Annotated in this window: 105 protein-coding genes, 1 tRNA gene and 1 pseudogene (2 of these 107 cut by a window edge); 53 read left to right on the top strand and 54 right to left on the bottom strand. The window is 63.8% G+C overall.

Annotation, left to right across the window (positions count from 1 at the left end; translation table 11 throughout):
* The 3 genes from AC56QP_RS16075 to AC56QP_RS16085 all read left to right on the top strand — a co-directional run.
* On the top strand, positions 1–215 hold the end of the coding sequence (locus tag AC56QP_RS16075) for a glutamine synthetase family protein (protein ID WP_489859027.1). It extends 1192 nt beyond the left edge of the window; only the last 215 of its 1407 coding nucleotides appear in the window; the start codon falls outside the window, past its left edge; its stop codon occupies positions 213–215.
* A gap of 87 nt (positions 216–302) precedes the next feature.
* On the top strand, positions 303–1538 hold the full coding sequence (locus tag AC56QP_RS16080; protein WP_489859026.1) for a putative DNA modification/repair radical SAM protein: 1236 nt from the start codon (positions 303–305) through the stop codon (positions 1536–1538).
* Between the two features lie 2 nt (positions 1539–1540).
* Positions 1541–2998 (top strand): UdgX family uracil-DNA binding protein, encoded by a 1458-nt coding sequence (locus tag AC56QP_RS16085; protein WP_489863581.1) that lies wholly within the window; start codon positions 1541–1543, stop codon positions 2996–2998.
* Between the two features lie 24 nt (positions 2999–3022).
* On the opposite strand, the gene AC56QP_RS16090 is transcribed toward AC56QP_RS16085, so the two are convergent.
* The 6 genes from AC56QP_RS16090 to AC56QP_RS16115 form a co-directional block, all read right to left on the bottom strand.
* Positions 3023–3652 (bottom strand): hypothetical protein, encoded by a 630-nt coding sequence (locus AC56QP_RS16090; protein ID WP_489859025.1) that lies wholly within the window; start codon positions 3650–3652, stop codon positions 3023–3025.
* Positions 3649–4263, bottom strand: a complete 615-nt coding sequence (locus tag AC56QP_RS16095; protein ID WP_489859024.1) for a hypothetical protein — start codon at positions 4261–4263, stop codon at positions 3649–3651. The genes AC56QP_RS16090 and AC56QP_RS16095 overlap by 4 nt, the downstream gene beginning before the upstream one ends.
* A 122-nt stretch (positions 4264–4385) precedes the next feature.
* The gene (locus AC56QP_RS16100) at positions 4386–5651 is read right to left on the bottom strand and encodes a glycerate kinase type-2 family protein (RefSeq protein WP_489859023.1); all 1266 of its coding nucleotides are present in this window, start codon (positions 5649–5651) and stop codon (positions 4386–4388) included.
* Positions 5648–6151, bottom strand: coding sequence for a heme-degrading domain-containing protein (locus AC56QP_RS16105; protein ID WP_489859022.1), 504 nt, complete (start codon positions 6149–6151; stop codon positions 5648–5650). Before AC56QP_RS16105 ends, AC56QP_RS16100 begins: the two co-directional genes overlap by 4 nt.
* 78 nt (positions 6152–6229) lie before the next feature.
* Entirely contained in the window at positions 6230–7543 is a 1314-nt protein-coding gene (gene guaD, locus AC56QP_RS16110; protein ID WP_489859021.1) for a guanine deaminase, read from the bottom strand.
* A 2-nt stretch (positions 7544–7545) separates the two neighbouring features.
* Positions 7546–8763: a urate hydroxylase PuuD gene (locus tag AC56QP_RS16115; protein ID WP_489859020.1), complete on the bottom strand. Its 1218-nt coding sequence runs from the start codon at positions 8761–8763 to the stop codon at positions 7546–7548.
* A gap of 136 nt (positions 8764–8899) precedes the next feature.
* Between AC56QP_RS16115 and AC56QP_RS16120 the strand changes: the two genes are divergently transcribed.
* The 3 genes from AC56QP_RS16120 (at position 8900) to AC56QP_RS16130 (ending at position 12222) form a co-directional block, all read left to right on the top strand.
* Positions 8900–9820 (top strand): LysR family transcriptional regulator, encoded by a 921-nt coding sequence (locus AC56QP_RS16120; RefSeq protein ID WP_489859019.1) that lies wholly within the window; start codon positions 8900–8902, stop codon positions 9818–9820.
* A 120-nt stretch (positions 9821–9940) separates the two neighbouring features.
* Positions 9941–10954 carry an LLM class flavin-dependent oxidoreductase gene (locus tag AC56QP_RS16125; protein ID WP_489859018.1) on the top strand — a complete coding sequence of 338 codons (1014 nt, stop codon included), beginning with the start codon at positions 9941–9943 and terminating at the stop codon, positions 10952–10954.
* Entirely contained in the window at positions 10951–12222 is a 1272-nt protein-coding gene (locus AC56QP_RS16130; RefSeq protein ID WP_489859017.1) for an LLM class flavin-dependent oxidoreductase, read from the top strand. The genes AC56QP_RS16125 and AC56QP_RS16130 overlap by 4 nt, the downstream gene beginning before the upstream one ends.
* Before the next feature lie 12 nt (positions 12223–12234).
* On the opposite strand, the gene AC56QP_RS16135 is transcribed toward AC56QP_RS16130, so the two are convergent.
* From AC56QP_RS16135 to uraH, 9 genes are all read right to left on the bottom strand, one after another.
* Positions 12235–13422 (bottom strand): class I SAM-dependent methyltransferase, encoded by a 1188-nt coding sequence (locus AC56QP_RS16135; RefSeq protein WP_489859016.1) that lies wholly within the window; start codon positions 13420–13422, stop codon positions 12235–12237.
* A complete protein-coding gene (locus AC56QP_RS16140; RefSeq protein WP_489859015.1) occupies positions 13419–14060 on the bottom strand; it encodes a DUF3726 domain-containing protein in 642 nt (213 codons plus the stop codon). Before AC56QP_RS16140 ends, AC56QP_RS16135 begins: the two co-directional genes overlap by 4 nt.
* Positions 14057–15715, bottom strand: a complete 1659-nt coding sequence (locus AC56QP_RS16145; RefSeq protein ID WP_497100431.1) for a hypothetical protein — start codon at positions 15713–15715, stop codon at positions 14057–14059. Before AC56QP_RS16145 ends, AC56QP_RS16140 begins: the two co-directional genes overlap by 4 nt.
* A complete protein-coding gene (locus tag AC56QP_RS16150; protein ID WP_489859013.1) occupies positions 15712–16728 on the bottom strand; it encodes a membrane dipeptidase in 1017 nt (338 codons plus the stop codon). The genes AC56QP_RS16145 and AC56QP_RS16150 overlap by 4 nt, the downstream gene beginning before the upstream one ends.
* Positions 16729–16841: 113 nt before the next feature.
* Positions 16842–17675: a PhzF family phenazine biosynthesis protein gene (locus AC56QP_RS16155; RefSeq protein ID WP_489859012.1), complete on the bottom strand. Its 834-nt coding sequence runs from the start codon at positions 17673–17675 to the stop codon at positions 16842–16844.
* A gap of 99 nt (positions 17676–17774) precedes the next feature.
* Entirely contained in the window at positions 17775–18671 is an 897-nt protein-coding gene (gene xdhC, locus AC56QP_RS16160) for a xanthine dehydrogenase accessory protein XdhC (RefSeq protein WP_489863580.1), read from the bottom strand.
* Between the two features lie 62 nt (positions 18672–18733).
* Positions 18734–21079 (bottom strand): xanthine dehydrogenase molybdopterin binding subunit, encoded by a 2346-nt coding sequence (xdhB, locus tag AC56QP_RS16165; protein WP_489863579.1) that lies wholly within the window; start codon positions 21077–21079, stop codon positions 18734–18736.
* Positions 21079–22560 carry a xanthine dehydrogenase small subunit gene (gene xdhA, locus AC56QP_RS16170; RefSeq protein WP_489859011.1) on the bottom strand — a complete coding sequence of 494 codons (1482 nt, stop codon included), beginning with the start codon at positions 22558–22560 and terminating at the stop codon, positions 21079–21081. Before xdhA ends, xdhB begins: the two co-directional genes overlap by 1 nt.
* A gap of 3 nt (positions 22561–22563) precedes the next feature.
* Positions 22564–22938 (bottom strand): hydroxyisourate hydrolase, encoded by a 375-nt coding sequence (gene uraH, locus AC56QP_RS16175; RefSeq protein WP_489859010.1) that lies wholly within the window; start codon positions 22936–22938, stop codon positions 22564–22566.
* Between the two features lie 194 nt (positions 22939–23132).
* On the opposite strand from uraH, the gene puuE reads away from it, so the two are divergent.
* From puuE to AC56QP_RS16230, 11 genes are all read left to right on the top strand, one after another.
* Complete coding sequence (gene puuE, locus AC56QP_RS16180; protein ID WP_489859009.1) at positions 23133–24551, top strand: allantoinase PuuE; 1419 nt, start codon at positions 23133–23135, stop codon at positions 24549–24551.
* Between the two features lie 10 nt (positions 24552–24561).
* Positions 24562–25425 carry a bifunctional allantoicase/(S)-ureidoglycine aminohydrolase gene (locus AC56QP_RS16185; RefSeq protein ID WP_489859008.1) on the top strand — a complete coding sequence of 288 codons (864 nt, stop codon included), beginning with the start codon at positions 24562–24564 and terminating at the stop codon, positions 25423–25425.
* Positions 25422–25913, top strand: a complete 492-nt coding sequence (locus AC56QP_RS16190; protein ID WP_489859007.1) for an ureidoglycolate lyase — start codon at positions 25422–25424, stop codon at positions 25911–25913. The genes AC56QP_RS16185 and AC56QP_RS16190 overlap by 4 nt, the downstream gene beginning before the upstream one ends.
* A gap of 68 nt (positions 25914–25981) precedes the next feature.
* A complete protein-coding gene (locus tag AC56QP_RS16195; protein ID WP_489859006.1) occupies positions 25982–26575 on the top strand; it encodes a nucleoside deaminase in 594 nt (197 codons plus the stop codon).
* Positions 26576–26659: 84 nt separating this feature from the next.
* Positions 26660–28645, top strand: coding sequence for a CocE/NonD family hydrolase (locus AC56QP_RS16200; RefSeq protein ID WP_489859005.1), 1986 nt, complete (start codon positions 26660–26662; stop codon positions 28643–28645).
* A gap of 165 nt (positions 28646–28810) precedes the next feature.
* Complete coding sequence (locus AC56QP_RS16205; protein WP_489859004.1) at positions 28811–30397, top strand: ABC transporter substrate-binding protein; 1587 nt, start codon at positions 28811–28813, stop codon at positions 30395–30397.
* Between the two features lie 16 nt (positions 30398–30413).
* Complete coding sequence (locus tag AC56QP_RS16210) at positions 30414–31373, top strand: ABC transporter permease (protein WP_489859003.1); 960 nt, start codon at positions 30414–30416, stop codon at positions 31371–31373.
* A 10-nt stretch (positions 31374–31383) separates the two neighbouring features.
* Positions 31384–32208, top strand: a complete 825-nt coding sequence (locus AC56QP_RS16215; RefSeq protein WP_489859002.1) for an ABC transporter permease — start codon at positions 31384–31386, stop codon at positions 32206–32208.
* Positions 32208–33863: an ABC transporter ATP-binding protein gene (locus AC56QP_RS16220; protein WP_489859001.1), complete on the top strand. Its 1656-nt coding sequence runs from the start codon at positions 32208–32210 to the stop codon at positions 33861–33863. Before AC56QP_RS16215 ends, AC56QP_RS16220 begins: the two co-directional genes overlap by 1 nt.
* Before the next feature lie 203 nt (positions 33864–34066).
* A complete protein-coding gene (locus AC56QP_RS16225; protein WP_489859000.1) occupies positions 34067–35656 on the top strand; it encodes an ABC transporter substrate-binding protein in 1590 nt (529 codons plus the stop codon).
* Between the two features lie 83 nt (positions 35657–35739).
* Complete coding sequence (locus AC56QP_RS16230) at positions 35740–36579, top strand: alkaline phosphatase family protein (RefSeq protein WP_489858999.1); 840 nt, start codon at positions 35740–35742, stop codon at positions 36577–36579.
* Positions 36580–36672: 93 nt separating this feature from the next.
* On the opposite strand, the gene AC56QP_RS16235 is transcribed toward AC56QP_RS16230, so the two are convergent.
* The 5 genes from AC56QP_RS16235 to AC56QP_RS16255 form a co-directional block, all read right to left on the bottom strand.
* Positions 36673–37518 (bottom strand): fumarylacetoacetate hydrolase family protein, encoded by an 846-nt coding sequence (locus tag AC56QP_RS16235; protein ID WP_489858998.1) that lies wholly within the window; start codon positions 37516–37518, stop codon positions 36673–36675.
* Between the two features lie 26 nt (positions 37519–37544).
* Complete coding sequence (locus AC56QP_RS16240) at positions 37545–38276, bottom strand: SDR family oxidoreductase (protein ID WP_489858997.1); 732 nt, start codon at positions 38274–38276, stop codon at positions 37545–37547.
* Between the two features lie 190 nt (positions 38277–38466).
* Positions 38467–40839, bottom strand: coding sequence for an aldehyde dehydrogenase family protein (locus AC56QP_RS16245; RefSeq protein ID WP_489858996.1), 2373 nt, complete (start codon positions 40837–40839; stop codon positions 38467–38469).
* Between the two features lie 67 nt (positions 40840–40906).
* Positions 40907–41962 (bottom strand): deoxyribose-phosphate aldolase, encoded by a 1056-nt coding sequence (gene deoC, locus AC56QP_RS16250; protein ID WP_489858995.1) that lies wholly within the window; start codon positions 41960–41962, stop codon positions 40907–40909.
* 153 nt (positions 41963–42115) lie between these two features.
* The gene (locus AC56QP_RS16255) at positions 42116–42943 is read right to left on the bottom strand and encodes a ferredoxin--NADP reductase (protein ID WP_489858994.1); all 828 of its coding nucleotides are present in this window, start codon (positions 42941–42943) and stop codon (positions 42116–42118) included.
* Positions 42944–43163: 220 nt separating this feature from the next.
* On the opposite strand from AC56QP_RS16255, the gene AC56QP_RS16260 reads away from it, so the two are divergent.
* Both AC56QP_RS16260 and AC56QP_RS16265 read left to right on the top strand, forming a co-directional pair.
* Positions 43164–45248, top strand: a complete 2085-nt coding sequence (locus AC56QP_RS16260; RefSeq protein WP_489858993.1) for a hydantoinase/oxoprolinase family protein — start codon at positions 43164–43166, stop codon at positions 45246–45248.
* Position 45249: 1 nt separating this feature from the next.
* Positions 45250–46953: a hydantoinase B/oxoprolinase family protein gene (locus AC56QP_RS16265; protein ID WP_489858992.1), complete on the top strand. Its 1704-nt coding sequence runs from the start codon at positions 45250–45252 to the stop codon at positions 46951–46953.
* A gap of 97 nt (positions 46954–47050) precedes the next feature.
* Here AC56QP_RS16265 and AC56QP_RS16270 read toward each other — a convergent pair whose 3' ends face one another.
* From AC56QP_RS16270 to AC56QP_RS16280, 3 genes are all read right to left on the bottom strand, one after another.
* The gene (locus AC56QP_RS16270; RefSeq protein WP_489858991.1) at positions 47051–47707 is read right to left on the bottom strand and encodes a methionine ABC transporter permease; all 657 of its coding nucleotides are present in this window, start codon (positions 47705–47707) and stop codon (positions 47051–47053) included.
* Complete coding sequence (locus AC56QP_RS16275) at positions 47688–48785, bottom strand: methionine ABC transporter ATP-binding protein (RefSeq protein WP_489858990.1); 1098 nt, start codon at positions 48783–48785, stop codon at positions 47688–47690. Before AC56QP_RS16275 ends, AC56QP_RS16270 begins: the two co-directional genes overlap by 20 nt.
* Before the next feature lie 98 nt (positions 48786–48883).
* Positions 48884–49738 carry a MetQ/NlpA family lipoprotein gene (locus AC56QP_RS16280; RefSeq protein ID WP_489858989.1) on the bottom strand — a complete coding sequence of 285 codons (855 nt, stop codon included), beginning with the start codon at positions 49736–49738 and terminating at the stop codon, positions 48884–48886.
* A gap of 456 nt (positions 49739–50194) precedes the next feature.
* Here AC56QP_RS16280 and AC56QP_RS16285 point away from each other — a divergent pair, with 456 nt between their 5' ends.
* From AC56QP_RS16285 to AC56QP_RS16315, 7 genes and pseudogenes are all read left to right on the top strand, one after another.
* A complete protein-coding gene (locus tag AC56QP_RS16285) occupies positions 50195–51289 on the top strand; it encodes a transporter substrate-binding protein (protein ID WP_489858988.1) in 1095 nt (364 codons plus the stop codon).
* Positions 51286–51903, top strand: coding sequence for an ANTAR domain-containing response regulator (locus AC56QP_RS16290; protein ID WP_489858987.1), 618 nt, complete (start codon positions 51286–51288; stop codon positions 51901–51903). Before AC56QP_RS16285 ends, AC56QP_RS16290 begins: the two co-directional genes overlap by 4 nt.
* Positions 51904–51922: 19 nt before the next feature.
* Positions 51923–52789 (top strand): ABC transporter permease, encoded by an 867-nt coding sequence (locus tag AC56QP_RS16295; protein ID WP_489863578.1) that lies wholly within the window; start codon positions 51923–51925, stop codon positions 52787–52789.
* Positions 52786–53706, top strand: coding sequence for an ABC transporter permease (locus AC56QP_RS16300; RefSeq protein ID WP_489858986.1), 921 nt, complete (start codon positions 52786–52788; stop codon positions 53704–53706). The genes AC56QP_RS16295 and AC56QP_RS16300 overlap by 4 nt, the downstream gene beginning before the upstream one ends.
* A 51-nt stretch (positions 53707–53757) precedes the next feature.
* A pseudogene (locus tag AC56QP_RS16305) lies at positions 53758–55402 on the top strand (ABC transporter substrate-binding protein).
* On the top strand, positions 55392–56336 hold the full coding sequence (locus AC56QP_RS16310) for an acetamidase/formamidase family protein (RefSeq protein ID WP_497100430.1): 945 nt from the start codon (positions 55392–55394) through the stop codon (positions 56334–56336). Before AC56QP_RS16305 ends, AC56QP_RS16310 begins: the two are co-directional and overlap by 11 nt.
* A complete protein-coding gene (locus tag AC56QP_RS16315; protein ID WP_489858984.1) occupies positions 56333–58135 on the top strand; it encodes an ABC transporter ATP-binding protein in 1803 nt (600 codons plus the stop codon). The genes AC56QP_RS16310 and AC56QP_RS16315 overlap by 4 nt, the downstream gene beginning before the upstream one ends.
* Before the next feature lie 111 nt (positions 58136–58246).
* Here AC56QP_RS16315 and AC56QP_RS16320 read toward each other — a convergent pair whose 3' ends face one another.
* From AC56QP_RS16320 to AC56QP_RS16355, 8 genes are all read right to left on the bottom strand, one after another.
* A complete protein-coding gene (locus tag AC56QP_RS16320) occupies positions 58247–58885 on the bottom strand; it encodes a LuxR C-terminal-related transcriptional regulator (protein ID WP_497100429.1) in 639 nt (212 codons plus the stop codon).
* 351 nt (positions 58886–59236) lie between these two features.
* Positions 59237–60217, bottom strand: coding sequence for a 2-dehydropantoate 2-reductase (locus AC56QP_RS16325; RefSeq protein WP_489858982.1), 981 nt, complete (start codon positions 60215–60217; stop codon positions 59237–59239).
* A gap of 2 nt (positions 60218–60219) precedes the next feature.
* The gene (locus AC56QP_RS16330) at positions 60220–61746 is read right to left on the bottom strand and encodes an acyl--CoA ligase (protein ID WP_489858981.1); all 1527 of its coding nucleotides are present in this window, start codon (positions 61744–61746) and stop codon (positions 60220–60222) included.
* 87 nt (positions 61747–61833) lie between these two features.
* A complete protein-coding gene (ggt, locus tag AC56QP_RS16335; protein WP_489858980.1) occupies positions 61834–63420 on the bottom strand; it encodes a gamma-glutamyltransferase in 1587 nt (528 codons plus the stop codon).
* 130 nt (positions 63421–63550) lie between these two features.
* A complete protein-coding gene (locus tag AC56QP_RS16340; RefSeq protein ID WP_023777791.1) occupies positions 63551–64243 on the bottom strand; it encodes an ABC transporter permease in 693 nt (230 codons plus the stop codon).
* Complete coding sequence (locus AC56QP_RS16345) at positions 64240–64953, bottom strand: ABC transporter permease (protein WP_489858979.1); 714 nt, start codon at positions 64951–64953, stop codon at positions 64240–64242. Before AC56QP_RS16345 ends, AC56QP_RS16340 begins: the two co-directional genes overlap by 4 nt.
* Before the next feature lie 74 nt (positions 64954–65027).
* Positions 65028–65879 (bottom strand): transporter substrate-binding domain-containing protein, encoded by an 852-nt coding sequence (locus AC56QP_RS16350; protein ID WP_091575744.1) that lies wholly within the window; start codon positions 65877–65879, stop codon positions 65028–65030.
* A gap of 90 nt (positions 65880–65969) precedes the next feature.
* Entirely contained in the window at positions 65970–66611 is a 642-nt protein-coding gene (locus AC56QP_RS16355; RefSeq protein ID WP_489858978.1) for a GntR family transcriptional regulator, read from the bottom strand.
* Between the two features lie 420 nt (positions 66612–67031).
* Between AC56QP_RS16355 and AC56QP_RS16360 the strand changes: the two genes are divergently transcribed.
* On the top strand, positions 67032–67823 hold the full coding sequence (locus tag AC56QP_RS16360; protein ID WP_489858977.1) for a hypothetical protein: 792 nt from the start codon (positions 67032–67034) through the stop codon (positions 67821–67823).
* Between the two features lie 195 nt (positions 67824–68018).
* On the opposite strand, the gene AC56QP_RS16365 is transcribed toward AC56QP_RS16360, so the two are convergent.
* On the bottom strand, positions 68019–68567 hold the full coding sequence (locus AC56QP_RS16365; RefSeq protein WP_489858976.1) for a YybH family protein: 549 nt from the start codon (positions 68565–68567) through the stop codon (positions 68019–68021).
* Positions 68568–68671: 104 nt separating this feature from the next.
* Here AC56QP_RS16365 and AC56QP_RS16370 point away from each other — a divergent pair, with 104 nt between their 5' ends.
* Positions 68672–69646: a LysR family transcriptional regulator gene (locus AC56QP_RS16370; protein ID WP_489858975.1), complete on the top strand. Its 975-nt coding sequence runs from the start codon at positions 68672–68674 to the stop codon at positions 69644–69646.
* 305 nt (positions 69647–69951) lie between these two features.
* Positions 69952–71151, top strand: coding sequence for a M14 family metallopeptidase (locus tag AC56QP_RS16375; protein ID WP_489858974.1), 1200 nt, complete (start codon positions 69952–69954; stop codon positions 71149–71151).
* A gap of 168 nt (positions 71152–71319) precedes the next feature.
* Here AC56QP_RS16375 and AC56QP_RS16380 read toward each other — a convergent pair.
* Both AC56QP_RS16380 and AC56QP_RS16385 read right to left on the bottom strand, forming a co-directional pair.
* Positions 71320–71396: transfer RNA gene (locus AC56QP_RS16380), tRNA-Arg, on the bottom strand.
* Between the two features lie 233 nt (positions 71397–71629).
* On the bottom strand, positions 71630–73117 hold the full coding sequence (locus tag AC56QP_RS16385) for an ATP-binding protein (protein ID WP_489858973.1): 1488 nt from the start codon (positions 73115–73117) through the stop codon (positions 71630–71632).
* 278 nt (positions 73118–73395) lie between these two features.
* Here AC56QP_RS16385 and rpmH point away from each other — a divergent pair, with 278 nt between their 5' ends.
* From rpmH to yihA, 6 genes are all read left to right on the top strand, one after another.
* Positions 73396–73530, top strand: a complete 135-nt coding sequence (gene rpmH, locus AC56QP_RS16390) for a 50S ribosomal protein L34 (protein ID WP_008833937.1) — start codon at positions 73396–73398, stop codon at positions 73528–73530.
* Between the two features lie 16 nt (positions 73531–73546).
* Positions 73547–73900, top strand: coding sequence for a ribonuclease P protein component (rnpA, locus tag AC56QP_RS16395; RefSeq protein WP_489858972.1), 354 nt, complete (start codon positions 73547–73549; stop codon positions 73898–73900).
* A 14-nt stretch (positions 73901–73914) separates the two neighbouring features.
* Positions 73915–75726, top strand: a complete 1812-nt coding sequence (gene yidC, locus AC56QP_RS16400) for a membrane protein insertase YidC (protein WP_497100428.1) — start codon at positions 73915–73917, stop codon at positions 75724–75726.
* A 171-nt stretch (positions 75727–75897) separates the two neighbouring features.
* A complete protein-coding gene (locus tag AC56QP_RS16405; protein WP_489858971.1) occupies positions 75898–76458 on the top strand; it encodes a fasciclin domain-containing protein in 561 nt (186 codons plus the stop codon).
* A gap of 425 nt (positions 76459–76883) precedes the next feature.
* Positions 76884–77522: a CatB-related O-acetyltransferase gene (locus AC56QP_RS16410; RefSeq protein WP_489858970.1), complete on the top strand. Its 639-nt coding sequence runs from the start codon at positions 76884–76886 to the stop codon at positions 77520–77522.
* 74 nt (positions 77523–77596) lie between these two features.
* The gene (gene yihA, locus AC56QP_RS16415) at positions 77597–78178 is read left to right on the top strand and encodes a ribosome biogenesis GTP-binding protein YihA/YsxC (protein WP_489863577.1); all 582 of its coding nucleotides are present in this window, start codon (positions 77597–77599) and stop codon (positions 78176–78178) included.
* 55 nt (positions 78179–78233) lie between these two features.
* Here the strand turns inward: yihA and AC56QP_RS16420 are convergent, their stop codons facing one another.
* Positions 78234–78968, bottom strand: coding sequence for a TetR/AcrR family transcriptional regulator (locus tag AC56QP_RS16420; protein WP_489858969.1), 735 nt, complete (start codon positions 78966–78968; stop codon positions 78234–78236).
* Between the two features lie 128 nt (positions 78969–79096).
* On the opposite strand from AC56QP_RS16420, the gene AC56QP_RS16425 reads away from it, so the two are divergent.
* Positions 79097–80278, top strand: a complete 1182-nt coding sequence (locus AC56QP_RS16425; RefSeq protein ID WP_489858968.1) for an HlyD family secretion protein — start codon at positions 79097–79099, stop codon at positions 80276–80278.
* Positions 80279–80300: 22 nt separating this feature from the next.
* Complete coding sequence (locus AC56QP_RS16430) at positions 80301–81896, top strand: DHA2 family efflux MFS transporter permease subunit (protein ID WP_489858967.1); 1596 nt, start codon at positions 80301–80303, stop codon at positions 81894–81896.
* Positions 81897–82014: 118 nt separating this feature from the next.
* Here the strand turns inward: AC56QP_RS16430 and msrB are convergent, their stop codons facing one another.
* From msrB to AC56QP_RS16450, 4 genes are all read right to left on the bottom strand, one after another.
* On the bottom strand, positions 82015–82518 hold the full coding sequence (gene msrB / locus AC56QP_RS16435; protein ID WP_489858966.1) for a peptide-methionine (R)-S-oxide reductase MsrB: 504 nt from the start codon (positions 82516–82518) through the stop codon (positions 82015–82017).
* Positions 82519–82731: 213 nt separating this feature from the next.
* Positions 82732–83289 carry a fasciclin domain-containing protein gene (locus AC56QP_RS16440; RefSeq protein WP_489858965.1) on the bottom strand — a complete coding sequence of 186 codons (558 nt, stop codon included), beginning with the start codon at positions 83287–83289 and terminating at the stop codon, positions 82732–82734.
* 225 nt (positions 83290–83514) lie between these two features.
* Complete coding sequence (locus AC56QP_RS16445; RefSeq protein WP_489858964.1) at positions 83515–84237, bottom strand: anti-sigma factor; 723 nt, start codon at positions 84235–84237, stop codon at positions 83515–83517.
* Positions 84234–84773 carry a sigma-70 family RNA polymerase sigma factor gene (locus tag AC56QP_RS16450; protein WP_091575726.1) on the bottom strand — a complete coding sequence of 180 codons (540 nt, stop codon included), beginning with the start codon at positions 84771–84773 and terminating at the stop codon, positions 84234–84236. The genes AC56QP_RS16445 and AC56QP_RS16450 overlap by 4 nt, the downstream gene beginning before the upstream one ends.
* Before the next feature lie 150 nt (positions 84774–84923).
* Here AC56QP_RS16450 and AC56QP_RS16455 point away from each other — a divergent pair, with 150 nt between their 5' ends.
* On the top strand, positions 84924–86420 hold the full coding sequence (locus tag AC56QP_RS16455; RefSeq protein ID WP_497100426.1) for an amidase: 1497 nt from the start codon (positions 84924–84926) through the stop codon (positions 86418–86420).
* A gap of 162 nt (positions 86421–86582) precedes the next feature.
* A complete protein-coding gene (gene argB / locus AC56QP_RS16460) occupies positions 86583–87476 on the top strand; it encodes an acetylglutamate kinase (protein WP_269904356.1) in 894 nt (297 codons plus the stop codon).
* 17 nt (positions 87477–87493) lie between these two features.
* Here argB and bchE read toward each other — a convergent pair whose 3' ends face one another.
* Both bchE and AC56QP_RS16470 read right to left on the bottom strand, forming a co-directional pair.
* A complete protein-coding gene (bchE, locus tag AC56QP_RS16465; RefSeq protein ID WP_489858962.1) occupies positions 87494–89056 on the bottom strand; it encodes a magnesium-protoporphyrin IX monomethyl ester anaerobic oxidative cyclase in 1563 nt (520 codons plus the stop codon).
* A 110-nt stretch (positions 89057–89166) separates the two neighbouring features.
* On the bottom strand, positions 89167–89643 hold the full coding sequence (locus tag AC56QP_RS16470) for an Lrp/AsnC family transcriptional regulator (RefSeq protein ID WP_091575722.1): 477 nt from the start codon (positions 89641–89643) through the stop codon (positions 89167–89169).
* A 140-nt stretch (positions 89644–89783) separates the two neighbouring features.
* On the opposite strand from AC56QP_RS16470, the gene phhA reads away from it, so the two are divergent.
* Positions 89784–90620 carry a phenylalanine 4-monooxygenase gene (phhA, locus tag AC56QP_RS16475; RefSeq protein WP_489858961.1) on the top strand — a complete coding sequence of 279 codons (837 nt, stop codon included), beginning with the start codon at positions 89784–89786 and terminating at the stop codon, positions 90618–90620.
* A gap of 45 nt (positions 90621–90665) precedes the next feature.
* On the opposite strand, the gene AC56QP_RS16480 is transcribed toward phhA, so the two are convergent.
* Complete coding sequence (locus AC56QP_RS16480; protein WP_497100425.1) at positions 90666–91166, bottom strand: MarR family winged helix-turn-helix transcriptional regulator; 501 nt, start codon at positions 91164–91166, stop codon at positions 90666–90668.
* A gap of 94 nt (positions 91167–91260) precedes the next feature.
* On the opposite strand from AC56QP_RS16480, the gene AC56QP_RS16485 reads away from it, so the two are divergent.
* Positions 91261–91428: a hypothetical protein gene (locus AC56QP_RS16485; RefSeq protein WP_256752415.1), complete on the top strand. Its 168-nt coding sequence runs from the start codon at positions 91261–91263 to the stop codon at positions 91426–91428.
* 85 nt (positions 91429–91513) lie between these two features.
* On the opposite strand, the gene AC56QP_RS16490 is transcribed toward AC56QP_RS16485, so the two are convergent.
* The 3 genes from AC56QP_RS16490 to AC56QP_RS16500 form a co-directional block, all read right to left on the bottom strand.
* The gene (locus AC56QP_RS16490) at positions 91514–92953 is read right to left on the bottom strand and encodes a GMC oxidoreductase (protein ID WP_489858959.1); all 1440 of its coding nucleotides are present in this window, start codon (positions 92951–92953) and stop codon (positions 91514–91516) included.
* Entirely contained in the window at positions 92950–93132 is a 183-nt protein-coding gene (locus AC56QP_RS16495; protein ID WP_256752417.1) for a hypothetical protein, read from the bottom strand. The genes AC56QP_RS16490 and AC56QP_RS16495 overlap by 4 nt, the downstream gene beginning before the upstream one ends.
* A 181-nt stretch (positions 93133–93313) precedes the next feature.
* Positions 93314–94075: a GGDEF domain-containing protein gene (locus AC56QP_RS16500; RefSeq protein ID WP_489858958.1), complete on the bottom strand. Its 762-nt coding sequence runs from the start codon at positions 94073–94075 to the stop codon at positions 93314–93316.
* A gap of 161 nt (positions 94076–94236) precedes the next feature.
* Between AC56QP_RS16500 and AC56QP_RS16505 the strand changes: the two genes are divergently transcribed.
* A complete protein-coding gene (locus AC56QP_RS16505) occupies positions 94237–94944 on the top strand; it encodes a pyrimidine 5'-nucleotidase (protein WP_489858957.1) in 708 nt (235 codons plus the stop codon).
* A 54-nt stretch (positions 94945–94998) separates the two neighbouring features.
* Here AC56QP_RS16505 and AC56QP_RS16510 read toward each other — a convergent pair whose 3' ends face one another.
* Positions 94999–95838 (bottom strand): LOG family protein, encoded by an 840-nt coding sequence (locus AC56QP_RS16510; RefSeq protein ID WP_489858956.1) that lies wholly within the window; start codon positions 95836–95838, stop codon positions 94999–95001.
* 227 nt (positions 95839–96065) lie between these two features.
* On the opposite strand from AC56QP_RS16510, the gene dapD reads away from it, so the two are divergent.
* From dapD to AC56QP_RS16530, 4 genes are all read left to right on the top strand, one after another.
* On the top strand, positions 96066–96920 hold the full coding sequence (gene dapD / locus AC56QP_RS16515; protein ID WP_489858955.1) for a 2,3,4,5-tetrahydropyridine-2,6-dicarboxylate N-succinyltransferase: 855 nt from the start codon (positions 96066–96068) through the stop codon (positions 96918–96920).
* Positions 96921–96991: 71 nt separating this feature from the next.
* Positions 96992–97354 (top strand): DUF805 domain-containing protein, encoded by a 363-nt coding sequence (locus AC56QP_RS16520; protein ID WP_489858954.1) that lies wholly within the window; start codon positions 96992–96994, stop codon positions 97352–97354.
* Entirely contained in the window at positions 97347–97724 is a 378-nt protein-coding gene (locus AC56QP_RS16525) for a DUF805 domain-containing protein (RefSeq protein ID WP_489858953.1), read from the top strand. The genes AC56QP_RS16520 and AC56QP_RS16525 overlap by 8 nt, the downstream gene beginning before the upstream one ends.
* Positions 97725–97745: 21 nt before the next feature.
* Positions 97746–98456 carry a hypothetical protein gene (locus AC56QP_RS16530; protein ID WP_489858952.1) on the top strand — a complete coding sequence of 237 codons (711 nt, stop codon included), beginning with the start codon at positions 97746–97748 and terminating at the stop codon, positions 98454–98456.
* Here AC56QP_RS16530 and AC56QP_RS16535 read toward each other — a convergent pair.
* Complete coding sequence (locus AC56QP_RS16535; protein WP_489858951.1) at positions 98422–99465, bottom strand: 2-dehydropantoate 2-reductase; 1044 nt, start codon at positions 99463–99465, stop codon at positions 98422–98424. The genes AC56QP_RS16530 and AC56QP_RS16535 overlap by 35 nt on opposite strands.
* Positions 99466–99594: 129 nt before the next feature.
* Between AC56QP_RS16535 and dapE the strand changes: the two genes are divergently transcribed.
* From dapE to AC56QP_RS16555, 4 genes are all read left to right on the top strand, one after another.
* Positions 99595–100788, top strand: a complete 1194-nt coding sequence (gene dapE / locus AC56QP_RS16540) for a succinyl-diaminopimelate desuccinylase (RefSeq protein ID WP_497100424.1) — start codon at positions 99595–99597, stop codon at positions 100786–100788.
* Positions 100789–100793: 5 nt separating this feature from the next.
* Positions 100794–101393: a transporter gene (locus AC56QP_RS16545; RefSeq protein ID WP_497100423.1), complete on the top strand. Its 600-nt coding sequence runs from the start codon at positions 100794–100796 to the stop codon at positions 101391–101393.
* Between the two features lie 496 nt (positions 101394–101889).
* On the top strand, positions 101890–103851 hold the full coding sequence (locus AC56QP_RS16550; protein WP_489858949.1) for a DUF47 family protein: 1962 nt from the start codon (positions 101890–101892) through the stop codon (positions 103849–103851).
* 53 nt (positions 103852–103904) lie between these two features.
* Positions 103905–105458 (top strand): PEP/pyruvate-binding domain-containing protein, encoded by a 1554-nt coding sequence (locus AC56QP_RS16555; RefSeq protein ID WP_489858948.1) that lies wholly within the window; start codon positions 103905–103907, stop codon positions 105456–105458.
* Positions 105459–105699: 241 nt separating this feature from the next.
* On the opposite strand, the gene truA is transcribed toward AC56QP_RS16555, so the two are convergent.
* From truA to def, 4 genes are all read right to left on the bottom strand, one after another.
* Positions 105700–106461, bottom strand: coding sequence for a tRNA pseudouridine(38-40) synthase TruA (truA, locus tag AC56QP_RS16560; protein ID WP_489858947.1), 762 nt, complete (start codon positions 106459–106461; stop codon positions 105700–105702).
* Positions 106462–106592: 131 nt separating this feature from the next.
* Entirely contained in the window at positions 106593–107102 is a 510-nt protein-coding gene (locus AC56QP_RS16565) for a GNAT family N-acetyltransferase (RefSeq protein WP_489858946.1), read from the bottom strand.
* Entirely contained in the window at positions 107099–108034 is a 936-nt protein-coding gene (gene fmt, locus AC56QP_RS16570) for a methionyl-tRNA formyltransferase (protein WP_497100422.1), read from the bottom strand. The genes AC56QP_RS16565 and fmt overlap by 4 nt, the downstream gene beginning before the upstream one ends.
* A 4-nt stretch (positions 108035–108038) precedes the next feature.
* Positions 108039–108569, bottom strand: coding sequence for a peptide deformylase (gene def / locus AC56QP_RS16575; protein ID WP_489858945.1), 531 nt, complete (start codon positions 108567–108569; stop codon positions 108039–108041).
* 103 nt (positions 108570–108672) lie between these two features.
* Here def and AC56QP_RS16580 point away from each other — a divergent pair, with 103 nt between their 5' ends.
* The gene (locus tag AC56QP_RS16580; protein ID WP_489858944.1) at positions 108673–109941 is read left to right on the top strand and encodes a DNA recombination protein RmuC; all 1269 of its coding nucleotides are present in this window, start codon (positions 108673–108675) and stop codon (positions 109939–109941) included.
* A gap of 6 nt (positions 109942–109947) precedes the next feature.
* Here AC56QP_RS16580 and AC56QP_RS16585 read toward each other — a convergent pair whose 3' ends face one another.
* The 3 genes from AC56QP_RS16585 to AC56QP_RS16595 all read right to left on the bottom strand — a co-directional run bounded on the left by AC56QP_RS16585 (position 109948) and on the right by AC56QP_RS16595 (position 112291).
* Positions 109948–110352, bottom strand: coding sequence for a GFA family protein (locus AC56QP_RS16585; RefSeq protein ID WP_489858943.1), 405 nt, complete (start codon positions 110350–110352; stop codon positions 109948–109950).
* A gap of 65 nt (positions 110353–110417) precedes the next feature.
* A complete protein-coding gene (locus AC56QP_RS16590; protein WP_489858942.1) occupies positions 110418–111383 on the bottom strand; it encodes a cation diffusion facilitator family transporter in 966 nt (321 codons plus the stop codon).
* Positions 111384–111481: 98 nt separating this feature from the next.
* Entirely contained in the window at positions 111482–112291 is an 810-nt protein-coding gene (locus AC56QP_RS16595; RefSeq protein WP_489858941.1) for a transglutaminase-like domain-containing protein, read from the bottom strand.
* Between the two features lie 208 nt (positions 112292–112499).
* Between AC56QP_RS16595 and AC56QP_RS16600 the strand changes: the two genes are divergently transcribed.
* On the top strand, positions 112500–112625 hold the full coding sequence (locus AC56QP_RS16600; protein ID WP_013528464.1) for a hypothetical protein: 126 nt from the start codon (positions 112500–112502) through the stop codon (positions 112623–112625).
* A 188-nt stretch (positions 112626–112813) separates the two neighbouring features.
* Positions 112814–113038, top strand: the 5' portion of a protein-coding gene (gene sugE, locus AC56QP_RS16605) for a quaternary ammonium compound efflux SMR transporter SugE (RefSeq protein WP_256752438.1). The gene runs 90 nt beyond the window's last position; only the first 225 of its 315 coding nucleotides appear in the window; the start codon lies at positions 112814–112816; the stop codon falls past the right edge of the window.

A 113038-nucleotide genomic window follows, 5' to 3' on the forward strand; every position in this document is an offset into this window, starting at 1 on the left:
CAACCGGCAATGGCTATGAGGCCGCGGTCACGCGCACGACGATGCCTGTCGACTGGCGCGCCGCGATCGAAGCGGCCAGGGGATCGGCGTTCCTGAAAGAGGCGCTCGGCGAGGACCTGCACCGCACCTTCGTGGCGATCAAGCAGTCCGAATATCTGCGCGTAGCGCGCACGGTCAGCGAACTGGATTACCATCTCTATCTGCACGAAGTCTGATGGCTGAATGATCCGGTGGCGATCACTTTTTCGCCGCCGCCATCAAATGAGGTAGTGTTCCGGTCGCCTGGAACATATCATGAACACATGTCCGCACTCACTGTTCACGAAAAGCTGGCGATTCTCTCCGATGCCGCCAAATATGATGCATCGTGCGCGTCATCGGGTTCGGCCAAGCGCGATTCGCTGAAGTCCGGCGGCATCGGCTCCACCGAAGGCATGGGCATCTGCCATTCCTACGCGCCGGATGGCCGCTGCATTTCGCTCCTGAAAATCCTGCTCACCAATTTCTGCATCTACGATTGCAGCTATTGCATCAACCGCTCGTCGTCCAATGTACGGCGCGCCCGCTTTACCGTCGACGAAGTGGTGAAGCTGACCATGGATTTCTATCGGCGCAATTATATCGAAGGGCTGTTCCTGTCCTCGGGCGTCATCCGCTCGCCCGATGAAACCATGGGCGAGATGGTCGAGGTGGCGCGGCGGCTGCGGCTGGACGAGAAGTTCGGCGGCTACATTCATCTGAAAACCATTCCGGAAAGTTCGCAGGAACTGGTCGAGAAGGCAGGCCTCTATGCCGACAGGCTGTCGATCAATGTCGAGCTGCCGACCGACGAAGGCGTGAAGAGGCTGGCGCCGGAAAAGAAGCCGGAAACGATCCGCCTCTCGATGGCCAGGCTGCGCCGGAAGATGGAAGAAAAAGCCGAGCCGACGCTGCGGACCAAAATGCGCGAACGGTTTGCGCCGGGCGGGCAATCGACGCAGATGATCGTCGGTGCCGACAAGACATCCGACGACGGCATCCTGCACACCAGCGCGCGGCTCTATGGCAGCTACCATCTGCGACGCGTCTACTATTCCGCCTTCAGCCCGATCCCGGATTCGTCGTCGTCCTTGCCATTGCAGAAGCCGCCGCTGCTGCGCGAACACCGGCTCTATCAGGCCGACTGGCTGATGCGGTTCTACGGCTTTTCGCAGCCGGAAATCCTGGCCGGCAGCAGCGACGGCATGCTCGACCTCGCCATCGACCCAAAGCTGGCCTGGGCGCTGCGCAACCGGGAACAGTTCCCGGTCGACATCAACCGCGCCGACCGAGAAGCGCTGCTGCGCGTGCCGGGTCTCGGCACCAAGGTGGTGGCGAAAATCCTGGAGACCCGCCGCCATCGGCGCATGCGGCTCGAAGATCTCGGGCGCCTGTGTCAATCGGTCGCCAAATTGCGGCCGTTCATCATCGCCGAAGGGTGGTCTCCGGGCGCGCTCACCGACAAGGCGGGTCTGCGTGACAAGATCGTGCGGTCTTGCGAACAACTGTCGCTGTTTTGACCATGCAGCCGGCTGAGTTCGATCTTGCCAGTTACAATGTACGGCTCGACAGCGAGACCGATTTTCCCGGTTGGCGCGACGCGGCCCGACGACTGGCGCTGAACGAGGTCAGGCCCGAAGACATCAGCTGGCATGTCGCGGCCGGTTCAGAACGGCGGGCAAGCGATTTGCCGGGTGTGCCTGCCGGCATGCAACTTGTGGTGCCGCGCAACTTCATCGGGCATGCGGAGACCGCCTTCTGCCATTCCGATCCCACCCGGTTCGCCTTTCTCTACCAGTTGCTGTGGCGGCTGCGCACCGAGCCCAGACTGCTGGCCATCGCGTCGGATCCCGACACCAGGCGCCTCGAAACCATGGAAAAGGCGGTACGGCGTGACTGTCACAAGATGCATGCCTTCGTGCGCTTCCGGAAGATCGGTGACGGCGACGAGGAGCGCTATGTTGCCTGGTTCGAACCCGACCATTTCATCGTCGAGCGCAACGCGGATTTCTTCGTCAGGCGTTTCACCGGCATGCGCTGGACGATCCTGACACCGCACGCCTCCGCCGATTGGGATGGCGAAAGGCTGGCGATCGGACCGGGCGCCGCCAGGGGTGATGCCCCGGCGCAGGACGACACCGAGGCGCTGTGGCGGACCTATTTCGAGAACATCTTCAATCCGGCGCGGCTGAAGGTGAAGGCCATGCAGAAGGAGATGCCGAAGAAATATTGGCGGAACCTTCCCGAGGCCTCGCTCATTCCAGAGCTGATAGCAGGAGCGGACAAGGCCGCCACAGCCATGATTGCCAGAATGCCAACGACGCCAGCGCCGCATCACGCCAAGGTGCAGGCACGGCATTGGCCGAAGCGCGAGCCAACGGAGGCGCCGGGAGAGGATGATGCGAGCACCATTCCCGAGTTGCGGGAGGCGGCGAAGGGTTGCCGCCGCTGTCCGCTTTGGCGCGACGCGACTCAGACCGTGTTCGGCGACGGACCCGTTGACGCCCGGGTGGTCTTCGTCGGCGAACAGCCGGGCGATCAGGAGGATCTTGCCGGCAAACCTTTCGTCGGTCCAGCGGGCAAGGTGTTCGACGCCATACTGGATGACGCGGGCGTCGACCGCCAGAAAGTCTACGTCACCAATGCGGTCAAGCACTTCAAGTTCGAGCCGCGCGGCAAGCGCCGCATCCATTCCAAGCCGAATGCCGGCGAGGTTCAGGCCTGCCGCTGGTGGATCGACAGGGAATTCGCGCTGATCAAGCCGGATCTCGCCGTGGCGCTCGGCGCGACGGCTGCGCTGTCTCTGCTGGGCAAGGCGATCCCGGTGACAAAGATGCGTGGCCAGGTGATCGAGCGCGAGGACGGCTTGCGCGTGTTCGTCACCATCCATCCCTCCTTCATCCTGCGCATCCATGAGCCCGCGGACAAGGACGCCGAACGCGAGCGGTTCCTGCACGACATGAAGCAGGTGAAGCGCTGATGGCCGCGTGACTCCAGAGCCTTTTCAGGTTTCGTTGGAGCCTGTTAAGATTTCCATGCGATGGGCCGCTCCCCGAATTCGGGCGCCGGTTTCAATCGAGGACGACTGGCAAAACGCAAGGAAGCTGTCGATCAGGGCCCCGCAGTCGCGCTTGCCTATGCCGGCATATTCGAACTCGATTGCGTTGTATCCGGGAAACGTCCGTAGAAGTCTGCTCGCCGGCAGCGCGGCTGTCTCGCGAATATCGATAGATGCACGCGCAAAAGAACCGTAGTGCCGCCCGCCGAGGCGGGCGCCCAGCCTGTAGGTCCAGTCGTCTCGTTCCTTTCTGACATCGAGTACGGGCTTTTCCGCAGCCACCGTCAGTTCGGGCGTGTCCGGAGCGATCAGATATCGATTGGCGCCGCAGGGGGCGATAATGACCGCCTTCTGCCCATGGCCAGCCAATTCCACGCGCCTGCGCATGAGGACGGGGGTCTTGTCCTCCCGCTGCAGTTGAAAATACGCGTCGACAATTTCGTATCGCCGATAATGGTAGCGCTGGAGGCGCTGCTCGAGAAACGCATGGATCGCGGCGGTTGCCGGCTCGGGAAACAGGAACGAGACCTCTATGTTCCGGGCAATGATACAAGCTTCCGGTCTGAAGGAGATCATTTACGGGTCAACAGGATCGTTCCCTTCGACGAGTAGCCGGCACCCTGTTTCGAATTCGCATCCGTGTAGTACCATCCCTCGGCCCGGCCGCGATTCAGGAAGGTCAGAACCGCCGTTCCGTAGTGATCGTTCTTGCCGTCCTTCATGCACCGGTAGAGATACTTGATGCGGCTCTTGCCCGCGCTGTCCTGATCATATGCCATCAGCACAGCGTTGCTGGTGAAGTTACCGCCGGACACCGATTCCATGTCGACCTTGTTGAGCGTCTGGCGGATGTTCATGGTCATCGGGATCGGTTGCGGCAGTTGTTCGGCCGTTATCGTGCCTTCCCAGACGCCGTCGATGATCGGAAGGTCAAAAAGATTCAAGCGCGAAAAAAGACGCCAAATATAGGAGCTATACAGAAAATAGATAAGGCCAAAAACCGCGAAATATCCGATTGGGTCTATCGTCTGCGCTATCAGCTCGTAATTTCCCGTCAAATACTTCGAGTATACCTGGGTATCCGTGAAATTTCTGACCACAAGGAATGCAGGTACGCTCAGTATTGCGATGCAGACCACTTCCTTGACATTGGTCGCGTCGCGTCTTTCATTAATGAAGGGAACCATGCCTCAGGTCCATTCCAGGGCGAGAAGCTCACCCAAGCCTCTTTGATCCTGCCCCAGAGGACGGCGTAATTCAAGGGGCCAACAAAGGCGTCGAGTTGGTGCCATCCGCATCCGCGGTTTAGCTATCGGATCAGGATCGCCCTGAGGTCATTTACATTCGTCCCGGTCGGGCCGGGGACGAAAAGATCACTGATGGCGTCGAACGCTGTCCACGCATTGTTGCCGGCCAGCATCGCCTTGGCATCGACACCCGCTGCGCGCATGCGCGAAACAGTCGAGCCATCGGCGAAGGCGCCGGCATTGTCTTCCGAACCGTCGATGCCGTCCGTGTCGGCGGCCAGCGCGTGGATGCCTTGTATGCCGTTGATGCCGATGGCGAAGGCGAGCAGGAACTCCGAGTTGCGGCCGCCCTTGCCCTTGGCACGCAAGGTCACGGTTGTTTCGCCGCCGGACAGGATCAGCACCGGCTTTGGGAATGGCCTATTGCGCGTCACCACTTCGCGCGCGATTGCCGCATGCACGCCGCCGACCTCGCGCGCCTCGCCCTCGATGGCATCCGAGAGGATGACAGCTTCGATGCCTTGCCGTTTCGCTTCCATTGCCGCCGCTTCCAGCGACACACCGGCCGAAGCAATCAGGTGCACCTCGTTGCGTGAAAAGCGCTGATCATCCGGACTTGGCGCATCAGCGGCCGGCGACCTGATATGTGCCATCACCGCGGCCGGGAGTTTCATGCCGTAGGTGGCGATCGAGGCGAGCGCGTCCTCGCGGCTGCCGATATCGGGAACGGTCGGGCCGGAGGCGACCAGCGCGGGGTTGTCGCCTGGGATGTCGGATACGACCAATGACACCACCTTGGCCGGCCAGGCGGCCGCGGCGAGCCGGCCGCCCTTGATGGTGGAAACATGCTTGCGGATGGTGTTCATCGCCGCAATCGGCGCGCCGGAGGCGAGCAGCGCCTCGTTGACGGCGATCTCGTCGGCCAGCGTCAGGCTGCCGGCGGGCGACGGCAAGAGCGCCGAGCCGCCGCCGGAAATCAGCGCCACGACCAGATCGTCCGCTGTCAGCCCCTGGACTTTTTCGAGCAGCCGCCGCGACGCCTCAAGCCCGGCGGCATCCGGCACCGGATGCGCCGCTTCGATGATCTCGATGCGCTCGCAGGCCGCGCCATAACCATAGCGGGTAACGACCAGCCCTTCGATCGCCCCGTCCCAGACCTTTTCGAAAGCCGCGGCCATCTGTGCCGAGCCCTTGCCCGCGCCAATGACGATTGTGCGACCCTTGGGCTTCGCCGGCAAATGATCGCGGATGGTCCGCTCGGGATCGGCAGCAGCGACGGCGGCGTTGAAGATGGATGTGAGGAAGTACTTGGGATCGATATCGGTCATTTCGCTTCCGGCGGCAACGCAAGCTCCTGGCGATCGATGCTCAGATACTCGCACAGCGCATCGACCACGACGCCGTGATCCTCGCGCTCCGGCAGGCCCGACACCGCGATCACGCCGATGACACCAGCGCCCTTGACCGTGACCGGAAAGCCGCCGCCGGCCAGTACAAAGTCCGATATGTCGAGGCCTTCACCGACCTTGAAGGTGCGGTCGGGGCGCTGCTGCTCCAGCACCATGCGGTAGGTGCTTCGCAGGAACCGTTTGACGACATTGATCTTGCGCCGCGCCCAGTCGGGATTGGAAGCGTTCGAGCCCGGCATCGCGGCATAGAACAGCGGCCGGTCGAAGGTCCTGATGTCGACGATAACCGGCAGGTTCCCGGCGAGCGCGCGGTCGCGGATGGCCGAACCGATCTTGAAGGCAACCGCCTCATCGAAAGCTGGAAAGACAAGAACCTCTTCCTGTCTCTTGATCAGAGCGATGTCGTCAGCAACGGCCATGTCGTTCCCCTGTCAACTTCGCCGCACGCTTTGGCCGATGGTTGCCGCCGGGTCAAGCGAGGAACACGTCGCAGTGTTCTAAATCGCCATGTCGGCCTTGGCCGGTCGCCCGGCCACATAGACCTCGCGCACAGCGCGGTCGTCGCCCAGCGTCTGCAAAAGAAACAGTTCCTGCGCCAACGTCTCGACCGTTTCCATCCTGAGCCGCATCGCCGGTGTTGCCCTGGCATCCAGCACGACGATATCGGCATCAGTGCCTTCGTCCAGCGTGCCGATCTTTTCCGCCACCGACAGCGCCTCGGCATTGCCGCGCGTCATCTGCCAGAAGGACTGGAACGGGTTGAGCTTCTCGCCGTTCTGCGCGATTACCTTGTAGCCCTCGTCCATGGTGCGCAGCATGGAATAGTTGGTGCCGCCGCCGACATCGGTGGCGGCGGCGATCCTGATCGGCTTGTCGCGGCGGCGAAAGCGCTGATAGTCGAACAGGCCGGAGCCGAGGAACAGGTTGGAGGTCGGGCAGAACACCGCCACCGAGCCGCTGTGCGAAAGCGCATCCGCCTCACGCTCGGACAGATGGATGCAATGGCCGAACAGGCTCTTCTTCCCCAACAGTCCGTAGTGTTCGTAAACGTCGGTGTAGTCGCGCGACCACGGATAGAGCTCCTGCGTGAAGGCGATTTCGGCATGGTTTTCCGACAGATGCGTCTGCATGTGCAGGTCGGGATGTTCGCGGCACAGCGCGCCGGCCATCTCCATCTGTTGCGGCGATGAGGTGATCGCGAAGCGAGGGGTAATGGCATAAAGCTGCCGTCCCTTGCCGTGCCATTGCGCGATCAGCGCCTTGCTATCCTCATAGCCGGACTGCGGCGTATCGAGCACGCCGCCGGGCGCGTTGCGGTCCATCATGACCTTGCCGGCGATGTTGAGCATGTTGCGGTCGTGCGACTCGGCGAAGAAGGCTTCGGCAGACGCCTTGTGCACCGAGCAGTAGGCGGCAACCGTTGTGGTGCCGTGGCGCACCATCTCATCGAGGAACAGCCGCGCGATGCGGCGGCCATGCTGCGCGTTGCCGAACTTCGTCTCCTCCGGGAAGGTGTAGGTGTTCAGCCAGTCGAGCAGCTCCGCGCCGTAGGAGGCGATGACCTGCATCTGCGGGAAATGAACATGCGCGTCGATGAAACCCGGCAGCAGCAGATGCGGCCGGTGGTCGATTCTTTTCGCCGCTTCGCCAGCCTGTTTTTCGACTTGCGTATAGGCGCCGGCGGCGATGATCCGGCCATCGCGGATCAGCAGGCCGCCATCCTCCTCGTAACGCCAGGCGGAATGGTCATCGATGGTCTCGGGCCAGCGTACAAAGGACAGGGTGCGGCCACGCAGAAGTGTCGAGATCATGCTTACTTTCCCGCGCCTTCGAACCAGGCCACCAGCAGCGCCCGCTCCTTGTCGGTAATCTGCGAGACGTTGGCGGGCGGCATGGCGTGGCTGCGGCCGGCCTGCAGATAGATCTCGCGGGCGTGGTTGGCTATTGCAGCGTCGGTGTCGAGCAACACGCCTTTGGGGGCATGGTAGATGCCTTCATAGACAGGCTCCGCCGCGTGGCACATGGAGCAGCGGCCGAGCACGGTGTCGCGCACCGCCGGGAAATGCGCTGAGGCAACGTAGATCTGCGCCGCCGCCGATTGCTTGGGTTCGCCGGTCAGCACCTTCGGCACGGTCGACAGCCAGATGATGATGATGAACAGGACGAGGGCGCCCAGCCATGTCCAGTGCGGATTGCCCTTGCGCGCATGGACGCTGTTGAAATAGTGCCGGATCAGCACGCCGATAATGAAAACCAGCGAGGCGATGACCCAGTTGAACTCAGTGCCGAACGCCAAGGGATAGTGGTTCGACAGCATCAGGAACAGCACCGGCAGCGTCAGATAGTTGTTGTGGAGCGAGCGCTGCTTGGCGATCTTGCCGTATTTCGGGTCGGGCTTGCGGCCGGCGATGAGGTCGGCGACGACGATCTTCTGGTTGGGGATGATGACCATGAAGACATTGGCCGACATGATCGTGGCGGTGATGGCACCCAGATGCAGGAACGCGGCGCGGCCGGTGAACAGGTGGGTCAGCCCCCAGGCGATGAACACCAGCACGCAGTAGAGCACCAGCATCAGGCCGGTGTCGCTCTTACCCAGCGGCGAGCGGCACAACAGATCATAGACCACCCAGCCGACGCCGATTGTCGCCAGCGACAGCAGGATGCCGACAGGTACCGACATTGGCAGTACATTGGGATCGATCAGGAACAGATCAGCCCCGGCATAGTAGACGACGCACAGCATGGCGAAGCCGGACAGCCAGGTGGCGTAGGATTCCCATTTGAACCAGGTCAGGTGCTCGGGCATCTCGGCCGGCGCCACCAGATATTTCTGGATGTGGTAGAAACCGCCGCCATGCACCTGCCATTCCTCGCCAAAGGCGCCGACGGGCATGCCCGGGCGCTGGCGCAGGCCGAGATCGAGCGCGACGAAATAGAAGGACGAGCCAATCCAGGCGATGCCGGTGATGACGTGCAGCCAGCGCACGGCGAAGCTCAGCCATTCCCAGAAAATCGCGAAATCCATCATTGAAGTCGTCCCTGCCGATCACGCGACTTTACGGGCTGGAGCGCAAACGGAAAGAGGCGAGGTGCACGATGACTTTCAAAAAAAATGGAAAATACTAGGCTGTTCCCACGCAGCCACATGAGAGCCACGAAACCGCATGGCCTATCTCGACAACATCGCCGTCTTCGTTCGCGTCGTCGAACTCGGCAATCTGTCGGCGGCCGGGCGCGACATGCGCATTTCGCCGGCGGTCGCCTCCAACCGCATCAAGGAATTGGAGAAGCATCTTGGTGTGCGACTGTTTAACCGCACGACACGGCAGTTGATGCCGACGGAGCACGGCACGGTTTTCTACTCGGGCGCCAAGCAGGTGCTGGAAGCGATCACCGAGGCGGAAGCGGCGGTCTCGGCGCTGTCCGGCCAGCCGCGCGGCACCATCCGCGTCACCGCACCTTTGGGCCTCGGCCGGCGGCTGGTGGCCTCGGGCATTCCCGATTTCCATGACAAATACCCTGACATCGAGGTGCGGCTCAGGCTCTCGGACCACAATGTCGACATCATGAAGGAAGGTATCGACGTCGCCTTCCGGCTCGGCATCATCGAGGATTCCAGCCTCAGGATGCGCGGCATCATGGAATGTGAACGCGTGCTGGTGGCGGCACCGAAATATCTGGAGGCGCGCGGCGAGCCGCTTGAGCCGCAGGAACTGATCGGCAAGAAGCACGATTGCCTGATGCTGCGCTATTCCGGCGCGCGCGAATATGTGTGGACGCTGCAGACCCCCACCGGCCCGCAGAAATTCGAGGTGCATGGTCCATACGATACGGACGATGGCGATGTGCTGACCGGCTGGGCGCTGTCCGGGCGCGGCATCATCAACAAGCCGCGCTTCGAGGTGGAGCCGTTTATCCGCGACCAGCGGCTGAAAGTCATCCTGGGCAGCACGCCGCCGACGCCGGTTCAGTTTGCCGCCGTCTATCCGCACAAGAAGCTGCAGGACCCTAAAGTGCGGCTGCTGCTCGACTTCATGGCCGAGCGCTGCCAGCGGCTGATCAACGATCTGCTTGCTGGCAAATAGGGACTGGCCGAAAGTGATAGCTGGCCGGCAAGTGACCGGCAGTTGGCCCAGTAGCGGCGGTTGCCATCCCGGGAAGCGGCGAACATAGTTCCGATCGATTTCGTGTTGCAGGGACCATCGATGGACAACGGCGCCACAATGCATCTTGCCGTTTCGCTGTTTCCGGGAACCGCCGATCCATCACCCGAGCCGGAATTCGATCGTCTGGCGCGGTTCGTACAAAAGGCAGAAGCCGCCGGGCTGGACATGGTGCTGCTTGCCGATGCCGCGCCGGCTTCCGGTGGTGACGCCGCGAACCGGCAGGTGCCCTTCGAAGCGACGACCTTGCTGGCCGCGCTGGCGACGGTAACAAGCAGGATCGGCCTCGTCGCAATGGCGTCGACGGTCGCCCACCAGCCCTACAATCTGGCGCGCCGTTTCGCCTCGCTCGACATCATCAGCCACGGCCGCGCCGGCTGGCATGCGACGATGGTGCAGGCGCCGCGCGAAGCGGCCAATTTCAGCCGACCGGAGGGGTTTTCATCAGACGATTTCCGCCGCCGCACGGAGGAATATATCGGCATCGTTCAAGGCTTGTGGAACGGCTGGGACGCGGACGCGCTGCTGTTCGACAAGAGCGGCGGCCGCTTCCATGATCCTGAAAAGATGCATCTGCTCGACCACAAGGGTGAATTCTTCTCCGTGCGCGGACCCCTGAACGTCGCGCGATCGCCGCAGGACACGCCGGTGCTGGTGCTGTCCAACTTTTCGGTATCAGACATGGATATTGCCGCCCGCGCCGCCGATGTCCTCCTGCTGGATGAGCGGCCGGCGGAAGACACCAAGGCACGCCATGACGATCTGAAGCGCCGCGTCGCCGCCCGTGGGCGGGACCCGCATGCCGTGAAGGTGCTGATGAATGTCTCGCCCGCCACCGATGGTAGGCCGGCCGCCCTCGCCAACAAATTGGAAGAACAGTTCCGCTCGACACGCTGCGACGGTTTCAACATCCTCATGCCACCACAGCTTTCAGCGCTCGACGATTTCGTCGATCTGGTTTTGCCGGAGTTGCGGCGGCGTGGCCTCTTTCGAGCGGGCTATCGCGGAGCGACGCTGCGCTCGCATCTCGGACTTGGCGGCGGAGGTGACCAATGACCGCCGCGTCCCGCCAGATGAAGCTCGGCGCCTTCCTTTGGGCGACAGGCCACCACATCGCAGCCTGGCGTCACCCGAAGGCACATGTGACGGCCGGCATCGACATCGACCATTACATCCAGCTGGCGCGCGCGGCGGAAGCGGCGAAGTTCGACATGATCTTCTGCGAGGATGCCGCCGGCCTGCGCGAGGCCAATGTCGGCCTCGCCAGCCAGACCTCACGCTCAATCGGTTTCGAGCCCATCAGTCTGCTGTCGGCGCTCGCGGTTCAGACCAGCCGCATCGGTCTCGTCTCCACCGCCTCGACAAGCTACAACGAGCCTTACGGGCTGGCGCGGACCTTCCTATCGCTCGACCATCTGAGCGGCGGCCGTGCCGGCTGGAACCTGGTTACCTCGGCCAGCCCGATCGAGGCCGCCAATTTCGGCTCGACGGGCCTCAAGCCCCATGCCGACCGATACGTGCGGGCCCGTGAATTCGCCGAGGTGGTGACCGGGCTTTGGCACGACAAGCTCGACGGGGCCTCCGAATCCGGTCACGATGGCCAGAGCTTTTCGGTTCGGGATCCGCTCGACCTACCGCGTTCGCCGCAGGGCGCGCCGGTCATGGTTCAGGCGGGCGCCTCGGATGTCGGCCGCGATCTTGCCGCCCGCACCGCCGACGTGGTGTTCACGGCGGCGCAGACTTTCGAGGAAGCGAAGGCCTTCTATGACGATCTCAAGGGGCGTCTGTCGGCCTATGGGCGTGAGCCGGACGACATCAAGATCATGCCGGGCGTAGCGCCCGTGGTGGCGGAAACGGAAGCGGAAGCCCGGGAAAAATACGAGGAATTGCAGGAACTGATCCCCGACGAAGTCGGCGTTGCGCTGCTGTCCAGCTATCTCAGCATCGCCGATCTGTGGCGCTATCCGATTGACGGGCCGCTGCCGGAGTTGCCGGCGACCGAGGGCATGCAGAGCCGGCAAGCGCTGGTCATCGAGCAGTCGCGCCGCGACAACCTTTCCATCCGCCAGCTTGCCCGCCATTTCGCCGGCGCGCGTGGCCATTGGCGCATCGTCGGAACAGCCGCCCAGGTCGCCGACGCGTTGCAGGCGCGATTCGAGGGAGGCGCGGCCGACGGGTTCAACGTCATGCCCTCTTACTTCCCCGGCGAACTCGATGCCTTTGCCACGCTGGTCGTGCCGGAACTGCAGCGGCGCGGCCTGTTCCGCAAGGACTATGAAGGCCGAACACTGCGCGAGCATCTCGGATTGAAACGACCGCTATAGCGCGACGAGCGCTCACGACGCCTTGCTGATGACCATGAAGCAGTGGACGTAATCCATGGCGTGCCCTTGCGGGGCGCGCGCCACCTCGGCCTGATAGGCGCCATAGAAATCATCGACGATGGCGGCCCGTTCGTCCGCTGGACGCGATGGATCCAGAGCGCCGGCAAACACCGTTTCCGACCATGAGCGCAAGGTCGGCACATAGGCCTCAGCGAAGCGCGCTGCGTCTCCATGCCGGCGAAAATCGGCTGCGTAGGGGCAAGCCGTCACGGTGGTGGAGACATGGTCGAGCCGCAAGCCGGCCCGCGAGACAGCCGAGGTCGCGTCGGCGAAGGGTGCCGAAAATTCCGCCTTACTCTTGTAGAATTGCTGGAAGGTGGCATTGCGGTATTCGACGGCACTGATCCGGCCAGACGCGTGCAGCTCGCGCCAGTGCCTGGCGAAGGTGTCGAACATGTTGACGCCGCCAGTGTTGCCGAGATAGCGGCCTTCCTCGTCGACGCAGAAATTGGCCAGCACCAGCCTGCCGCCGGGCCGCAATTCGCGGGCGCGGTGGAGCAGGATGGTTTCCCAGTCGGCCATGGCCTGTGCGCGGAACTGCGCCCGCTCCCGCGGCGTCGCGCCGACCGCCTGCACATGATCGGCGATCATTGTCGGTCGGCTGCTCAGCCAGTGCATGGCGGTGGCCGAAAAGCCGAGCGACAGCGTGCCGCTGGCAAGAATCTGACGATAGAAACTGGTGCCGCTGCCGAAGATGTAGACATCAGGCATGCCCGCCAGCGGCGCATCGGTCGGCGCCCCGAGCAGGCCCTGGGTCAGCCGGAACAGAGCGGCGAAATCATTGTGCGGCAGGTCGGTATAGGTGATCGCAATCTCGCGATCCGGTTCCCTGGCGCGGACGAGGCCAACGATCCGGCGCATCAGGTCAAGCGATGTGCCGCCGTCGGCGGCGCCGAAATCGGCCACTGTAAACGGCACTCCACCGGCGAGCGGCTGCATGGCGGCGATGGCCTCGGCGACAAGATCGCCGGCACGATCGATCACCGCCTTGGCCCCGACCGTGTTGGACGAGTAGTAACCCGCCCCGCGCATCGAGATCACTGGCATCGCGGCCTTGACGTTCATGCCCTTGCCCTTTCCGGTCCGGCCGAACTGACCATCATTACGGCGCGCGCGCCGCTCATCGTCAAGTCTTGTCATTCGTCATCGGTCCTGCTGCCGCCGGCGCCGGAGGCTCGGGAACTGGCCGAAGCCGGCACGTAGGTTCTTGCCGCCATGGCGCCGAGTGCTTCGAAAACCGTGTGATCGATGCTGGCACGTCGGCGCCGGTCCGGCTCCCGAACGTCGTCCGGGCCACCGCTTATCGTGACGTCGGCATCCGGCGCCAACCAACCGGCGTCGCCGGCTTTCGCGGCGATCGCGCCGCCAGCGACATCCGCGCACGCGCCCTTCCACGACACGCGCACCCGCACATCCCAGAGCGCGGCGAAGCCGACCAGCCACAGGGGATGGGCCACCCGGTCGATCCGCAGCGGATCGCCCGTGAGCATGCCGGGCCTGTCCGCGATCAGCGCCCCGGTACGGATCGGGCAAAGGCAAGAACCGTCGGTGGGCGCCGAAATCGCCGATCCTGCCCCTGCCGGGAACGACAGAGTGGGCGCGGCCAGGGACGGACTATCCCGCGCCAGTGCCAGCAGGGACGGTGCCCAGGGCAGCCCGCCGGCGGCAAGCGCCCTGGCGCATTTGCCGATGTCGTCACAAGATCCCCAATTGAAACCGGCGCCGCGCGCGGCCTTCGCCGCCAGCATCTCGACCTCGTTCAGCGACAGCTCGATCACGATGTCGCCCTGGCTGTCTTCCGCGCGGCAATGTCCTCGGGAAAGGGGGCGCCCGCAAACAACGAGATGCGCAGCCATCGGTCCGAACGCGGATCGAAGCGGCTGGCGCCGAAGAAGGCGAGCTTCGAACGCAGCAGGTCGATCGGCCGCATCGCCGCATCGATCAGATTGCCGCGGATTTCCGTGTAGGGATTGCCGGCGGCCAGTTGCACCCGGCGCACGACGTGGCGCCATTGCGGCTGCCCCAGCAGCAGGTTCGCGACCGGGCTCTCCGACGGCTCGGCCTCCAGCACTGCGGCCAGACGGCGGATGTCGCGCGCCACCGCCAGCGGCTGCTCGCGTTCGGCACCCGGCTCGCTGTGCCGCTCGCCAAGGCGTGGCTCGAGCTTTTCCTCGGAAACATACCAGAAGCGAGCATCGGCTTCGGCCGAGCCGAAGTCGTAGGCCAGAGCCCAGCCATAGTGCGTTTCGATCAGCCCGCGCAGCGCGCCGCAGCTCATGGCGCCATCGATCCGGTAGACCGCCGCCTCGTCACAAGCCATGGTGTCGGCGAGTTCGTCGACCAGCGCGCCGTGTGGCTCCAGCATCAGGGCGACCATCGCTTCCTGCCCTTCGAGCGACAGGTTCTGCTCGGCGAAGCGATAGAGCGCGTCCCACGGTTGGGCTGCGCCAGCCAGAATCCCGACCGCCCGATTGCCAATTGTCTCGCAGTCGGCCGCCAATTGCAGAAGGGCGGCGCCCTGCTCCGCATCTTCGGTCTTCCAGCGGCGGATGTTGTCCTGCATCGCGGCCAGGGCTGCGAGAAACCCTTCAATGCTGGCGCGGTCGGCCGCCGCCAGCGCGCGGACGCGCGCCAGCGCCGTCTCGCGCGCCAGCATCCAGCGGTGCAGCAGGAAGGGATGGCGCACCAGAAACGGCGCCATGCCGAGGCCGGTGGAATTGCCGACACCGAGTTGGCGGCGCAATTCAGGATCGAGCATCGCAGCGCGGCCGGGCGCGCGCCGTCGGGCCATGTGTTCGGCCAGCGCGATGGTGAACGAGCGGATCAGCCAGACGGTCAGCATTTCGGCGCGGAACGGTCCGGCAAATTCCGGTCTTTGCGAAATGCGGTCGCGGTCGGCAATGCCGAACTTGCCATTGCCGTAGACCGCCGTGGTGCGCATCAGATAGCCGACATTTTCGATCTGGACGGCGTCGGGCTGACGGCCTTCAGCCAGCCTTTCGACGACATGGGCGAACAGCCTGACGCTCTTGTTGGCGCGCGACAGGATCAGGTCGCGTTCGCTGAACCGTCCCGCTTCCTGGAGCGGCACATTGGCGGCGAGGCGCGCGATCTCGGCCGCGTCGGGCACGCCATCATAGAGCACGTAGCTGGTGTCCCACGCCTCGGCGATGACCCGGTCGGTGCGCATGGCATCGGCCAGCGGCGTCGAAAAGGCGACCAGCGAATAGGTTCGCATCGGCATGTCGACCCGGAGCACCGCATGGCCGAAACCGTCGTCATCGATTTCCCAGGCAGAAGGCGCGACTTTCCACGCCTCCCGTTCAGCTTGCCGCATCATTGCCCGCAGGAAGCTCAACCGCGTCGGATGCGAGGCCCCCATGCGGTCCAGCCGCATGACGACGTCCGGCGGCCGCAGAGCGATGGTGTTCACGGTGAGGCGCCTGAGGATTTTTCGCCGCGAAACACCCGTTGCATCAGCCTTACCCAATTCCCGCCCATGATGCCGTCGGCTTCGGTTGGCGAGAACCCTGCCCGCAGCAGGCCAGCACGAATCCCCGGAAAGTCCCGATTGGACGAAAACCATGCCGGTTGGGCCGGCAGCACCGCCGGTCCGTTCGGATTGTCGGCGGGCGCAAGCGTCCAGCGTCCGTTACGCATCCAGCCGATCACCGAATCGTCATGGCCCTGACAAAGGTCGGAACCGATGCCGATCCGATCCACGCCGATCTGTCCGGCAAGTCTAGCTGCCATCGCGCAGTAGGCCTCGAGCGTGCATGCGCTGCCGCCAGCCAGATGATGCGGATAAAGCGACAGGCCCAGCATGCCGTCATTGGCGGCGAGCGCGTCGATCACCCTGTCGGAAACGTTTCGGCCCGTATCGCGCCACCAGCGCGGATTGGCGTGCGTGACCGCGACCGGCGCATCGGAAGCCTCGATGGCATCGAGTGTGGTGGCTTCGCCGGCATGCGACATGTCGATGACCATGCCGAGGCGGTTCATTTCCCGCACCACTTCCCTGCCCATCCGGGTCAGGCCGCCATCGTAGCTCTCCTGCCAGCCGGTCCCGAGCAGCGACTGGTTGTTGTAGGTCAACTGCATGAAGCGCAGGCCAAGATCGTAGAGAATGGAAACAAGCCCGAGATCGGCCTCGAGCGGCGACGGATTCTGCACGCCGAACAGGATCGCCGTGCGTCCGCTGTGCCGGGCCGCGGCGATGTCGGCAAGGCTCGACGCCTTGACGATCAGATCGGCATTGTCGGCAAAGCGCCGGTCCCAGGCTACGATGCGGTCGACCGTCTCGCGGAAGTTCTCGTGGTAGGCGATCGTCGCATGGACCACGTCGACACCGCCCTCGCGCATCTCCTCGAAAATCGCGCGCGACCAGTTGCAGTACTGCAGGCCGTCCATGACCAGCGGAGCCTGGGGATCGAAGCCGTCTGCCAAATGCGGACACTCACCGTGGCTAGGGCTGCGTTGACGAAAGCAGCCGCTCCCCAGAAGACCGGATCATTGACCGGGTTGCAATCCGATTGTTCTGAGCCAGCGGCGAAATCGGCTCAGGGATGCATCATCCGGGCGGTGCCCGAGACTCTGATCGAGCTGCCCGGCGTTGGCGGAATCTCGGCATGCAAGCGCGAGCGCATGCCCATGTCCTCGCCCTGCACGATATCGATCGCACCGCCATGCGGCCAGCCAATGTCGCGCATATAGCCGGCGAAGGCGGCGGTCGACGCGCCCGTAGCCGGGTCCTCATAGACGCCACCGGAGGCGAACGGATTGCGCGTGTGAAACAGCCGAGGCGTTTCGGCATAGGCCAGCAGGATCGTCACCAGCCCTTCCCGACGCATCAGGGCCTGGCCGGTTTTCAGATCGTAGCGCATGGCGGCCAGCGCCTCGCGAGACTTGAGCACCAGCACAAGATAGTCCGCGCCGCCATGGATCAAGGCCGGTGGAATGGCCGGGTCGAGATCGCCTGAAGTGTAGCCGAACAGCGCCAGCGCCTCGGCAATCAGCTCGGACGAGGCCGGCTTGCTGCGTGTCGGCGGCGACTGCAGGGCGGCGGCGACGTTCGCGCCATCACGGAACCCTTCGACGGTGATGCTCGCCTGGTTGAGGGTCAGCCGGAAAATTCCATCGCCAAACTGCCGGACCAGCGCCGCACCAAGCGCGATCGTGGCATGGCCGCAGAAGGGGACTTCCGATTCCGGCGAGAAATAGCGGACCCGCCAGCCATTGCCGTCGGGCGCGGCAAAAGCGGTTTCCGAGAACCCGACTTCGGCCGCCATGCGCTGCATCGCCGCTGCATCGGGCAAGACATCGCCTATCAGGACTCCGGCGGGATTGCCGCCGGCATCGCCATCCGAAAAGGCCGCGATTTTCAGGACGTCCATCTGCTTCCACCTCGTACTCCCAAGGCGCGCAGGAAACACCTTCCCAGGTGATTTGAGAACCGAAGAAATCGATGAGCAGCTGTGACCTGACCGACGAGGTTAGCCGGCTGTCACCTTGTCACACGGCGCCTGAAGGTCGGCATCGGACGCGGCTGTATGAGCAACCAGCGCCGTCATGATCTCGGCGGCCGCGAGCGCCGCGATGACTTGCGGGCGCTTGTCCTTGACGGCATCGCCGCCGATCGGCGAGACGAGGCGGGCGAATTCCGCTTCGCTGCCATCCGCCGATTTCAGGAACCAGTTCCTGAACGTGGCTTTCTTGGTCTTCGAGCCGATCATGCCGACATAGGCGGTGTCGTTGCGTTTCAGCGCCTCGGCGACAATCAGGAAATCCAGCGCGTGGTCGTGGGTGAGGATGGCGAAAGCCGTACCGGCCGGAGCATCGCGCACCATAGCTTCCGGCATCGGCGTCAACCGCGTCTCGATGGTTTCCGGCATGCCTTCCAGTGCCTCGGCCCGCGTCTCGATGACGACGCCGTGCACCGGAAGAAGTGCAATGGTCGAGGCCAGCGCCTGACCGACATGACCACCGCCGAAGACGTAGACATGCGGCAGATGTGCCTGTTCGGCCTCCGCCGCAGCGATGAGTTCGGCGGCGAGCGCCGCGTCGACGCGCCGGATCAACACTTCGACGCGCCCGCCGCAGCATTGGCCGATCTCGGGGCCGAGTGGCACGTCGAGGGTCGCGCAGATCTCCCCAACCTCGATGCGGCTATCCCGCCCTCTTGTGGAGGAGAAAAGCATCTGCCGTGCCTTGTCGATGGCCATGTATTCGAGTTGGCCGCCGCCGATGGTGCCAAAGATCGCCGCTTGCGAGACGAGCATGAAGGCGCCCTTCTCGCGCGGTGTCGAGCCTCTGGTGCCCGCCACTTCGACCAAAGCGATGCGGCCTTGACCCGCAAGGAAGTCTTTCAGGCTCTGCACTTTCGAGTTCATCATTCGCATTCCCGTGAGGGAAACATAGGCTTTTTCGGTCTGAATTGCACGTTCTGCCAGCCTCAGGCCTTGGCCTCGCCCTTCAGCCGCTCGATCGCCATCAGCACGCGTTCCGGTGTCGCGGGCGCATCGAGACGCGGACAGATCTTGTGATCGGCGACGCTCGCCACCGCGTCCGACAGCGCATGCAGCACCGACATGCCGAGCGGGAATGGCGGCTCACCGACCGCCTTGGAGCGGTGGATCGTCGGCTCGCTTGCCTCCGGCCAGTCGGCCAAGGTGACGTTGAAGATCTTCGGCCGGTCGGAGGCGAGCGGGATCTTGTAGGTCGACGGCGCATGGGTGCGCAGCCGGCCCTTGGCGTCCCACCACAATTCCTCCGTCGTCAGCCAGCCCATCCCCTGGATGAAGCCGCCTTCGACCTGGCCGAGGTCGATGGCGCGGTTCAGCGAGCGGCCGGTCTCGTGCAGGATATCGGTGCGCTCGACCATGTATTCGCCGGTCAGCGTGTCGACCGAGACTTCCGAGCACGAAGCGCCATAGGCGAAATAGTAGAAGGGGCGGCCCTCGCCCTTGTCGCGGTTCCAGTGGATTTTCGGCGTCTTGTAGAAGCCCGCCGCAGAGAGCTGGATGCGGGCCATGTAGGCCTGCTTGACGAGGTCGGCGAAAGCGATCTCCTGGTTGCCGATGCGCACCCGGTTGGGCAGGAACAGCACCTGATCGCGCGGCACCTGGTATTTTTCAGCGGCGAAATCGGTCAGCCGATCCTTGATCTGGCGGGCGCCATTCTGCGCCGCCATGCCGTTGAGGTCGGTGCCGGACGAGGCCGCCGTGGCCGAGGTGTTCGGCACCTTGCCGGTGGTGGTCGCGGTGATCTTCACTTGGTCGAGGTCGATCTGGAATTCCTCCGCCACCACCTGCGCCACCTTGACGTAGAGGCCTTGCCCCATCTCGGTGCCGCCATGGTTCAGATGCACCGAACCGTCGTTGTAGACATGCACCAGCGCCCCAGCCTGGTTGTAGTGGGTAGCCGTGAACGAGATGCCGAACTTGACCGGCGTCAGCGCCAGCCCCCGCTTGATGAAACGGCTGTTGGCATTGAAGGCCGATATCTCGCGCCGCCGACGCGCATAGCTGGCGGTTTCCTCCAGCTCGGCGACGATGCGCTGGATGATGTTGTCCTCGACCGTCTGATGGTAAGGCGTGATATTGCGGTCGCTGGTGCCGTAAAAGTTCTTCTTGCGGATCTCGAGCGGGTCCTTGCCGACGGCAAAGGCCACTTCGTCGATGACGCGTTCGGCGCCGACCATGCCTTGCGGACCGCCAAAGCCACGGAAGGCGGTGTTCGACACGGTGTTGGTGTAGAGCGGCGCCGATTGGGCATGCACCGCCGGCCAGAAATAGGTGTTGTCGCAATGGAACAGCGCGCGATCCGTGACCGGGCCTGACAGGTCCGCGGAGAAACCGCAGCGCGCGGCGAACATGAAATCGACGCCCAGAATGCCGCCTTCATCGTCGAAACCGACCTCGTAGTCGATGAGGAAATCATGCCGCTTGCCGGTGGCGATCATGTCGTCGTCGCGATCGGGTCGGATTTTCACGGCGCGATGGTGCTTCTTCGCGGCGATCGCGGCCAATGCGGCAAACTGGTTGCCTTGCGTTTCCTTGCCGCCGAAACCGCCGCCCATGCGGCGGATTTCCACCGTGATGGCGTTGCTCGGTACGCCGAGCGCATGGCTCACCATGTGCTGGATTTCGCTTGGATGCTGGGTCGAGGAATAGATGGTGACGTCCTGGTCCTCGCCGGGAACGGCCATGGCGATATGGCCCTCGAGGTAGAAATGCTCCTGGCCACCGACTCGCATTTTTCCTTTCAGCCGGCGCGGCGCCTGCCGGATCGCTGTCGCGGCATCGCCGCGCTTCAGCGTGAGCGGAGGCGTGACGAGCTTGTCCTTCTTCGGATCGAGCGCGCCGATGTCGGTGACGAAGGGTAATTCCTTGTACTCGACCTTGGCCAGCCTGGTGGCGCGGCGCGCCTGCTCGCGCGTTTCGGCAATGACGCAGAAGATCGGCTGGCCGAAGAACTCGACCTTGCCGTCGGCGAGCACCGGCTCGTCGTGGCGGCCGGTCGGCGAGATGTCGTTTTCTCCCGGCACATCTTTTGCCGTGAGCACGTCGACAACACCGGAGGCTGCTCGCACCGCGGACAGGTCCATGCGGGTGATGGTGGCATGCGCGGCAGAAGAAAGTCCGAGGCAGCCATGCAGCGTGCCGGCGGGTTCCGGCATGTCGTCGATATAGACGGCGGTGCCGCTGACATGCTTGTGCGCGGAATCGTGGCGCTGATCGGTGGCAACGCCGCCGGCGATCTTTTCAGCCTTCAGATTGGGGGTGGCGTGCTTGTTCATCATGCCGCCTCGTGCCTTGAAACCTGGATCGGCGCCCTGGTTCCACTGGTCTCGGCGAAGAAACGCAGCAAAAGGTTGCGCGCCGCCAGCGCCCGGTATTCGGCCGAAGCCCGCATGTCGGTCAGCGGCGTGAAATCGGTGGCATACTGCGCCATCGCCGCCTCGACCGTCTGTTCAGTCCAGGGCTTGCCGAGCAGCGCTTTTTCGACAGAAGAGGCCCGCTTCGGCGTCGCCGCCATGCCGCCATAGGCGATGCGGACGTCAGCGACCGTGCCGTCCTTGGCCAGTGTCAGGGAGAAAGCGCCGAGTGCTGCCGTGATGTCCTCGTCGCGGCGCTTGGTGATCTTGTAGACGGCAAATTTCGTTGCCTTGGCCGGCACGGGTACGTGCACGGCCTCGACGAACTCGCCCGGCTGCCGGTCCTGCTTGCCATAGGCGATGAAGAAGGTCTCCAGCGGGATCGTGCGCCGTCTCTTGCCCTTGCGCAGCGTCAGGCGCGCGCCGAGCGCGATCAATGGCGGCGGCGTGTCGCCGATGGGGGACCCGTTGGCGATGTTGCCGCCGATGGTGCCCATGTTGCGCACCTGCTCGCCGCCGATACGGTCGAACAGCGGCCCCAGCGCCGGGATGCGCCTGGCCAGTGTCGAGAACGCGTCGGTGTAGGTGACGCCGGCGCCGATCGTGATGACGCCCTTGTCTTCCGAGATGGTGCAGAGCCCGTCGAGATCGCCGATGAAGATCACCGGCGAAATATCGCGCATGTGCTTGGTCACCCACAGGCCAACATCGGTCGAGCCGGCAACGATGGTGGCGCCGGGTTCCTTGTCGAGCACGGCGGCGAAATCGTCGATGTTGGCTGGCACGACGAGGCGCGCCTTGCCGGTGCCGATCTCGACCCGCGCGCCGTCATGCATCGCCTCGAGCCTCGCCGTGATCGCCTTGCGCTCCACCGCCAACGGATCCTTCGCGGCCTTGCCGTAGCTGGAGATGGCATGCGCCGCGCGCATGATCGCCTCGTAGCCGGTGCAACGGCAGAGATTGCCCTGCAAGGCCTTTTCGATGGCAGCGTTCGACGGGTCGGGCGATTTCATCCACAGGCCATAGAGCGACATGACGAAGCCTGGCGTGCAGAAGCCGCATTGCGAGCCATGGCAATCGACCATCGCCTGCTGTACCGGATGCAGCTTGCCAGCCTCGCCGCGCAGGTGTTCGACGGTCACGACATGGGTACCGTCCAGCGAGCCGAGGAAGCGGATACAGGCATTGACGCTTTCATAGACCAGCCCGTTGGCCGAAAGCTTGCCGACCAGGACAGTGCAGGCGCCGCAATCGCCTTCGGCGCAGCCTTCCTTGGTGCCGCGCAGCGACCGGTTGAGCCGCAGCCAGTCGAGCAAGGTCTCGTCGGGCGCCACGTTTGCAAGCGTGACGTCCTCGCCATTGAGGATGAAGCGGATTTCGTTGCGGATATTGACCTTGGCCACGCCTCAGCTCCCCCTGTAAGTCGAATAGCCGTAGGGCGAGACGAGCAGCGGCACATGGTAGTGCACCGGCTCGGCCATGCCGAAGCGGATCGGCACGCTGTCAAGGAAGGCCGGCTCCGGCAGCTTTGCTCCCTGCCGCCGCAGATAATCGCCGGCGGCGAAAACCAGTTCGTATTCACCGGTGCGGAATTCCGCGCCCGCCAGCAGCGGCGCGTCGCAACGGCCATCGGCATTGGTGACAACAGTCTTCAGATGTGTCCGCGCATCGCCATCGAGGTGAAAAAGCGCGATCGACAGCCCCGCCGCCGGCTTGCCGGTTGCCGTGTCGAGGACATGGGTCGTCAGACGCCCGCCATCGGCTTTCGACGTTTCTGCCATTGGCCGCCTCCCATTTCCAGTATGAACGAATTGGCCCGATACAATCGAACATAGTGATGAATTGTGCGCCAATTAAAGGCCATGCATAAGTCCCGGTCGAGCGGAGCGCGACAAAAACACTTTCAAAAATTTTCGGGGGAATGCGCGGGCAACCCTTTCGACTATCCTCACCACAATATCCGGCAGGAGTGACAATGCGTTACGAACGGGACATGCGCGGCTACGGAGCCAATCCGCCGGATCCGAAATGGCCTGGTGGTGCGCATGTCGCCGTACAGTTCGTCGTCAACTACGAGGAGGGCGGCGAGAACTGCGTGCTGCATGGCGACAAGGCATCGGAAGCCTTCCTGTCGGAAATCGTCGGCGCCGCACCCTGGGTGGGCCAGCGCCACTGGAACATGGAATCGATCTACGAGTACGGCGCCCGCGCCGGCTTCTGGCGGCTCCATCGCCTGTTCACCGAGGCCAAGGTGCCCGTCACCTGCTACGGCGTCGCCACCGCGCTCGCCCGGTCGCCCGACCAGGTCACGGCGATGCAGGAAGCCGGCTGGGAGATCGCTTCGCATGGGTTGAAATGGATCGACTACCGCGACCACAGCGCCGAGGACGAGCGCCGCGATCTCGAAGCGGCGATCAAGCTGCATTACGAGGTGACGGGGGCACGCCCGACCGGCTGGTACACAGGCCGCACCTCGGTCAACACGGTGCGGCTGGCGGCGGAAGAGGGCGGCTTCGACTATGTGTCGGACAGCTATGACGACGAGCTGCCCTACTGGTTCGAGCACAAGGGCGGCACACAGCTCATCATTCCCTATACGCTCGACGCCAACGACATGCGCTTCGCGACGCCGCAAGGGTTCAATTCGGGCGACCAGTTCTTTGCCTATCTGAAGGACAGTTTCGACACGCTCTATGCCGAGGGCAAGGAAGGGCGGCCGCGCATGATGAACATCGGCCTGCATTGCCGCCTCGTCGGGCGGCCGGGCCGGGTGGCGGCGCTGAAACGCTTCGTCGACTATGTGAAGTCGCACGACAAGGTCTGGCTGGCGCGGCGCATCGATATCGCCAAGCACTGGCAAAAGGTCAATCCTTACCAGCCGGCGGCACTGCGTCCGTCGAAGATGGAATTCGAAACCTTCGTTCACACATTCGGCGGCGTGTTCGAGCATTCGCCATGGATCGCCGAACGCGCCTATGAGCTGGAGCTGGGCCCGGCGCACGACACCTCGGGCGGCCTGCACAATGCGCTTTGCCGCATCTTCCGCGCCGCGAGCGAGATTGAGCGGCTCGGCGTGCTCAACGCCCACCCCGACCTTGCCGGCAAACTGGCCAAAGCCAGGCGGCTGACGGCGGAATCGACCAGGGAGCAGGCCTCGGCGGGCCTCGATGCGCTGACCGACAAGGAGCGCGAACTGTTCTCCAAGCTCAATGCCGCCTACGTCACCACCTTCGGCTTCCCTTTCATCATCGCGGTGAAGGGCAAGACCAAGGAAGAAATCCTGGCGGAGTTCGAAACACGCATCGGCAACGGCCGCGGCGTCGAATTCGAGACAGCCTGCAAACAGGTCGAGCGCATAGCGCTGCTCCGCCTCAAGGACATGCTTCCACAATAGGTTTGAACCCATGGATACGATCAGGATGCCCGACCGAACCTATTACGCGCCGCATGGCGGCCATTCCGGCCAGAACGAGTTGCTGACCGGGCGCGCCGTCTTCACCGAGGCCTATGCCGTCATCCCCAGGGGTGTAATGCAGGACATCGTCACCAGCGCCTTGCCGTTCTGGGACAAGACCCGCGTCTGGATATTGTCGCGACCGCTGTCCGGTTTTGCCGAGACGTTCTCGCAATACATCGTCGAGGTCGCGCCCGGCGGCGGCAGCGAGCGGCCGGAACCCGATGAAGGCGCCGAGGGCGCCCTGTTCGTGGTCGAGGGCGAACTGACGGTTCTGCTCGCCGGCAAGAAGCATAATCTAAGGCCCGGCGGCTTTGCCTTCCTGCCGCCGGCAAGCGGCTGGACGGTTCGCAACGCGGGCAAGGCCGATGTCCGTTTCCACTGGGTTCGCAAGGCCTACGAAGCCGTCGACGGCCTCGCTACGCCCGAAGCCTTCTTCACCAACGAGCAGGAGATCGCACCGTCGCCGATGCCCGGAACCGAAGGCCGTTGGGCAACGACGCGTTTCGTCGATCCTGCCGATTTGCGCCACGACATGCACATGACCATCGTCACGCTCGAGCCGGGCGCCGTCATTCCCTTCGCCGAGACCCATGTCATGGAGCACGGTCTCTATGTGCTGGAAGGCAAGGCGGTCTACCGCCTCAACCAGGATTGGGTCGAGGTCGAGGCCGGCGACTATATGTGGCTGCGCGCCTTCTGCCCGCAGGCCTGCTATGCCGGCGGCCCGGGGAAATTCCGCTACCTGCTCTACAAGGACGTCAACCGGCACGCCAAGCTCGGCGGGGCGGGCCTCGGGGATCGCGCGCGGTGACCCGCATTGTCGCACGGCCGCTGACCCGCGAGAGCTTTGCCGGGTTCGGCGACGTCATCGACATGAGCGGCGGCAACCACTACCCGATCAATGGCGGCAAGGCCGAGCGCTACCACGATCTCGCCACCGCGGAAGCGGCAGGGCCGAACGCCCGCGTGCTGATCTCGATGGTGCGCGGCACGCCTTACGAATTGCCGCTGAAGCTGAGCATGGTCGAGCGCCATCCGCTTGGCAGCCAGGCCTTCATCCCGCTGTCGCCGCGTCCGTTCCTGGTCGTGGTCTGCCATGACGGCGACGAGGGGCCGGGCGAGCCGCACGCGTTCATCACCGCGCCCGGACAAGGCATCAACTATTCCCGCAATCTCTGGCATGGCGTGCTGACGCCGATCGGCGAGACGCAGGATTTCCTGATCGTCGACCGTGGCGGCGATGGCTCCAATCTCGAAGAATTCCATTTCTCCCACGCCTACGAGATCCATCTCCCATAATTTTTGTGCATGTCGTTACCCCCAAGACCGGGGGCACTTTTGGGCGACATGCAGCAGGAGACTCCGTAATGACCGATATTTCGCTGATCGACCGTCTGCTCGACGTTATCGAGTACGACATCGTGCCGAAGACGGAAGAAGGCGTTGCCCATGGCAACAAGCTGTTCGGCGCGGCGATTTTGCGCAAGGACGATCGCTCGCTGGTGCTGGCCGAGACCAACAATGAGATGGAAAACCCGCTCTGGCATGGCGAGGTGCACTGCCTGAAGCGTTTCTACGAAATGCCCAAGGCCGAGCGCGTCGATACCAGGGACGCTATTTTCCTCGCCACTCACGAACCCTGCTCGCTGTGCCTGTCGGCGATCACCTGGACCGGCTTCGACAATTTCTACTATTTGTTCAGCCACGAGGACTCGCGCGACAGCTTTGCCATCCCGCATGATCTCAGGATTCTGAAGGAGGTCTTCACCCTCGACCCTGGCGGCTACAATGCCGAGAATGCCTATTGGAAGAGCTTTTCGATCCGGAGGCTGGTGCGGTCGCTGCCCGAGGCCGAGCGTCAGCGGCTGGAAAGGCGCATCGGCAGGATTTCCGCCCGCTATGATGAATTGTCGGAGGCCTACCAGGCGAGCAAGGCCGAAAACGACATTCCGCTGAATTGACGCGGATTGACCAGCCGAATTCGTTGGCTGGCCCACGACGCGACCCCACCGGCTCCATCATCTGGCGATCGTTGGAGTCCCGCCATGAAAACCGTCACCGAATTTCCCCGCAAGGTCGTCGAATTTCCGGACATGACCATCGTCATGCCGGATGGCTGCCGGCTGTCGGCGCGGGTGTGGATGCCGGAGGATGCGGGCGATGATCCGGTGCCGGCGATCCTCGAGCATCTGCCCTACCGCAAGCGCGACGGCACCATTTTTCGCGATCAGCTGACGCATCCCTATTTTGCCGGCCACGGCTATGCCTCGATCCGCGTCGACATGCGCGGCAATGGCGATTCCGAAGGGTTGATGGACGACGAATATTCCGAGCAGGAACTGCAGGACGCCTGCGACGTCATCGCCTGGGCGGCAAGCCAGCCCTGGTGCAATGGCAATGTCGGCATGATGGGCATTTCCTGGGGCGGCTTCAACTGCCTGCAGGTGGCGGCCAAGCAGCCGCCGGCGCTGAAGGCGGTGATCAGCCTGTGCTCGACCGTCGACCGCTACGCCGACGACATCCACTACAAGGGCGGCTGCCTGCTGATCGAGAATTTCGGCTGGGCCTCGACGATGCTTTCCTATTCGTCGCGGCCGCCGGACCCGCTCTTGGCCGGCGACGTCAGGTGGCGCGATCTGTGGCTGACAAGGCTGGAGAACGAGCCTTTCCTGGCGCCGCTATGGCTGAAGCATCAGCACCGCGACGCCTACTGGAAACGCGGCTCGATCTGCGAGGATTTTTCCGCCGTCCATGCGGCGGTGCTGTCGATCGGCGGCTGGCATGACGGCTACCGCAACACCGTCTCGCATCTCGCCACCAACATCGAAGCCCCGGTCAAGGGCATCATTGGCCCCTGGATCCACAAATACCCACACTATGCGGCACCCAAGCCCGCCATCGGTTTCCTGCAGGAAGCGCTGCGCTGGTGGGACCGCTGGCTGAAGGGTGCCGACACCGGTGTCGAAGCCGACCCGGCATACCGCGCCTATGTGATGGATAGCGTGCGCCCGGCGCGCTGGCACCCCGAGCGGCCGGGACGCTGGGTGGCGGAACAGGAGTGGCCATCGCCCAACATCAAGACACAACAGATTGCGCTGATCCACGAGGGCGGCAAGCCAGCCATCGTCGCCTCACCACAGAGCTGCGGCCTGGCCGGTGGCGAGTACTTTCCGTTCACCTTCGGCCCGGAATTGCCGGGCGACCAGCGTCCCGACGATGCGCTGTCGGTATGTTTCGACCAGCCGGAACTCAGCGCGGCGATCGACATCGTCGGCGCGCCTGAAGTCGAGGTGCGGGTATCCTCCGACCGCCGGCAGGCCAACATCGCGATCCGGCTGTGCGATGTGCATCCGGACGGTGCCTCGGAACTGATTTCCTACGGCGTGCTCAACCTGACACACCGCAACTCGCACGAATTCCCTGAGGCGCTGGTGCCCGGCGAAACCGTGTCGGCGCGCGTGGTGCTCGATCAGTGCGCCTACCGGGTGCCAGCCGGCCACCGACTGCGTATTGCCGTGTCGAACGCCTATTGGCCGATGATCTGGCCATCGCCGGAACCGGTTCAGCTCACCATGTCGGCCGCGACGCTGTCCTTGCCATTGCGCCCGTTGGCGACAGGCGACGAAGTGACGTTCGCCGAACCGGAAGGCGCCACCCCCTGGGCAACGGAAATGATCCGCGCCACCAGTTCCGAGCGCCATGTCGATCGCGACGAGACGACTGGAATTGTCACGCTTTCCATAACGGACGATTTCGGCGAAGTGCGCGATCTCGCCCATGCGCTGGCCAATGGCAGCATTGCCCGCGAGACCTGGACGATCCATCCCGACGATCCGCTGTCGGCCTCGGGAAAGACGCACTGGACGCAAACCCTGTCGCGAAATGGATGGTCGGTGCGCACGGAGACATCGGCGGAAATGCGATCTGATGCGCAAAACTTCATCGTCAGCGCCAGAATCGAGGCGTATGAGGGTGAAATGCTCGTCTTCCAGCGCAATTTCGAGGAAAAGGTGCCGCGCGCACTCCTTTGAGACTCGATCGAGGCTTGAATGCATTGGTCCAAATGCGACGCACGATTTACGCCACGGCATGTCGCATTCCGTCTTGCTTACCGCTTTCCCTTGCGGTCATTATTCTCCTCATAAGAAACAAGAAAATCGGCCGCAGAGTCGAACCAACAGAGTGAGGAACTCAACATGTCAAACGAACTGGAATTCCTAAGCCGGCGTGTCGCGTCGGGCAAACTGAGCCGTCGTGATTTTCTCGGCCGGGCGGCGGCGCTCGGTGTCACTGCGCCCTTCGCCAACTCGCTGCTTTCAAGTGCGGCGCGCGCGGCTGGCCCGGTCAAGGGCGGCACGCTCAAGGCCGGCCTGGTCGGTGGCGAATCCACCAACAGTCTCGACCCGGCGCTGTTCATGACGCAAGTGCCGTTCGCCTTCGGCAAGATGTGGGGTGAAATGATCGTCGAGCTGTCGCCGGAGGGCAAGCTCGAGAACCGCATCGCCGAGGAAATCGGCTCATCCGACGACGCCAAGGTGTGGACGCTGAAGATCCGCGACGGCGTGGAATTCCACAATGGCAAGACGGTGACCGCCGAGGACGTGGCCGCCACGCTCGAGCGCCATTCGGACGAAAAGTCGAAGTCCGGCGCGCTCGGCTACATGAAGGGCATCGAGACCATCAAGGCCAACGGCAAGGAAGTCGTGCTGACGCTGAAGGAGCCGAATGCCGATCTTCCCTACCTGCTCAGCGACTATCACCTGATCGTCCAGCCCAATGGCGGCAAGGACAAGGCCGATGCCGGCATTTCGGCTGGCCCCTACAAGGTCACCACCAACGAGCCCGGCGTGCGCCATGGCGGCGAGCGCTTCGCCAACTACTGGCAGGGCGACAAGATGGGCCATGCCGACCAGATCGAGATCATCGTCATCAACGACGCAACCGCGCGCACGGCGGCCCTGCAGGGCGGCCAGGTCAACATGATCAATCGCGTCGAGCCGAAGATCGTCGACCTGATCAAGCGTCTGCCCGGCGTCACCATCCGCAATCATTCCGGTCCCGGCCACTACGTCTTCATCATGCATTGCAACACGGCGCCGTTCGACAACAACGATCTGCGCATGGCGCTGAAGCTGGCGATCGACCGCGAGGAGATGCTGGACAAGATCCTGCGCGGCTATGGCTCGCTCGGCAACGACTTCCCGATCAACGCGGCCTACCCGCTGTTCACCGAGATCGAGCAGCGCAAGTACGATCCCGACAAGGCCAAATTCCACTACAAGAAGTCGGGCCATGACGGCTCGGTCCTGCTGCGCACCTCGGATGTCGCCTTCCCCGGCGCCGTCGACGCCGCGCAGCTCTTCCAGCAGAGTGCGGCAAAGGCCGGCATCAAGCTCGAGATCAAGCGCGAGCCGGGCGACGGCTACTGGTCGGAAGTCTGGAACAAGCAGCCCTTCTGCGCCTCCTACTGGGGCGGACGCTCGACGCAGGACCAGATGTATTCGACCGCCTATCTGTCGACGGCCGACTGGAACGACACGCGCTTCAAGCGTCCCGATTTCGACAAGATGGTGCTGGCGGCGCGCGCCGAGCTCGACGAGGCCAAGCGCAAGGCGATGTACCACGACATGGCCGTCATGGTGCGCGATGAGGGTGGTCTGATCCTGCCGATGTTCAACCAGTTCATCGACGCGACCGGCGCCAAGGTCGACGGTTGGGTCGATGATCCGCATCAGGAATTGATGAACGGTTACGCCCTGGCGAAGTGCTGGCTCCAGGCTTGAGCCCGGCTTTGCGGATATGTCATCACCCATTCTGAAGCTAATTGCCCAGCGCATCGCGCTGGGCATTCTCCTGCTGCTGGCCGTTTCGGTCCTGATTTTCGCCGGCACCCAGATCCTGCCCGGCGACGTCGCGCAAGCCATTCTCGGACAATCGGCGACGCCGGAGTCGCTCGCCAATCTGCGCGAGCAGCTCGGGCTCAACGACCCGGCCTATATCAGGTATTTCCGCTGGCTCGGCGGCGTGGTGACCGGCGACCTCGGCACGGCGATGTCGAGTGGGCAGGATATCGCCACATCGATCAAGGGACGGTTGTGGAACACACTGTTCCTCGCCTTCTGGGCGGCGATCGTCGCGGTGCCGCTGGCGATCATCCTGGGCCTGATCGCGGTGCGCTACCGCAACGGCTGGGTCGACAAGCTGATCTCCGGACTGGCGCTCGCGTCGACCTCCTTCCCCGAATTCTTCATCGGCTACGTGCTCGTCTATTTCTTTGCCGTGAAATGGCAGATCTTTCCGGGCATCTCGACCGTCTATGACGGCATGCCGTTCGGCGAGCGCATGCAGGCGATCGCCTTGCCGGCGACGGCACTGACGCTGGTGGTGCTGGCCCACATGATGCGCATGACGCGCGCGGCGATCCTCAACGTCATGCAGTCGGCCTATGTCGAGACGGCGGAACTGAAGGGCCTGTCGGCCTTCAACGTCATCCGCAAGCATGCCTTCCCCAACGCGATTGCGCCGATCATCAATGTCGTCATGCTCAACCTCGCCTATCTCATCGTCGGCGTTGTCGTGGTCGAAGTGATCTTCGTCTATCCCGGCATGGGACAATATCTCGTCGACCACGTCACCAAGCGCGACGTGCCGGTGGTGCAGGCGGTGGGGTTGATCTTCGCCGCCGTCTATATCGGGCTGAACATCATTGCGGACATAGCGGCGATCGTCGCCAATCCGCGCCTTCGGCATCCAAAGTAAGGGGGCGGGTATGCTCGATATCAAACGCATTCCCATCCCGGCGCTGATCGGCATAATACTGACAGCCTTGTTCGTCCTGGCGGCGATCTTCGCGCCCTTCATCGCACCGCACGGCAATGGCGAGATCGTCGGCGACGTTTGGGAACCGATGTCAGCCGCGCACTGGCTCGGCACCGACAATCTCGGCCGTGACCTGCTGTCGCGCATGATCTACGGCGCCCGCATCACCCTGTTCATCGCCGTGCTGGCCACCGCGCTGTCGTTCTCGCTGGGCGCCATACTCGGCTTCTCGGCGGCGGTGTTCGGTGGCTGGTACGACACGCTGCTGTCGCGTCTTGTCGATCTCCTGATGTCGATCCCGACGCTGATCATGGGCCTCGTCGTGCTTTCGGTGCTGCCGACCAACCTGGTGACGCTGATCCTGGTCATGGGCATTCTCGACTCGACCCGCGTCTATCGCCTGTCGCGAGCGGTGGCCGTCGACATCAACGTCATGGACTATGTCGAGGCCGCCAAATTGCGCGGCGAAGGCAGCGCCTGGATCATCTTCCGCGAGATCCTGCCCAATGCGCTGTCGCCACTGGTTTCGGAACTCGGCCTGCGCTTCATCTATGCCGTGCTGTTCCTGTCGACGCTGTCCTTCCTCGGCCTTGGCGTACAGCCGCCGGATGCCGACTGGGGCGGCATGGTCAAGGAAAACAAGGACGGCATCGTTTTCGGCATCGGGGCCGCACTGATCCCGGCGGCGGCGATCGCCATGCTGGCGATTTCGGTCAACCTTGTCGCCGACTGGGTGCTCAACCGTACGACAAGCCTGAAGGGAGGACGCGGGTGATGGCCGACAGCAAAGCGAAGCCTGGCCTGCTGCTCGACATCCGCAACCTGCGCATCGAGGCCACGGTGTATCCGCCCGGCGAGCCGCCGAAGACGATCACCCTCGTCCACGACGTCTCGCTGACGCTGGAGAAGGGCAAGGTGCTGGGGTTGATCGGTGAATCCGGCGCCGGCAAGTCGACCATCGGCCTGTCGTCGATGGGCTATGGCCGCGGCGGCGTGCGCATCACCGGCGGCGAGGTCATCCTCAACGGCCGTGACATCCTCAAGGGTGGCAAGGACGGCTTCCGCAAGCTGCGCGGCCGCGAGGTCTGCTATGTCGCGCAATCGGCGGCGGCTGCCTTCAACCCGGCGCACAAGCTGATGGACCAGGTGGTGGAGGCCACGCTTCTGCATGGCACGGCGACTCGCGCGGAAGCCGAAAAGCGCGCCGTCGCGCTGTTCAAGAAGCTCAGCCTGCCGAACCCGGAAACCATCGGCGAACGCTTTCCGCACCAGGTCTCGGGCGGCCAGCTGCAGCGTGTGATGACGGCGATGGCGCTGTGCTCCGAGCCGGACCTGATCGTCTTCGACGAGCCGACGACGGCGCTCGACGTGACGACGCAGATCGACGTGCTGGCGGCGATCAAGGACGCCATCCGCGACACCCATGTCGCGGCGCTCTACATCACCCATGACCTTGCCGTCGTCGCCCAGGTCTCCGACGAGATCATGGTGCTGCGCCATGGCCGGCTGGTCGAATGGGGCGGCACGCGCCAGATCATCAAGGAGCCGCGCCAGGAATACACCAACGCGCTGGTGTCGGTGCATGAGATCGAACATGCCGAACAGAAGCCAGGCACGACGCCATTCCTGTCGGTGAAGAACGTCACCGCCGCTTATGGCGGCGGCCACGTCAAGGTGCTGAAGAACGTCTCGGTCGACATCTATCCAGGCCAGACGCTGGCCGTTGTCGGCGAATCCGGTTCGGGCAAGTCGACGCTGGCGCGCGCCATCACAGGGCTTTTGCCGCCCGAACAGGGCACGGTGACCTTCGATGGGCGCCCGCTGGCCAACCGGCTGGCCGACCGGCCGAAGGAGGATCTGCGCCAGCTGCAGATGATATACCAGATGGCCGATGTGGCAATGAACCCGCGCCAGACCGTCGGCACCATCATCGGTCGGCCGCTGGAGTTCTATTTCGGCATGCGCGGCAAGCAGCGCGACGCCCGCGTCGCCGAGCTGCTCGACAAGATCGAGATGGGCAAGGGTTTCATCGACCGCTATCCGGCCGAGCTTTCGGGCGGACAGAAGCAGCGCGTCTGCATCGCCCGTTCGCTCGCCGCCAAACCAAAGCTGATCATCTGCGACGAGGTGACATCGGCGCTCGATCCGCTGGTCGCCAACGGTATTCTCAAGCTGCTGCTCGACCTGCAGAAGGAGGAGAACGTCGCCTATCTGTTCATCACCCATGATCTCGCCACGGTGAAGTCGATCGCCGATTCGATCGCGGTGATGTATCGCGGCGAGGTGGTACGCTATGGGCCGAAGAGCAAGGTGCTGACGCCGCCCTTCGACGCCTATACCGACCTTCTCTTGTCATCGGTTCCGGAGATGGAGATCGGCTGGCTGGAGAAGGCGATCAAGGGACGGCGCATGGCCAGTGCGGGGAACTAGAACAATTCCAGGAAAAGTGTGGAACGGTTTTCCCGGGAAAAGCGCGTAGCGCTTTCCCCAGGGAATTGCGCCGAAACAAAGGGATGGATCTGATCCGCCGATCAGGGAAGACGGCTGCCGTCATCCGCATGCAACACTCCAGCGCCACACGTCCTTCTGGGCGGGCGCCGCTCGTGTGAAACTGTTTCAAAGGGGGTAGGAAAATGAAGACTGAACTCGACCATCTCGCTGAGCTCGCCGGCCAGGGGCGGATATCGCGCCGCGACTTCCTCGGCCGCACCGCGGCACTGGGCGTATCAGCGGCGCTGGCAACCACACTGGCGGGAAAAGCCTTCGCGCAGGCGCCGGTCAAGGGCGGCATCCTCAAGGCCGGCCTGCAAGGCGGTGAATCGACCAACAGCCTCGATCCGGCGCTCAACCTCAGCCAGGTCACCTACAGTTTCGGCAAGCAATGGGGCGAATACCTGGTCCGGCTGATGCCGGACAACAGCCTGACCAACATGATCGCCGAGGAGATCGGCGCCGCCAAGGACGCCAAGACCTGGACGATCAAGGTGCGCGACGGCATCGAATTCCACAATGGCAAGACCGTTGCCGCCGAAGACATCGCGGCCACCATCGAACGGCATGCCGACGAGAAATCGAAGTCGGGCGCCCTCGGCATCCTCAAGAACATCAAGGGCGTCAAGGCGAGCGGCAAGGAAGTCATCGTCACGCTTGGCGACGCCGATGCCGACTTCCCCTATCTGATGGCCGATTACCACCTGGTCATCCAGCCGAATGGCGGCAAGGACAATCCGAATGCCGGCATCAGCGCCGGCCCCTACAAGGTCGCCGTCAACCAGCCGGGCGTGCGCCATGGCGGCGAGCGCTTCGCCAATTACTGGCAAGGCGACAAGATGGGCCATGCCGACCAGATCGAGATCGTCGTCATCAACGACGCGACCGCAAGGCTGGCCGCCCTGCAGGGCGGCCAGGTGCACATGATCAACCGCGTCGAGCCCAAGGTGGTCGACCTGGTCAAGCGCATTCCCGGCGTCACCATCGAGAACGTGTCGGGCAAGGGCTACTACCCGTTCAACATGTTCTGCGACACCGCCCCCTTCGACAGCAACGACCTGCGGATGGCGTTGAAACTCGCCATGGACCGCGACGAGATGCTGGAAAAGATCCTGCGTGGCTATGGCTCGGTCGGTAACGACTTCCCGATCAACGAAGCCTATCCGCTGTTTTCCAGCGACATCGAACAGCGCAAATTCGATCCGGAAAAGGCGGCAGCGCTCTACAAGAAATCCGGCCATAGCGGCTCGATCGTGCTGCGCACCTCGGATGTCGCCTTCCCCGGCGCCGTCGATGCCGCCCAGCTCTATCAGCAGTCCTGCGCCAAGGCCGGCATCAAGATCGAGATCAAGCGCGAACCGGGCGACGGCTACTGGTCGGAGGTCTGGAACAAGCAGCCCTTCTCGCTCTCCTACTGGGGTGGGCGCGCCACGCAGGACCAGATGTATTCCACCGGCTACGTTTCGACCGCCGACTGGAACGACACGCGGTTCAAGCGGCCGGAATTCGACAAGATGCTGTTTGCGGCGCGCGGCGAGCTCGACCAGGCCAAGCGCAAGGCGATCTACCACGACATGGCGGTGATGATGCGCGATGAAGGCGGACTGATCGTGCCCTTCTTCAACCAGTTCATCGACGCCGCCGCCACCAACAAGATTGGCGGCTTCGCCAAGAGCCCGATCGGCGAAATGATGGATGGTTATGCGTTGGCTGAGTGCTGGCTGAACGCCTGACATCAGGGTTATCCTGAAAGACGCCGCGTGTCCGCATGACACGCGGCGCGTTCGTTTCAACCGACAACCGCATGGAGCAGCCCATGGCGCTCAAATCCAGGCTCTTGCTGATCATCCTCGATGGCGTGCCTTACAGGAACTGGCGCCGGCTGATGGGCAATCTCGAAGGCTGGGTGCAATCGGGCGAGGCGCGGGTCTGGAAGATGCGCTCCGTGCTGCCGTCGACCTCCGCTTGCTGCTACGCCTCGATCCACACCGGCGTGTCGCCACAGGTGCACGGCATCCTGTCCAACGAGAACCGCTTCCGCGTCGGGCAGCCCGATATCTTCTCCGAGGTCAGCAAGGCCGGCGGCAAGACCGGGGCCGTCACCCATTCCTACTGGTCGGAATTCTTCCGGGCCTATCCGTTCGACCTGGTCGAGGACATGGAATTCGACCAGCCGGGCGGGCCGATCACGCATGGCCGGTTCCACACCATGACGGGCTACAACGCCCGCAACCAGATGACGCCGAGCGACGTCGACCTGTTCGCGACACTGACCATGCTGACCAGGCGCCACGGCATCGACTATGGCATCCTGCACACCTGCACGCTGGACTCGATGGGTCACCGCTTTGGCCACGACTGCCACGAGATGGACCATGCCGTCTATGCGATGGACGGCATGCTGGCGGCTTTCCTGCCGCGCTGGATCGAAGCCGGGTACGAGGTCATGGTCACCGCCGACCACGGCCAGACCGATCGCGGCCACCATGGCGGCCATGACGACGAGATGCAGGATTTCGCGTTGTATTATTTCGGCCCGGGCCAAGGCCCACAGGCCGACACGCTGCTCGACCAGTTGCAACTGGCGCCGACGGTGTTGAGCCGGCTGGGGGTGCCCGTGCCGGCGACGATGAAGGCGAAGCCGTTCTTGAGCTGAGCGGGTGGCCGTGACGTTGGCGCCCCCCTCTCCCCGTTCTTCACGGGGAGAGGGTTAGGGTGAGGGGCGGCGCAAACTTGTGAAGCTATGCGCCTACACGTCAGCCTTGAACGTCTGCTTCTGCTGACCGAGCCCTTCGATACCCAACTCGACCACGTCGCCGGCTTTCAAGAACACCGGCGGCTTCATGCCGAGACCGACGCCGGGCGGTGTGCCGGTGGAGATGATATCGCCGGGGTGCAGCGACATGAACTGGCTGAGGTAGGAAACCAGGTAAGCCACGCCATAGACCATGGTCTTGGTCGAGCCGTTCTGCATCGTCTTGCCATTGACCGTCAGCCACATCTTGATGTTCTGCGGATCGGCCACTTCGTCCTTGGTCACCAGCCACGGGCCGATCGGCCCGAACGTGTCGCAGCTCTTGCCCTTGGTCCACTGGCCCTGCCGCTCGGCCTGGAAGGCGCGCTCGGAGACGTCATGCGAAACACAGTAGCCGGCGACATAGTCGAGCGCGTCGGCTTCGCTGACATATTTGGCGGTCTTGCCGATGACCACGCCAAGCTCGACTTCCCAGTCGGTCTTCAACGAACCGCGCGGGATCAGCACGTCGTCATCCGGGCCGACAATGGCCGAGCTTGCCTTCATGAAGATGATCGGCTCCGGTGGCACGGTGGCGCCGGTCTCGGCGGCATGGTCGGAATAGTTGAGGCCGATGCAGATGAACTTGCCCGTGCCGGCAACGCAGGCGCCGATGCGGGGCTTGCCGGAAACCGCCGGCAGCGACTTCGGATCGAGCCTGGACAGCATGTCCAGCGAGGCCGGATGAAGAGTTGTGCCGGCAATGTCGGCGACATGGGCGGAGAGATCGCGGATCGTTCCATCCGCATCGAGCAGGCCGGGACGTTCGCTCCCCACCTCGCCATAGCGCAGCAGTTTCATCGAGTGCTCTCCTCAGTCAGATTGGTTCAGATCGACCAGCCGCCGTCGATATTATAGGCCTGTCCGGACGTATAGGTGGCACCGGCCAGATAGACGGCCAGATCGGCGATTTCCTCCGGCGTGCCGAGCCGGCCCATCGGCTGGCGGGCGATGAAGGCGGCGCGGGCGGCCTCGTAATCCCCCTGGGCATGCATGCGGTCCTGCAGCGACGGGCTCTCGACCGTGCCGGGGCAGATGGCGTTGCAGCGTATGCCCTTGCCGACATAGTCGGCGGCGATCGCCTTGGTCAGGCCGATGACCGCGGCCTTGGTGACGCCATAGGCAAACCGGTTGGGCACGCCCTTGCCGGCGCCGGCAACCGACGACATGTTGATGATCGATCCGTCACCGCGTTCCAGCATGCCCGGCAGCACCGCCCGTATGGTGCGGATCATGGCGCGGACATTGAGGTTGAAGGCAAAATCGAGATCGGCGTCCTTCATCTCGAGGATCGAGCCCGAATGGACAAAACCGGCGCAGTTGAACAGCACATCGACGGCCCCGATCTCGGCAAAGGCAGCGTTGACCGCCTCATCGTTGAGCACATCGAGCCTGCGGGTCTTGATGCCGGACGTCTTGGCGAGCTCCGCCAGCAGCGATTCGTTGATGTCGGTGGCGTAGACGACGGCACCTGCCTTGGCGAAGGCCAGCGCGCTCGCCTTGCCGATGCCTTGCGCCGCTGCCGTGACGACAACGATTTTGCCTGCCAGATCCGCCATGCTGTTCTCCTCGCCCGCTTTGGATCGATCGGGTTTATCGGCAGTTGGCCAAGGCGTCACGTGCCAGTCGGACGCCATGTGCGGCCTGTGCCACTGCCAGCCCACAGATAAAGATGTTTTTTCTCGTTAAAGAACACGCATCCGGGCGTCAAGCCCGAACACGATCACCATTGCGACAGCCTTGGAAATGTCAGTCTCCGTAAGGCACCCAGACGTTCTTCACTTCGACGGCGCGGCGCAGGAAGGCGTCGCCAGCCGCCTCGTCGGACGCCCAGTCGAGGCCGCGGCCGTTGCCGCTCCAGACGCGCTTGAGGTTGCCGATGGACTCGGCTTCCGCCTTGGCGCAGGTATCGGCATCGGCGAATACCCAGAGACCGTCGACATCGTCATGCTTGGCCAGCACGCCGGCAAGCTCGGCGCTGCGGCCGGTGACGATGTTGATGGCGCCGGCCGGGACGTCGGAATATTCGATCACCTGGTAGAGGTCGGTGGCGAGCAGCGGGTAGCGTTCCGAAGGCACGGCGACCACGGTGTTGCCCATCGCCAGCGCCGGCGCGACCAGCGAGATCAGGCCGAGCAGGGGCGAGGCGTCGGGCGCGACGATGCCGACGACGCCGACAGGCTCGTGCAGCGCCAGCGTGACGGTGCGGGCCGGCGGCTGGTGCACGCGCCCCTCGAATTTGTCGGCAAGACCGGCATAGAGGAACAGTCGTTCGATAGTTTGATCTACTTCTTCCCGCGCGGCCTTGGCGCTGGCGCCGGTCAGCTCGATGAGGCGGGCGGCAAACTCGCTTGCGCGGCCAGAAAGATTTTCGGCCAAGTAGTAGAGCACCTGGGAACGGTTGTAGGCCGTGGCCTCCGGCCAGGCTTTGCAGGCGCGTGCGGCGGACACGGCGTCGCGGATATCCTTGCGGCTGCCGAGGCCCACTTCGCCAGCCAGCTTGCCCTTGGCGGCGGCGACGGCAATCGAGTAATTGCCGTCCGGCCGCACCTGCTTGCCGCCGATGAACAGCTTGGCCGTGCGGTCGATAGCGTCGCCGTCCGACTGCTCGGCAGGTTGCGCCGAGAGCGTCGCCGGTTTGATCACCGGGCCGAGCGGCAGCTTTGCCGTAAGATATTCGAACATGCCCTCGCGCCCACCCTCGCGGCCGAAGCCACTCTCGCGGTAACCGCCGAAGCCGCAGGCAGCGTCGAACATGTTGGTGCCGTTGACCCAGACGACGCCGGCCTTCAGCTGCGGCGCGACGTGCAGGGCAAGATTGACGTTCTCGCTCCACACCGATGCGGCCAGCCCATAGCGCGTGTTGTTGGCGAGTTCGATCGCTTCCTCGGTGTTGCGGAAGGTCATGGTGGCCAGAACCGGGCCGAACACTTCTTCCTGCGCAAGGATATTAGCCGGCGAAACACCGGTGGCGAGAGTCGGCAGGTGGTAGTAGCCGGAAGAGGGCAGCGCGGCATCCGGTTGCCAGCAGACGGCGCCCTGCCTGGCGCCTTCGGCGACCAGGCTCTTGACCCGCTCGAGTTGCGTGGCATCGACCAGCGGGCCGATATCGGTGTTCTTGTCGAGCGGACTGCCGACGCGCAGCCGGCTCATCCGCGTCTTGACCTTGGCGATCAAGGCCTCGGCGATGCCTTCCTGCACCAGCAGCCGCGAGCCGGCGCAGCAGACCTGGCCCTGGTTGAACCAGATGCCATCGACCAAGCCCTCGACGGCGCTGTCGAGATCGGCGTCCTCGAAGACGATGAAGGCCGATTTGCCGCCAAGCTCCAGCGACAGCTTTTTGCCAGAGCCTGCCGTGGCCTTCCTGATGATCTTGCCGACCTCGGAAGAACCGGTGAAGGCGATCTTCTGGATGCCGGAATGGTTGACGATCGCCGCGCCGGCTTCCGGGCCGCCCTGGACGATGTTGACGACGCCTTTCGGCACGCCGGCGCGCTCGCAGATCTCGGCAAACAGGATGGCGGTGAGCGGCGTGAACTCGGCCGGCTTCAGCACCACCGTGCAGCCGGCGGCGAGCGCCGGCGCGATCTTCCAGGCCAGCATCAGCAGCGGAAAATTCCACGGGATGATCTGGCCGACGACGCCGACGCCCTTGTGGCCGGGGAAATCCCTGTCCAGTGCCTGCGCCCAGCCGGCATGGTGGATAAAATGGCGGATGGCCAGCGGCACGTCGATGTCGCGGCTTTCGCGGATCGGCTTGCCGTTGTCTATCGACTCCAGCACCGCGAACAGGCGCTGGTGGCGCTGCATGGCGCGGCCGATGGCGTAGAGAACTTTGGCGCGTTGATAGCCGGAGGAGGCCGACCACTTCGGCAGCGCCTTGGCGGCGGCCGCAACCGCCGCATCGATATCGGCGGCACTGGCGTCGGAGACCTTTGCCAGAAGCTTGCCGGAAGCGGGCTCGCTGGTCTCGAAGGTCTTGCCGCCGGAAGCGGCTTTCCAGTCGCCGCCGATGAACAGCGCCTTGCCGAAATCGCGCGCGGCGAGCCACGCATCGGCCTCGTTACGAGCCTCCGGCGCCGGGCCGTAGTCCATGGCGTGGTAGCGGTCGAGAATGTTCATCAGGTGCCTCCTTCACCCTCCCCCTTGTGAGGAGGGTCGATCGGCGAAGCCGATCGGGGTGGAATGCTCAAGCCATCGCGTGGCGATGATTGGCCGAATAGTGACCGGTCAGGTGGTGCTCGAGCTGACGCTCGATGTCGGTCAGCAGGCTCGACGCGCCGAAGCGGAACAGGTCAGGTTCCAGCCACGGCCGGCCGAGCTCTTCCTTCATCAGCACCAGCCAGTCGAGCGAGGCTTTCGCCGTGGAAATGCCGCCGGCTGGCTTGAAGCCGATGAGATAGCCGGTCTCCTCGAAATAGGCGCGGATGGCGCGCACCATGGCCAGCCCGACAGGCAGCGTCGCGTTGACGCTTTCCTTGCCGGTCGAGGTCTTGATGAAGTCGGCGCCGGCCATCATCGCCACCATCGAGGCCAGCATGACATTGCGCAGCGTGGCGAGGTCGCCGGTGCCGAGAATGACCTTCAGATGCGCGTCGCCGCAGGCCGCTCGCATCGAGACGATCTCATTGTAAAGCTCCCGCCATTTGGCGCCGAACACCAGACCGCGCGGAATGACGACGTCGATCTCGTCGGCGCCGTCCTTCACCGAGGCCTCGATTTCCTGCAGGCGGGTCGACAGCGGCGCGAGGCCATGCGGAAAGGCGGTGGAAACAGCGGCGACATGAATGCCGGTGCCGCGCACGGCCTCGACGGCCGTGGCGACGAAGGGATGGTAGACGCAGACCGCGGCCGGGCGGATGATTTCACCTGCGATGCCGAGGCTCTCGACAATGTCGCGACGAAACGGGTTGATCGCCTTGGCGCAGAGCCGGCGCACGCGCTCTTCGGTGTCGTTGGAATTCAGTGTGGTCAAATCCATGCAGGCGATGGCGCGCAACAGCCATGCCGCCTGGTTGTCGGCCTTGATCGAGCGCCGCTTGGTCAGGCTGGCGACACGCCGTTCGAGCGCCGAGCGGTTGACGTTGCGCATCGATTCCATGAAGCCGAGGTCGAGCTTCATGCCGGGATTGCGCGCGATGCGATGATCCAGCGGTATTGGGGTATTGGCGGCGGCGCGCGCCGGCAGCGGCGTCACCTTGGATGCGCTGGCACCGAGCTCGGCTTCGCGGATTGTGCTGCTCATCTCCTGCCCCTTTGTTCAGCGATCATGCCGAGGATAGCCCGCGAAGTCGTCCTTCACGAGTCCTTCGGGCACCAATAGCGGAAAAAGGTCGCCAAAGCAGCTAGTTTTTGACCGCATGGTCAAAAGCCGTTCCTGGAACGACGCGACCGGGTCTCAGCCGACGAAGGCGCGTTCCACGACAAAGCTCGCCGGATGGCTGAGCGAGCCCTCCTCGAAGCCAAGGCTTTCGGCCAGTTCCTTGACGTCCTTGAGCATGTGCATCGAGCCGCAGATCATGATCCGGTCGGTTTCCGGATTGAGCCTGTCGATGCCGAGATCGGTGTAGAACTTGCCGGAGCCGATCAGCGCGGTGATGCGGCCCATGCATGCCGACTCTTCGCGGGTCGTCGAATTGTAGAGGGTGACGCGGCCGCCGGTCAGTTCACCGATCAGCGGGTCGCTTTCGAGCGCCGCGACCAGCTCCTGACCATAGGTGAGTTCGGCAACGTCGCGGCAGGTGTGGGTCAGGATGACCTGCTCGAACTTCTCATAGGTGTCGGGGTCGCGCAGCAGGCTGGCGAAAGGCGCGATGCCGGTGCCGGTCGAGATCATGAACAGGCGCTTTGCGGGCGTCAGTGCGTCCAGCACCAGCGTGCCGGTCGACTTCTGGCGCATGATGACGGTATCGCCAACCTGGATCTTCTGCAGTTCCGAGGTCAGCGGGCCGTCCGGCACCTTGATCGAGAAGAATTCCAGCTCGTCGTCCCAGGCCGGGCTGGCCACCGAATAGGCCCGGTACACCGGCTTCTCGGCATTGGGCAGGCCGATCATGACGAATTCGCCGGACCGGAAGCGCAGCGATTGCGGACGGGTGATTCGGAACGAGAACAGCCGGTCGGTATAATGCTTCACCGAGACGACGGTTTCGGCATAGACATTGGCCGGAATCGGGAATTGCAGCGGACGGGCGCCAGCGATGTTGAGCGCGGATGTGGTGTTCATCAAATCCAACCTTCTGGCCCAACTCGCGGACGCGGGCACCAAACCTTTTCCTGCGCGCCCGAACCGTTCAGGTTCCAGCGTGCCGCTCGCACACTCCGAAGCGTAAGCTCTTGTGTCCGGAATTTATTAGTATACAAACGATATTTGCGTCAAGATACCGCCGCGAAACACCTTTCCAAACTGTGCCATATCCGTAGTCCGGGCATTTCGGGTTTCGACAATGAAAGAGAATTTTTCGGTGCAGCCGCCGGATTCCCTGGGCAGCGTCGTCGCCGGCATCGATGTCGGCGGAACCTTCACCGACCTGCTTCTGATCGATGGCCGCGACGGTGGCCGGGTGCATATCGCCAAGACCACGACCACGGTCGACAACCAGGCGTTCGGCGTCGTTTCGGCGCTCGGCGCCACCGGATTTCCGATCGACGGCATCGACCTCATCGTGCACGGCACGACCACCACCACCAACGCGGTGCTGGAACGCCGGCTGGCGAAGACCGGCATGATCACCACGCGCGGTTTTCGCGACGTGATCGAGCTTGGCCGGCGCACCCGGCCGCAGGCCTATGGCATGACCGGCAGCTTCGTGCCGATCATTCCGCGCAATCTCAGGCTGGAAGTGTCGGAGCGCGTCGAAGCATCGGGGACCGTACGCACGCCGCTCGACGAGGCCGAAATGCGCGAGGCGGTGAAGACGCTGATCGACGCCGGCTGCGAATCCCTCGTCATCCATTTCCTGCATTCCTACGCCAACCCTGCGCATGAGCGGCGCGCCGCCGAAATCGCCGCCGAACTCTGGCCGAACGGTTACATCACGGCGGGCCATGCGCTGCTGTCGGAAGCGCGCGAATTCGAGCGTGGCGTCACCGCCTCGGTCAACGCCTCGGTGCAGCCGATCCTCGAGCGCTATGTCGAGCGGCTGCGCAAGGAGCTGGGCGCAAAAGGCTATGCCCGCGACTTCCTGATCATGAACGGCAATGGCGGCATGATCTCGGCCCGCTTCGTCACGCGTGAGTCGGCCAAGACGGTGATGTCGGGTCCGGCCTCCGGCGTCATCGCCGCCGCCTATACGGGAAAGCGCGCCGGCTTCGAAAACCTCGTCACCTACGATATGGGCGGCACCTCGACCGACGTGGCGCTGATCCGCAATGCCGAGCCGGCGGTCTCGAACGAGATCGAGATCGAATATGCGATGCCGATCCATGTGCCGATGGTGGCGGTGCACACTGTGGGCGCCGGCGGCGGCTCGATCGCCCGCGTCGACGCGGCCGGCCTGATCCAGATCGGCCCGGAAAGTGCCGGCGCCAATCCCGGCCCGATCTGCTACGGGCGCGGCGGCCTCGAGCCGACCATCACCGACGCCAACCTGGTGCTCGGCCGGCTGGCGCCGAAGAAGCTGCTGGCGGTCGAAAATCCGGTCACTGTCGAGCGCGTCACCGGCATCTTCGAAGACAGGATAGGCAAGGCCACCGGCCTGTCCGGCGTCGAGGCGGCGGGGGCGGTGCTGCGGCTCGGCAACATGAAGATGGCCGGTGCCATCCGCATGGTCTCGGTGTCGCGCGGCCATGATCCGCGCGATTTCGCGCTGTTCGCCTTCGGCGGCGCCGGGCCGCTGCATGCCACCGCTTTGGCGCGCGAACTCGGCCTGCCGAAGGTGCTGGTGCCGGCACGGCCCGGCATCACCAACGCGCTCGGCTGCGTCGTCGCCGACTTGCGCCACGACTTCGTCAACACGGTCAACCAGCCCGTGGCTATGCTCGATGAAGCCCAGCTTCACGCTGTATTGGAACGGCACCGAAACGAAGGTGAAGAGCTGATCGGCAAGGAAGCGGTGAAGCCGGAGACGATCCGCGTCACCCACTCCGCCGACATGCAGTTCGTTGGCCAGACGCACATCATCAATGTGCCGCTGCCGTCGTCGTTGGTGACCCGGCACGAGCTGCAGCTTCTGTTCGAAAAAGCCTATTTCGCCCGCTTCAAGGTCGAACTGCCGGAAATCCGCGCCAATCTGGTCAATCTCAACACTTCGGTCACCGGTGTCAGGCCGGCGATCGACCTGTCGCGACTGATCGACCCGGCCGGGCGCGCAAAGACGATCGACGAGGCACGACGCGAGATCCGGCCGGTCTGGTATGGCGGACGCTGGCACCGCACGCCGGTCTACGCCCGCGAAAAGCTGCCGCTCGACGCGGTCATCGTAGGCCCGGCGATCCTCGAACAGATGGACGCCACCACCGTGCTCGAACCTGGCGACCACGCACGCTCGGACGCCGACGGCAACATCATCATCGACATTGGCGAGGCCTGATATGGCAAAGCTCGACGCCATCACCCTGTCAGTCCTCCAGGCGGCCCTGCAACAGGTCTGCGACGAGATGGACCTGACCTTTTCGCGCGCCGCCTTTTCGCCTGTGATCGCCGAAGCCAATGACCGCTCCGACGGCATCTATTCGGCCGTCGACGGCTCGCTGATCGCGCAAGGCAGCCAGGGCCTGCCGGTGTTTGTCGGGGTCATGCAGTATTCGACCAGGACGGTGATCGAAATGATCGCCGACGGCCGTTGCCTGCCGCCGGAGCCCGGCGACATCTACATCGTCAACGATCCCTATCTTGGCGGCACCCATCTGATGGACGTGCGTTTCGCCATGCCGGTCTACAGGGACGGAAAGATCTTTTGCTGGCTGTCGAACACCGGCCATTGGCCCGACATTGGCGGCTCCGTTCCGGGTGGCTTCTCGGCTTCGGCGACGGCTGTCGAGCAGGAAGGCCTGCGGCTGCCACCGGTCAAACTGTTCAAGAAAGGCGTGCTCGATCCCGAGATCTACGCCATCATCTGCTCCAACATCCGCGTCGCCGACCAGCGCATCGGCGACATCAGGGCCCAGGCCGCCGCGCTGCTGATCGGCCAGGACCGGCTTAACGGAATCCTGGATCGTTACGGTGACGAAACGGTTGTCGAGGCGATCGCCGAATTGCGCCGCCGCGCCGCCGAACAGATGCGCGCCAACATCGCGGCCATTCCCGACGGCACCTATCGCTCCAAGGCCTTTGTCGATTCCGACGGCGTGGTCAACGAGCCGCTGACCATAGCGCTCGCTGTCGAGAAACGGGGCGACACGCTGACCTTCGACTTCGCCGGCTCGTCAAAGCCCTGCGCCGGGCCGATGAACAGCGTGCTGGCGACGACCTTGTCCTCGGTCTATCTCGCCATGCGTCATATTTTCCCAGACGTGCCGATCAGCGCCGGCGCCTTCGAGCCGCTTGATGTCAAGCGGCCGGAAGGCACGTTCCTCGACGCCAAATATCCGCGCCCGGTTTCGGGTTGCGCCGCCGAAGTGTCGCAGCGCATCGCCGAGGCGGTGTTCGCGGCCATGGTGCAGGCACTGCCGGAAAAGGTGACGGCGGCTCCGGCCGGCTCCAGCGGCAATTTCGCGCTCGGCGGCAACGACCCGGCACGCGGCCGCGACTACGTCATGTACCAGATCTCCGGCGGCGGCTATGGCGGCAATGCCGGCCATGACGGGTTGACCAACGGCTGCTCGACCATCGGCATCTCCAAGTCACCGCCGGTCGAGATCATGGAACAGGCCTTTCCCGTGCTCTACCGTCACTATGCCTTGCGCGAGGGCTCCGGCGGTGCCGGCAAGCATCGCGGCGGTTTTGGCCTCGCCTATGAGGTCGAAATCCTGCGTGGCGACGCCCGCGCCTCCTTCGTCATGGATCACGGCCGTTTCGGCCCGCAAGGCGCACTCGGCGGCAAGGACGGCGCGGTCAACACGGTTACCGTCTTCCGCGACGGCGAGGCCCATGTGCCGCCGCATCTCTCCAAGGAGCAGGACATCGCCTTGAAGGCCGGCGACCGCGTGCGCGTCGGCACCCCGGGCGGTGGCGGCTATGGCGATCCGCTTGAGCGGGACCCGGAACTGGTCGCTCGGGATGTCAGACTTGGCTACTATACGGCCGAGCAAGCCGAGGACCTGTTCGGGGTCGCGCCGGCGGGCCTGGCGTCCTGATCTCGCGCATCGGACCGCACTGTTCGGCGCATTACATCAACACGATTCTTCGATCCTGAGGGTGTCAGGTCGAGAGCATAGTTAGCCGGCTTAAGTCTTACCCTCTCCGATCCAGCCTCGCCACCAGCCGGTCACCCGCCCACTGGATGCCGCAGACCAGGATGATCAGCACGATGACCACGGCGACCATGACGCTGGTCTCAAAACGCTGATAGCCGTAGCGGATGGCGAGGTCGCCGAGCCCGCCGGCGCCGATCGCGCCGGCCATGGCTGAAGCGCCGATCAGCGTCACCAGCGTCACCGTGAAGCCGGCGACGATGCCGGGCAGCGCTTCGGGCACCAGCACCTCGCGGATGATCGTCCAGCGGTTGCCGCCCATGGCGCGCGCCGCCTCGATCAGCCCGTGGTCGACCTCACGCAGCGACACTTCGGCGATGCGCGCATAGTAGGGCGTGGCGGCAATCGACAGCGGCACGATGGCCGCCCACGTGCCGATCGAGGTGCCGACGATCAGCCGCGTCACCGGGATGAGCGCCACCAGAAGGATGATGAAGGGCACCGAACGGAAGCCGTTGATGACGGCTCCGAGCGCGCGGTTGACACACGGGCTTCCGGCGATGCCGCCGCGATCGGTGGCGACCAGCGCCAGCCCGAGCGGCAGGCCGAAAACCAGCGAGATGAGGCCGGACGCGGCTGTCATCAGCACCGTTTCCCAGATCGAACGCAGCAGAAGCTCAAACAGAATGGGCGACATGGCCAAGCACCTCCACCCGCGCCTGGCGGGACTTCAGGAATGTGATCACTTCGGCGAGATGTCGTGCATCGTCGCCAGGAACTGAAAGGAACAGCGTGCCGACGGGCTGCTCCTGGATGTGGTCGATGCCGCCATGGACGAGGCGGAACGGACCGGGGACCATTGCCGCGAGATCCGAGAGCAGCGGGCCGCGCGCGGCCTCGCCGGCCACGTCGACGCGCAGGATCATTTCCGTGCCGACCCCCGGCGCCAGCCGGGCCGCCAGTTCGGCCGGCAGCTGCGGCCGGATGGTGCCGAGCAGGCTGCGGGTGATGTCAGAGCGCGGATCGGCGAACACCGACCAAACCGGCCCTTCCTCGACGATCCGCCCGGCGTCGATCACCGCGACCCGGTCGGCGATCGAGCGGACTACCTCCATCTCATGGGTGATCAGCAGGATGGTCAGGCCAAGCTGCCGGTTGATGTCCTTCAGCAGGGCAAGGATGGAACGCGTCGTCTCCGGATCGAGCGCCGAGGTGGCTTCGTCCGACAACAGCAGCGCCGGCCGGGCCGCCAACGCCCTGGCGATGCCGACGCGCTGCTTCTGGCCGCCCGACAGCGACGCCGGATAGGCTTTTGCCTTCTCCGACAGACCGACGAGATCGAGCAGCTCGGCCGCACGCCGCAGCCGCTCGGCCTTCGGCCGGCCCTCGATCTTGAGCGGCAGCGCCACATTGTCCTCGACGGTCTTGGCCGACAGCAGGTTGAAGTGCTGGAAGATCATGCCGATGCGCCGCCGCAGCGGCTGTAGGTCGCGCTCCCCGAGCCGGCTGATCTCGCGGCCTTCGATGAACACCTCACCGGAATCGGGTCGCTCCAGACCGTTCAAGCAGCGGATCAGCGTCGATTTGCCGGCGCCGCTGCGGCCGATGATGCCGAGAATCTCGCCCTTGCGCACCGTCAGCGAGACACCGTCGAGCGCCGCCGTCGCGCCGAAGCGGCGCTTCAGCTCGACAAGGCGTACGACGTCCTGCGACGCGTCAGGCCGGCCCTCGGTCGCATCGATGGTGTCCACGGATGCCGTGAAATGCTGGTTCATGCGTGTTCCTGTTCTCGCCATCCGAAAACGCAATCGCGGCCCGCGCTCAACCGCGGACCGCCATTGCTCTCGAACCGGGCGTCCGGTCGCGGATGCTCTCAATAGGCGCTGAGGCCGGTGCCCTTGTAGACCTTGTCGAACTCGGCCTTCACAGCCTCGTTCTGATAGGAAGCCACCAGCGTCTTCACCCAGGCCTCGTTCTCATTGCCGGCCTTCACCGCGATGAAGTTGCGGTAGGGATTGTCGGCGATGGGCTCCTGCGCGATGCGGTTTTCCGGCGTCAGGCCGCTTTTCAGCGCCCAGTCGGTGTTGACCACGGCGGCATCGAGATCCTCGATCGAGCGGCCGACGATGCCGGCGTCGAGCTCCTTGATCACCACTTTCTTGGCATTCTCGGCGATGTCGGCGGTGGTGGCGAGAATGCCGGTGCCGTCCTTCAGCTTGATCACGCCCTCGTTCTGCAGCACGCGCAGCGCCCGGCCTTCATTGGATGGATCGTTCGGCACGCCGATGACCGCGCCCTCGGGCAGGTCGGCAACCTTGCTGTATTTCTTCGAGTAGAGGCCGATCGGCCAGACGCCGGTGTAGCCGACGCGGACGATGTGGTACCCTTGAGTCTTGATCTGGTTGTCGAGATAGGGTTGGTGCTGGAAGGCGTTGGCGTCGATTTCGCCACGCTCCAGTGCCTCGTTGGGCTGGGTGTAGTCGTTGAACACCACGGTCTCGACGGTGAGGCCCTTTTCGGCCGCCTGCGCGTCGACGACCCGCCAGACATCTTCATCCTCGCCGCTGATGATGCCGACCTTGATCGACTTCTTGTCCTCGGCGAACAACGCGTTGGGCGCCAACAGGCTGCCAATCGCCACGGCAGACGCGAACAGCAGAGCAAGACCACCGCGTCGGTTGAGGGTTGACCAAAGGGAAGATGGCAAAGTGTTTTTGAAGTCGGACATGATTGATCTCTGCGGTTGTAAAGTCATGGCAGCCAAACGGATTGCTCAGCCTTGATCGCATCGTCAGATATTCTATCGAATTTATCAAAGAACCGCGTTTCGTGGTTGCCCTCAATACCGGGAATATTCTCTCAAAAATTTCAAGGCAGCGAGCACAAGACACCGCCGGGGTCGACCCGCGCGCACCGTAGCGGCATCGCCTATGAGATCGGCTTCGACAACCCGGCCTATTCTCAAGGGTCTTCCGCGCACGGGTTGACAAGGCTCCGGCCGCGTGGCGCCGGATGCAGGTGGAGCAGGGTTGAGTTGAGCGTAGCACTTTTCCCGCTTGACTGACCCGCCGTACCGAATACGCTAGGGCAAAATACCGGCTCTGATCGCCGGGTGGCAAGAATGCCTCGTATGCCTCGCCTCGCCGGCGGTGGCTGCGGGGCATTGTTATTTTTGGGGATCTGTTTGAAACGGCGTATCGAGATCGGCATCCTCTATTCCCGCTCGGGGAGCTATCAGCTCGTGTCCGATGCGTGCCGGATGGGCGCCATGCGCGCGATCGCCGACATCAACGCCGATCGGAGCTCAGGCATCGAGCTTGTGCCGGTCGAGCGCGATCCGCAAAGCAATGCCGATCGCTACGCGACCTTGTGCGAGGACATTTTCAAGACCAGCAGCGCGCGCCATGTCGTCGGCTGCGTCACGTCCTGGAGCCGCAAGGAGACCATCCCCGTCCTGGAGAAAGCGGGCGGGATGCTCTGGTACGCCTGCCCCTATGAGGGGTTCGAGGCCAATGAGCATGTCGTCTACATGCACGCTTGCCCCAACCAGCACCTGGTGCCGCTTATGGCCCATGTCGTGCCGCGCTTCGGCGCCAACGGCTTCCTGCTCGGCTCGAACTATATCTGGGGCTGGGAGATGAACCGCGTCGCGCGCGACCTGATCGCCGATGCCGGCGGCAAGGTCCTGGGCGAGCGCTATCTGCGCATCGGCGAGACCGACGTGTCGCGCCTGATCGGGGAAATCCGGGCCACGCGGCCGAACTTCATCCTCAACAATCTGATCGGCACCTCGTCTTACGCCTTCCTGGCGGCCTATCGCGACCTGGGCGACGAGGATCCCGCCTTCAGCCCCGAAACCTGCCCTGTCATCTCCTGCAACCTCACCGAGGGCGAGCTGCCGGCAATCGGTGAATCCGGCAAAGGGCACTTGTCGGTCGGGCCGTATTTCGCGCCGCGGCCGGCCGCTTTCGGCTCGTCCTTCGAGGCGTCCGCCTATGCGTCGGTGCAGGTGATGGCCGACGTGCTCTCCCGCGATCCCGACGCTGGTCCGGCGGAGTTTTCCAGGGCCTTCGCCGAGCGCCGCTTCTCCACCCGGCTCGGGCCGATCGCCATCGACGCCCACTCCCAGCACGCGACGCTGCCGGTGATCATCGGGCGGATCGCGGATGGCTTCTTCGAGATCGTCAGCCGCGAGGACGAGGTCGCGCCGGACCCCTATCTGTCGCGTTACGACCCCGCCAGGACATTCGGCCGTCCCCGCCTGAGGGTCGTGTCGTGACCAGGACGCCGCGCATCCCCAATCTCGGTGGCGCCAGGGCCTTCATCCTGCATCGCCCGCATCCGACGGTGCAGGCGATCACCAGGCAATTGTCGGCCATCGGCCTGATCACGCTGGACTGCTGGCCGGAACTGCCGCCAGAAGCGCTGGCCGCCGATTTCGTCTTCTTCGACGCCGATCTCGGCTTCGACGAGCAGTTTCCATGGAAGCCGGGCGAGGCGCCGATGCCGCTGGTGGCGCTGATCGGCTCGGAGGCACCCGGCCGTATCGAGTGGGCGCTGTCGCACAAGGCCGATGCCCAGCTCTTGAAGCCGGTCGGCACTGCCGGCGTCTACAGCGCGCTGCTGATCGCGCGGCAGAGTTTCGAGGCACGCAAGCATCTGGCCAGCGAAATCGCGTCGCTTCGCCAGCGCGTCGCCGAACGCCAGACCATCGTGCGCGCCGTGACGGCGCTGTCGAAAGGCACCGACGACGACCGCGCCTATGCGCAACTGCGCTCGCTGGCGATGAGCTGGCAGATCAGCGTCGAGGATGCCGCGCGCCGGATCGTGGCGATGACAAGCGAAGAAGCAACGGGGGAAGAAGGCGGCGATGACCAGTCCCATCGCGCCTGATCTCCCGGCCGCCGGGCGCATGCCGGTCAAGCCGCGTGCCGGCGTCTGGCGCCGGCTGGTCAAACGCCGCCTGGCAATGCTCGGCCTGGTGATCGTCGCCATCGTCGTTGCCGGCGCCGTGCTGGCGCCATGGCTGACCGGCTATGATCCCAACGAGCAGATGTTCGACGGCCTGACGCTGGAAGGCTCGCCCTTGCCGCCCAATTCTCAATTCTGGCTGGGCACCGACCTGCTCGGCCGCGACCTCTTGACCCGCATCCTCTACGGCGCCCGCACCTCGCTGATCATCGGCATCATCGCCAACGGTGTGGCGCTTTTGATCGGCACGCTGGTCGGCGTTGTTGCCGGTTATTTCCGCAGCTGGATCGGTGGCGCGCTGATGCGCTTCACCGACCTGATGATGGCGTTTCCGGCGCTGCTGCTCGCCATTTGCCTGGCGGCGGTGTTCGAGCCCAGCCTGTGGATCGTCGCCATGGTCATCGCGCTGGTCAACTGGGTGCAGACCGCGCGCGTCATCTACACCGAGACGAGTTCATTGGCCGAGCGCGAGTTCATCGACGCCGAACGCACCATCGGGGCGAGCGCGCCACGCATCCTGTTTCGCCACATCCTGCCGCATCTCTTACCGACCATCATCGTCTGGGGCACGCTCGGCATTTCGACCACGGTGCTGCTCGAGGCGACGCTCTCCTTCCTCGGCATCGGCGTGCAGCCGCCGACGGCGTCCTGGGGCAACATCATCTTCGAGAACCAGACCTACTTCCAGGCCGCACCCTGGCTGGTGTTCTTTCCCGGTGCGGCGATCCTGGCACTGGCACTGGCCTTCAACCTGATCGGCGATGCGCTGCGCGACATTCTCGATCCGACGCAGAGGGGCCGGGCATGATCGCCTATCTCGGCCGCCGCCTCATCCAGTCGCTGCTCATCCTGCTCGGCGTCTCGCTGATCACCTTCGCGCTGCTCTATCTGTTGCCGGCCGATCCTGTACGCCAAATCGCCGGCCGCAGCGCCACGCCGCAGACGGTCGAGAACATCCGCCAGCAGCTCGGCCTCGACCAGCCCTTCGTCATCCAGTTCTGGCGCTATCTAGTGAAGCTCGCCAGCGGCGATCTCGGCCGCTCCTACATCCAGCGTTCCGAGGTCACCGAACTGATTGTCTCAAGGCTGCCGGCCAGCCTTTTGCTGATGGTCGGCGCCATCCTGTGCGAACTGCTGATCGGCCTGAGCATGGGGCTGATCGCCGCCGTCAAGCGCGGCACCGCCACCGACCAGACGCTGATGGTCGCTTCCTTCGTCGGCGTCTCGGCGCCGCAATTCGTCGTCGGCCTGCTGCTGCTCTACGTCTTTGCCGTGCGGCTGAGCTGGTTTCCGATCGGTGGCTACGGCACCTGGCGCCATCTCGTGCTGCCCTCGCTGACCATGGGCATCCTCGGCGCCGGCTGGTACGCGCGCATGATGCGCTCATCGATGATCGACGTGCTGCGCCAGGACTATGTGCGCACGGCCCGCGCCAAGGGCCTGGCGCGCGGCGCCATCCTTTTTCGCCATGCCCTGCCCAACGCCATCCTGCCGGTCATCGCCATGATCGGCATCGACATCGGCATCTTCATGGGCGGTATCGTCGTCGTCGAAAGCGTGTTCGGCTGGCCCGGCATTGGCCAGCTCGCCTGGCAGGCCATCCAGCGCGTCGACATCCCGATCATCATGGGCGTCACGCTGGTGTCGGCCTTCGCCATCGTGCTCGGCAACCTGCTCGCCGACATCATCGCGCCCTTCATCGACCCCCGTATCAAACTGAGATGAGCATCAAGCTCAGATGAAACCAAGAAAACAACCAGAGAAAGGGAACACGAAATGAGAAGATTTCTGGCCTCCACGGTAGCGGCATCGGCGCTGGCGCTGATGCTTGGCATGACGAGCGCCCGTGCCGAGGACACAATCGATCCGAACGCCAAGCAAGGCGGCGAAATCATCGCCACCTACAAGGACGATGTCACCACGCTCGACCCGGCGATCGGTTACGACTGGCAGAACTGGTCGATGATCAAGAGCCTGTTCGACGGGCTGATGGATTATGAGCCGGGGACGACCAAGCTGAAGCCCGACCTCGCCGAAAGCTATGACATCTCGCCCGACGGCAAGACCTTCACCTTCAAGCTGCGTCACGGCGTCAAATTCCACAATGGCCGCGAGATGACCGCCGACGACGTGAAATATTCGCTCGACCGCGTCACCAATCCGAAGACGCAGAGCCCCGGCGCCGGCTTCTTCGGCTCGATCAAGGGCTATGACGATGTCGCCGCCGGCAAGGCCGAAAGCCTGGCCGGCGTCACCGTGGTCGACCCCTACACCGTCAAGTTCGAGCTGACCCGCCCCGACGCCACCTTCCTGCATGTCATGGCCATCAACTTCTCGCATGTCGTGCCGAAGGAAGAGGTCGAGAAATACGGCGCCGATTTCGGCAAGCATCCGGTCGGCACCGGCGCCTTCAAGCTCGCCGAATGGACGCTTGGCCAGCGCATCGTCTTCGAGCGCAATCCTGATTATTGGCACAAGGGCCTGCCGCACCTGGACAAGATCACCTTCGAGGTTGGCCAGGAACCGATCGTGGCGCTGCTGCGCATGCAGAAAGGCGAGATCGACCTGCCCCTGGACGGCATTCCGCCGGCAAAATTCCAAGAGGTGATGGCCGATCCGGAGCAGAAGGCACGAGTCGTCGAGGGTGGCCAGTTGCATACCGGCTACATCACCATGAACACCACCATGGCGCCGTTCGATAATGTGAAGGTGCGCCAGGCCGTCAACATGGCGATCAACAAGGCCCGCATCATCCAGATCATCAACGGCCGCGCCGTGCCGGCCAACCAGCCGCTGCCGCCGTCGATGCCGGGCTACGACAAGGAGTTCAAGGGCTATCCCTATGACGTCGCCAAGGCCAAGGCATTGCTCGCCGAGGCCGGTCATCCCGATGGTTTCGACACGCAATTGTTCGCCATGAACACCGACCCCAACCCGCGCATCGCCCAGGCGATCCAGCAGGATCTGGCGGCCATCGGCATCAAGGCCAGTATCCAGGCGCTGGCCCAGGCCAACGTCATCGCCGCCGGCGGCGACAAGGCCGGCGCGCCGATGATCTGGTCCGGTGGCATGGGATGGATCGCCGACTTCCCGGATCCGTCGAACTTCTACGGCCCGATCCTCGGTTGCGCCGGCGCTGTGCCGGGCGGCTGGAACTGGTCATGGTATTGCAACAAGGATCTCGACGCCAAGGCGGCGGAAGCCGATCTCGATCGTCGACCCGGCGAAATCCGCGGAGCGCAACAAGATGTGGAGCGCCATCTACGCCAAGATCATGGCTGACGCGCCGTGGGCGCCGGTCTTCAACGAACAGCGCTTCACCATGAAATCTGCCCGCATGGGCGGCGCCGACAACCTCTATGTCGACCCGGTCCACGTCCCCATCAACTACGACAATGTGTATGTAAAAGATGTGCAATAACTGCGACTACACCATCCACGGGCGCCATCACCATTTCGGCTGGGACAATTCGTTTGTCCCGGCCGAGCGGGTGGCGCCCGGCTCGACCATCGAGTTCCAGTGCCTTGATGCGGGGGGCGGCCAGCTTCAGGCCGACAGCACGGTTGCCGATGTCGCCAGGCTCGACTTCGCCAAGGTCAACCCGGTGACCGGGCCGATCTTCGTCGAGGGTGCCGAGCCGGGTGACGCGCTCAAGGTGACGATCGAGATGTTCAAGCCGTCCGGCTTCGGCTGGACGGCGAACATTCCAGGTTTTGGCCTGCTCGCCGAAGACTTCAAGGAACCGGCGCTCAACATCTGGAAATACGACGCCGCCTCGCTCGAGCCGGCGCTGTTCGGCAAGAATGCGCGTGTGCCGCTGAAACCCTTCGCGGGCACCATCGGCAACGCGCTGGCGGAAAAGGGCCACCACTCGGTGGTGCCGCCGAGGCGCGTCGGCGGCAATCTCGACATCCGCGATCTCGCCGCCGGCACCACGCTCTATCTGCCGGTGGAAGTGGCCGGTGCGCTGTTCTCGGTCGGCGATACGCACGCCGCGCAAGGCGACGGCGAGGTCTGCGGCACGGCGATCGAAAGCCCGATGGATGTCGTGCTCAAGCTCGACCTGGTCAAGGACGCCAGGCTGAAGACGCCGCGCTTCACCACCTCGGGCCCGGTGACGCGCCATCTCGACGCCAAGGGCTATGAGGTCACGACCGGCATCGGCCTGGACCTGATGGCCGGCGCCAGGGGGGCTGTCGCGCAGATGGTCGACCTGCTCTCTGGCCGCTACGGAATAGATCCGGTCGAGGCCTACATGCTGGCCTCGGTGTGCGGCGATCTCCGCATCAGCGAGATCGTCGACATGCCGAACTGGGTGGTGTCGTTCTACTTCCCGCGCTGCGTTTTCGAATGAACGCACGCGCAGGCAAAAAGCGGACCGGAGCCGCCGCTCCGGCGGCGGCTGGGACGGTGCTCGACATCGCCAGCCTCTCCGTCAGCGTACGTGGCGAGGACGGCGAGCGCGAGGTCGTCTCCAACCTGTCGCTGACGCTTAAGCGCGGCGAAACGCTGTGCATTGCCGGAGAATCCGGTTCCGGCAAGTCGATGACCGCCCTGGCGATCATGCAGCTGCTGCCGCAGCCCGCAGCCCGCATTTCATCCGGTACGATCCGCCTCGGTGAGATCGAACTCACGACGCTCGACGAGCGGCAGATGCGGCGCATTCGCGGCGACCGCATCGCCATGATCTTCCAAGAGCCGATGACCTCGCTCAATCCGGTGCTGTCGATCGGCCGGCAACTGACTGAGTCCATCGAGGCGCACACCAGCCTGTCAAAGGCGCAGGCCCGCCAGCGCGCCATCGAGGCGCTGAAAGCGGTGCGCATCTCCGAAGCCGAAAGCCGGCTGAAGCAGTTTCCGCACGAACTGTCCGGCGGCATGCGCCAGCGGGTGATGATCGCCATGGCGCTGGCGCTCGAGCCCGATGTGCTGATCGCCGACGAGCCGACGACCGCGCTCGACGTCACCGTGCAAGGCGAGGTGCTGGAGCTGTTGCGCGACCTGCAGCGTGAGCATGGCACCAGCGTCATCCTCATCACCCACGACATGGGCGTGGTCGCCGAAATGGCCGATCGCGTCATCATCATGCGGCATGGCCGCATGGTCGAAGAGGGAAAGACATCAGACATCTTCGCCCGGCCGCAAGCCGACTACACGCGCAAGTTGCTGGCCGCCGTGCCGCGCATCGGCGCCGGCGTCGGCCGGCAGAAATCCAGGGATGCCGGGACGGCAGCGCCGGCCAATGTCGCCGTGGTCGATGATCTGCACGTCCGCTTCGATCTGCGCGGCGGCGTCTTTGGCCGGGTCACCCGTCGTGTTCACGCCGTCGAAGGCGTCAGCTTCTCGATCGCGCCCAACGAGACGCTGGCGCTGGTCGGCGAGTCCGGTTGCGGCAAGTCGACCACAGCTAAGGCGCTGGCCGGGCTGGTGCCCTACACCGGCGACATCGTCGTTGGCGGACGCAATTTGTCAGCCCTTGGCCGCGACGAGCGCAAGGCCGTGCGCCGCGACGTGCAGATGATTTTCCAGGACCCTTATGCCTCGCTCGATCCGCGCATGCGCGTCGGCGACCTCGTCGCCGAGCCGCTCGTCATCCATGGCATCGCTTCGAAGGAAGAGCGAGGGGAGCGGGTTGCGGCGCTATTCGAGCGCGTCGGCCTGTCCGCCGACCAGATGGAGCTATATCCGCATGAATTTTCCGGCGGCCAGCGCCAGCGCGTCTGCATCGCCCGCGCTCTCGCCTTGCGGCCGAAGCTGATCATTGCCGACGAAAGTGTCTCGGCGCTCGACGTCTCGGTGCAGGCGCGCGTGCTTGACCTGCTCAAGGAATTGCAGCGCGAATTCGGCGTCGCCTACCTCTTCATCTCGCATGACATGGCGGTGGTCGAAAACATCTCCGACCGCGTCGCCGTCATGTATCTCGGCCAGATCGTCGAGATGGGAACCCGCGACCAGGTGTTTTCCAACCCGCGCCACCCCTACACCAGGCGGCTGATCGAAGCCGTGCCGGTGCCCGACCCGGCCAAGCGAAGAAGCCGCTTCGCCCGCCTCGACCAGGAGATACCGAGCGCGACGCGAAAGATCGGCGAGATCCCACAGAGGCTGGTCCTAAGCGACGTCGGTGGCGGACATCTTGTTGCTGCCGGAAGCTGAGGGTTCTGCCCTGGACCGTCCGAGCCGTGCGTCCGCCTTCGGACGGCACGGCTGCAATCACGCGATTGCGATCGCGTCACGCATCATGGCGCACCACGCGGCTGCCGCCGATCAATTCCTGATGAGCCCCTCATACGGCGCCGTATTCAGGATGTAAGCCACTTCGGTGCGATTCCGGGCGCGAAGTTTTTTCATGATATTGCGAACATGCACCTTGACCGTGCTCTCACACATATTGAGTTCATAGGCGATGATCTTGTTCGCTTTCCCGCGACGCAGCGCTTCTATGACCGAAATCTGGCGTGACGTAAAAACGTTGTCGTCTTGCGCCTGCTGTTTGATCGTCTGCTGGCTGTCCTTGGCGTTTTGCGCTGACTGGAAAAGCACACTCGGCGGGATGAAAATCCCCCCTGCCGCCACGAGATGAATGGCCTTGGCTGCAACCTGCAAGCTGACGCTCGTCGGAACGTAGCCGCGCGCACCATTTTCGATCGCCTTGAGAACATCGTCAAGATTCTCGATATCGGCCAACATGATGGCATTCACCGAAGGTCTGGTCGCCTTGAGGTGGGCGATCCGGGCAAGATGGTGGTCTGCCTCGGAGTTTGACCACATAACGCACATCAAGACCGTCGAGATCCTTTGGGTCTCCTCCAGGTCCGCCGCGTCGAAGGCTTCGATGCTTGAGAAATGCTGGAAACGAAATGCGGGTTCGATTTCCGCGAGACCTCTTGCCAGGCAGTCGCACATCAGAGGTCGATCATCAATAATCGCGATCTCGATATCCGTCGCCGTGGATGCGGGGGGTTATCAGGATCGATATCGAAAGTGCACAGGCTTCGTTGGGCCGTCTCGTATGGTTGAATTGTCATAACTCCACCCCTTCCTGCCCCTCGCACCCATTGAGAACGAGGCCGCTGTTTTAGCTCCTCCTTAGTAAGCGTGGATTCGAGGCCGGCGTATGTGAAACAAGGCACACGGCGGAGCGAAGCCGATTTCGGCCGCGATTTCGGCGGTCCGAGAAACAACCGGCCCCGATATGCTGGCCCGATGAAGGCAATTGCTCTGCGCTTGAAAACGCCCAAAGCATGGTGAACCGGCTCAGGAATAGCAGCCGCGTTCGATGGCGAGGCGGCGCACCAGCGCCAGCACCGCATCGATGGTCGGGGTAGGCTTGTCCGTCAGTCGGCCGAGTTCCTGGACGGCCGTCACCAGCGCATCGATCTCCATCGGCCGTCCACGCTCCAGGTCCTGCAGCATCGAGGTCTTGTGCTCACCGACATCGCCGGCGCCCTTGATGCGCCGGTCGACCGCGATCGGAAAGCGCACGCCGAGGCTTTCGCCGATCGCCTGCGCCTCCAGCATCATGGTGCGGGCCAGCGTGCGGGTGCCCTCGTCGGCGACGATCGCCGCCAGCGTGCTGCCGGTCAGCGCCGAGATCGGGTTGAAGGAGAGATTGCCCCACAGCTTCACCCAGATTTCGCTGCGGATATCGTCGCGCACCGGCACCTGCAGCCCGGCCTTGACCATTTCCTCGGCTAGAAGCGTGACCCGTTCGCTGCGCTCGCCCGAGGGTTCGCCGAGCGAGAAACGCTTGCCCTCGACATGGCGGATGAGGCCGGGCGCATCAACCTCGACCGCGGGATAGACGACCGAGCCGATGACGCGCTGCGGCCCGATCCGTTGCCAGATCGCGCCGCCGGGATCGACCGCGTTCAACCTCGTGCCTTCGAGCGGCCCGCCAACGCCGTGGAAATACCACCATGGCACGCCGTTCTGCATGGTGACGACAGCAGTGTTGGACCCAAGCAGCGGTGCGATCTGGTCCAGCGCTGGGGTGAGGGAATGGGCCTTCAGCGCCAGCACGACATAGTCCTGGGTGCCGAGCTCCTCGGGCTTCGCGGCGGCCCTGACGGCGGCGACCGATTCCTGGCCATCCTCGATCAGGCGAAGTCCGCTTGTCTTGATCGCCTCCAGATGGGGGCCACGCGCGACGATCGAAAGATCGGTGCGGCCGGCGATCGCCAGCTTGGCCGCGAGATAGCCGCCGATCGCACCGGCGCCAAAAATGGTGATCTTCATCGTCAAAGTCCGAGTTTGGCGGCAAGCCCGATGCGCTGCAGCTTGCCCGTCGCGCCCTTGGGGATCTCGTCCAGGATCAGGATCTTGCGCGGCACTTTGAAGTCGGCGAGCCGCGTCGCGGCATGGCTGCGGATGTCGCCCTCGGTGGCGGTCATGCCCTCGCGCAGCACGACTGCCGCCGCCACCTCCTCGCCAAGCTTGTCATGCGGCATGGCGAAGGTGACGACCTGCGCCACCGCCGGATGGTCCATCAGCACGTCGTCGACCTCGAGCGGCGAGATCTTTTCGCCGCCGCGGTTGATGATCTCCTTGAGCCGGCCGGTGACGCGCAGATAGCCATCCTCGTCCAGCACGCCCTGGTCGCCGGTGTGGAACCAGCCATGCGCGAAGGCCGTGGCGTTGGCGTCAGGGTTCTTCTCGTAGCCCGCCGTGACATTGGGTCCGCGAATGACGATCTCGCCGGTCTCGCCGGCTTCCTGCAACCGACCGTCAGGCGCCATGACCGCCACCTCCGGTCCGGCGGCCGCGCCAACGCTGCCCGGCTTGCGCAGGCCCGGCGGCAGCCGGTTCGAGGCCATCTGGTGCGCCGCCTCGGTCATCCCGTAGGATTCGATGACCGGACAGCCGAAAGTCGCCTCGAGCTCGGCCATCACTTGCGCCGGCAGCGACGCCGAGGACGAGCGGATGAAGCGCAGGCGCGCTGCCGCCAGCACTTCTGGATTGCGGGCTGCCCGGGACAGGATGGCCTGGTGCATGGTCGGCACCGCTGTGTACCAGCTTGGTTGTGCCTCGCCCAACCACTGGAAGAAGCGCAGCGCGTTGAAGCCAGGCGTGCAGAAGATGCCGCCGCCTGACGCCAGCGAGGACAGCACGGCCGCGATCAGGCCGTGAATGTGGAACAGCGGCATGATGTTGAGGCAGCGGTCCTCGGCCGTCAGGCCGAGTGTCGCGCCGATATGGGCGGCGGAGGCTGCGATGTTGGCATGGCTGAGCGGCACCAGCTTGGGCCGCGATGTGGTGCCCGATGTATGCAGCAGCAGCGCGATGTCGCCGTCCTGTGCCATGCCATGCGCTGCCGGCGCACCGATCGCCGCACCCTCGATCCTGAAACTGCCGGCAGGTGCATTAGGCTGCGCGACAAGCCTGAGCACGCCGATGCCGAGGCGTTGGGCCACCGTTACCGCCGGGCCGGTCTCGTCGGCAGCGACAAGGATTGCCTTGGCGCCGATGTCGGTCAGGTAGAAATCGAGCTCATCCGCGCGGTAGGCGGGATTGAGCGGCGCCGTCGAAGCGGTGGCCGCCACCGCGACGAAGGCGGTGGCCATCTCGGGTCCGTTCGGCAGCACGATCGCCACCCTGTCGCCCCGGCCGATGCCGAGCGCGTGCAGCTGTTCCGCCGTGGCGGCGATCAGGCTGCGCAACCCGCCATGAGTGAGCGGCGCCCTGTCGGGGGCCGAAATCGCCGGCGCGTCGTCCACCCCTGCGACGAGGCGGCGGGAAAGCTCTTTGGGATTCGCAATGTTGGTCATGATCACCGACTGGATTTCGAACTATTGGCGGGAGCGCCGTGGGCGGGCTTGCCTCGATATGGATACGCCATTGGACAACGGATCGCCTCAGTAGCCAAGCGCCATCCCGTCCTTGCGCGGATCGGAGGCGCCGGTCAGCGTCCCCTTCTCCCAGTCGACCAGCACCGCCTGTCCGCCGCCGAGCGGGTGATTCGGTTCGGCTACGCGATGGCCGCGCTGGCGCAGGCCCTCGATCGCCTCGGCGGGAACGCTGCGTTCGGCCTCCACGATATCATCATTGTAGAACACTCTCGGCGCGTCCAGCGCCTGTTGCGGGTCCATGCCGAAGTCGAGCATGTTGGTCAGCAGATGGACGTGCCCGAACGGCTGGTAGCCGCCGCCCATCACGCCGAACGGCATCACCGCGCGGCCGTTCTTGGTCGCCATGCCGGGCATGATCGTGTGCATCGGCCGCTTGCCGGGCGCGATTGCGTTCGGGTGCGCCGGGTCGAGGCGGAAGCTCGAGCCGCGATTCTGCAGCACGACGCCGGTCTTCGGGCTGACCACGCCGCTGCCGAACGAATAATAGGTCGAGTTGATGAAGGAAACCGCGTTGCGGTCGCGATCGACGATGGAGATGTAGACTGTGTCGCTGCCGGGCAGGTCCACGCGCGGCAGATGCGTCATGGCGCGTTCACGGTCGATCTCGGCGCGCAGCCGGTCGGCATAGGCGCCGGACAGGAGCTGCTTCACCGGCACCGGGACATGGTCCTGGTCCGCAACGAAGCGGTCGCGGTCGCGATAGGCCAGACGCCCGGCCTCGATCTCCAGATGCAGGCGTTCGGCGCCATTGGGGTCGAGCCCGCCAAGCTCGAGCCCCGACAGCACATTCAGCATCAATAGTGCCGTCAGTCCCTGGTTGTTCGGAGGCATCTGATGAATCTCATGGCCGCCATAGGAGACGCTGACCGGTGCCACATAGTCGCCCCTGGTCACCGCGAAATCCTCGCGTGAATGAAGTCCGCCCAGTTCGTTGAGCCGGCTGACGATATCGTCGGCGACGGCGCCTTCGTAAAAACCGGCGCGCCCCTGTTTGGCGATTATCCGCAAGGTGGCGGCGAGTTCCGGCTGGCGGTGGACATCGCCGGCCTTGGGTGCCTTGCCGCCCGGCAGGAAGATGCGCGCGGCGTGCTCGTCGGCCGAAAGGTCCGTCTCCGGCTCGGCCCAGTCGAAGGCGACGCGGTCATGCACGACATAGCCGTTCTCGGCGTAATGGATGGCCGGCGCCAGCGCATCGGCAAGGCCCTTGCGGCCATGGTCCTCCAGCAGGCGGCACCAGGCGTCGACGGCGCCCGGCACGGTGACCGCGTGCGGTCCCTGCAGAGGGATACAGTCGAAGCCTTTTTCCAGATACCAGTCGACCGTCGCCTTGGCAGGGGCGCGGCCCGAACCGTTGAAGGCCAGCACGTTGCCTTGCCCCTTCGGACAATAGAGCACGAAGCAGTCGCCGCCGATGCCGGTCGACTGTGGTTCGACAACGGCCTGCACGGCGGCGGCGCAGACGGCGGCGTCCATGGCATTGCCGCCGGCGCGCAGCATCTCGATCGCCGCAAGGGTTGCAAGCGGGTGCGATGTCGCGGCAACCGCTTCCGTGGCACGAACCGGCGAGCGGCCGGGAAACTGGAAATCACGCATTCTGTCTTTGTATCCCTTGGTCTGATGGATGCGACGTTGCCGCCATGGCGTAACACGACACGGCAATGGATCGCTTCGGCTTCTCGACACTGCGCATTTTGCCAATTCTCCTCGTTACGCCAGACGCGTATCAGGCTCGGACCCGATAAGGCGTTAGCCAGGTTTCCAGCGCGTTCAGTGCCGAGATGATCGTGAAATTGATGGTGAGATAGATCGCGCCCGCGGCCACGAAAACCTCTACGGCGCGATAGGTCTGCGAAATAAGCCCCTGGGCGATGCCCGTCACTTCCATCAGGGTGACGATCGATGCAAGCGACGTACCCTTTACCATAAGGATGATCTCGTTGCTGTAGCTCGGTATGGCTTGGCGTAGCGCCAAAGGCAGAACGACGAGGCGCAGGGTCTGGAGCCGTGTCATGCCGAAGGCAGAGGCCGCCTCGACAAGGCCGCGCGGCACACCCTGTATCGCACCCCGCAGGATTTCGCTGCCATAGGCCGCAGTATTGAGACTGAGCGCGATGATGGCGCACCAATAGGGCTCGCGAAACAGCCACCAGAGCCCAACTGCCTGAAGTGTGGGGCGGAACTGGCCGAGGCCGTAATAGATGAGGAATATCTGGACGAGCAATGGCGTGCCGCGAAAGACGGCAACGAAGGAGCGTATGGGCCAGACCAGCATCCGATGGTTTCCCTGCTGCGCCAGTGCGAGCAACAGGGCCAAGGCAAAGCCTATTCCGATCGACAACCCCGCAAGTTGCAAGGTTAACGGCAAGCCGGAGAGAAGGGTGGGAATGATCTCTACAAAGAAGGCGAAGTCGATCATGCGTGGACCATGCCTCGCCACGCCCGTGCCTCGCCGCAGCGGAAGACCGATCCGGTCACGGCAGCGATGAGGAAATACAGCGTCGCGGCTGCTATATAGAAGACGAAGGGCTCCCGCATCGATCCCGCGCCGATCTGAGATTGCCGCATCAATTCCACCAAGCCGATCACGGAGATCAAGGCCGAATCCTTGAGCACAAGCTGCCAGACATTTCCGAGGCCCGGCAGGGCGTGCCGCATCAGTTGAGGCACGATGACGAGACGCAGCGATTGGAACCGGGACAGGCCGAGCGCCTTGCTAGCCTCAAACTGGCCGAGATCGACGGCGAGATACGCTCCGCGATAGACCTCGGCTTGATAGGCGCCCGAAATGATGCCGATCGCCAGGACGCCAGTCACAAATGTCGGCAGCCCGACGAAGCCTGCGCTGCCGAAGAATTTACCGATCTCAGTCAATGCTATGCTGCCGCCGTAATAAAGCAGGTAGATCGTCAACAGATCGGGCACACCCCTGAACACCGTGCCATAGCCCTTGGCGACCCATGACGGTAAAGCTCTTGTGGAGAGCCGGCCTCCTGCTGCAACCGCACCGAAGAGAGCGCCGAGCAGGAAGCCGAGGACTGACAGCGCAAATGTCACTCCAGCTGCCAGCAGCAGGGCTCCGCCCCAGCCGCCCTTGCCCACGGAAAGGATATGGAGTGTGTCCGTCATGTGAAACCTGATCGTTCAGCGCGGCACCCGGCCGATCGGTTGATACCAATCGGCCGGACAGAATACACACGTGGCTACTTGACCGGCGTCACGTCCGTTTTCACCCATTTTTCCGAGATGCGTTTAATGGTCCCGTCGGCAATGGCGGCGCTGATCGCGTCGTTCAGCATTTCCTTGAGCTTGGCGTCTTCCTTCCTGAGTCCCGCACCCGTTCCGGCGCCGAACAAGCCGCCGACAAAGCCCGGACCTGCAACCGTGAAGCCCGAGAATTCGGGTTTTGCGAGCGTCGCGGCGAGCGCTGTCTTCTGAGCGAATATTGCATCGATGCGGCCCGCGGCCAGATCGAGATCGTGCTGCTCGGTCGTCTTGTACTCACGAATCTCCACCGTGTCGCCGAAGTATTTCTTGAGGAATTCGAGCATGGCCGTGGCCGCCTGGACACCGACCACCTTGCCCTTCAGCAGGGGCTTCAACTTGTCGACCGCGGCCTTGGAAGCAGCCTCATCGTCCAGTTTGAATTTCTCGGTCGAAGGGCCGAGCTTCCCCAGATCGCTATCCTTGGCGGCTGCGAACCCGCCCGGGTCGATCGCATAAGGCTGGGTGAAGTCGATGGTCTCGAGGCGTTTCGGCGTGATGAACATGCTGGCCATGATCACATCGAACTTGCCGACCTTCAGCGAAGGAATAAGTCCGTCCCAGTCCTGAGCGATGATGGTGCATTTGACCTTCATCCGCTCGCAAAGATTGTTGGCGAGTTCGATCTCCAGTCCGTCGAGCTTGCCGTCTGCGTTGGTGAAGTTCCACGGAGCGTAGGCGCCCTCCGTGGCGATGGTTATGGCCTTGGGTGCGTCCTCGGCCAATGCGGTGTGCATGAAGCCGAGCATGCTGAGTGCGGCCGCAACTGCGGCCAAACGGCAAACTTTCATGTGGTTCCCCTTTTTTGATAGGCAGATCGATCTGTTCCTACGTCCGGCCGCATTGCCGGTTCGAGGCCATTCTTGTCCGGCCGGCGTTCGTCACCGGCTCGGACTCACGAACTCGGCCAGCATCGGTGCTGTGCTGAGAATGTGATCCTGCATCACCTTTTCCGCGTGAAGTTCGTCGCCTGAACGCAAGGCCGCGATCACGGCGGCATGCTCCTCGCGCGCAGAATGCGGCTTGTCACAGTCGTCGAACCAGATGCGCATGTAGGGCTCTATCACCACATGCAGCGCCGATATCTGGTGGATAAGCTTGGGCCTCCGGCTTAGCGCACAGATACGGCCATGGAATTCCTGGTGGCGGACCACCCAGTCGCTGCTGCCGCTCTGGCCCGCGCGTTCCATGCGCTGGAGCAGGCGATCGAGTTCCTCGAACTCCTCCTCATCGATCCGGGGCATCGCCAGCCTTACGGCCAGTCCCTCCAGAACCGAGCGAATTTCGAAAATCTCGTAAAGCTCATCGACCGTCAGGCCTGCGACCACGCATCCACGATTGGGCCGCAGAACCACCAGCCCGTCGGAGGCCAGGCGCCGAAAGGCTTCCCGCACCGGCATGCGACTCATGCCGATCTCGGCGGCAATCTCCTCCGGAATAAGCCTGTCGCCCGGTTTGTAGCGGCCGAAGCGAAGGGCTCTATGAACGTGCCTGTACGCCTCTTCCTCAGCAGTGGCGGACATCTGTGGCTCTGCCGGAAAGGCTGCTGGCATGGGGCACCTAAAAGTATTTTTGTATCCACGTATTATCAAATCCGCATTTTATTTCATCGTCAATACCCCGGTGACGACGTTCAGAAGCCGATACCGGTGCAGTGCACCACCGGACACGATCTATTTCGGGCCGGGCGAGTCTTTGGGATGGTGCCGCCCGATGCCTGGCAGGCCTTCAGCCCTTGCGCAGCCGAAGGCTGTTGCCGCCGTCGACCACCCGCAGCGAGCGGCCATCCCTGGCTGGCTCATGCCTCGATTGTGCCGGCGACAATGGTCCTTCACGTGTCGGGCGACAGGTGCGCGAGATCGACCGCGACGTTGCGGCCCATGCGTTTCGGATGATGATGGGGGGAAGTTGACGCCGATTCCAGGCGCCCCTATAGACCGCCGATGGGCTTGGACAGTTTCGGTTACGTTGCGTTCGGCAAGGACGAATTGTACGCGCGCGGAGCGCTCTTCAGCGCACTTCGGCTGCTGCACTACCGACCGAGCGCAAATATCAAGGTCTTGACCGACAGCCCTTCGATTTTTGATGGATACCCAATCGAAGCGATTGAACTTACCGCCAAGAAGAAAACCGAGATGTCATTTGGCGACCGATACATTTTCGGGATCAAGGCCGCCGGCATCATTCAGCTGTTGCAGTGCTGCGACCGCCTGTTTTTCATGGATACGGACATGTACCCGGTCGGTGACATTTCGAGCTGTTTCAGCCGGATTTCTCCATCGCATTCCATCATGAGAAAATCCGAAGGAACGCCAAAGGCGGCCTATCGCGCGATCGCTGACAAGGGGTTTTTGCTGGGCGACTACAAGCTCACGGGATCCGAACCGATGTGGAACAGCGGCGTCCTGGGCGTCCACAATTCCAATCTTCCCGCCTTGACCGACGCTTATCATGCCCTCGAACAGATGATTGGTGTCGTGAAGGCGCACACCACGGAACAATTCTGCATCGGCGTGGCGCTTTCCCGACATGGGCGGACAATCAGCCGCCACCGGCTACCCATCCGCAATTACAACACCAGGGGAAGGAAGCTTTTTGCCCGCAGGCGGCTGGAGGCTTTCTTCGCGGGCAATGGCCACCTCGGCGTAAGCCAGCAAATCGAGCAGGCGGCCAGATACCGGCTTTGGCGCGCCCCGATCGATCTGTGGAAGCAGCGGGACATATGGCACTTCTAGATTGGCCCGCGGGGGCGCATTGTTTTGCCCCCCGCCAATCTCGTCGGCGACGGAACCCGCCTCTGACTTGCCGCATGCCTTCAGGAGTTGAACGGCGCCCCAGCGTGGATGAAACCGGGAACCATGTCTCCGCTGGAGCGCCCTCAAATAGCTGCCGAGCGCGCATGAAAGGGCGGATCGAGATACGCGACAGCGCTACGATACATCGCCCCGACCGAGCGCCGCCGCCTGTTCCAGGCTGACGCCTTTGGCAAGGGGGTCGGCATGCCGATGTGCCAGCCGCCACTCGGAGCCTTGGCGGCGATAGACCAGGGTGACGCGCAGCGCCCAGTTCTGGGCCGGCAGGCCGCCGACCTCGACGTGGACCCGTTCGATGGTTACGAGGACGATCATGTCCGCCGTCCCGTAGGCCTGCACAACCTCCTGCGCGAAGGTGCCGTTCCTGAAGAACCGCCCCATCGCCTGCCATCGTTCGCGCGTCATGTCCGACTCGCGCGTGGGCGTTCCGCCGAATGGAGACATCAGCGTGAAGTCGTCCGTACGAGGGGTCAACGCGCGGTAGCTGTCGATATCGCCAAGCATCAGCGCTGAGTTCGCCTCGACGGATTGCCCGACGAGATCAGCGATCTGCCTGTCGATGACGGAACCCGTATCGGCGAGGGCCGAACCATTCGTCGCTTCGGCGATCTCCAGCGATGAGAGGTCTGCCGTGGCAGCAAGGACTGAATGCCTTGAGTTATGCATGCGGAATACTCCTAACCTATGGATGCGAAGCCGCTGGTGCCGCTTCGCCAGGTGGGAAGATCCAACTTCAATCATCATGAATACAGTGATATGATTTCAGCAATATGCTGAATCAAATTGATCTGTCGCGTGCCGACCTCAATCTGCTGGTCCTCTTCGAGGCCGTGCTGGAGGAGCGCCACGTCGGCCGGGCAGCGGCGCGGCTGAACCTTTCTGCGTCCGCCGTTAGCCACGGCCTCGGCAGGCTGAGGCAGTTGCTCAACGATCCGCTTTTCCTGAGGACACCGAAGGGCGTCGTTCCGACCGCGCGCGGCATGGAACTCGCAGAACCGGTCGCCGACATTCTCACCCGGATCAGGAGCGTCGTCTCGACCGCGGAACCGTTCAATCCGGCCACGTCCACGCGTCGGTTCACGATTGGGGCGCCAGACGGCATCTCCGCCGTGATCCTTCCCCAGTTTCTCGCGGCGATGCAGCGGGCAGGGCCCGGCATTGATATCAGCGTCCGTCAGATCCTGCCTACGCCCGCCCGCATCTGGGGGTCTGCCATGGTCGACCTGGAGGCGCGCGCAATGGATATCGCCATTATCCCGACCGACGATGTTCCGGCGCGTTTTGCCGAGCGGATCCTCTATGACGAGGATTTCGTCATCGCGATGCGCAAAGGGCATCCGTTTGGAGCCGAGCCCACGCTGGAACGATTCTGCACCATGCAGCATCTGGTGGTCTCGCTCACCGGGGATGCCCATGGCTTCGTCGATAAGTTTCTGGCCAAGCAGGGCTATTCGCGGCGGATCGCACTGACGGTTCCCAATTTCATGTTGGCGCTCGCGGTGATTGCCGAAACCAATCTGATTTCCGCATTGCCGAGAAAATTCGTCGCCATGCACGGCCGGCGCTTTGGAGTTGTGAGCACGGAGGCGCCGCTCCCGCTGGATCGTTTTCGGGTTCGCGCGATCGCGCCTAGGGTCGCCATGATGGATTCGGGCCTGGCCTGGCTCTTCAATGCACTTGCAGGGGCAAAGCCTGTTGCAGGCAAAAGGCCGAAGCACTCCCCCGCGCAAAACCAGCGATCGTAAAGGAACGAGCTTTTGGCCACAAAAATGCACTTGCGGCGCCGCAGAAGATTTGGCGCGCCGGAGAGGGTGAAACTGAGAACTCCTATGTAATTGTTGTCGCTGTCGATTTCCAAGCGGGAGGTCTGCTTGCGTCATCTCTGGACCTTGCCGAGCGACGCTACGCAAGCCCCGACATAGCTCCGCGGAAATCTTGCAACTTCGCGAGGTTAGGAACATGGTTGTGGCGTAAGCCGGGCGGGATTTTTGTGACCTATGGGCATGCCGTTGTTCCAACGCAGCTTTTCAAATCACAAAGGACCACAATCATGTCGGACACTCTTAAAGAAGGCCTCGATCGCCGCGATTTCATAATCGCCTCCATCGCCACGGTTGGCGCGTCGGCTGCCCTCGCCGTCAGCGCTGGTGCTGCGAATGCCCAGGACAAAGCGGCTGCGTCCGCCGCCGCGGCATCTGGACAGGGAACGGTCTATACGGGCGATGTGATCCAGGGGAAGAAGGTCGTCAGCGCGCTCGACGTTAACGACCTCGAGCCCGGGCAGAAGCATCTCTTGTATTTTCAGGGCGTGGAGATGCCCACCGGACAGCACTGGTATGTATCCGTGACGGTCGCCAAGGGGGCGAAGCCGGGCAAGCGCGCCGTCCTGGTCAGTGGCGTGCATGGCGACGAGATGAGTTCCATCCATACCGTCCAGACCGTGATGAACCAGCTCGATCCGGCGCAGATGTCGGGTACGGTGATCGCGGTCACGGACGTGGCCCGCCCGGCCTTGGAAGGCATGCAGCGCAGATGGCCCAATTCGGGCAGGGGCAATGATCTGACCGACATGAACAGGGAATGGCCCGGGAACGAGAACGGCGTCACCGCGGCCAGCCGACACGCCGGGCTCCTGTTCAATCGGCTGCTCCGGCCGAACGCCGACTTCGCGATCGACTTCCATACCGGGACAACCGGTTTCGATGTCACCGCATTCAATATTGCCAGCATGGACGTGCCCGAGATCAAGGCGATGGTGGAACTTTACCCTGTCGGCCAGATCTTCGATAATCATACATATCCCGGTGTCCTCCATAACGCGTTTATCGACGCCGGCGTCCCATCCTTCTGTGCGGAGATCGGCGCTGCGCGCGTTCTGGACCTCGAGATGATCTCCCAGTTCGTGGAAGGCACGATGAACGTTCTCAAGCATCACGGCATCCTGGCCGGCCCAATGGGACGCACAGGCAAGGACTTGGATGTCTTTACCGGCACCAGCGCGTTCCCGATCCTGGCAAGCGCGGGTGGGCTGGTCGAATATCTGGTCAAGCTCAACGACAAGGTCGAAGCCGGACAGAAGGTGGCAATCCAGCGCGACAGCTTCGGCGAAGTGGTTGCGGAGTATACAAGCGGCGTGGCTGGAGAGATGACGGGCAAGCGCAGCGACGCAATGTCCGAGCCTGGCAACCCCTTGGTATTCATCCTTTTCCACAAGGCGCCGCCGGAAGGCCGTGAGGTTTATCCCGAGTAATTCACCGTATGAGCGGTCTTTGCTTGTCTAAGCAGTCCAGCGTTTGCGACGGACGGGCACGCCGAAGGGCCTGGCGTCCATCAGCCACCTCATGGCCGAGAGGCGTGAGCGTTCTCGTCGGGTCGAAAGCGCAGGTCCGTGCCCATTTCTGGTGGAATGGTGGTGAGATGGCGCGCCCGAAGAGATTCGAACTCCTGACCCCCAGATTCGTAGTCTGGTGCTCTATCCAGCTGAGCTACGGGCGCGCAACAGGCCATGCTTTCCATGACCCACGATCCGATCCTGAGGACCGACCGCGAATGTGAGCTGTTCCCTAGCGACTGAATTTCCGAAAAGCAAGCCGATCCGGCAAAAGTTTTGTCGCAGGCATGTCAGCGCGTGATGACAGTCCGGGTTCCGGCGCTTCGAAACAGCTCGAAGTCAGGCAGGGCAGCGGTCCTGGGGGCAGGCAATCGGGGCGAAGACAGCGCCCGAACCGTCATGCCGGCCGGCGCAGGCCATTGCGGGCCTGATCGAGCCGCACCGGCTGGTCGGGAATGGTGACCGCGAATGTCGTGCGCCCGCCAATGCTCTCGACCAGTTCCACCGTGCCGCCATGCGCCCGGATCAGCTCGTGCGCGATCGCCAGGCCAAGGCCGGTGCCGCCGCTGCGCGCCGAGCCGCGAAAGGCCGCGAACAGGTTCTCGCGCGCCTTTGGCGGCAGGCCGGGGCCGGTGTCGGTGACGGCGATGCGGCTGACACTGCCCAGGCGTACGGCCGACACGGCGAGGCGGCGCACGATGGCGCTCTCCGTATCCGCCGCCATCGCCTGCACGGCGTTGCGGCAAAGGTTGGTCAGCACCCTGAACAACTGGTCGGAATCGGCGTCCACCTCGAAGGCCAGATCGACGGCGTTGACGAACTCGATGCCGCCTTCCGTGTCGAGCAGGCCATGGACGTCCTCGACCAGTTGATGCAGCCGCAGCCTGCGGCGCGCCGGCGGCGGCTCCTGGGTGCGACCATAGGCCAGCACGCCTTCGGAATAGGACACGGCGCGATCGAGCGCGCGCAGCAGTTTCGGCGCGAAAGCCTGCACGGTCGGGTCCTTGACCTGGCGCAGGCGGTCCGACATCAGCTGCGCCGACGCCAGGATGTTGCGCATGTCATGGTTGATCTTCGAGACCGCGAGGCCAAGGTCGGCAAGGTGCTTCTGCTCGGCCAGCATCTTCTGCAGCCGTTCCTGCATCTGCGACAGTTCGCGCTCGGCAACGCCGATCTCGTCGGCGCGGGCGGCGGGGTGGATGATGCGTCCGGGATCGTCAGGAGCTTCGGAGAAGGACAGCATCGACCGTGTCATCGTCCGGATCGGCCCGATCATGATCAGGTCGATGGCGGCATAGACCAGCATTGCGGTGAACAGCGAGATCAGCAGCGACACGAAGGCGACGTTGCGTGAGTAGATGAGCATGGCGTTGCGCAGGGAGTAGTCCGGCATGATCAGCTCGAACTCCTTGTCGCTGTCGCCGACCGGCCCGAAGACGCGCAGCATCCGGTTGCCGCCAAAAAACAGCGTATCAAGCGCGCCGGTCATGCCCTTGATCATGCCGATGTTGGCGATATCGATGTGTTCGTCGACCTGCGGCGGCATCTCGGCCACCACCAGAAGGCGCGAGACGCCGCCGTCGCGCACCGCGATCGCCTTGGCGCCGATTGCCATCAGCACGTCGTTCTGGGCCGCGCGCGACAGCGAGGTGGGCTCGCCTTGCACCAGCACGATCGACACCGCCGCGGCCGTGCTCAGCCGCTCCTTGAGCCAGCTCAGCCGGTAGCTGGCGATCCAGGGCAGGAAGATGAGAACCTCGGCCAGAAGCACGAAGACGATGGTCAAGAGCAGCAGCTTTGTCGACAGACCGCGCGACAGCGGCACCGTGCGCAGGTCGCTGGCCGCCGCGCCGATCCTTTCCTCCGCTTGTGTGATTTCGTTCATCCGGCTCTGTCTTCACGATCACTTGATCAGCCAAGATTAGGCGATTACGGCTTTTTTGCCAATTTCATCCTTCGGCGGAAACATAAACGGCGCCGAGGCATGGCCGTATTCGGCCCGCCGACGCCGGATTGACTCCCAAACCCCTTCTTTCTATAAGCCCGCTCACGCTCGGGCCATTCGTCCCGGCGCGGTTTCGATCGCGCCAAAACCGGCCCGGCAAAGCTCCTGTTACAGCGTGACAGAATCAAGAAGGGCCGCACCCCGCGGTATTAAAACAAATGAAGCGTACCTACCAACCGTCCAAACTCGTCCGCAAACGTCGGCACGGCTTCCGTGCCCGCATGGCCACCAAGGGTGGTCGCGGCGTCGTCGCAGCTCGCCGCAATCGTGGCCGCAAGCGGCTCAGCGCCTGAACGGAAGACGAGATCGTTGCCCGCAACCGGCAAGCCAGTGGGACCCAATCCCAAGCGGCTTCTGAAGCGCGCGGAATTCCTGGCTATCCGTCGTGGTGAAAAGCGACGCGGGCGGCTGTTTCTCGTTGAAGTTCTCGACCGCGGCGACGGCCTGTCGCCGCGCGTCGGCTATACCGTCACCAAGAAGGTCGGCAATGCGGTTGTCCGCAACCGTGTCCGGCGGCGGCTGCGAGAGGCCGTCCGTACGCATGCGGCAAGTGACATGGCGCCTGGCAATGACTATGTCATCGTCGGGCGCGAAGACGTGCTTACCATTCCGTTCGGCCAGTTGAAGGCCGAACTCTCCCGCCGACTGCGCGGAACACGATAGGCCAAGGGCTTTCGATGGAAAACAACCGGAACTTCTTCATCACCATCGCGCTGTCGGTGCTGATTCTGGCGGTGTGGCAATATTTTTACGTGTTGCCACGCAGCGAAGCACAGCGCGAGGCGGCCCGCATCGAGCAGCAGCGCGTCGAAGAGCAGAAGAAGGCCGCCGGGGGGACCAATCCTGGCGACACCGCGACACCGGTGGCACCAGGCGCCATTCCCAACGCTCCGGGCACCGACGCCGTGACGCCGGCCGGCCGTGAACAGGCCTTGGCGACCAGCAAGCGCGTCAAGATCGACACACCGAGCCTCGAAGGTTCGATCAACCTGACCGGCGCGCGTCTCGACGACCTCAGGCTCAAGCATTACACCGAGACGGTCGACAAGAACTCGCCCGAGATCAGCCTGCTCAACCCGGCGGTGCTGCCCAATGGCTATTATGCCGAGATCGGCTTTGTCGGCAACGACAAGACCGGCGCGGTGCCGGGCCCGGAGACCGTGTGGTCCGTCGATGGCAACGCGACGCTGACGCCGACAACACCGGTCACGCTGACCTATTCGAACGACAAGGGCCTGACCTTCAAGCGCACCTTTTCCGTCGATGCCAACTACATGTTCACGGTTTCCGATACGGTGCAGAATTCGGGCGCGGCTGCCGTCTCGTTGTCCAACTACGGCCGCGTTACCCGTTTCGATAAGCCGGCCGTCGCCAGCACCTATGTGCTGCATGAAGGCCTGATTGGCTTCACCGGTGCGGAAGGCTTGCAGGAACACAAATACGCGTCCATCGAAAAGGACAAGCAGGCCACCCCAGGCAAGTCGACCGACGGCTGGCTCGGCATCACCGACAAATACTGGGCGGTGACCCTGGTGCCTTCCGAAAAGCAGCCGTTCCAGCCGCGCTTCGCCTTTTTCGAGGACGGCCGTCATCGCTATCAGTCCGACTTCCTGACCGACCCGATCACCGTCGATGCCGGCCAATCGGCGACGGTGGAAAGCGAAATCTTCGCCGGCGCCAAGGAAGTCGCCAAGATCAACGCCTACGCGGAAGACCGCCACATCAAGCGGTTCGACCTCTTGATCGACTGGGGCTGGTTCCACTTCATCACCAAGCCGATGTTCTGGCTGATCGACACGCTCTACAAATTCTTCGGCAATTTCGGCCTGGCGATCCTGGCCACCACCGTCATCGTCAAGGCCATCTTCTTCCCGCTCGCCAACAAGTCCTACGCGTCGATGGCGAACATGAAGAAGGTGCAGCCCAAGATGCTCGAGATCCGCGAGAAATACGCGGACGACAAGATGAAACAGCAGCAGGCGATGATGGAGCTGTACAAGACCGAGAAGATCAACCCGCTGGCCGGCTGCTGGCCGGTGGCGTTGCAGATCCCGGTCTTCTTCTCGCTCTACAAGGTGCTCTACATCACCATCGAGATGCGGCACGCGCCGTTCTTCGGCTGGATCCAGGATCTTGCTGCACCCGATCCGACGTCGATCTTCAATCTGTTCGGCCTCGTTCCGGTCACCTTGCCGCACATGCTGATGATCGGCGTCTGGCCGCTGATCATGGGCGTCACCATGTTCCTGCAGATGCGCATGAACCCGACGCCGCCGGACCCGACCCAGGCCGCGATCTTCACCTGGATGCCGGTCATCTTCACCTTCATGATGGCGGGTTTCCCGGCCGGCCTCGTCATCTACTGGGCCTGGAACAACACGCTGTCGATCCTCCAGCAAGGCGTGATCATGAAGCGCCAGGGCGCCAAGATCGAGCTGTGGGACAATCTGGTCGCACTGTTCCGAAAGAAACCGTCGCCGGCCGAATAGCCGCCGCCTCTCTTGTGAAAAGCCCCGGCTCGTCCGGGGCTTTTGCATTTGGGCAAGCATCGGTTCACGTTCCCGTGATCGGCGAAACTGCGAGCGGTCGCGGGGCGTGACTGCGTGTGCATTTCCAAAAGGCTGTCAATTCCGATCAGCCCTCACACGGAGGAAGAACACATGCGTTTGCCATCATTCAGGATCATCGCGCTTTCCGCGCTCGTCGCCGGTGCGGCGATCGCCGCCCCGGCCTATGCCAAGAACCCGGTGGTTGGCGGCGCGCCGATGTATGCCACCAAGAACATCGTCGAGAACGCCGTCAACTCGAAGGACCACACGACCCTGGTCGCCGCCGTCAAGGCCGCCGGCCTGGTCGACACGTTGCAGGGCGCCGGTCCGTTCACCGTCTTCGCGCCCACCAACGAGGCGTTCGCGGCACTGCCCAAGGGCACCGTCGATACGCTGCTGAAGCCCGAGAACAAGGATCAGCTCACCAAGGTCCTGACCGCGCATGTCGTGGCTGGCAAGATCTCCGGCAAGGACATGATGGCCAAGGCCAAGGCGATGGGCGGCAAGTATGAGATGAAGACCGTTTCCGGCGACACGCTGACCGCCGAGGTCAAGAACGGCAAGCTCTACGTCGTGGATGAGTCCGGTGGCGAGGCCAAGGTGACGATCGCCGACGTCAATCAGTCGAACGGCGTCATCCATGTCGTCAACAAGGTGCTGTTGCCGAAGTAGCGGCTTCCGGCAAAGGGGATCAAGGCAAGTCCGTTGGGGCTTTCTCGGCTTGCCTCCCCCGCCTCATGACGAGGCGCCATGTTTCTCGGGAAGCCGCATCGGCAAAGGCCGGGGTCCTGTAGTCCCTCACAGGGCCCCGGTTCTTTTTGTCGTCCCGCGTATTGTCCGCTGTCATCCCTGTCGGGGATCCCGCGGCCTGGGTAGACGCCGGCTCCACGCATGCCTATAAGCTCGCTCTCGTTCGGGAGTGCTCCATCGATGAACAGGTAGGTTGATGCGTTCCGCAGGCCGTTGGTGCTGCCGAGCGGATCGCGCTATTTTGACCTGTGCGGCTTGAGCCCGAAATTCGCGCGTTGCGTTGCAGCCGATGCGAATTTCAATTTTCGCCGTACCGCCGGCCACATCATTCGACGGAGCCAGACCCCATGACCGGACCCAACCCCGACATCAAGCACCCGATCCCGATGCACACCCGGGTCGGATTCCTCAAGGGGCTGGTAAGCGCGCCGAACATCGAGATCGGTGACTTCACCTATTATGATGACCCGGACGGACCGGACAAGTTCGCCGAAAAATGCGTGCTGCATCACTACCCCTTCATCGGCGACAAGCTGATCATCGGCAGGTTCTGCGCCATCGCCGAAGGCGCGCGCTTCATCATGAACGGCGCCAACCATGCCATGTCCGGTTTTTCGACCTACCCGTTCAATATCTTCGGCCATGGCTGGGAAAAGGGTTTTGACCCCGTCACCTGGTCGAAGGAAGTGCGCGGCGACACAATCGTCGGCAACGATGTCTGGGTCGGCATGGAGGCGGTGATCCTGCCCGGCGTCGAGGTCGGCGATGGCGCCATCATCGCCGCGAAATCGGTGGTGACGCACGACGTGCCGCCCTATGCGATCGTCGCCGGCAACGCCGCCAAGGTGGTGAAGATGCGTTTCGACGACAGGACGATCCGGCGGTTGCTCGCGGTGGCATGGTGGGACTGGCCGGTGGACAAGATCAGCCGTAACCTCGATGCTATCAGAGGCGCCGATATCTCTCTTCTGGAGGCAGCAGCTTGAACGCCCTGAACAGCAGCACGATCGGAATCGACCTGTTTACGCGCGGGTGGATCTTCATCCGCGGCGTGCCGGCAATGAAATTCCTGCCACCGGAAGGACCGCCGGAAATCGCCTTTGCCGGCCGCTCGAATGTTGGCAAGTCGTCGCTGATCAACGCGCTGGTCAACCAGAAGGGGCTGGCGCGCACCTCCAACACGCCGGGGCGGACGCAGGAGCTCAACTATTTCGTGCCGGATGGTTTTTCGGGCGAGGGTACCGACCTGCCGCCCTTGGCGCTGGTCGACATGCCGGGCTATGGCTACGCCACCGCGCCGAAGGAGAAGGTCGACGAGTGGACCAAGCTGGTCTTCGACTATCTCAAGGGCCGCGTCACGCTGAAGCGCGTCTATGTGCTGATCGACGCCCGCCACGGCATCAAGGCCAAAGATGATGAAGTGCTGTCGCTGCTCGACAAGGCGGCGGTGTCCTACCAGATCGTGCTGACCAAGACCGACAAGATCAAGGCCGCCGGCGTGCCGCGGCTGATCGAGGAGACGCTGGCCAAGATCAAGAAGCGGCCGGCGGCGTTTCCGTTCGTTCTGGCGACGTCGTCGGAAAAGGCCGAGGGCCTTGAGGAATTGCAGGCCGCGATCGTGCTCGCGGCCAATGGCGGCTAGGGCGATGCGAGAATGACAGAGCGCTCTCCCCGTTCCATCGGAACGGGATCGCGCTCTAGGCTTTTGCCTCCAGGGCAATCATCTGGTGGCTTTCTTCCTCGGCAAGCCTTTCGGTGCCGTATGCTTTCAGGAACATGCCGACGCCCGACCTGACGATGTGGTCGATTTCATCCTGGCTCGGCGCCTTGGTGCGGTAGGCGAAGATGCACTGGCGGAACAGGCCGGCCAAGCACAATTCGGTGAATTGATAGGCGGCAAGATCGACATCGTCGATCTTGAGCAGGCCGCGTTCGATGGCGGCGTTGAGAAATGCCGCGACCTTGTCATGACCGCGTTTGGGGCCGCGTTCGTAAAAACGAGCCCCCATGTCGGGTATCCTGTCGGATGCGCCGATCACCGTGCGTTGCGCCTGGATGACCTTGGCCGAGGTGATCTTCATGGACAGCACCTTGCCGAACTTCACCAGCGTCTGGCGCAGATCGTCGGCGCGGTCGAGCATGTCGTACATGTTCTTGAATATGGTGCCGCGCTCTTCCTCGATCAGCGCCTCGAACAGCTCTTCCTTGTTGGCGAAGTAGACATAGATGGTGCCTTTGGAGACGCCGGCTTCGCGGGTGATGTCGTTCATCGAAGCGGCCTCGAAGCCCTTTTCGATGAAGACACGGCGGGCGCCTTCGATGATCTGGTTGCGCTTGACCGGGTCCTGCCCGGCCGCCGGGCGGCCACGGCGGATGGTGTCCAGAAGATCGCTGCAGTTGTCGGTTTCGGCGTCGGGCGTTGTCTCGGCCATCAAAGTCACACCTCGAAAATAATTCGAACCAACCGGTTCGATTGCCTCTTGATATGGTCCTCTTTCCGCGCTATGTCAACGCCCGGATCGAACCGAACGGTTCAGTATTGTTACTTTAGAGAGATGTCATGTCCTCGAATGCACCCACCACCGCCGAAGTCCGTCCCTTCCCCAACGCCAAGGTTGCCCCGGCGACGGAAGCGCCAAGCGCACCGGTCGAGCCCGTAACCACGGCTCCGGTGGAAACGCCGGCCAAAAAGAAGCGTTCCGTTCGCTCTTTCCTGCTGCCGATCATCGGCGTTGCCCTGCTGAGCGCCGGCGCCTGGTACGGCTACAATTACTGGACCACGGGCCGCTTCATGATCTCGACGGACGATGCCTATGTCCAGGCCGACATGGCGTTCATCTCGCCAAAGATTTCCGGCTATGTCGATCAGATCAAGGTAAGCGAGAACCAAAAGGTCAAGGCTGGCGACCCGTTGCTCGTCGTCGATGACGGCGACTACAGAATAGCCGTCGCCCAGGCCGAGGCGCAGATCGCCACGTTGAGCAAGACGCTCGACCGCATCGACGCCCAGACCGAAGCGGCGCGTGCCTCGCTGCAGCAGGCCCAGGCGCAGAAGACCGCCGACCAGGCCGCCGCCGACAATGCGGCGAAGGTCGCCGCGCGCGCCTCGCAACTGCTCAAGACGCATGTCGGCACGCAGGCGCAGCTGGATGATGCCCAGACTGCGGTCCAGCAAGCCAATGCGGCGCTTGTCGGTGCCGGCGCGCAGATCGCCGCGGCGCAGGCCAATATCGGCGTGCTGCAGGCGCAGCGAGCCGAATCGGCAAGCACGCTGGCATCGCTGCAGCTCGGCCGGGACAAGGCGGTGCGGGACCTTTCCTTCACCGTGCTCAAGGCGCCTTATGACGGCGTCGTCGGCAACCGTTCGGTCGAGCAGGGCGACCTCGTCAGCCCCGGCCAGAAGCTCGCCGTCATCGTGCCGATGGACAAGCTCTACATCGTCGCCAATTTCAAGGAGACCCAGCTTGCCCGGCTGGTTCCCGGCGAGAAGGTCAAGATCTCGGTCGATGCGACCGACGGCCAGGATTTCGAGGGAACCGTCTCGTCGCTGGCGCCGGCTTCGGGTGCTGTGTTCTCGCTGCTGCCGCCCGAAAACGCCACCGGCAACTTCACCAAGGTCGTGCAGCGCGTTCCGGTCCGCATCGACGTGCCGGCAGACGTGCTGAAGAGCGGCAGGCTGCGCGCCGGCTTGAGCGTCGTCGTCGCCGTCGACAGCCGCACCGCGCCAACCGCGTCGAACTGATCGGACGCCGGGGAGCAATGCCATGGCAACCGCAACCCTGACCGCAGGATCGCTGCCGGCGAGGCCGGCCGTGCCTGATACCATTTCCACGCGCCGCGTCATCGCCTTCCTGGCGATGGTGTTCGGCATGTTCATGGCGATCCTGGACATCCAGATCGTCTCGGCCTCGCTGTCCGAGATCCAGGCCGGCCTCAGCGCCAGCTCCGACGAGATCCCGTGGGTGCAGACGGCCTACCTGATCGCCGAGGTGGTCATGATCCCGCTGTCGGGCTTCCTCAGCCGGATGCTGTCGACGCGCGTGCTGTTCACGGCCGCGGCGGCGGGCTTCACCGCCGCCAGTGCGCTGGCGGCGACCGCCACCAACATCGACCAGATGATCGTCTACCGCGCCGTCCAGGGCTTCATCGGCGGCGGCATGATCCCGAGCGTCTTTGCCGCGGCCTTCACCATCTTCCCGCCCTCGCGCCGCGCCATCGTTTCGCCGATGATCGGCCTGGTGGCGACGCTGGCGCCGACCATTGGCCCGACCGTTGGCGGCTATATCAGCCATGCCATGTCCTGGCACTGGCTGTTCCTGGTCAATGTCGTGCCGGGCATCCTGGTGACGACGGCGGCCTGGTCGCTGATCGATTTCGACAAGCCCAATCTCAAGCTGTTCAGCAAGTTCGACTGGTGGGGCCTCGCCGGCATGGCGGCCTTCCTCGGCTGCATGGAGTATGTGCTCGAGGAAGGCCCGAACAATGACTGGCTGCAGGATCAGGCAGTGCTCATCTGCGCCGTCATCATGACCGTCGGCGCGGTGCTGTTCTTCTGGCGCGCCTTCACCGCCGAGGAACCGATCGTCGACCTGAAGGCGTTCAGCAACATCAACTTCGCGTTCGGCTCGCTGTTTTCGTTCGTCATCGGCGTCGGCCTCTATGGCCTGACCTATCTCTACCCGGTGTTCCTCGGGCGCATCCGCGGCTACGATTCGATGATGATCGGCGAGGCGCTGTTCGTCAGCGGCCTGGCCATGTTCTTCACCGCGCCCATCTCCGGCATCCTGTCGAGCAAGATGGACCTGCGGCTGATGATGATGATCGGTTTCTTCGGCTTCGCCACCGGCACCTGGTGGATGACGCATCTGACCGCCGACTGGGACTTCTATGAGTTGCTCATTCCGCAGATCCTGCGCGGCTGTTCGATGATGCTGTGCATGGTGCCGATCAACAACATCGCGCTCGGCACTTTGCCGCCCGAGCGGCTGAAGAACGCTTCGGGCCTGTTCAATCTCACCCGCAACCTCGGCGGCGCCGTCGGCCTTGCCATCATCAACACCGTGCTTATCGATCGCAATGCCTTCCACTACGCAAGGCTCTCCGAGCACGTGCAGTGGGGCAGTGCGGCCGCGCAGACCAAGCTGCAGAACATGACGCTCAACTTCGAGCAGACCGCCGGTCTGGACGCCACGAGTGCTGCGATCTCCAAGCTGTCGGGCATAGTCCAGCAGCAGGCGGCGCTGTTGTCCTTCATGGACGTGTTCTATCTGCTGACGTTGCTGTTCGCGACGCTCGGCCTGTTCACCATGCTGATCAAAAAGCCGGCTCCGGCCGGCGGCGGAGGCGGTGGCGGCCACTGATACCGAACGTGGACAGAAATTTCGGGAAGCTCCTCCAGTCCACGCCCGAAAATGCCTGACCACGCAAAAAACTCCGGGCCACAAAGCCCGGAGTTTTTTGTTTCGCGGTTGAATCTCGTCAGGCCGTGGCGGGCTTGAAGGTCAGTGCCACGCCGTTGATGCAGTGACGCAGGCCGGTCGGCGCCGGGCCATCGTCGAAGACGTGGCCGAGATGGCCGCCGCAACGGCGGCAGTGCACCTCGGTGCGGGTCATGCCGAGCGACCTGTCTTCGGTCTTGCCGATGGCATTGGCGATCTCTTGCCAGAAGCTCGGCCAGCCGGTGCCGGAATCGAACTTCGTCTCGGACGGATAGACCGGCAGGTCGCAGCCGGCACAGGCGAAAATGCCCTTGCGGTGTTCGTTGAGCAGCGGGCTGGTGCCGGGATATTCCGTGCCTTCCTTGCGCAGCACGTCAAAGGCGGCCGGCGACAGGATGGCTTTCCACTCGGCCTCGGTCTTGGTGACCTCGAACTTTTCGGCGGCCTGCGCGGCCTGCGGATTGCCCATGCGCAGCACGGTGGCCGCGGCCCCGACGACGCCGATGGCGGCGACACCGCTCAAAAGAAAGTCGCGACGGTTCATGACCAGGTTCCTCCTGTTGTCTCTTTGCCAAACTATACCGCCGCGCGGAAATCAAAAGCCGGTGACGGTGGCTCCCTCGCACGAACACTCCGCGCCGTTCCACATCTGAACGTGGACGGCACGGAGTGCGCGGGTCGGTTGCGGATCACGGGAGCGAGACCATGCAATCGACGAAGAGCCCATGCCGCAATTTCGCTCGCGGCAAGCCCCTTGTTACATCTTCGGCAAAAGAACCTTGTCGATGACGTGGATGACGCCGTTGGACTGCTCGACATCGACGATCGTCACATTGGCGACATTGCCGTTCTCGTCGGTCACGGTGACCTTGCCGCCATCCGCCTTGAGCGACAGTTCGCAGCCGCCAGCCGTCTTGACCTTGTGGGTGCCGCCATCAGCCTTGGCCATCGCGGCCACATCCGCCCCCATCGCCTTGGCGCCGATGACATGGCAGGTCAGGATCTTGGTCAGCTTGTCCTTGTTCTCGGGCTTCAGCAACGTCTCGACCGTGCCGGCCGGAAGGGCTGCGAAGGCCTCGTTGGTCGGCGCGAACACGGTGAACGGACCGGCGCCCTGCAGCGTTTCGACCAGGCCGGCTGCCTTGACGGCGGCGACCAGCGTCGTGTGATCCTTCGAATTGACGGCATTCTCGACGATGTTCTTGCTGGCATACATGGCGGCGCCGCCAACCATCGGGTTCTCGGCGTAGGCCGCGGTGGCAAGCACGGAAACAGCGATCGTACCGGCAAGCAAAAGGGTGGCGAATTTACGCATGATGTCTAACTCCTCGGGTTTTCTCTTCCCATTTTTGGGGACGCGAGGAGATACGGAACACAAATGCATGAGTTTCAGAATATCGGGATTTTTTTGATTTTATTTGCCTGGCGACGAGATTTCGGCGGGAAACGCTTTGCCGGCACACAAGCTTCCGACAGCGCGCCAAGAAGCGGATAGACTTTCAGTCTTCATTTGGGATGTTGGCAGCGCGGGGAACGCTGGTCAGATGCTCTTCAGATCACCCGCCGCGACCACTGGTCCGGTCGGCTGGCCGGTCGGTGAACCGCCCGCCGGCTCGAGGCTGACGGCGAGCACCGCGCCCTGGGCGAGCTTCTGCTGGGCCGCCGGCGAGACGACGATATGCGCCGTCGAGCCGACGGGGATGACGCCCATCGAGACAGGCGGGTTCTTGCCCTCGATCATCCACAGTTCGAAGTCCTTGCCGGCGGCGCGCTCACCGGAGACGTGCGACAGGCCGACCTCGTGATGCGCGGCATCGTAGATGGCAAGATATTTGACATCGCTGCCATCGGCGGCCAGCGAGGCGACGAGGCGCGGCTGCGGCTGGACGACCGGCGGATTGAGGTAGGGCACGGCAATGTAGATCGCCAGCGCGGCGACCGCGGCTGCCGCGAGGCCACGCCAGAAGGCCAGGCTGGACCACAGCCCAGCGCGCGCTTCGGCGGGCGCGGTCGCGGTTGACGCGAACAGCCGGCGATCGAGTGCGATCTTGACGGAAGCCGGCGGCTCGATTTCCGGGTATGCGGCGGCCATGGGCGAAAGGCGGACCTCCCAGCCGTCGACAAGCCGCGCGAAATCCGTGTCCGCGTCGATGCGTCGGGAAACGATCTGCCGCTCGTCCGCCGACAGCACGCCGAGAACGTATTCGGCGGCGAGCAGGTCGTCGCCTCCGCGTTCCGGTCCGTTGTCTTCCGCGAGCGTCATCTTTCCAGACATTCTCTGAGTTTCAGCAGGCTGCGGCGCAGCCAGGTACGCATGGTGTTCAACGGCACGCCATGGCGCTCCGCCAGTTCGGCATAGCTTTCGCCCTTGAGATAGGCGCCCCGGACCGCCGCTGCCCGGTCCTTTTCCAGCTCATCGAGACAATGATGGATGCGTTCGGATTCGCCGCCCGCCACCACCATCGCCTCCGGCCCCGGCGCCGGATCGGCCACGTCGAGCGCGGCATCGATATCGACGGCAGGCTTGCGCCGCGCTCTTATGCGATCGATCGCATGGTTGCGCGCGATCGCCACCAGCCAGGAGATCGGGCTCAGATCGGAGACGGCAAAACGGTCCGCCTTCATCCATATCTTGACGAAGACCTCCTGCAGCGCTTCTTCGGCATCTCCCCGGTCATTCAATACACGAAGGCAGACGCCGAAAAGTTTCGCGCTGGTCTGCCGGTAGAGCAGATCGAACGCGGCCCGATCCTTCATCGAAGTCCGGACGATCAGCTTGGTGATGTCCTGCGGCGTCATGCAGGCAAATTAGGGGATCGCAATGTATTTGCAACGGCGGAAATCGGCTTGTGCACGCCAAACCCTGCCGCGTTTGCCGCTGCGGTCGGTCCATCGATTGCCAACGGAATCACGACTGGCTAGCTTGCCGGTTGTGATGGGGGAGCGCGCATGTCGGTTGGGCATACATTGTGGGCGCAAGACGCAACCGGCCTTGCCGACCTGGTCCGCAAGGGCGAGATCTCGCCGATCGAACTGACCGAAGCGGCGATTGCACGCGCCGAAGCCACCCGTCCCGACATCAATGCCACGGCCGAGCCGCTTTATGAGGCCGCGCGGGCGCGGGCGAAGACCATCGACCGCTCGCTGCCGCTGGCCGGCGTTCCCTTCGCCATCAAGGACCTGGGCATCGCCATCAAGGGTGTACCGACACATGGCGGCAGCCGCATTCCGGCATGGCTGGCCGATGTCAATTCGGTGCTGACCGACCGTTATCTTGCCGCTGGGCTCGTTCCGATCGTCACCTCGACATCGCCGGAGCATGGGCTGCGGCTGATGACCGAATCCAAAGCCTTCGGCATCACCCGCAATCCGTGGAACACCGGTCACACCAGCGGCGGCTCGTCGGGCGGCGCGGCGGCACTGGTTGCCGCCGGCGTCGTGCCGGTGGCGCATGCCGCGGATGGCGGCGGCTCGATTCGCGTGCCTTCAGCCTGCACCGGGCTTGTCGGCCTCAAGACGTCGCGCGGCCGTATACCGCTGACGCCATTGGTGAGCGAGAGCTGGTACGGCATGGTGGTCGATCATGCCGTCACCCGCTCGGTGCGCGATTCGGCGTTGTTGCTCGATCTCACCCATGGGCCCGACCCGCTGTCGCCCTATGCGGCGCTGCCGCCGAAAGGCACATTCGCCGCCGCCGCCGCGCGCGATCCCGGCAAGCTCAAGCTGGCCGTGTACCGAAAATCACCGCTCGACCTGCCGGTTTCTTTGGAGACGTTGAAGGCGCTGGACACGGCGGTGGCGCTTGCCCGCGAGGGCGGCCATGCGGTCGAGGAAATCGACCTGCCCTTTATCGGGCGCGACTTCATCGCCGACTTCTGCAGGACGGTTGCCTCGGCCGTCGCCGGCACGATGCGGGCCGAAGCGCTGCGCGTCGGCCGTTCGGTTGCCGGCGACATCGAACGCGCCACGCGGGTGCTCGGCCGATTGGGCGAAATGGTCTCGGCCGGCGAGACCTATGCCGGCCTGCAGCGGCTGCATGCCACCTCGCGACGGCTGATCGAGGAGACCGCGCGGTATGATGCCGTGCTGATGCCGATCATTGCCCACCCGCCGCTCGCCTGCGGCGCCATGGATCCGAAAGGCGCCGATGACCTCATCGAAAACCTGCTCGACAAGCTGCACCTCACGCCCTTGTTGAGGTTGAAGCCGCTGTTTGGCCAGCTGATGGACAAGAGCCTCTGGTTCACCCATTGGCCGGCGATCCAGAATGTCAGCGGCCAGCCGTCGATCGCGCTGCCCGTCCATGTCACCGACGCCGGCCTGCCGCTTGGCATCCAGGCGGCCGGTCGGCCGGGTGACGAGGAGACGCTGCTGTCGCTTGCCGCGCAGATGGAGAATATCTCGGGTTGGCTGGGCCGCAGGGCGCCGCTGATGGTGCCATCATGATGACGACGTCGTGAGGCGCTCTAATATGACAGCAAAGCCATTTGCGGGCCGCCGCAATTCCCGCTAAGACGCCGCCGTTCTTTCCAAGTGCATGTCGCCCAAAAGTGCCTAGCGGTCTGGTGACAACGGCATGCATGAAACCAGAAGCCGGGAACCACGCCGATGACGGAGATCACCGCCACCGCCGAAATGCAGGCCGCCCTGCTTTCGCGGGCGCTGCCCTACATGCAGCGCTACGAAAACAAGACGGTCGTGGTGAAGTATGGCGGCCACGCCATGGGCGACATCGAGCTCGGCAAGGCCTTCGCCCGCGACATCGCGCTGTTGAAGCAGTCCGGCGTCAATCCGATCGTCGTCCATGGCGGCGGTCCGCAGATCGGCGCCATGCTGGCCAAGATGGGCATCGAATCCAAGTTCGAAGGCGGCCTGCGCGTCACCGACCAGAAGACGGTGGAGATCGTCGAGATGGTGCTGGCCGGCTCGATCAACAAGGAGATCGTGGCGCTGATCAACGCCGAGGGCGAATGGGCGATCGGCCTGTGCGGCAAGGACGGCAACATGGTGTTCGCCGAAAAGGCGCGCAAGACGATGATCGATCCGGACTCCAACATCGAGCGCGTGCTCGATCTCGGTTTCGTCGGCGAGCCGGTCGAGGTCGACCGCACGCTGCTCGACCTTCTGGCGCGCTCCGAGATGATCCCGGTGCTGGCGCCGGTGGCGCCAGGCCGCGACGGCCACACCTACAACATCAATGCCGACACCTTCGCCGGCGCCATTGCCGGCGCCTGCAAGGCCACGCGCCTGCTGTTCCTCACCGACGTGCCGGGCGTGCTCGACAAGAACAAGAAACTGATCGACGAACTGACCGTCGCCGAGGCCAAGGCGCTTATCAAGGACGGCACGGTATCGGGCGGCATGATCCCCAAGGTCGAAACCTGTATCGAAGCGATCGAGCGCGGCGTCGAAGGCGTCGTCGTCCTCAACGGCAAGACGCCGCATGCGGTGCTGCTCGAACTGTTCACGGAACACGGCGCCGGCACGCTGATCGTTCCCTGAGCTGCTTTGGCCGCCGCTCAGCCGGCCGGCTGTTGCGCTTCAGCGTTGCGCGAAGGTCCGGCTTCGGCGGGCTTTCGTACCGGGCGTCGAACGGTCATCGATTCCTCTTCCGCGTCCTGCGGCGCACCCCAGAACTCGGCGAGCGTCGGGCCGTCCTGCACCCGGCGGTCGCGGACCAGAAAGCCCCAGACCTCGCGGAACCAGACGCGGCGGCCCATTTGCGTGTACCAGCGCATAGAGTGCCGCTGCTCGGGATCCTTGTGGAACAGGATGCGGGCCAGCGCCTTCGGCCGCGACTGCACCGCCAGCTCGATCAGCTTGACGCTGAAGAACAGCATCCACGGCTTCAGCCGGGTCATGTGCAACACCTGGTGCTTGTAGTCCCACAGCCGGGCATCCCTTTGGATCACCTTGCGATCCCGCGCGATCCTGAAGAACGGTGTCCAGCGGTGTGGCGTCACATAAAGCGCCTGGATCTGGTCCGGGTCATAGGCAATGAGCTGGCGAAAGCCGCGCCACAGATCACGAAAGCCTTCATCCTCGAAGCCGGCCACCCAGGTCGCCATCGACAGGATGCCATGGAGGCGCAAAAGCCTTATCGCCTCCCGGTCGGATGAGGTGCTGCCGCCCTTGCGGATCAATTGAAGCGTCCGGTCGTCGGTGTTTTCCATGCCGAGCAACCAGCGGATGATGCCGGCCTTGCGGTAGAGATGCAGGATGTCGGCGTCGCGCACGATGTCGTCGGCGCGGGTCGAGCCGACGATCAGCACCGGCACGTTCTGCGCAATCATGGCATCGAGGAAGGCGCGCCAGGCCTTCTTCGAAACCGTCGGATTCTCGTCGGCCAGGTTGATCAGCTCGACGCCGTGTTCCCGGTGCAGCCAGGCGATCTCCTTGGCGAATTTTACCGGATCGCGATGCCGCCAGCGGGTCCAGAAGCCGCGCTGGCCGCAATAGTTGCACAGATGCGGGCAGCCGCGCGAAAACTGCATCACCACGGCACGTTTGCCGCCCCAATAGCTGTAGCGGCGGTGATCGATCAGCTCCCAGCCGACGCGGTAGGCGTCGAGTTCCGAAATGGTCATTGCCGGCTGCGTCGCGAAGGGACGGCGCAGATCGTCGCGAAAGGCGATGCCGGCCACGCTCGCCGGCGGCTGGTGCATCTCCAGCGCCTCGACCAGCGCCACGACGGTCGCCTCGCCCTCGCCACGTACGATGAAGTCGAAGAGTTCCGTCGCCGTGAGGATGTCGCGCCAGTGATAGGTCGGGAAAACGCCGCCATAGATGATAATGGTCGCCGGCTCGCGATCCTTGATCATGCGCGCGATGAGCAGGGCGGTCGGATGCGCCGAGGTCGAGCCGGAATGGCCGATCAGGACGAAGTCGGGACAGTCGTCGAGCGCGTTGCGCACCACCATGTCGAGTGGCATCGGCCCGAATTCGGCATCGACGAGCCGCACCTCGTGGCCAGCATCGATCAGCGGACCGCCGAGCGCCAGCAGGCCGAGCGGCGGCAGGTGGTCGTCCGGCACGCGGCTGCCGATGGCGGTGTGCGGCGGATTGATCAGGACGATTTTCATGGCGGACCTCCTGCGAAGTTGGTCCGCGCATGCTGGTCGGCGATATGGACGCGCGCTTGGCCCGTTTCAGCAGTTTGCGTGCAGCTTTTCCGCAGGAATGCCGAGCACCATCATCGCCTGAGATGGCCGAGCGGCACGTGGCCTGGTCCCTTGATGTTCTGCAGCACCAGTTGCGTGTGCACGTCGCGCACGCCGTCGAGCCGCATCAGCCGGTGCATGACGAAGGCGTTGAGCTCGTCGACCGACGGCACCATGACATGCAGCAGGAAATCATGGTCGCCGGTCATCGTCCAGCACGAGGACACCTCGTCCATGCGCTGGACGGCGGCAATGAAGGTTTCGGGCGAGCCGTCGCTGTGGCTGACAAGGCGAACCTGGATGAACACCTCGACCATCAGGCCGACCGCCCGGCGGCTGATCACCGCGGCAAAGCCCTTGATGATGCCGGCATCCTGCAGCGCTTCGAAACGCCGCGCGCACGGCGTCGTCGACAGGCCGATCTCTTGCGCCAGCTCGGAGACGGGCTTGCGTCCATCGCGTTGCAGCACATCGAGCATCTTGATCTCGAAATCATCGAATTGAGGCATTTTCACTCCTTGCAGGCATTAATTGAGTGAATATTATCTCGAATATCCCGTTCGAGCCATCATCAAAACCGACTTGCCTCGGCAGATCCGGTTAGCCTCATGACACCATTCGCCACTCATGATCTGCGAGGAGAAAAACCATGACGACGATGAGCGTTGCCGAATACGCCCGCGATTGCGCGGCGCAAGGGTTGCGCGGCGACTATTCTGTCTGCCGTGCCGATTTCACCGTGGCGCAGGGTTACGATTACAGCGCCGAGGAACAGGCGGTGTGGCGCACGTTGTGCGACCGCCAGACCAAACTGACGCGCAAGCTCGCCCACCACTCCTATCTCGACGGTGTCGAAAAACTCGGCCTTCTCGACCGTATCCCCGACTTCGAGGAGGTCAGCGGCAAGCTGCGCAAGCTGACCGGCTGGGAGATCGTCGCCGTTCCGGGTCTCATTCCCGCCGCGCCCTTCTTCGACCATCTCGCCAACCGCCGCTTTCCGGTCACCAACTGGCTGCGCACCAGGCAGGAACTCGACTACATCGTCGAGCCGGACATGTTCCATGACTTCTTCGGCCACGTGCCCGTGCTGTCGCAACCGGTGTTCGCCGACTTCATGCAGATGTATGGCAAGAAGGCCGGCGACATCATCGCGCGGGGTGGCGACGAGATGATCACCCGGCTCTACTGGTACACGGCCGAGTATGGCCTGATGCAGGAGACAGGCCAGCCGCTGAAGGCCTTTGGCGCCGGCCTGATGTCGTCCTTTACCGAGTTGCAGTTTGCCGTCGACAGCAAGGACGCCCATCACGTGCCCTTCGACCTCGAAACCGTGATGCGCACCGGCTACGAGATCGACAAGTTCCAGCGCGCCTATTTCGTGCTGCCGTCCTTCGATGCGTTGCGCGATGCCTTCCAGACCGCCGATTTCGAAGCGATCGTCGCGCGCCGCAAGGGGCAGCCGGCGCTCGATCCAGCGACGGTCTAGCTGTGGTGATCTCCCGCCCTCAAACGGCGGGAGGCATCGGCACCCCTATCGCCCGTTTGGGGTGTCCGGCCCCTCGGCCTTCAGTCGCGCCAGCTGGTCGCGCTGCAGGTCGAGCGCGGCGTTGACGAAGCGCGATATGGTGGCGAGTTCGGCGTCGCTGAAGGTGGCGATGACCTTTTCGCCTTCCCGCGCGATGGCGCCGTAGTAGCGCGCCGACAGTTTCCGCGTCGCCTCGGTCGCCTCGATCACCACTTTGCGCCTGTCTTCCAGACTGCGCGTGCGAGTCAGCAGGCCGCGCGCCTCAAGCCGGTCGATCAGCGCGGTCACCGCGGCCGGCGTCAGCCCGGTCGCGGTCGCGACCGCGCCGGCCGATTGCGGGCCGCCATGGAGCAGTCCGATGCAATGGCGTTCGGCCATGTTCAGCCCGAGTCTCGCCCCCACCGCCTCGTCATAGGCCTGTGTCGCGTCCTGCCACTGCATGATGGCCAGGCCGATAGCCCTCGCCGTCTGGTCGCGATTCTCGCTTGACGAGTTTACTTCGATCATCTAACTATCAATCTGTCTAACATTTAGACTGTAACAGCAATATGCGGCTCCAGCTCGGACAAGGCAAGAGCGAGCCGCCGACCAGGAGTGAAAAATGAGCTTGATTCAACAGCGGCAGCCCCTCTCGCATGAGGACGAGTTCAAATACGCCAAGCTGGCGATGGAATGGTACGGCTGGGGCTCCCCCATCGGCCTCGGCATTCTGCTTGTGGCGCTGGCCGCCGCTGCCGTGCTGCTGCGCATCGCCGTCTACGGTTTTTGAAACCATGCCGGGTTTCTGCCGGCGCCGTTACCGGCGCCGGCAGGCATGACATTGCAATGATGACGAGCCTGTCGCGGCACGCCGCTCAGACGGCGACCACCTTGCTCAGATGCTCGCCCAGCCGGCAGGCCAGAGCGGTAATCGTCGTCGTCGGGTTGGCTTGACCGGATGTACAGAACACCGAGGAGCCGCCGACATAGAGATTGTCCATGCCATGCACCTTGCAGTTGGCGTCCACCACGCTCTTGGTGATGTCGGTGCCCATGCGCGTGCCACCCATGTGATGGTGCCCCGCGGTCTCCTCGTTGGTCGGATAATCCTCGCCGTTGGCAATCCAGTCGATCAGACGAACACGACCGAGATCCTTCTCGATGAGTGTCGTGCCGAACAGCTTCAGGCCTTCGACAAGCGTGCGGCGTTCCAGCTCCGACTTCTTCCAGTGCAGCTCGATGCGCGGCACGCCGGCATGGTCGACATCCGTCTTCGACAGTTCGATCTGGTTGGAGGCCAGCGGCGCCTGTTCCCAGGCGACATAAAGCTGGGCCGCGCAGCGCAGGTTCTGGCTGAGCTGATAGGCGATCCACTCGGCCATGTCGGGCGCCGTGCAGGCGAGGTCGGCGATCACGTGCTTGATCCCGGCGTAAGGCGTCTCGATCAGCCTGATGCCGAAATTCATGATCTGCAGCCGCTCCATGGCGGCCAGCGTCGGCGAGAAGAAGGCCTCGTTGACGGCATCGACCTCGAACTCGCCATAGTCGGCCAGGATGGCATTGCCGCCCTCGAAGGTCGGGTGCTCCATCCAGTAGCGGCCAAGCGCCGTCGCATTCGGCACGACGCCAACGTTCGAGCGCTGGTTCGACCATAGAAGCAGACGTGAATTCTCCAGCCCGCCGGTGCAGACGATGAAATAGTCGGCGCTGAACGAGCCGGCATCCTGCCCGTTCGACCACAGCCTGGCCCCTGTCACTCGCTTGCCGTCGCCGGCAAGCTCGGTGGCATAGGTGTTGAGCACCACCGCGATGTTCCTGCTCTTGTCGAGCTCGTCGGCGAATTTTTCGGCAAAACGCACCGCCGGGCTCTTGATCAACTGCACCCAGCGAATGTCGTCCGAGATCGGCACATCCGGCCGGAAATCGGGAAGTTCGAGGATGTCGTGCACCTCAGGCAAATAGGGTTCGATGTCGGCGCGGCGGATCGGCCAGCCGGTATCGGGTGCCCAGGCCTTTGGCTCGAAATCCTGTTTGTCGAGGACGCGGCACCAGCCGGCCCAGTGGTTCGAGCTGCCGCCCATGAAGCGCAGCCGGGTGATGTCGAGATCGAAATAGAAATCACCGACCGTGGTGCCACGATAGAAATCCTGCGACTCGTCGCTGAACTCCCTCGATCCAGCCTCCAGCACTACGACCGGAATGCCGGCGGCGCCAAGCTTGCGGGCAATGGTGGTGCCGGCCGGTCCGGAGCCGAGGATGCAGACCTTGGGCTTGAAGTTGGTGGCGCGATACCCCTCGTAGCTGTCGAAGATCATGCCAGGTCGCTCCGCTTCAGGATCCAGCCATTGACCTCCACGATTTCATTCGGGTCGGCGTGGGATGGATCGCTATCGGACGCGTTGGCATCAGGCAGCTTGCGGAACAGCGACAGGGCAGGCAGTGCGATCAGCGCCTGCACGATGCTGCGGCGCGACATTTTCTTGAAGAAACTCATGACAGGTCTCTCGATGGGGGCCTCGACTGCGCATGGCATTCCCTGAACGGCACATGCCCTGAAGGAAAAGCCAATTTCGTGCCAAGCTTGCCCACAAGTCAGCGAAAACCGGGTAAACGGCGCAACCGGATGCAAACAGGGTTAGAAATTCGTTAACAGGCCGGCTGTATCGGCAGCCTGGTCACGCTGCCGCGGAGATATCCGTGTCGAGGATCGTCAGGTTGCGGCCCCCGTGCTTGGCCTGGTAAAGGCGCCGGTCGGCGGCACGCATCAGGTCCGATACGTTGGCCTCCTCGCCGCAGACGGTGCCGCCGATGCTGACAGTGAGCGGAATGGTCCGCTCGTCGATGGGCCGGAAACGGATCAGTTCGACTTCGCGGCGGATGCGCTCGGCGACGCGCTTGGCCTCCTGTTCGGTGGCACCGACCAGGAAGGCGCCGAACTCCTCGCCGCCGATGCGGCCGAGCACATCGCCGCTGCGCACCCCGCGCTCGATCGCGCTGGCGATCAAAAGCAACGCGTCATCGCCGGTCAGGTGGCCAAAGCTGTCGTTGATCCTCTTGAAATGGTCGGCGTCGATGATCAGCAACGCGCCGCGATCGGACTTGCGCCTGGAGCCGTCGAGTGCGGCAAAGAAACTCTCCCGGTTGAGCATGCCGGTCATGTCGTCGCGGCTCGCCTTCTCCTCCAGGCGGCGATGCGCGGCGGCGAGCTGGGCGTGCGCCCGGGCGAGATCGCGATGCGCGTTCTTCAGCCTGTCGCTCTGCCAGAATGTGCTGGCGCCGGCGATCCAGGCAATGACGAGCGGGCAAACCGTCGAGGTCAGCCAGATCGTCCTGTTGATGGGAAATCCCATTGCCGGAACGATGATCAGCGTCAGCAGAAGAGAGGCGGCGACGGAGGCGAAGGCGATCGCGGCGGACTTCAGAAATATACGACTCATCGCTTGCTCCCACAGGACTGCCTCTCTGCCAGCAAGCCCTGAAGGCCACCTTTCCCGGTTGTCTAAAATTTGAATCGTGACGGCATTTTCTGCCCTCTCGACGCGCATAGGTTGTGGATAAAGTCGCTTTCAGAATGCCCATTTCATGCCATAAGGATCGCATGACAACGCTCCCCGATCCCGCCCGCTTCGCCCACGTCACCGACTGGGTGTTCGACCTCGACAACACGCTCTATCCGCACCATTCGAATCTGTTCTCGCAGATCGACGTCAAGATGACCGCCTATGTCGGCGAGCTCCTGGCGCTGCCGCGCGACGAGGCGCGCAAGCTGCAAAAGGAGCTCTATCTGGAATACGGCACGACGCTCAACGGACTGATGACGCGCCACGGCATCGACCCCGACGATTTCCTCGAGAAGGTGCATGACATCGACTATTCATGGCTGGTGCCCGATCCCGTTCTCGGCACCGCCATCCGCCAGCTTCCGGGCCGCAAGTTCATCTTCACCAATGGCGACCGCAAGCACGCCGAGCGCACGGCGCGCCAGCTCGGCATCCTCGACCATTTCGACGATATCTTCGACATCGTCGCCGCCGGGCTCAATCCCAAGCCGGCGCGCCAGACCTACGAGAAGTTCGCCGCGCTCCACGCCGTCACCGGCCACAATGCGGTGATGTTCGAGGATCTTGCCCGCAACCTTTCGGTGCCGAAGTCGCTGGGCATGACCACGGTGCTCGTGGTGCCGCGCAATTTCGAGCCGACCTTTTCCGAAATCTGGGAGCGCGATCCCGCCCAGGAAGACGATGTCGATTTCGTCACCGACGATCTCGCCGCCTTCCTGACGGCGATCGTCGAGGTCGCTGCCTGAGGGTTGTCGATATTCAGGTGATGCCGGCCTGCAATCAGGGGCTCCGCCACGCTCTCACAGATTGTAGAAGCGGCTGATGATGCCCCAGGCCTCGTCGGCGGTGTCGACGAAATCGATGATGTCCTGGTCGCCAGGGCTGATCGTGCCCTGCTCGGCGAGGAAGTCGAGGTCGATCGCCCGTTTCCAGAACGATTTGCCGAACAGGATCACCGGCACGCGCTCCATGCGACCGGTCTGGATCAGGGTCAGCGTCTCGAAGAACTCGTCCATCGTGCCGAAGCCGCCGGGAAACACCGCCACGGCCTTGGCGCGCATGACGAAATGCATCTTGCGGATGGCGAAATAGTGGAAGTTGAAGCAGAGCTCCGGCGTCACATAGGCGTTTGGCGCCTGCTCGTGCGGCAGCACGATGTTGAGTCCGATCGACGGCGCACCGACATCGTCGGCGCCACGGTTGCCGGCTTCCATCACGCCGGGCCCGCCGCCGGTCACCACGACATACTCGCGGTAATATGAGGTCGCCGACTGCTGCGAGCAGAGGCGGGCGAATTTGCGCGCTTCCTCGTAGTATTTGCTGTTTTCCTCGAGGTTCTTCTTCTGCGTCTCGTTCTTGGCCGCCCAGGCCTCACCACCGGGCTCGGGCAGGCGCGCGCCGCCGAACAGGATCACCGTCGAACGGATGCCGCGCTCGGCCAGGATCATTTCCGGTTTCAAGAGTTCGAGCTGCAGCCTGACCGCGCGCAGTTCGCGCCGCGTCATGAAGTCGGGATCGTTCCACGCCAGCCGGTATGTCTCGGCCCGCGTCTGCGGCGTGTCCGGCACGCTTCTTGACCGCTCCAGATCCTCATCCGAATGCGGCAGCGGCGTCCATCCCGCCTTTTCCATAGGAGTCATAGTTGCGTTACCCGTCCAGTTCTTCACTTGCGCCGTCCCATGACGCAGCCGCGATTGACCCTCACCAGGGCTTCACTTAAGCAGGTTCCGCAAAAGTGTCCTGCGGTTTTGCGACAAGAACCTGTTACAGGCAAAGACCTGGGCAGGCGAAGCATGCCCAGGGTCCGCGCGACTTTCAAAACAGGTTAAGGCGCAGCCCCTTAACAGCTTGGTAATGGAGCGAATTCATGTCGAACGCCGATCTGGCAAGCCTCGAGAAGACCATCGAGAAGGCCTTCGAGGAACGCGATGCCATTTCGACGGCGACCAGCGGCGAGACGCGCGACGCCATCCAGTCGGCGCTCGACCTGCTTGATCGCGGCACAGCCCGCGTCGCCGAGCGCCAGGCCGACGGCAAGTGGCATGTCAACCAGTGGCTGAAGAAGGCGGTGCTGTTGTCCTTCCGGCTCAACCCGATGGAGATCATCAAGGGCGGTCCCGGCCAGGCCGTGTGGTGGGACAAGGTGCCGTCGAAGTTCGACGGTTGGAGCGCCGTCGATTTCGAAAAGGCGGGCTTCCGCGCCGTGCCGGGATCGATCGTGCGCCGCTCGGCCTATATCGCGCCGGGCGCCGTGCTGATGCCGTCCTTCGTCAATGTCGGCGCCTATGTCGACTCAGGCACCATGATCGACACCTGGGTCGGGGTCGGTTCCTGCGCCCAGATCGGCAAGAACGTCCATCTGTCGGGTGGCGTCGGCATCGGCGGCGTGCTGGAGCCGATGCAGGCCGGCCCGACCATCATCGAGGACAATTGCTTCATCGGCGCGCGCTCCGAGGTGGTCGAGGGCTGCATCGTGCGCGAAGGCTCGGTGCTCGGCATGGGCGTCTTCATCGGCCAGTCGACCAAGATCGTCGACCGCGCCACCGGCGAGGTCTTCTATGGCGAGGTGCCGGCCAATTCCGTCGTCGTCGCCGGATCGCTGCCCGGCAAGCCCTTGCCCAACGGTGAGCCTGGCCCCAGCCTCTACTGCGCCGTCATCGTCAAGCGGGTCGATGCCAGGACCCGCTCCAAGACCTCGATCAACGAATTGCTGCGCGATTGATCTTTGCCGCAAGCGAGTGCACCTTCCCCGGCGCGACAATCGGTCGCGCTGGTTCAACATGGAGGGGTGACATGGACTGGAAATATCTGCTGACGAGTTTTGACGGCCGCATCAATCGGGCCAAGTTCTGGGCCGGCATCGGCATATTCATCGTTATCGGCATTGTTGCCTTCATTCTCGACGCGATCCTCGGCACGCGTTTCACCACCGCCAGTGGTGGCCAGGTCGGCATCATCGGCATCCTCTTCGCGCTGGCATCTATCTATTTCGCGATTGCTCTCTATGCCAAACGCTGGCACGACCGGAACAAGTCGGGCTGGTGGACGCTGATCGGCCTCGTACCCGTCATCGGCGGCATCTGGCTGCTGGTCGAACTGGGCATTCTCGAAGGCACCAGGGGTGCCAATCAATATGGACCGGACCCGCTTGCCTGACAGATCAAATCTCACTTGGCTTTTCTTCAAAACCTCGGGCCGCGTCAGCCGCGCGGCCTATTTTCTTGGCGGGTTGCTCGTCGCCATCATCCAGGCCTTTCCGCTCTATCGCTTCACGCTGGTGCCGGAAGGCTCGGCGGAGAGCAACATGTGGTCGTTCATCTTCTTCATCGCCTTCATCGCCTCGCTATGGTCGAACATCGTGCTGGCGGTGAAGCGCCTGCACGACCTCGACAAGCCGGGCATTGCCGCGCTGATCCTGTTCGTGCCGGTCGTCTCGATCGTCGCCTTCCTTGTGTTGTGCCTGTTTCCAGGGCAGCCTGGGCCCAACCGCTATGGCCGGCGCACCAACGAGCCGGCCCAGTCATGAGGGCCGGCCGGATATCTCGCCATGCGCTACCGCACGCTTGATCCGAAACTGATCGTCGAAACCGCCGAACGGCTGGAAGAGCGGATCGCCGACCGTTTTCCCGAAGCCGGACTGCGCGGCGTTGCCGCCGAGCTGGTCTCGCTGTCGCGCGATCTGGCCAAGGCGGCGAAGGCGCTCGAAGCGCCGATCTGGTGGCTGCGCGGGCTCATCATCGCTGCGGTCGTCGCGGGCGCGCTGATCTTTCTGTTTGTCGGCACCATCCTGCCGCTCATTCACATTTCCCAGGCCGACGATGCGGTGCAGTCGGTGCAAGGCATCGAGGCCACGATCAACATGATCATCCTTGCCGTGCTCGGTTTCCTGGCGTTGATCCGCACTGAGGAGCGTATCAAGCGCAAGCAGGTGTTTCGCCAGCTGCACGGCCTCAGATCGCTGATCCACGTCATCGACATGCACCAGCTGACCAAGGATCCGGCGGCGCTGTCGGCCAATTTCAAGCCGACCGAACATTCGCCGGCCCGCATCACCAACGCCGCCGACCTTGCCCGCTACCTCGACTACTGCTCCGAAATGCTGTCGATCACCGGCAAGATCGCCGCGCTGTTCGCGCAATCGGTCAATGACGATGTCGTCATTGACGGCGTCAACGACATCGAGAACCTGGCGTCCAACCTGTCGCGCAAGATCTGGCAGAAGATCACCCTGATCGACGGTCGTCTGGCCGCGCGTTGACCTGTTCCGGCGTCAGGCCGGGTGGTCCTCGTTTTTCCTGTTCGGCGGTGCGCACCAGCGCCGCGATCCGTTTTGTCAGAGGCGCCGATGTGCCCGCCTTTTCAGCCAGCCGCAGGATCGCGCCCTGCAGGTCGTCGATCTCCGTCGGCCGGCCGCGTTGCAGATCGTCCCACATCGACGAGCGCGCCTCGGGGGCGATGGCAAGCATGCGTCGCGCCAGCAGCCTGAACAGCCAGTCCGGCAGCCGGAGCACCTTCGGCAGCAGTGTCGGCCGCAGGCCGGCGATCCGCGCCGGCGCGATGCCCGACGCGTTCATCGCCTGCAGCGCCTCGTCGATCTGGCCCGCCAGGATCAGGCGCCAGCGACGGTCGGCGAGTTCCCTCGCCAGTGGCAGGCCCGACAGCGCGACCAGCGCGTTGTTCAAATTCATCAGCAGCTTGCCCCACAGCACGGCCTGCATGTCGCCACGGGCTTCGACCGCAAGCCCTTCGACGCCGAGGAGGCCGATCAGGCCGGCGTCGCCGTCCTCGATCATCACCTTGCCGTCGCTGGCGCGATGCACGCGCAGCGGCAACTCGCCATCCGGCGACTGCACGACATTGAATGGCACCATGCCGGCCAGCACCTTTCGCCCGTCAAGCCCGGCACGCAGCCGGTCGGCGTTGTCGACCCCGTTCTGCAGGCTGACCACGACGGCATCAGGACGGGCATGGGCCTTGATGAGGCCGGCCATATCCGTGGTCGCACCGCTCTTGACCGTGACCAGGATCACATCCGCCTTCGGCAAGGCGACGGCCGGATCGGTGGTGACGACAAGTGCTTCCGGCTTGATCGAGCGGTCGTGGCCATCGAGGTCGCTGACCCGCAATCCGCCCTGCCGCAATGCCGCCTCGACGCGCGGCCGGGCCAGCAGAATCACCCGGCGTCCAGCGAGCGCCAGGCAGCCGCCGGCATAGCAGCCAATGCTGCCGGCGCCGGCAATGACGATTGTTTTGCCCCCGTCTGCCATCCTGTCGCTCCCCCCGGAGCCCACAATTATACGACATGAAAACCATAATGTCGGCGGTATCGTCGCCCATTAACCTGGCCTCTATGTCTGGCCGTGACAGGCCTTCCGCTTTCGACTATCGCTTTTGCCATGACGCTGCCGACCGATCCCGCCGAAAACCTCGCCGCCCTTATCCGTTGTGCTTCGGTGACGCCCGCTGAGGGCGGCGCGCTGGCCGCGCTGGAAACGATGCTGAAGCCGCTCGGCTTCCTGGTCGATCGGCCGGTGTTCTCCGAGGACGGCACGCCCGATATCGAGAACCTCTATGCGCGGCGTTCCGGCAACGGCCCGCATCTGATGTTCGCCGGCCATACCGACGTGGTGCCGGTCGGCGACGAAGCCACCTGGACGCATCCACCTTTCGCCGCCGAGATCGCCAATGGCGAGATGTATGGCCGTGGCGCGGTCGACATGAAGGGCGGCATTGCCTGTTTCATCGCCGCCGTGGCGCGCCATGTCGAGACAAAGGGTGGTCCGAAAGGCTCGGTCTCGCTGCTGATCACCGGCGACGAGGAAGGTCCGGCCATCAACGGCACGGTCAAGCTGCTCGAATGGGCGGCGGCCAAGGGCGAACAATGGGATGCCTCGATCGTCGGCGAGCCGACCAACCCGGATGCGCTTGGCGACATGATCAAGATCGGCCGGCGCGGCTCCATGTCGGGCGCCATCACCGTCAATGGCCGCCAGGGCCATGCCGCCTATCCGCAACTTGCCGACAATCCGGTGCGCGGGCTGATAAGCCTTGTCGATGCCTTGCTGCATCCCGTCTTCGACAAGGGAACGAAGGATTTCCAGCCGACCAACCTGGAAGTCACCTCCATCGATGTCGGCAACCCGGCCACCAATGTCATTCCGGCAAAGGCGACCGCCACCTTCAACATCCGCTTCAACGACACCTGGACGGCCGAGACGATCCAGGCGGAAATCCACAATCGCCTCGACCAGGCGGCGAAGCGCAAGAAATACCGGCCGGGCAAGAAGACGCCGGTCGACTACGATCTTGTCTGGCGCGATCGGCCGAGCCATGTCTTCCTGACCCGCGACGACAGGCTGATCGAGACACTGACTGGTTCGGTCAAGGCGGTGGTCGGCAGGAAGCCGGCGCTATCCACCTCGGGGGGCACCTCGGACGCGCGCTTCATCAAGGACTACTGCCCGGTGGTCGAGTTCGGTCTGGTCGGCAAGACCATGCACATGGTCGACGAGCGCGTCGCCATTACCGATCTCGAAACGCTGACGCAAATCTACCAGCGCTTCATCGACGACTGGTTCGGACAGGGCTGAGCAGGATGCTTTCGGCGGACGAGACCCAAGCTTCGCTGACCGGCGCCTGGCGGCTTATGCTCGGCAAGGTCGACGGATTGCGTCTGCTCGACCTGTCGGCCGACGGTTTCTGGAACTCCTTTTTCGCCATCGTCGTTGCCGCACCGGCGCTGATCGTCGGCTGGGTCGGCATTGCCAACGAGATCGGCGATCCCAATGCGTTCGCGGGACGCTTCGGCATGCTCGTCCGCCTGGCTACGGTCGATATCAGCTCCTGGGTGCTGCCGCTGGTCGCTCTTGCCCTGGTCGCGCGGCGTGCCGGCATAGGCAGCCGCTTCGTCCACTATGTCGTTGCCAGCAACTGGGCTTCGGCCATCACCGCCTGGCTGATGCTGCCCTCGGCGCTGATCAGGCTTTTCCTGACGTCCGCGAGCCAGATCTCGAGCCTTGTGTCGCTGCTGTTGTTCGCGCTGTCGATGGTGCTGACCTGGCGCATGACCAATGCCTCCATCGGCAAGGGTGCCGCGGTCGGCACCGCCGTTTTCGTCGGCATGTTCATCGCCTCGCTGATGGTGCTGTTCGGGCTGCAGATGCTGCTCGGCATCACCGTGCCGGCTGACATCTAGGCCTGGGCCACCGCCATATCAGGGTGTTCATAACATTCCTGCGCGATCCAGCCGAGGCAACGCGCGTCGAGTGCCGGGATCGCGGATATCGACCCGTCCGGATGAGCCCGGCCTGGCATTCGCATGCCCACCAAATCTCGTCGGCGCCATTCGAACAGAGCCGCAATCCCGACTTGCCGCAGCCGAAAGGGCTGAGAAGGGCCGTGATTTCAGACATTTGCCCACCCCTGCGGGATGAAGGGCATCGCCGGGCACGATGCTTATCATGGCAGCTTCCGTTTTGCGAGCGATCACTCCTGAAAAGTCTTCCATCGAATGCTTTGCGCCAGATCAATGATGAAGTGCGGACTCCAGAGTATATTTATCATAACAATATTGTGACAGTGCTTCGATCTCCGTTAGTACGCCGGCTTCTGATTTCGATAAAATTTGGAAAGCGGACAACGAGGCAATGAATCGAACAATGTATCATTGTGGCAGAATGGATGGCTGATAGATGGAAAAAGTGGATGTTGTCGCCGCGCTCGGCCAATCGAAGCTGCTACTGCCGGCCCGGATCACCGGTGCGCTTGCGGCCAATGACCGGCTGAAATTCGCACTGACCGCGCTTCAGGCCGCGGCTGCCCATGCCGCGGATGGCGCGGCTCCGCTATCCAACCTGCGTCGCGACTATGCGGCCGCCCATATCAACGCGCCGTGGCTCATGGAGATGCAGGCGACAGCCTGGCTGGAGGGCGGGACGTTGCATCTTGCCGACCTGGCGCGACTTGGCAAGCTGCTCGGGGAGGACATCCGCCTGATGGCCCGGCCGCTGGAAGGCAGCGCGGATGCCGACCACAAGGCGCAAATCGCGCGGGTCGATCATTGGTACGACTGGCTGGACCAGTTGAATGCGGGCGTGCTCGACGACGCCCAAATGCTCGCGCTGACGGGCGGAAAGCGGGGCGAGAGCGATACGTTCCACATTCTGGTGATGGATCTGCACAAGAGCCTGAACCGGCTGGCGGTCGACATGTCGGACGATACGGTCGACGGTGCCCATGGCTGGCAGCTCGATGCCGACGACCGCCCCCGCGTCGCTGCCTTCATGCGTGGGCTGAACCGCACGCGCAGGCTCAAATTCGACCATCCCGGCCTCGACACGGCGGCGACGCGCGACGGGGCGCGGTTGCTCATCCAGAACGACATCGGCACCAACGACGTGCATGTGCTGGTGATCCAGATCGAGGGTTCTTCGATTACGCTCACCTATTCGGACCTGCACGAGCGTCGCTTTGCCTTCTTCCAGGGCCTTCTGTCGGAGATTGGAGCGCAATGGTCGGACGTCGGCGCGCGGCGCAGCGCCGGTCTGAACTCGGGCGCCGATTACGTCGTCGGCACGGCGCGCTTCGATTGCGCCGATCTCGCGGCGGCCGACGCGGCCCTTGAGGGTCTGGGCGCGCGCATCGTCTTCCTGATCGACTGGAACCGGGCACGCAAGCGGCTGAACCGGCTTGTAGCCAAGCCGCTTTCCATCGCGGTGCTGACCGAGGCAGCCCATCGCGAGGCAGGCCATATGGGCTGGCTCATGGCCGGGGCCGATCAACTGGTCTTCGACGCGATGGAAGCGCTGTCGCCGGACCATTTCCGGATCGGCGACCGGTTGGACAGCGTGCTGGGCGCGGCCGAGGCGCAGGATTTCCTGACCGAGGTGCTCGTGCTTTCCTCCCATGCCATGCAGGTGGATCAGACCGCCGCCCTGATCGCCGACCAGATCCGGCTGCTGCTGTCGCGCCATGTCCGCCGTCACCGGGACGAGTTCGCGCTTCTCGGCGAGCACGCCGCCTTCTGCCACGCCTTGGCCGAAGGCATACGCGATGCGCTGGCGTATGGCCACGAAACAGACGTCAAGGCCGCTCGAAAGCTATCGGAGCGCGCCAAGATCTGGGAACGCAAGGCCGATCATCTGGTGATGCGCCTGCGCGACCAGGCCGCGGGCAACGCGCGCTGGCTGCCCTTCCTGCAGCTGATCGAATGCGCCGACGATGCGGCGGATGCGCTGGAGGAGGCCGTTTTCATCCTGTCGCTGATCGCCGAGGACAATCATCATGGCTGGAGCGACGAACTGCGCACCGCGCTGCGCCGGCTGGCCGACAAGGTGCTTGAGGCGGCACAGGACCATGTCAAGGCGCTCGCCATCGCGCGCACGCTCAACGAAGCGAGCCTCGCGCAGGACCAGGATGAATTTCTGGCCGCCTGCTGGCGGGTGGTCGATGCCGAAAAGGCGTGCGATGCGGTGACGCGCGAGGTCAGGCGCCTGTTCGTGCGCAATGTCTCGGACGCGGCCACGCTCAGCCTCGGCACTGATTTCGCGGCCGCGCTGGAAGCATCCACCGACGCGCTGCTGCGCACGGGCTACGCGATGCGCGGCCTCGTCCTCACCCGGGTCGGCGCCGGCAACCAGGGGAGGCGAGCGTGAGCGGCGCATCGACGAGCACTCCGCCAGAAGGTTCGGCTCAGCTTGGTCTGATCGTGGCCGGCAAGCCGCTGGAAAAAGCGGCTTCGCCCGAGACAATGGGCTTCAAGGCGTACAACCTTGCACGGATGGCGGCGCTCGGACTGAACGTGCCGCCGGCCTTCGTGCTGGGCACCGGCTTGTGCGCCCATCCGGAGACGGCAACACCCGCCCTCTGGCACGATGCACTCGTCCGGCTCGAGGCCGCGACCGGCCTTGGCTTTGGCGATCCGCGCCGACCGCTTCTGTTGTCGGTCCGCTCCGGAGCGCCTGTATCGATGCCGGGAATGATGGAGACGCTGCTCAATATCGGCCTGACCGAGGCGACGCTGCCGGGACTGATCCGGTCGACCGGCAATCCGCGGCTGGCGTGGGACGCCTATCGCCGCCTGATCGCCGGCTACGGCGAGGTGGTGGCGGGTGTCAACGCGACCGACTTCGAGGCCGACCTCGACGCCGTGCGGCTGGGCGAGGAAGAGCGCATGCTCGACTTCGCCGTGTTGCGCGATCTCGCGCAGCGGCACCTGGAGACCTATCGGCGGTCAGCGGGCGAAGCCTTCCCACAGGACGCGGTCGCGCAGTTGCAAGCGGCGATCGCGGCAGTGTTCCGGTCCTGGTCGAGCGCCAAGGCCATCGCCTACCGCGAGATGCGCGGACTGAGCCATGGCATGGGCACGGCGGTGACGGTCCAGCGCATGGTGTTCGGCAATGCGGGCGGGCTGTCCGGGGCCGGTGTCGGCTTCACTCGAAACCCCAGCGACGGCAATCCCGCCCCTTGGGTCGATTTCCTGTTCAATGCGCAGGGCGAGGATGTGGTCAGCGGCCGGCGCAGCGCGCAGGGCCACGACCGGTTGGCAGCGATCGCACCGCGCGTCTGGGAGGAACTGGTCGAGGCGGCGGCCGCGCTCGAGCGGCATTTTGGCGACATGCAGGATTTCGAGTTCACGATCGAGGACGGAAAACTCTTCCTGCTTCAAACCCGCGAAGGCAAGCGTACGCCGCAGGCCGCTGCCCGCATCGCCCTCGACATGGCGGAGGAAGGGTTGATCGACCGGGAAACCGCCTGCCTCCGCACCGCCGGCCTCGACGCCGCGGCGCTGACGACGCGCATCATCGTGGCCGAGGACGGCGCGGCGCCGACGGTGCTCGGCCATGCCGCGACCGCCTCCAGCGGGGTTGCCAGCGGCGTGGTTGCCCTCAACGAGGCACAGGTCGCGGCGCTCGAGACGGAAGGAAAACCGGCGATCCTCGCGCGGCAGAACGCCGAGACCGATGACATTGCACTGCTCGAGCGCGTGCAGGGCCTGCTCACCCGGCACGGAGCGCGTACGTCCCATGCGGCCGTGGTGGCGCGGCAGCTTGGCAAGGTCTGCCTCGTCGGCTGCGAGGCAATGCGTATCGACGAATCGAGGGACCGAATCGGTTTCGGCGACACATGGCTCGATCCCGGAGCGGTGATCACCCTTGACGGCAACAGCGGCACGATTTTCGCGGGCGCATCGCGCACCGCCGAGCAGGTGCCGGCGGAATTGCTGCAGCGGCTCGACCGACTGCACGCGACAAAGGGATGAATGCCTGGCGCTGGACCAACCGGCCTGTGTCTCGCCTGATTTGGTCGCTCGCGACATTCTCGTCCCTGGCAGGCCATCGGACGAGAATGCCGTGCCAGACGCATCAGCAGTCGCGCCGGCCTGCGGTTGGGACCTCGGAGGCCCATGGTGTTGGCACAGGAAGTGGAACGCTCGCGTTGACGCCCGAGGCGGCCGACGTGGTGATCGGGTCGGACCAGGTCCTCACCGATTCCGCCGTCGCTCAGCTTTGGTCGGCCTCCGGATAGTCGACGCCGACGAGAAACAGCCCATCGGGTGGCGCCACCTGGCCGCAGGCGGCGCGGTCGCGCGCCTCGAGCGCCGCTTGGAGGTTGGCGACGGTCCAGCCGCCGTCGCCGACGCGTTTCAGCGAGCCGACCATCGAGCGTACCTGGTTGTGCAGGAAGGAACGCGCCGAGGCTCTTACCTCGATCATGTCGCCCGTCCGGCTGACATCGAGCCGTTCCAGCGTCCGGACCGGACTGTTGGCTTGGCACTGCGTCGAGCGGAAGGTGGTGAAGTCATGCCGGCCGAGCAGGACTTTCGCCGCTTCGTGCATGGCGACGGCGTCGAGCCGCTTCGGCACCCACCACACCTTGCCCTTTTCCAGCGCCGAGGGCGCACGGCGGTTGAGGATGCGGTAGAGGTAGTGGCGGCCGGTGGCCGAGAAGCGCGCGTCGAAATCGTCCGGGACAACCATCGCCTTCAGTATGGCAACATGTGCGCCGGCAGCCTGCAGATGGGCGTTCACGGCGTCGCGCACCTTGTCATCAGGCCATGCCTTGGCGAGGTCGACATGCGCCACCTGGGCCGTCGCATGCACGCCGGCATCGGTGCGGCCGGCGGCGCGCAACCTGACCTCTTCGCCGCAGAATTTCTCGATCGCCTGCTCGATCGCCTGCTGTACCGAAGGCTGATCCGCCTGGTGCTGCCAGCCGGCAAACAGACTGCCATCATATTCGATGTCGAGGCGAAAACGCGGCATGCTAGAGCATGATGCCGAAAAGTGTGGAGCGGTCTTCGGACGACATCATGCTCTTTCTCTTTGAGCTAGAGGCGGATCCAGATTTCAGGTCGATTCGACCTGAAATCATCCGGCTCTAGGGCTGTTGTCGCTTACGCGGCGAGTGCCGAGCCAAAGGCCGAGGCGTAGACCAGCCTGCCGGCTTCCGGCGCGTCGCCCCAGGCCAGCGCCTGCAGCGCCTCGCCCTGGTACTCACTCTCGAAGTTTTCGGCGCGTGCGTGGCTGTAGCCGAAACGGCTGTAGTAGACCGGATCACCGAGCACCACGGCCAGCGTCTCGCCGGCGTCCCTGAGGCGGATATGCGCCTCGCGGATCAGCGCGCCGCCGATGCCGCTGCCATGGAACGAAGGCTCCACCGCCAACGGTGCCAGCGCCACGGCCGCAAAGCTCTTGCCGCCATTGCGGACAAACAGCCGGGAAAACAGAATGTGGCCGACAACCTGGCCGTCCTCTTCCGCCACCAGTTCGGCAACGGCGTCGCCGCCGGTCACCAGCGCGTCGACCAGCCCGGCCTCCGCCTGCTGGCCGAAAGCGTGTTCCTCGACGAGGCGGATGGCCTCGCGATCCCGCGGCGTCGCCGCGCGTATCGACATCATGCTCATGAGAATTTCATTCCTTTTTCGATCTTGGCCCCGCGCAGGAATTCCGACGCGGCAGCGGGCCTTCCGCCCGCCCGTTGAACTTCGACCAGCCTGATCGCGCCTGCCCCGCAGGCGACCGTCAGCTGGTCATCGAGAATTCCTCCCGACTCGCCCGCGCCTTGCGAAAGCACCGAGCGAAGCAGTTTCAGCCGCTCCGGGCGGCCGCCAATTTCAATCTCGGACCACGCGCCGGGAAAGGGCGACAGGCCACGAATGTGATTGTGGACCTCGGTCGCCGAGCGATTCCAGTCCACGCGAGTCTCCGATTTATCGATTTTCTTGGCGTAGGTCACCCCTTCCACCGCTTGGGGGGTAAATGTCAGGGTGTCCCTTTCCAGCCGCGCCAGCGCTTCCACCACGAGTGCGGCACCAACTCCCATCAACCGATCATGCAGGTCGCCGGCCGTCATATCGGGTTCGATGGGGCATTTTTCAACCATTCCCACCGGGCCGGTGTCGAGCCCCTCTTCCATGCGCATCATCATCATGCCGGTTTCGCGGTCGCCCGCCATGATGGCGCGCTGGATGGGCGCCGCCCCGCGCCAGCGCGGCAACAGCGATGCATGGCCGTTGATGCAGCCGAGCCGCGGCGCCTCGAGAACCGCCTTCGGCAGCAGCAAACCGTAGGCGACGACCACGGCGACGTCGGCCCGCAGGGCGTGCAAAGCCGCCTGCTCGGCCTCACCCTTGAGCGACAACGGCGTGCGCACCTCGATGCCAAGCCGCTCTGCCTCGCGCTGCACCGGTGACGGCGTCAGCTCCAGCCCGCGCCGCCCGGCGGCGCGTGGCGGTTGCGTATAGACGGCTGATATCTCATGTCCGGCATCGCCGATCGCGCGCAGCGTCGGCACTGAAAACTCTGGCGTGCCCATGAAGATGACGCGGAGGGGCATTCCCCTATCCCACCAGCTTGCCCGGCGCCTTGTCCCTGGCGAGCTTCTTGAATTTCTTCACCACCATGTCGCGTTTCAGCTTCGAGATGTGGTCGATGAACAGCACGCCGTTGAGGTGGTCGATCTCGTGCTGCAGGCAGGTCGCCATCAGCCCCTCGGCTTCGATCTCCTGCAGTTTGCCGTCGCGGTCGAGGTACGTGACCCGCACCGCCGCCGGACGTTCGACCTCGGCGTAGTAGTCCGGGATCGACAGGCAGCCTTCCTCGTAGACGGAGCGCGCGTCGGCGCTCTCCAGGATTTCCGGATTGATGACGACATGCGGCGCCGGTGTCTCGTCTTCCTTGGCGAGATCGATCACCAGCATGCGCAGCGGTTCACCGATCTGGATCGCCGCGAGCCCGATGCCGGGTGCGTCATACATGGTTTCCAGCATGTCGTCGGCTAATTTGCGCAGGGGCGCGTCGACGCGCTCCACCGGCTTCGAAACCTGGCGCAGGATGGGGTCGGGAAGGATGATGAGCGGCTTGATAGGCATGGCGTTCCACGTAAGACGTCCAGCGAAAAGCGTCAACCGGGGCGCCTGGTTGGCGTTCACGTTTTGATCTGTGCCGACATGCCGAATCATCTATGCTGTCCACATGAATGACCTGACATCCATCCTTTCGGAGCCCGTCGCCCGGCTTGGCGCCTCCACGATCACGCTCGGCCATGCGCTGGCTTTCACCATGTTGCTGTTTCTCGGCCTGTTCGTGGCGCTCGTCATCGCGCTGTGGCGGTCGGCCAAGGCGCGCGCCGTGGCGGCCGCGGAAGCCGCCGACCATGCGCGCGATGCAGAGGCGCGGATGGCCGGCATTCTGCAGTCTCAATCCGAGATGCAGGGCCGCATGGGTGCCATCGCCGAGGTGTTCGGGGCACGGCAGGCGGAACTGACGCAGTCGATCGGCCAGCGCCTCGACGCCATGACCGGCCGCCTCGGCCAGACCATGACCGAGCAGACCAAATCCACGCATGAGAGCCTGGCCAAATTGCAGGAGCGGCTGGCGATCATCGATGTCGCGCAAGGCAACATCCAGTCGCTCGCCGGCCAGGTCGTGCAGTTGCAGGCGATCCTCTCCAACAAGCAGACGCGCGGCGCCTTCGGCCAGTCGCGCATGGAGGCGATCGTCGCCGACGGCCTGCCGCACGGCGCCTACGAATTCCAGGCGACCCTGTCCAACGGCAGCCGGCCCGATTGCCTGGTGAAGATGCCGAACGGCGCGCCCTCGCTTGCCATCGATGCCAAATTCCCGCTGGAGGCCTGGAATGCCATCCGCGCCGCCGACGGCGTCGAACTGCAGAAGGCCGCCTCGCAGGCCTTCCGCCGCGACATCGAGGTCCATGTCCGCGATATATCGGAAAAATACCTGATCCAGGGCGAGACGCAGGACACCGCCTTCATGTTCGTGCCGTCGGAATCGGTGTTTGCCGAGATCCACGAGAATTTCGAGGCGATCGTCCACAAGGCGCACCGCGCCCGCATCGTCATCGTCTCGCCGTCACTGCTGATGCTGTCGATCCAGGTCATCCAGGCGATCCTCAAGGACGCCCGCATGCGCGAGCAGGCGCACCTGATTCAGGGCGAAGTCATCCGGCTGATGGAGGATGTCGCGCGCGTCGACGAGCGGGTGCGCAAATTGCAGGTCCATTTCGGCCAGTCGGCCAAGGACATCGACGACATCCTCGTCTCGACATCGAAGGTGACCAAGCGCGGCCAGAAGATCGAGGCGCTGGAGTTCGGCGCGCAGCCTGCGGAAGACGGCACGGGCGGGGCCTCGTCGGCACCGGTTGCGAAAGTCGAAGGCGGCGCGCGCGTCGCCGATTCGAAGACCGGACAGCTCAGGCTGAGGGTTGTCGAAGGCGACGACTGAGCCGCGCTACTGCTCCTCGACGATGGCCATACCGTGAAATTCCGGCAGCCAATGCAGCGCCGAGCGGTGCCATTTCTGCTGTGTGGGGATCAAATCCTCGCGTTGCCGCGCGGTTCCCACTCGAATTCCATAGACCTTTGGGCCATCTCCGACCGACGTGGCGTAAAGGTGCGAACCGCAGTCGGCGCAAAAGGCTTGGGCGCGCTTGGCGCCGCTCGCCCCGGTCTTGGTATAGATCTTCGGCGTACCCTTGGTGATCCGATAATGATCCTCTGGCGCCGGAACCGTCACGCGAAAAGCCGTGCCGGTCAGTTGCTGGCAATCCGTGCAGTGGCAGATCGAGGTCTTTTCCGGGTCGACCTCCGCCTCGTAAGCAATGGCGCCGCAGTGGCAGCCGCCGTCGATCTTCATCGCCGCTCCTCCAAAATCCACCCTTGGATCATAGCGGGCCAAGGCTGCGAGGCAACGGCACTGCGCTAGTCCAGAGCCGGATCGGATGCGGATACGAGCAGTTTGCGCCGCTGCTCCCAGGTGCCGGTGGTCTGCGGCTTGACGAACAGCCGCATGATCTCCGGCATCTCTGTCTTCAGCCGTTTCTCGAGGCGCTCGACACAGGCTTCGATCTCCGGCGCCGTCAGATGATCCTCGAATTCGATGCTCAGGCCAGCGACAATCTCCGCCGGTCCCATATGCAGCGTCAGTACACCGTTCGCCCGCTGCACCGCCGGGTCCTGCTGGACGATGGCCAGCACCTGCTTCTGCACTTCGGGCGAGGCCGGTTCGCCCAGAAGCAGGCTCTTGCTTTCGCGCGCCAGGAAAATCGCCGTCGCGCCGAGGATAAGCGCGATGCCTATCGAAGCGGCGCCATCGAGCTCAGGCATGTCGAGCAATTCCGCCGCCAGGATGCCAGCGAAGGCGACGATCAGGCCGAGCAGGGCTGCGCTGTCCTCGAACAGCACGGTGTAGACGCTCGGGTCCTTGCTCGCTTGCACGGCCCGCAGCCAACCCTGTTTGCCCTTCTGCTGGCGGAACGCCTTCAGCGCGACCAGCCAGGAGCTGCCTTCAAACAGGAAGGAAAGGCCGAGAACGATGTAGTTCACCTTTGCGTTGGCGACCGGTTCGGGGGCCATGATGTGGATGACGCCTTCGTATAAAGAGACCCCGGCGCCGAGCGCGAAGACGAGAAGGGCGACGATGAAACTCCAGAAATAGAGCTCGCGGCCATGACCGAGCGGATGCGTCCGGTCGGCAGGGCGGGCTGCACGGTGCATGCCGTAGAGCAGCAGCCCGCCATTGCCGGTGTCGACCAGCGAGTGCACGCCTTCCGACAGCATCGCCGAACTGCCGGTGAAGAAGGCGGCGGCGAACTTGGTCAACGCGATGGCGAGATTACCGGCGAGCGCCGCGTAGATGACCCTTTTCGATCCGCCATGACCGGCCATCGTGTGTTCCCTGTTGGAGTTCCGAGCCTAGCGGAGCCCCTGTCGAAGCTCCACAGCCATCCACAACGCACGAACCGGCCAGTCGTTCAGGGTGGTGCCTACTCGACGATCTCGTCGGTCCACACCTTGAAGCCGGCGAGCGTGCCCGGTCCGAAGATATGGGTCAGCGGCACGTCGGCGGCGTCACGGCCGGAGGCGATGAGGACGCGGCCGATGCGCGGCGCATTGTTGCGCGGGTCGAAGACATGCCAGCGGCCACCGAGATAGACCTCCATCCAGGCGGCGAAATCCATGCTCGACCAAGGCTTTGGCATGCCGATGTCGCTGATGTAGCCGGTGCAGTAGCGCGTCGGGATGTTGAGCGCCCGGCAGAAGGTAACGGCAAGATGGGCGAAGTCGCGGCACACACCGCTCTGCTCGCGATAGGCTTCCGCCGCGGTGCGCGTCGGTCGCGCATTGCCGTAGCTGAAAACGATATGATTGTGAACGAAGTCGCAGACCGCCTGCACGCGCGGGATGCCGAGCGGCGTGTGGCCAAACAACCGCCACGCCTCGCTCGCCAGCAGGTCGCTCTCGCAAAAACGGCTGGGCAGCAGGAACAGCAGCGTCTCCGACGGCAGGTCGCGCACCTCGTGCTGCCAGGCCATCAGGTCGCCCATCTCAAAGGTGCCGGGGTCGCGGATCACCGCGTCGGTGCCGAAAGTGAAGCGTCCGGGCGGGGCGACGAACCGGTTGCACCAGTTGCCGAAGCTGTCGCGATAGCTTTCGATCGGCACCGGCGGGTTGGAGGTCAAGAAATCCGGCCGCTCGAGATCGGATGCGCGGGAATAGTGGACATTCAGCATCGCGATGAGCGGCGTTTCCTGTGGAAAGTCGAAGCTCATCTCGCAGCCGATGTGGATTCGCATTGTCGTCCTGACCTGCCTGCCCGTCAGTCGCCCGGCGAAAATCCAGGCTGATGCTGCAGTGCGATAAACAGCATGACATGGTCCGAACCGCTTTACGAGGGGAAAACCCGTTGACAGCGGAGGGCCAGCGCGAGCGAGCGGTGGCAGCCCCTTGCGGTCGGGCGATTCTCTTGTTTCACTTCGCTTCCCACAATCGGAGGAACGAATCATGGCTAAAGGTGCGATGAAGGCAGGCAAGGAGGCCCGCAAGCCGAAGAAGGACGCCAAGAAGCCCGCCCCGGCTCCGGCCCTGAAGGCGCCGCCGGTCAAGGCGATGAAGCTCAAGGACAAGTAAGTCCGGCCAATCCGTCTTGGACGGGATGACGGCCGGCAACATTGTCATGTCGCCGGCCGTTGTTGATCGGGCGCGCGAGATTCCCATATTGGCGTGGCGGGGACGACCTCGCGCTCCCCAAAATCAGGGCGGGACGACCCGCCATCCCTTGATCGAGCATCGGACGATGCTCGGACGGAGCGTTCCCGATGTCGTGGATCTTGCTGTTTTTTGCCGGCCTGTTCGAGATCGGCTGGGCAATCGGCCTCAAATACACCGATGGTTTCTCGAAGCTGGTCCCGACTGTCCTGACCGTGGCTTCGATGATCGTCAGCCTCACCCTGCTCGGCCTGGCGCTCAAGGTGCTGCCCGTCGGCACCGCCTACGCGGTGTGGACCGGCATCGGCACTGTCGGTACCGCTCTGCTCGGCATC

It is taken from the genome of Mesorhizobium sp. RCAM 05104, assembly GCF_059683645.1.

Excerpts from the sequence above, each read along its gene's own strand:
- AC56QP_RS16080 (WP_489859026.1), top strand. The coding sequence starts at position 303 with ATGTCCGCACTCACTGTTCACGAAAAGCTGGCGATTCTCTCCGATGCC.
- AC56QP_RS16085 (WP_489863581.1), top strand. The coding sequence starts at position 1,541 with ATGCAGCCGGCTGAGTTCGATCTTGCCAGTTACAATGTACGGCTCGAC.
- AC56QP_RS16090 (WP_489859025.1), bottom strand. The coding sequence starts at position 3,652 with ATGATCTCCTTCAGACCGGAAGCTTGTATCATTGCCCGGAACATAGAG.
- AC56QP_RS16095 (WP_489859024.1), bottom strand. The coding sequence starts at position 4,263 with ATGGTTCCCTTCATTAATGAAAGACGCGACGCGACCAATGTCAAGGAA.
- AC56QP_RS16100 (WP_489859023.1), bottom strand. The coding sequence starts at position 5,651 with ATGACCGATATCGATCCCAAGTACTTCCTCACATCCATCTTCAACGCC.
- AC56QP_RS16105 (WP_489859022.1), bottom strand. The coding sequence starts at position 6,151 with ATGGCCGTTGCTGACGACATCGCTCTGATCAAGAGACAGGAAGAGGTT.
- guaD (WP_489859021.1), bottom strand. The coding sequence starts at position 7,543 with ATGATCTCGACACTTCTGCGTGGCCGCACCCTGTCCTTTGTACGCTGG.
- AC56QP_RS16115 (WP_489859020.1), bottom strand. The coding sequence starts at position 8,763 with ATGATGGATTTCGCGATTTTCTGGGAATGGCTGAGCTTCGCCGTGCGC.
- AC56QP_RS16120 (WP_489859019.1), top strand. The coding sequence starts at position 8,900 with ATGGCCTATCTCGACAACATCGCCGTCTTCGTTCGCGTCGTCGAACTC.
- AC56QP_RS16125 (WP_489859018.1), top strand. The coding sequence starts at position 9,941 with ATGGACAACGGCGCCACAATGCATCTTGCCGTTTCGCTGTTTCCGGGA.
- AC56QP_RS16130 (WP_489859017.1), top strand. The coding sequence starts at position 10,951 with ATGACCGCCGCGTCCCGCCAGATGAAGCTCGGCGCCTTCCTTTGGGCG.
- AC56QP_RS16135 (WP_489859016.1), bottom strand. The coding sequence starts at position 13,422 with ATGACAAGACTTGACGATGAGCGGCGCGCGCGCCGTAATGATGGTCAG.
- AC56QP_RS16155 (WP_489859012.1), bottom strand. The coding sequence starts at position 17,675 with ATGGACGTCCTGAAAATCGCGGCCTTTTCGGATGGCGATGCCGGCGGC.
- xdhC (WP_489863580.1), bottom strand. The coding sequence starts at position 18,671 with ATGAACTCGAAAGTGCAGAGCCTGAAAGACTTCCTTGCGGGTCAAGGC.
- xdhB (WP_489863579.1), bottom strand. The coding sequence starts at position 21,079 with ATGAACAAGCACGCCACCCCCAATCTGAAGGCTGAAAAGATCGCCGGC.
- uraH (WP_489859010.1), bottom strand. The coding sequence starts at position 22,938 with ATGGCAGAAACGTCGAAAGCCGATGGCGGGCGTCTGACGACCCATGTC.
- puuE (WP_489859009.1), top strand. The coding sequence starts at position 23,133 with ATGCGTTACGAACGGGACATGCGCGGCTACGGAGCCAATCCGCCGGAT.
- AC56QP_RS16185 (WP_489859008.1), top strand. The coding sequence starts at position 24,562 with ATGGATACGATCAGGATGCCCGACCGAACCTATTACGCGCCGCATGGC.
- AC56QP_RS16195 (WP_489859006.1), top strand. The coding sequence starts at position 25,982 with ATGACCGATATTTCGCTGATCGACCGTCTGCTCGACGTTATCGAGTAC.
- AC56QP_RS16200 (WP_489859005.1), top strand. The coding sequence starts at position 26,660 with ATGAAAACCGTCACCGAATTTCCCCGCAAGGTCGTCGAATTTCCGGAC.
- AC56QP_RS16205 (WP_489859004.1), top strand. The coding sequence starts at position 28,811 with ATGTCAAACGAACTGGAATTCCTAAGCCGGCGTGTCGCGTCGGGCAAA.
- AC56QP_RS16210 (WP_489859003.1), top strand. The coding sequence starts at position 30,414 with ATGTCATCACCCATTCTGAAGCTAATTGCCCAGCGCATCGCGCTGGGC.
- AC56QP_RS16215 (WP_489859002.1), top strand. The coding sequence starts at position 31,384 with ATGCTCGATATCAAACGCATTCCCATCCCGGCGCTGATCGGCATAATA.
- AC56QP_RS16220 (WP_489859001.1), top strand. The coding sequence starts at position 32,208 with ATGGCCGACAGCAAAGCGAAGCCTGGCCTGCTGCTCGACATCCGCAAC.
- AC56QP_RS16225 (WP_489859000.1), top strand. The coding sequence starts at position 34,067 with ATGAAGACTGAACTCGACCATCTCGCTGAGCTCGCCGGCCAGGGGCGG.
- AC56QP_RS16230 (WP_489858999.1), top strand. The coding sequence starts at position 35,740 with ATGGCGCTCAAATCCAGGCTCTTGCTGATCATCCTCGATGGCGTGCCT.
- AC56QP_RS16235 (WP_489858998.1), bottom strand. The coding sequence starts at position 37,518 with ATGAAACTGCTGCGCTATGGCGAGGTGGGGAGCGAACGTCCCGGCCTG.
- AC56QP_RS16240 (WP_489858997.1), bottom strand. The coding sequence starts at position 38,276 with ATGGCGGATCTGGCAGGCAAAATCGTTGTCGTCACGGCAGCGGCGCAA.
- AC56QP_RS16245 (WP_489858996.1), bottom strand. The coding sequence starts at position 40,839 with ATGAACATTCTCGACCGCTACCACGCCATGGACTACGGCCCGGCGCCG.
- deoC (WP_489858995.1), bottom strand. The coding sequence starts at position 41,962 with ATGAGCAGCACAATCCGCGAAGCCGAGCTCGGTGCCAGCGCATCCAAG.
- AC56QP_RS16255 (WP_489858994.1), bottom strand. The coding sequence starts at position 42,943 with ATGAACACCACATCCGCGCTCAACATCGCTGGCGCCCGTCCGCTGCAA.
- AC56QP_RS16260 (WP_489858993.1), top strand. The coding sequence starts at position 43,164 with ATGAAAGAGAATTTTTCGGTGCAGCCGCCGGATTCCCTGGGCAGCGTC.
- AC56QP_RS16265 (WP_489858992.1), top strand. The coding sequence starts at position 45,250 with ATGGCAAAGCTCGACGCCATCACCCTGTCAGTCCTCCAGGCGGCCCTG.
- AC56QP_RS16270 (WP_489858991.1), bottom strand. The coding sequence starts at position 47,707 with ATGTCGCCCATTCTGTTTGAGCTTCTGCTGCGTTCGATCTGGGAAACG.
- AC56QP_RS16275 (WP_489858990.1), bottom strand. The coding sequence starts at position 48,785 with ATGAACCAGCATTTCACGGCATCCGTGGACACCATCGATGCGACCGAG.
- AC56QP_RS16280 (WP_489858989.1), bottom strand. The coding sequence starts at position 49,738 with ATGTCCGACTTCAAAAACACTTTGCCATCTTCCCTTTGGTCAACCCTC.
- AC56QP_RS16295 (WP_489863578.1), top strand. The coding sequence starts at position 51,923 with ATGCCGGTCAAGCCGCGTGCCGGCGTCTGGCGCCGGCTGGTCAAACGC.
- AC56QP_RS16300 (WP_489858986.1), top strand. The coding sequence starts at position 52,786 with ATGATCGCCTATCTCGGCCGCCGCCTCATCCAGTCGCTGCTCATCCTG.
- AC56QP_RS16310 (WP_497100430.1), top strand. The coding sequence starts at position 55,392 with ATGTGCAATAACTGCGACTACACCATCCACGGGCGCCATCACCATTTC.
- AC56QP_RS16315 (WP_489858984.1), top strand. The coding sequence starts at position 56,333 with ATGAACGCACGCGCAGGCAAAAAGCGGACCGGAGCCGCCGCTCCGGCG.
- AC56QP_RS16320 (WP_497100429.1), bottom strand. The coding sequence starts at position 58,885 with ATGTGCGACTGCCTGGCAAGAGGTCTCGCGGAAATCGAACCCGCATTT.
- AC56QP_RS16325 (WP_489858982.1), bottom strand. The coding sequence starts at position 60,217 with ATGAAGATCACCATTTTTGGCGCCGGTGCGATCGGCGGCTATCTCGCG.
- AC56QP_RS16330 (WP_489858981.1), bottom strand. The coding sequence starts at position 61,746 with ATGACCAACATTGCGAATCCCAAAGAGCTTTCCCGCCGCCTCGTCGCA.
- ggt (WP_489858980.1), bottom strand. The coding sequence starts at position 63,420 with ATGCGTGATTTCCAGTTTCCCGGCCGCTCGCCGGTTCGTGCCACGGAA.
- AC56QP_RS16340 (WP_023777791.1), bottom strand. The coding sequence starts at position 64,243 with ATGATCGACTTCGCCTTCTTTGTAGAGATCATTCCCACCCTTCTCTCC.
- AC56QP_RS16345 (WP_489858979.1), bottom strand. The coding sequence starts at position 64,953 with ATGACGGACACACTCCATATCCTTTCCGTGGGCAAGGGCGGCTGGGGC.
- AC56QP_RS16350 (WP_091575744.1), bottom strand. The coding sequence starts at position 65,879 with ATGAAAGTTTGCCGTTTGGCCGCAGTTGCGGCCGCACTCAGCATGCTC.
- AC56QP_RS16355 (WP_489858978.1), bottom strand. The coding sequence starts at position 66,611 with ATGTCCGCCACTGCTGAGGAAGAGGCGTACAGGCACGTTCATAGAGCC.
- AC56QP_RS16360 (WP_489858977.1), top strand. The coding sequence starts at position 67,032 with ATGGGCTTGGACAGTTTCGGTTACGTTGCGTTCGGCAAGGACGAATTG.
- AC56QP_RS16365 (WP_489858976.1), bottom strand. The coding sequence starts at position 68,567 with ATGCATAACTCAAGGCATTCAGTCCTTGCTGCCACGGCAGACCTCTCA.
- AC56QP_RS16370 (WP_489858975.1), top strand. The coding sequence starts at position 68,672 with ATGCTGAATCAAATTGATCTGTCGCGTGCCGACCTCAATCTGCTGGTC.
- AC56QP_RS16375 (WP_489858974.1), top strand. The coding sequence starts at position 69,952 with ATGTCGGACACTCTTAAAGAAGGCCTCGATCGCCGCGATTTCATAATC.
- AC56QP_RS16385 (WP_489858973.1), bottom strand. The coding sequence starts at position 73,117 with ATGAACGAAATCACACAAGCGGAGGAAAGGATCGGCGCGGCGGCCAGC.
- rpmH (WP_008833937.1), top strand. The coding sequence starts at position 73,396 with ATGAAGCGTACCTACCAACCGTCCAAACTCGTCCGCAAACGTCGGCAC.
- yidC (WP_497100428.1), top strand. The coding sequence starts at position 73,915 with ATGGAAAACAACCGGAACTTCTTCATCACCATCGCGCTGTCGGTGCTG.
- AC56QP_RS16405 (WP_489858971.1), top strand. The coding sequence starts at position 75,898 with ATGCGTTTGCCATCATTCAGGATCATCGCGCTTTCCGCGCTCGTCGCC.
- AC56QP_RS16410 (WP_489858970.1), top strand. The coding sequence starts at position 76,884 with ATGACCGGACCCAACCCCGACATCAAGCACCCGATCCCGATGCACACC.
- yihA (WP_489863577.1), top strand. The coding sequence starts at position 77,597 with ATGAAATTCCTGCCACCGGAAGGACCGCCGGAAATCGCCTTTGCCGGC.
- AC56QP_RS16420 (WP_489858969.1), bottom strand. The coding sequence starts at position 78,968 with ATGGCCGAGACAACGCCCGACGCCGAAACCGACAACTGCAGCGATCTT.
- AC56QP_RS16425 (WP_489858968.1), top strand. The coding sequence starts at position 79,097 with ATGTCCTCGAATGCACCCACCACCGCCGAAGTCCGTCCCTTCCCCAAC.
- AC56QP_RS16430 (WP_489858967.1), top strand. The coding sequence starts at position 80,301 with ATGGCAACCGCAACCCTGACCGCAGGATCGCTGCCGGCGAGGCCGGCC.
- msrB (WP_489858966.1), bottom strand. The coding sequence starts at position 82,518 with ATGAACCGTCGCGACTTTCTTTTGAGCGGTGTCGCCGCCATCGGCGTC.
- AC56QP_RS16440 (WP_489858965.1), bottom strand. The coding sequence starts at position 83,289 with ATGCGTAAATTCGCCACCCTTTTGCTTGCCGGTACGATCGCTGTTTCC.
- AC56QP_RS16445 (WP_489858964.1), bottom strand. The coding sequence starts at position 84,237 with ATGACGCTCGCGGAAGACAACGGACCGGAACGCGGAGGCGACGACCTG.
- AC56QP_RS16450 (WP_091575726.1), bottom strand. The coding sequence starts at position 84,773 with ATGACGCCGCAGGACATCACCAAGCTGATCGTCCGGACTTCGATGAAG.
- AC56QP_RS16455 (WP_497100426.1), top strand. The coding sequence starts at position 84,924 with ATGTCGGTTGGGCATACATTGTGGGCGCAAGACGCAACCGGCCTTGCC.
- argB (WP_269904356.1), top strand. The coding sequence starts at position 86,583 with ATGACGGAGATCACCGCCACCGCCGAAATGCAGGCCGCCCTGCTTTCG.
- bchE (WP_489858962.1), bottom strand. The coding sequence starts at position 89,056 with ATGAAAATCGTCCTGATCAATCCGCCGCACACCGCCATCGGCAGCCGC.
- AC56QP_RS16470 (WP_091575722.1), bottom strand. The coding sequence starts at position 89,643 with ATGCCTCAATTCGATGATTTCGAGATCAAGATGCTCGATGTGCTGCAA.
- phhA (WP_489858961.1), top strand. The coding sequence starts at position 89,784 with ATGACGACGATGAGCGTTGCCGAATACGCCCGCGATTGCGCGGCGCAA.
- AC56QP_RS16480 (WP_497100425.1), bottom strand. The coding sequence starts at position 91,166 with ATGATCGAAGTAAACTCGTCAAGCGAGAATCGCGACCAGACGGCGAGG.
- AC56QP_RS16485 (WP_256752415.1), top strand. The coding sequence starts at position 91,261 with ATGAGCTTGATTCAACAGCGGCAGCCCCTCTCGCATGAGGACGAGTTC.
- AC56QP_RS16490 (WP_489858959.1), bottom strand. The coding sequence starts at position 92,953 with ATGATCTTCGACAGCTACGAGGGGTATCGCGCCACCAACTTCAAGCCC.
- AC56QP_RS16495 (WP_256752417.1), bottom strand. The coding sequence starts at position 93,132 with ATGAGTTTCTTCAAGAAAATGTCGCGCCGCAGCATCGTGCAGGCGCTG.
- AC56QP_RS16500 (WP_489858958.1), bottom strand. The coding sequence starts at position 94,075 with ATGAGTCGTATATTTCTGAAGTCCGCCGCGATCGCCTTCGCCTCCGTC.
- AC56QP_RS16505 (WP_489858957.1), top strand. The coding sequence starts at position 94,237 with ATGACAACGCTCCCCGATCCCGCCCGCTTCGCCCACGTCACCGACTGG.
- AC56QP_RS16510 (WP_489858956.1), bottom strand. The coding sequence starts at position 95,838 with ATGACTCCTATGGAAAAGGCGGGATGGACGCCGCTGCCGCATTCGGAT.
- dapD (WP_489858955.1), top strand. The coding sequence starts at position 96,066 with ATGTCGAACGCCGATCTGGCAAGCCTCGAGAAGACCATCGAGAAGGCC.
- AC56QP_RS16520 (WP_489858954.1), top strand. The coding sequence starts at position 96,992 with ATGGACTGGAAATATCTGCTGACGAGTTTTGACGGCCGCATCAATCGG.
- AC56QP_RS16530 (WP_489858952.1), top strand. The coding sequence starts at position 97,746 with ATGCGCTACCGCACGCTTGATCCGAAACTGATCGTCGAAACCGCCGAA.
- AC56QP_RS16535 (WP_489858951.1), bottom strand. The coding sequence starts at position 99,465 with ATGGCAGACGGGGGCAAAACAATCGTCATTGCCGGCGCCGGCAGCATT.
- dapE (WP_497100424.1), top strand. The coding sequence starts at position 99,595 with ATGACGCTGCCGACCGATCCCGCCGAAAACCTCGCCGCCCTTATCCGT.
- AC56QP_RS16545 (WP_497100423.1), top strand. The coding sequence starts at position 100,794 with ATGCTTTCGGCGGACGAGACCCAAGCTTCGCTGACCGGCGCCTGGCGG.
- AC56QP_RS16550 (WP_489858949.1), top strand. The coding sequence starts at position 101,890 with ATGGAAAAAGTGGATGTTGTCGCCGCGCTCGGCCAATCGAAGCTGCTA.
- truA (WP_489858947.1), bottom strand. The coding sequence starts at position 106,461 with ATGCCGCGTTTTCGCCTCGACATCGAATATGATGGCAGTCTGTTTGCC.
- AC56QP_RS16565 (WP_489858946.1), bottom strand. The coding sequence starts at position 107,102 with ATGAGCATGATGTCGATACGCGCGGCGACGCCGCGGGATCGCGAGGCC.
- fmt (WP_497100422.1), bottom strand. The coding sequence starts at position 108,034 with ATGCCCCTCCGCGTCATCTTCATGGGCACGCCAGAGTTTTCAGTGCCG.
- def (WP_489858945.1), bottom strand. The coding sequence starts at position 108,569 with ATGCCTATCAAGCCGCTCATCATCCTTCCCGACCCCATCCTGCGCCAG.
- AC56QP_RS16580 (WP_489858944.1), top strand. The coding sequence starts at position 108,673 with ATGAATGACCTGACATCCATCCTTTCGGAGCCCGTCGCCCGGCTTGGC.
- AC56QP_RS16585 (WP_489858943.1), bottom strand. The coding sequence starts at position 110,352 with ATGAAGATCGACGGCGGCTGCCACTGCGGCGCCATTGCTTACGAGGCG.
- AC56QP_RS16590 (WP_489858942.1), bottom strand. The coding sequence starts at position 111,383 with ATGGCCGGTCATGGCGGATCGAAAAGGGTCATCTACGCGGCGCTCGCC.
- AC56QP_RS16595 (WP_489858941.1), bottom strand. The coding sequence starts at position 112,291 with ATGCGAATCCACATCGGCTGCGAGATGAGCTTCGACTTTCCACAGGAA.
- AC56QP_RS16600 (WP_013528464.1), top strand. The coding sequence starts at position 112,500 with ATGGCTAAAGGTGCGATGAAGGCAGGCAAGGAGGCCCGCAAGCCGAAG.